Annotated in this window: 111 protein-coding genes and 1 tRNA gene (2 of these 112 cut by a window edge); 45 read left to right on the forward strand and 67 right to left on the reverse strand. The window is 65.2% G+C overall.

The genetic code is table 11. The features are described 5' to 3' along the window. Window positions 1-1,510, forward strand: partial view of an anthranilate synthase component I gene (gene trpE, locus K9B33_RS06335; protein ID WP_224547507.1) — the 3' portion only. The gene continues 14 nt to the left of window position 1, outside the view; 1,510 of the gene's 1,524 nt are visible here — the last part of the coding sequence; its start codon lies beyond the left edge, outside the window; its stop codon occupies window positions 1,508-1,510. A gap of 35 nt (window positions 1,511-1,545) precedes the next feature. On the opposite strand, the gene K9B33_RS06340 is transcribed toward trpE, so the two are convergent. The 3 genes from K9B33_RS06340 to K9B33_RS06350 all read right to left on the reverse strand — a co-directional run bounded on the left by K9B33_RS06340 (window position 1,546) and on the right by K9B33_RS06350 (window position 3,202). Next, window positions 1,546-2,271, reverse strand: coding sequence for an extensin family protein (locus tag K9B33_RS06340; RefSeq protein ID WP_224547508.1), 726 nt, complete (start codon window positions 2,269-2,271; stop codon window positions 1,546-1,548). Window positions 2,272-2,274: 3 nt separating this feature from the next. Continuing rightward, complete coding sequence (locus tag K9B33_RS06345; protein ID WP_224547509.1) at window positions 2,275-3,060, reverse strand: NUDIX hydrolase; 786 nt, start codon at window positions 3,058-3,060, stop codon at window positions 2,275-2,277. A 66-nt stretch (window positions 3,061-3,126) separates the two neighbouring features. Further along, window positions 3,127-3,202 (reverse strand) — tRNA-Ala (locus K9B33_RS06350). 239 nt (window positions 3,203-3,441) lie between these two features. Here K9B33_RS06350 and K9B33_RS06355 point away from each other — a divergent pair. From K9B33_RS06355 to K9B33_RS06370, 4 genes are all read left to right on the forward strand, one after another. After that, window positions 3,442-4,401, forward strand: a complete 960-nt coding sequence (locus K9B33_RS06355; protein ID WP_224547510.1) for a DUF2171 domain-containing protein — start codon at window positions 3,442-3,444, stop codon at window positions 4,399-4,401. A gap of 117 nt (window positions 4,402-4,518) precedes the next feature. Continuing rightward, window positions 4,519-4,854: a DMT family protein gene (locus K9B33_RS06360; protein ID WP_224547511.1), complete on the forward strand. Its 336-nt coding sequence runs from the start codon at window positions 4,519-4,521 to the stop codon at window positions 4,852-4,854. A 292-nt stretch (window positions 4,855-5,146) separates the two neighbouring features. Continuing rightward, complete coding sequence (locus K9B33_RS06365) at window positions 5,147-5,965, forward strand: hypothetical protein (protein ID WP_224547512.1); 819 nt, start codon at window positions 5,147-5,149, stop codon at window positions 5,963-5,965. 1 nt (window position 5,966) lies between these two features. Then, on the forward strand, window positions 5,967-6,257 hold the full coding sequence (locus K9B33_RS06370; protein ID WP_224547513.1) for a hypothetical protein: 291 nt from the start codon (window positions 5,967-5,969) through the stop codon (window positions 6,255-6,257). On the opposite strand, the gene queA is transcribed toward K9B33_RS06370, so the two are convergent. The 5 genes from queA to K9B33_RS06395 form a co-directional block, all read right to left on the reverse strand. After that, window positions 6,242-7,294, reverse strand: coding sequence for a tRNA preQ1(34) S-adenosylmethionine ribosyltransferase-isomerase QueA (queA, locus tag K9B33_RS06375; protein WP_224547515.1), 1,053 nt, complete (start codon window positions 7,292-7,294; stop codon window positions 6,242-6,244). The two genes, K9B33_RS06370 and queA, sit on opposite strands and share 16 nt — an antisense overlap. A 24-nt stretch (window positions 7,295-7,318) precedes the next feature. Beyond that, window positions 7,319-8,086, reverse strand: coding sequence for a peptidylprolyl isomerase (locus tag K9B33_RS06380; protein WP_224547517.1), 768 nt, complete (start codon window positions 8,084-8,086; stop codon window positions 7,319-7,321). Window positions 8,087-8,181: 95 nt separating this feature from the next. Beyond that, window positions 8,182-8,694 carry a pantetheine-phosphate adenylyltransferase gene (gene coaD / locus K9B33_RS06385; RefSeq protein ID WP_224547519.1) on the reverse strand — a complete coding sequence of 171 codons (513 nt, stop codon included), beginning with the start codon at window positions 8,692-8,694 and terminating at the stop codon, window positions 8,182-8,184. A 4-nt stretch (window positions 8,695-8,698) separates the two neighbouring features. Beyond that, window positions 8,699-9,613 carry a polyprenyl synthetase family protein gene (locus K9B33_RS06390; protein ID WP_224547521.1) on the reverse strand — a complete coding sequence of 305 codons (915 nt, stop codon included), beginning with the start codon at window positions 9,611-9,613 and terminating at the stop codon, window positions 8,699-8,701. A gap of 20 nt (window positions 9,614-9,633) precedes the next feature. After that, entirely contained in the window at window positions 9,634-9,888 is a 255-nt protein-coding gene (locus K9B33_RS06395; protein WP_224547523.1) for an exodeoxyribonuclease VII small subunit, read from the reverse strand. Window positions 9,889-10,089: 201 nt separating this feature from the next. On the opposite strand from K9B33_RS06395, the gene K9B33_RS06400 reads away from it, so the two are divergent. Then, on the forward strand, window positions 10,090-10,470 hold the full coding sequence (locus K9B33_RS06400) for a hypothetical protein (protein WP_224547525.1): 381 nt from the start codon (window positions 10,090-10,092) through the stop codon (window positions 10,468-10,470). 75 nt (window positions 10,471-10,545) lie between these two features. Here K9B33_RS06400 and K9B33_RS06405 read toward each other — a convergent pair whose 3' ends face one another. Continuing rightward, a complete protein-coding gene (locus K9B33_RS06405; protein ID WP_224547526.1) occupies window positions 10,546-10,701 on the reverse strand; it encodes a hypothetical protein in 156 nt (51 codons plus the stop codon). A 319-nt stretch (window positions 10,702-11,020) separates the two neighbouring features. Between K9B33_RS06405 and purL the strand changes: the two genes are divergently transcribed. Beyond that, entirely contained in the window at window positions 11,021-13,198 is a 2,178-nt protein-coding gene (gene purL / locus K9B33_RS06410; RefSeq protein ID WP_224547527.1) for a phosphoribosylformylglycinamidine synthase subunit PurL, read from the forward strand. A gap of 41 nt (window positions 13,199-13,239) precedes the next feature. Here purL and K9B33_RS06415 read toward each other — a convergent pair whose 3' ends face one another. Together K9B33_RS06415 and K9B33_RS06420 are read right to left on the reverse strand one after the other, a co-directional pair. Next, complete coding sequence (locus K9B33_RS06415) at window positions 13,240-13,776, reverse strand: GNAT family N-acetyltransferase (RefSeq protein ID WP_224547528.1); 537 nt, start codon at window positions 13,774-13,776, stop codon at window positions 13,240-13,242. 37 nt (window positions 13,777-13,813) lie between these two features. Further along, window positions 13,814-14,593: a methyltransferase domain-containing protein gene (locus K9B33_RS06420; RefSeq protein WP_224547529.1), complete on the reverse strand. Its 780-nt coding sequence runs from the start codon at window positions 14,591-14,593 to the stop codon at window positions 13,814-13,816. 60 nt (window positions 14,594-14,653) lie between these two features. Here K9B33_RS06420 and K9B33_RS06425 point away from each other — a divergent pair, with 60 nt between their 5' ends. From K9B33_RS06425 to bfr, 3 genes are all read left to right on the forward strand, one after another. Next, window positions 14,654-15,895: a DUF418 domain-containing protein gene (locus tag K9B33_RS06425; RefSeq protein ID WP_224547530.1), complete on the forward strand. Its 1,242-nt coding sequence runs from the start codon at window positions 14,654-14,656 to the stop codon at window positions 15,893-15,895. Between the two features lie 59 nt (window positions 15,896-15,954). Beyond that, window positions 15,955-16,125, forward strand: a complete 171-nt coding sequence (locus K9B33_RS06430) for a bacterioferritin-associated ferredoxin (RefSeq protein WP_066603762.1) — start codon at window positions 15,955-15,957, stop codon at window positions 16,123-16,125. A gap of 148 nt (window positions 16,126-16,273) precedes the next feature. Further along, entirely contained in the window at window positions 16,274-16,753 is a 480-nt protein-coding gene (gene bfr / locus K9B33_RS06435) for a bacterioferritin (RefSeq protein ID WP_224547531.1), read from the forward strand. 60 nt (window positions 16,754-16,813) lie between these two features. On the opposite strand, the gene K9B33_RS06440 is transcribed toward bfr, so the two are convergent. Further along, window positions 16,814-17,221 carry a (deoxy)nucleoside triphosphate pyrophosphohydrolase gene (locus K9B33_RS06440; RefSeq protein ID WP_224547532.1) on the reverse strand — a complete coding sequence of 136 codons (408 nt, stop codon included), beginning with the start codon at window positions 17,219-17,221 and terminating at the stop codon, window positions 16,814-16,816. A gap of 82 nt (window positions 17,222-17,303) precedes the next feature. Between K9B33_RS06440 and K9B33_RS06445 the strand changes: the two genes are divergently transcribed. Together K9B33_RS06445 and K9B33_RS06450 are read left to right on the forward strand one after the other, a co-directional pair. Further along, window positions 17,304-17,489: a Flp family type IVb pilin gene (locus K9B33_RS06445; protein WP_224547533.1), complete on the forward strand. Its 186-nt coding sequence runs from the start codon at window positions 17,304-17,306 to the stop codon at window positions 17,487-17,489. 141 nt (window positions 17,490-17,630) lie between these two features. Next, complete coding sequence (locus K9B33_RS06450) at window positions 17,631-17,792, forward strand: Flp family type IVb pilin (protein ID WP_056687935.1); 162 nt, start codon at window positions 17,631-17,633, stop codon at window positions 17,790-17,792. 65 nt (window positions 17,793-17,857) lie between these two features. Here the strand turns inward: K9B33_RS06450 and K9B33_RS06455 are convergent, their stop codons facing one another. From K9B33_RS06455 to K9B33_RS06475, 5 genes are all read right to left on the reverse strand, one after another. Then, complete coding sequence (locus K9B33_RS06455; protein ID WP_224547535.1) at window positions 17,858-19,342, reverse strand: M48 family metalloprotease; 1,485 nt, start codon at window positions 19,340-19,342, stop codon at window positions 17,858-17,860. A gap of 204 nt (window positions 19,343-19,546) precedes the next feature. Continuing rightward, window positions 19,547-20,491 (reverse strand): acetyl-CoA carboxylase carboxyltransferase subunit alpha, encoded by a 945-nt coding sequence (locus tag K9B33_RS06460; protein ID WP_224547537.1) that lies wholly within the window; start codon window positions 20,489-20,491, stop codon window positions 19,547-19,549. Between the two features lie 10 nt (window positions 20,492-20,501). Beyond that, a complete protein-coding gene (locus K9B33_RS06465) occupies window positions 20,502-21,434 on the reverse strand; it encodes a tyrosine recombinase (RefSeq protein ID WP_224547539.1) in 933 nt (310 codons plus the stop codon). A gap of 2 nt (window positions 21,435-21,436) precedes the next feature. After that, window positions 21,437-23,260, reverse strand: a complete 1,824-nt coding sequence (locus K9B33_RS06470; RefSeq protein ID WP_224547541.1) for a hypothetical protein — start codon at window positions 23,258-23,260, stop codon at window positions 21,437-21,439. Window positions 23,261-23,265: 5 nt separating this feature from the next. Then, window positions 23,266-23,454, reverse strand: a complete 189-nt coding sequence (locus K9B33_RS06475) for a hypothetical protein (RefSeq protein WP_224547543.1) — start codon at window positions 23,452-23,454, stop codon at window positions 23,266-23,268. Between the two features lie 95 nt (window positions 23,455-23,549). On the opposite strand from K9B33_RS06475, the gene K9B33_RS06480 reads away from it, so the two are divergent. Beyond that, window positions 23,550-24,098 carry a shikimate kinase gene (locus K9B33_RS06480; protein WP_224547544.1) on the forward strand — a complete coding sequence of 183 codons (549 nt, stop codon included), beginning with the start codon at window positions 23,550-23,552 and terminating at the stop codon, window positions 24,096-24,098. After that, the gene (aroB, locus tag K9B33_RS06485) at window positions 24,089-25,198 is read left to right on the forward strand and encodes a 3-dehydroquinate synthase (protein ID WP_224547546.1); all 1,110 of its coding nucleotides are present in this window, start codon (window positions 24,089-24,091) and stop codon (window positions 25,196-25,198) included. The genes K9B33_RS06480 and aroB overlap by 10 nt, the downstream gene beginning before the upstream one ends. Window positions 25,199-25,249: 51 nt before the next feature. On the opposite strand, the gene K9B33_RS06490 is transcribed toward aroB, so the two are convergent. From K9B33_RS06490 to rpsB, 13 genes are all read right to left on the reverse strand, one after another. After that, on the reverse strand, window positions 25,250-25,777 hold the full coding sequence (locus tag K9B33_RS06490) for an SUKH-4 family immunity protein (protein ID WP_224547549.1): 528 nt from the start codon (window positions 25,775-25,777) through the stop codon (window positions 25,250-25,252). Between the two features lie 320 nt (window positions 25,778-26,097). Further along, window positions 26,098-26,322: a 50S ribosomal protein L31 gene (rpmE, locus tag K9B33_RS06495; RefSeq protein WP_007709952.1), complete on the reverse strand. Its 225-nt coding sequence runs from the start codon at window positions 26,320-26,322 to the stop codon at window positions 26,098-26,100. Window positions 26,323-26,454: 132 nt separating this feature from the next. Then, complete coding sequence (gene fabZ / locus K9B33_RS06500; protein ID WP_066603792.1) at window positions 26,455-26,931, reverse strand: 3-hydroxyacyl-ACP dehydratase FabZ; 477 nt, start codon at window positions 26,929-26,931, stop codon at window positions 26,455-26,457. A 5-nt stretch (window positions 26,932-26,936) separates the two neighbouring features. Next, window positions 26,937-27,596 (reverse strand): OmpH family outer membrane protein, encoded by a 660-nt coding sequence (locus K9B33_RS06505; RefSeq protein WP_224547551.1) that lies wholly within the window; start codon window positions 27,594-27,596, stop codon window positions 26,937-26,939. Further along, on the reverse strand, window positions 27,596-30,247 hold the full coding sequence (gene bamA, locus K9B33_RS06510) for an outer membrane protein assembly factor BamA (protein ID WP_224547768.1): 2,652 nt from the start codon (window positions 30,245-30,247) through the stop codon (window positions 27,596-27,598). Before bamA ends, K9B33_RS06505 begins: the two co-directional genes overlap by 1 nt. Before the next feature lie 88 nt (window positions 30,248-30,335). After that, window positions 30,336-31,469, reverse strand: a complete 1,134-nt coding sequence (gene rseP / locus K9B33_RS06515; RefSeq protein ID WP_224547553.1) for an RIP metalloprotease RseP — start codon at window positions 31,467-31,469, stop codon at window positions 30,336-30,338. Further along, window positions 31,466-32,623: a 1-deoxy-D-xylulose-5-phosphate reductoisomerase gene (locus K9B33_RS06520; RefSeq protein WP_224547555.1), complete on the reverse strand. Its 1,158-nt coding sequence runs from the start codon at window positions 32,621-32,623 to the stop codon at window positions 31,466-31,468. The genes rseP and K9B33_RS06520 overlap by 4 nt, the downstream gene beginning before the upstream one ends. After that, window positions 32,620-33,399 (reverse strand): phosphatidate cytidylyltransferase, encoded by a 780-nt coding sequence (locus K9B33_RS06525; RefSeq protein ID WP_224547557.1) that lies wholly within the window; start codon window positions 33,397-33,399, stop codon window positions 32,620-32,622. Before K9B33_RS06525 ends, K9B33_RS06520 begins: the two co-directional genes overlap by 4 nt. 6 nt (window positions 33,400-33,405) lie before the next feature. Further along, the gene (gene uppS / locus K9B33_RS06530; protein ID WP_224547559.1) at window positions 33,406-34,146 is read right to left on the reverse strand and encodes a polyprenyl diphosphate synthase; all 741 of its coding nucleotides are present in this window, start codon (window positions 34,144-34,146) and stop codon (window positions 33,406-33,408) included. 43 nt (window positions 34,147-34,189) lie between these two features. Then, a complete protein-coding gene (gene frr / locus K9B33_RS06535; protein ID WP_224547561.1) occupies window positions 34,190-34,747 on the reverse strand; it encodes a ribosome recycling factor in 558 nt (185 codons plus the stop codon). A gap of 2 nt (window positions 34,748-34,749) precedes the next feature. Further along, window positions 34,750-35,475, reverse strand: a complete 726-nt coding sequence (pyrH, locus tag K9B33_RS06540) for a UMP kinase (RefSeq protein ID WP_224547564.1) — start codon at window positions 35,473-35,475, stop codon at window positions 34,750-34,752. 208 nt (window positions 35,476-35,683) lie between these two features. Then, the gene (gene tsf, locus K9B33_RS06545; RefSeq protein WP_224547565.1) at window positions 35,684-36,610 is read right to left on the reverse strand and encodes a translation elongation factor Ts; all 927 of its coding nucleotides are present in this window, start codon (window positions 36,608-36,610) and stop codon (window positions 35,684-35,686) included. Window positions 36,611-36,706: 96 nt separating this feature from the next. Then, window positions 36,707-37,465 (reverse strand): 30S ribosomal protein S2, encoded by a 759-nt coding sequence (gene rpsB, locus K9B33_RS06550; protein WP_120250538.1) that lies wholly within the window; start codon window positions 37,463-37,465, stop codon window positions 36,707-36,709. Window positions 37,466-37,722: 257 nt separating this feature from the next. Between rpsB and K9B33_RS06555 the strand changes: the two genes are divergently transcribed. After that, the gene (locus K9B33_RS06555) at window positions 37,723-37,950 is read left to right on the forward strand and encodes a hypothetical protein (protein WP_224547567.1); all 228 of its coding nucleotides are present in this window, start codon (window positions 37,723-37,725) and stop codon (window positions 37,948-37,950) included. A 27-nt stretch (window positions 37,951-37,977) separates the two neighbouring features. Here the strand turns inward: K9B33_RS06555 and K9B33_RS06560 are convergent, their stop codons facing one another. After that, window positions 37,978-38,706, reverse strand: coding sequence for a CDP-alcohol phosphatidyltransferase family protein (locus K9B33_RS06560; RefSeq protein ID WP_224547770.1), 729 nt, complete (start codon window positions 38,704-38,706; stop codon window positions 37,978-37,980). A 53-nt stretch (window positions 38,707-38,759) separates the two neighbouring features. Continuing rightward, on the reverse strand, window positions 38,760-39,494 hold the full coding sequence (locus tag K9B33_RS06565; RefSeq protein ID WP_224547569.1) for a phosphatidylserine decarboxylase: 735 nt from the start codon (window positions 39,492-39,494) through the stop codon (window positions 38,760-38,762). 160 nt (window positions 39,495-39,654) lie between these two features. Between K9B33_RS06565 and K9B33_RS06570 the strand changes: the two genes are divergently transcribed. Further along, complete coding sequence (locus K9B33_RS06570) at window positions 39,655-40,875, forward strand: NADP-dependent isocitrate dehydrogenase (RefSeq protein WP_224547570.1); 1,221 nt, start codon at window positions 39,655-39,657, stop codon at window positions 40,873-40,875. 159 nt (window positions 40,876-41,034) lie between these two features. Next, complete coding sequence (locus tag K9B33_RS06575) at window positions 41,035-42,648, forward strand: bifunctional GNAT family N-acetyltransferase/carbon-nitrogen hydrolase family protein (RefSeq protein WP_224547571.1); 1,614 nt, start codon at window positions 41,035-41,037, stop codon at window positions 42,646-42,648. Window positions 42,649-42,660: 12 nt separating this feature from the next. Here K9B33_RS06575 and K9B33_RS06580 read toward each other — a convergent pair whose 3' ends face one another. Continuing rightward, window positions 42,661-43,431: a sugar phosphate nucleotidyltransferase gene (locus K9B33_RS06580; RefSeq protein ID WP_224547572.1), complete on the reverse strand. Its 771-nt coding sequence runs from the start codon at window positions 43,429-43,431 to the stop codon at window positions 42,661-42,663. Window positions 43,432-43,636: 205 nt separating this feature from the next. On the opposite strand from K9B33_RS06580, the gene K9B33_RS06585 reads away from it, so the two are divergent. Next, window positions 43,637-44,941, forward strand: a complete 1,305-nt coding sequence (locus K9B33_RS06585) for a lipopolysaccharide biosynthesis protein (protein ID WP_224547573.1) — start codon at window positions 43,637-43,639, stop codon at window positions 44,939-44,941. Between the two features lie 9 nt (window positions 44,942-44,950). Here the strand turns inward: K9B33_RS06585 and K9B33_RS06590 are convergent, their stop codons facing one another. The 3 genes from K9B33_RS06590 to K9B33_RS06600 are packed head-to-tail and all read right to left on the reverse strand — an operon-like array spanning window position 44,951 to window position 47,226. Then, window positions 44,951-45,127, reverse strand: a complete 177-nt coding sequence (locus K9B33_RS06590; RefSeq protein WP_224547574.1) for a YegP family protein — start codon at window positions 45,125-45,127, stop codon at window positions 44,951-44,953. 36 nt (window positions 45,128-45,163) lie between these two features. Further along, the gene (locus K9B33_RS06595) at window positions 45,164-46,267 is read right to left on the reverse strand and encodes an NAD(P)/FAD-dependent oxidoreductase (protein ID WP_224547575.1); all 1,104 of its coding nucleotides are present in this window, start codon (window positions 46,265-46,267) and stop codon (window positions 45,164-45,166) included. Then, complete coding sequence (locus K9B33_RS06600) at window positions 46,264-47,226, reverse strand: alpha/beta fold hydrolase (RefSeq protein WP_224547576.1); 963 nt, start codon at window positions 47,224-47,226, stop codon at window positions 46,264-46,266. The genes K9B33_RS06595 and K9B33_RS06600 overlap by 4 nt, the downstream gene beginning before the upstream one ends. 42 nt (window positions 47,227-47,268) lie before the next feature. Here K9B33_RS06600 and K9B33_RS06605 point away from each other — a divergent pair, with 42 nt between their 5' ends. The 8 genes from K9B33_RS06605 (at window position 47,269) to K9B33_RS06640 (ending at window position 54,876) form a co-directional block, all read left to right on the forward strand. Beyond that, entirely contained in the window at window positions 47,269-47,742 is a 474-nt protein-coding gene (locus K9B33_RS06605) for a prepilin peptidase (protein WP_224547577.1), read from the forward strand. A 51-nt stretch (window positions 47,743-47,793) separates the two neighbouring features. After that, window positions 47,794-48,807, forward strand: a complete 1,014-nt coding sequence (gene cpaB / locus K9B33_RS06610) for a Flp pilus assembly protein CpaB (RefSeq protein WP_224547578.1) — start codon at window positions 47,794-47,796, stop codon at window positions 48,805-48,807. 1 nt (window position 48,808) lies between these two features. Next, window positions 48,809-50,290, forward strand: coding sequence for a type II and III secretion system protein family protein (locus K9B33_RS06615; protein WP_224547580.1), 1,482 nt, complete (start codon window positions 48,809-48,811; stop codon window positions 50,288-50,290). A 17-nt stretch (window positions 50,291-50,307) separates the two neighbouring features. After that, on the forward strand, window positions 50,308-50,970 hold the full coding sequence (locus K9B33_RS06620) for a CpaD family pilus assembly protein (protein ID WP_224547582.1): 663 nt from the start codon (window positions 50,308-50,310) through the stop codon (window positions 50,968-50,970). 1 nt (window position 50,971) lies between these two features. Continuing rightward, the gene (locus K9B33_RS06625; RefSeq protein ID WP_224547583.1) at window positions 50,972-52,264 is read left to right on the forward strand and encodes a pilus assembly protein CpaE; all 1,293 of its coding nucleotides are present in this window, start codon (window positions 50,972-50,974) and stop codon (window positions 52,262-52,264) included. Window positions 52,265-52,317: 53 nt separating this feature from the next. Further along, window positions 52,318-53,316 carry a type II secretion system F family protein gene (locus K9B33_RS06630; RefSeq protein WP_224547772.1) on the forward strand — a complete coding sequence of 333 codons (999 nt, stop codon included), beginning with the start codon at window positions 52,318-52,320 and terminating at the stop codon, window positions 53,314-53,316. 19 nt (window positions 53,317-53,335) lie between these two features. After that, entirely contained in the window at window positions 53,336-54,325 is a 990-nt protein-coding gene (locus K9B33_RS06635; RefSeq protein WP_224547584.1) for a type II secretion system F family protein, read from the forward strand. Between the two features lie 128 nt (window positions 54,326-54,453). Beyond that, complete coding sequence (locus K9B33_RS06640) at window positions 54,454-54,876, forward strand: DUF2147 domain-containing protein (RefSeq protein WP_224547585.1); 423 nt, start codon at window positions 54,454-54,456, stop codon at window positions 54,874-54,876. Here the strand turns inward: K9B33_RS06640 and urtE are convergent. The 5 genes from urtE to urtA all read right to left on the reverse strand — a co-directional run bounded on the left by urtE (window position 54,873) and on the right by urtA (window position 59,588). Then, window positions 54,873-55,589 (reverse strand): urea ABC transporter ATP-binding subunit UrtE, encoded by a 717-nt coding sequence (urtE, locus tag K9B33_RS06645; protein ID WP_224547586.1) that lies wholly within the window; start codon window positions 55,587-55,589, stop codon window positions 54,873-54,875. The genes K9B33_RS06640 and urtE overlap by 4 nt on opposite strands. Next, window positions 55,586-56,344, reverse strand: a complete 759-nt coding sequence (urtD, locus tag K9B33_RS06650) for an urea ABC transporter ATP-binding protein UrtD (protein ID WP_224547587.1) — start codon at window positions 56,342-56,344, stop codon at window positions 55,586-55,588. The genes urtE and urtD overlap by 4 nt, the downstream gene beginning before the upstream one ends. Further along, window positions 56,341-57,369, reverse strand: coding sequence for an urea ABC transporter permease subunit UrtC (urtC, locus tag K9B33_RS06655; RefSeq protein WP_224547588.1), 1,029 nt, complete (start codon window positions 57,367-57,369; stop codon window positions 56,341-56,343). Before urtC ends, urtD begins: the two co-directional genes overlap by 4 nt. Further along, on the reverse strand, window positions 57,362-58,249 hold the full coding sequence (gene urtB, locus K9B33_RS06660; RefSeq protein ID WP_224547589.1) for an urea ABC transporter permease subunit UrtB: 888 nt from the start codon (window positions 58,247-58,249) through the stop codon (window positions 57,362-57,364). Before urtB ends, urtC begins: the two co-directional genes overlap by 8 nt. Window positions 58,250-58,373: 124 nt before the next feature. Continuing rightward, on the reverse strand, window positions 58,374-59,588 hold the full coding sequence (urtA, locus tag K9B33_RS06665) for an urea ABC transporter substrate-binding protein (RefSeq protein WP_224547590.1): 1,215 nt from the start codon (window positions 59,586-59,588) through the stop codon (window positions 58,374-58,376). Window positions 59,589-59,747: 159 nt separating this feature from the next. Between urtA and K9B33_RS06670 the strand changes: the two genes are divergently transcribed. Together K9B33_RS06670 and K9B33_RS06675 are read left to right on the forward strand one after the other, a co-directional pair. Then, complete coding sequence (locus tag K9B33_RS06670; protein WP_224547592.1) at window positions 59,748-60,590, forward strand: peptidyl-prolyl cis-trans isomerase; 843 nt, start codon at window positions 59,748-59,750, stop codon at window positions 60,588-60,590. Continuing rightward, window positions 60,577-61,575 carry a HupE/UreJ family protein gene (locus K9B33_RS06675; RefSeq protein ID WP_224547594.1) on the forward strand — a complete coding sequence of 333 codons (999 nt, stop codon included), beginning with the start codon at window positions 60,577-60,579 and terminating at the stop codon, window positions 61,573-61,575. The genes K9B33_RS06670 and K9B33_RS06675 overlap by 14 nt, the downstream gene beginning before the upstream one ends. Here the strand turns inward: K9B33_RS06675 and K9B33_RS06680 are convergent. The 10 genes from K9B33_RS06680 to K9B33_RS06725 all read right to left on the reverse strand — a co-directional run bounded on the left by K9B33_RS06680 (window position 61,509) and on the right by K9B33_RS06725 (window position 74,099). Beyond that, complete coding sequence (locus tag K9B33_RS06680) at window positions 61,509-62,225, reverse strand: S8 family serine peptidase (RefSeq protein ID WP_224547596.1); 717 nt, start codon at window positions 62,223-62,225, stop codon at window positions 61,509-61,511. The genes K9B33_RS06675 and K9B33_RS06680 overlap by 67 nt on opposite strands. After that, window positions 62,218-63,921, reverse strand: coding sequence for an ABC transporter ATP-binding protein (locus K9B33_RS06685; protein ID WP_224547597.1), 1,704 nt, complete (start codon window positions 63,919-63,921; stop codon window positions 62,218-62,220). Before K9B33_RS06685 ends, K9B33_RS06680 begins: the two co-directional genes overlap by 8 nt. After that, a complete protein-coding gene (locus tag K9B33_RS06690; protein ID WP_224547599.1) occupies window positions 63,918-64,901 on the reverse strand; it encodes a hypothetical protein in 984 nt (327 codons plus the stop codon). Before K9B33_RS06690 ends, K9B33_RS06685 begins: the two co-directional genes overlap by 4 nt. Before the next feature lie 112 nt (window positions 64,902-65,013). Next, on the reverse strand, window positions 65,014-66,105 hold the full coding sequence (locus K9B33_RS06695; RefSeq protein WP_224547601.1) for a YncE family protein: 1,092 nt from the start codon (window positions 66,103-66,105) through the stop codon (window positions 65,014-65,016). An 8-nt stretch (window positions 66,106-66,113) separates the two neighbouring features. Beyond that, window positions 66,114-66,476, reverse strand: a complete 363-nt coding sequence (gene qhpC / locus K9B33_RS06700) for a quinohemoprotein amine dehydrogenase subunit gamma (protein ID WP_224547603.1) — start codon at window positions 66,474-66,476, stop codon at window positions 66,114-66,116. After that, window positions 66,473-67,921 (reverse strand): quinohemoprotein amine dehydrogenase maturation protein, encoded by a 1,449-nt coding sequence (gene peaB / locus K9B33_RS06705; RefSeq protein ID WP_224547605.1) that lies wholly within the window; start codon window positions 67,919-67,921, stop codon window positions 66,473-66,475. Before peaB ends, qhpC begins: the two co-directional genes overlap by 4 nt. Then, complete coding sequence (gene peaA, locus K9B33_RS06710; RefSeq protein ID WP_224547608.1) at window positions 67,918-69,645, reverse strand: quinohemoprotein amine dehydrogenase subunit alpha; 1,728 nt, start codon at window positions 69,643-69,645, stop codon at window positions 67,918-67,920. Before peaA ends, peaB begins: the two co-directional genes overlap by 4 nt. 131 nt (window positions 69,646-69,776) lie before the next feature. Next, window positions 69,777-71,249 carry an agmatinase family protein gene (locus tag K9B33_RS06715; RefSeq protein ID WP_224547609.1) on the reverse strand — a complete coding sequence of 491 codons (1,473 nt, stop codon included), beginning with the start codon at window positions 71,247-71,249 and terminating at the stop codon, window positions 69,777-69,779. Window positions 71,250-71,265: 16 nt separating this feature from the next. Further along, window positions 71,266-72,615 (reverse strand): agmatinase family protein, encoded by a 1,350-nt coding sequence (locus K9B33_RS06720; protein ID WP_224547611.1) that lies wholly within the window; start codon window positions 72,613-72,615, stop codon window positions 71,266-71,268. Further along, a complete protein-coding gene (locus tag K9B33_RS06725; RefSeq protein ID WP_224547613.1) occupies window positions 72,615-74,099 on the reverse strand; it encodes an agmatinase family protein in 1,485 nt (494 codons plus the stop codon). The genes K9B33_RS06720 and K9B33_RS06725 overlap by 1 nt, the downstream gene beginning before the upstream one ends. A gap of 321 nt (window positions 74,100-74,420) precedes the next feature. Between K9B33_RS06725 and K9B33_RS06730 the strand changes: the two genes are divergently transcribed. Beyond that, window positions 74,421-76,862 carry a TonB-dependent receptor gene (locus tag K9B33_RS06730; protein WP_224547615.1) on the forward strand — a complete coding sequence of 814 codons (2,442 nt, stop codon included), beginning with the start codon at window positions 74,421-74,423 and terminating at the stop codon, window positions 76,860-76,862. A gap of 254 nt (window positions 76,863-77,116) precedes the next feature. Here K9B33_RS06730 and K9B33_RS06735 read toward each other — a convergent pair whose 3' ends face one another. The 6 genes from K9B33_RS06735 to K9B33_RS06760 form a co-directional block, all read right to left on the reverse strand. Then, on the reverse strand, window positions 77,117-78,682 hold the full coding sequence (locus K9B33_RS06735) for a tetratricopeptide repeat-containing sulfotransferase family protein (RefSeq protein ID WP_224547617.1): 1,566 nt from the start codon (window positions 78,680-78,682) through the stop codon (window positions 77,117-77,119). Next, window positions 78,679-79,683: a HupE/UreJ family protein gene (locus tag K9B33_RS06740; RefSeq protein WP_224547619.1), complete on the reverse strand. Its 1,005-nt coding sequence runs from the start codon at window positions 79,681-79,683 to the stop codon at window positions 78,679-78,681. Before K9B33_RS06740 ends, K9B33_RS06735 begins: the two co-directional genes overlap by 4 nt. Then, the gene (locus K9B33_RS06745; RefSeq protein WP_224547621.1) at window positions 79,680-80,483 is read right to left on the reverse strand and encodes a peptidyl-prolyl cis-trans isomerase; all 804 of its coding nucleotides are present in this window, start codon (window positions 80,481-80,483) and stop codon (window positions 79,680-79,682) included. The genes K9B33_RS06740 and K9B33_RS06745 overlap by 4 nt, the downstream gene beginning before the upstream one ends. A gap of 232 nt (window positions 80,484-80,715) precedes the next feature. Continuing rightward, on the reverse strand, window positions 80,716-82,899 hold the full coding sequence (locus K9B33_RS06750) for a xanthine dehydrogenase family protein molybdopterin-binding subunit (protein WP_224547623.1): 2,184 nt from the start codon (window positions 82,897-82,899) through the stop codon (window positions 80,716-80,718). After that, window positions 82,896-83,366 (reverse strand): (2Fe-2S)-binding protein, encoded by a 471-nt coding sequence (locus K9B33_RS06755; protein WP_066600872.1) that lies wholly within the window; start codon window positions 83,364-83,366, stop codon window positions 82,896-82,898. The genes K9B33_RS06750 and K9B33_RS06755 overlap by 4 nt, the downstream gene beginning before the upstream one ends. Before the next feature lie 60 nt (window positions 83,367-83,426). Next, window positions 83,427-84,008 (reverse strand): methylamine utilization protein MauD, encoded by a 582-nt coding sequence (locus tag K9B33_RS06760; protein WP_224547625.1) that lies wholly within the window; start codon window positions 84,006-84,008, stop codon window positions 83,427-83,429. A gap of 330 nt (window positions 84,009-84,338) precedes the next feature. On the opposite strand from K9B33_RS06760, the gene K9B33_RS06765 reads away from it, so the two are divergent. From K9B33_RS06765 to K9B33_RS06810, 10 genes are all read left to right on the forward strand, one after another. After that, complete coding sequence (locus K9B33_RS06765) at window positions 84,339-85,832, forward strand: agmatinase family protein (protein ID WP_224547626.1); 1,494 nt, start codon at window positions 84,339-84,341, stop codon at window positions 85,830-85,832. Window positions 85,833-85,937: 105 nt separating this feature from the next. Then, window positions 85,938-86,795, forward strand: a complete 858-nt coding sequence (locus K9B33_RS06770; RefSeq protein ID WP_224547628.1) for an urease accessory protein UreD — start codon at window positions 85,938-85,940, stop codon at window positions 86,793-86,795. Window positions 86,796-86,799: 4 nt separating this feature from the next. Next, entirely contained in the window at window positions 86,800-87,102 is a 303-nt protein-coding gene (locus tag K9B33_RS06775; protein WP_066600864.1) for an urease subunit gamma, read from the forward strand. Further along, window positions 87,099-87,404, forward strand: a complete 306-nt coding sequence (locus tag K9B33_RS06780; protein WP_318011087.1) for an urease subunit beta — start codon at window positions 87,099-87,101, stop codon at window positions 87,402-87,404. Before K9B33_RS06775 ends, K9B33_RS06780 begins: the two co-directional genes overlap by 4 nt. 1 nt (window position 87,405) lies before the next feature. Continuing rightward, window positions 87,406-89,118 carry an urease subunit alpha gene (gene ureC / locus K9B33_RS06785; RefSeq protein WP_224547629.1) on the forward strand — a complete coding sequence of 571 codons (1,713 nt, stop codon included), beginning with the start codon at window positions 87,406-87,408 and terminating at the stop codon, window positions 89,116-89,118. Window positions 89,119-89,131: 13 nt separating this feature from the next. Then, window positions 89,132-89,635, forward strand: a complete 504-nt coding sequence (gene ureE, locus K9B33_RS06790; RefSeq protein ID WP_224547630.1) for an urease accessory protein UreE — start codon at window positions 89,132-89,134, stop codon at window positions 89,633-89,635. Continuing rightward, window positions 89,592-90,305, forward strand: a complete 714-nt coding sequence (locus K9B33_RS06795) for an urease accessory protein UreF (protein ID WP_224547631.1) — start codon at window positions 89,592-89,594, stop codon at window positions 90,303-90,305. The genes ureE and K9B33_RS06795 overlap by 44 nt, the downstream gene beginning before the upstream one ends. Next, window positions 90,302-90,943, forward strand: coding sequence for an urease accessory protein UreG (gene ureG / locus K9B33_RS06800; protein WP_224547632.1), 642 nt, complete (start codon window positions 90,302-90,304; stop codon window positions 90,941-90,943). The genes K9B33_RS06795 and ureG overlap by 4 nt, the downstream gene beginning before the upstream one ends. Beyond that, window positions 90,943-94,299 (forward strand): ATP-binding protein, encoded by a 3,357-nt coding sequence (locus K9B33_RS06805; protein WP_224547633.1) that lies wholly within the window; start codon window positions 90,943-90,945, stop codon window positions 94,297-94,299. Before ureG ends, K9B33_RS06805 begins: the two co-directional genes overlap by 1 nt. Further along, window positions 94,296-95,216 carry a DNA-binding response regulator gene (locus tag K9B33_RS06810; RefSeq protein WP_066600856.1) on the forward strand — a complete coding sequence of 307 codons (921 nt, stop codon included), beginning with the start codon at window positions 94,296-94,298 and terminating at the stop codon, window positions 95,214-95,216. Before K9B33_RS06805 ends, K9B33_RS06810 begins: the two co-directional genes overlap by 4 nt. Before the next feature lie 37 nt (window positions 95,217-95,253). On the opposite strand, the gene K9B33_RS06815 is transcribed toward K9B33_RS06810, so the two are convergent. Continuing rightward, entirely contained in the window at window positions 95,254-96,309 is a 1,056-nt protein-coding gene (locus K9B33_RS06815; RefSeq protein ID WP_224547634.1) for an Ldh family oxidoreductase, read from the reverse strand. A 107-nt stretch (window positions 96,310-96,416) separates the two neighbouring features. Between K9B33_RS06815 and speB the strand changes: the two genes are divergently transcribed. Further along, window positions 96,417-97,460, forward strand: a complete 1,044-nt coding sequence (gene speB, locus K9B33_RS06820) for an agmatinase (protein WP_224547635.1) — start codon at window positions 96,417-96,419, stop codon at window positions 97,458-97,460. Beyond that, window positions 97,457-98,872, forward strand: coding sequence for an APC family permease (locus K9B33_RS06825; protein ID WP_224547636.1), 1,416 nt, complete (start codon window positions 97,457-97,459; stop codon window positions 98,870-98,872). The genes speB and K9B33_RS06825 overlap by 4 nt, the downstream gene beginning before the upstream one ends. Here K9B33_RS06825 and K9B33_RS06830 read toward each other — a convergent pair. Genes K9B33_RS06830 through glmM form a run of 4 tightly spaced genes read right to left on the reverse strand, consistent with a single transcriptional unit; the run spans window position 98,869 to window position 101,909 of the window. Continuing rightward, window positions 98,869-99,468: a ribonuclease HII gene (locus K9B33_RS06830; RefSeq protein WP_066600849.1), complete on the reverse strand. Its 600-nt coding sequence runs from the start codon at window positions 99,466-99,468 to the stop codon at window positions 98,869-98,871. The two genes, K9B33_RS06825 and K9B33_RS06830, sit on opposite strands and share 4 nt — an antisense overlap. Further along, window positions 99,461-100,348 carry a bifunctional hydroxymethylpyrimidine kinase/phosphomethylpyrimidine kinase gene (gene thiD, locus K9B33_RS06835; RefSeq protein ID WP_224547637.1) on the reverse strand — a complete coding sequence of 296 codons (888 nt, stop codon included), beginning with the start codon at window positions 100,346-100,348 and terminating at the stop codon, window positions 99,461-99,463. Before thiD ends, K9B33_RS06830 begins: the two co-directional genes overlap by 8 nt. Next, a complete protein-coding gene (locus tag K9B33_RS06840; RefSeq protein ID WP_224547639.1) occupies window positions 100,345-100,569 on the reverse strand; it encodes a DUF1272 domain-containing protein in 225 nt (74 codons plus the stop codon). The genes thiD and K9B33_RS06840 overlap by 4 nt, the downstream gene beginning before the upstream one ends. Next, entirely contained in the window at window positions 100,569-101,909 is a 1,341-nt protein-coding gene (glmM, locus tag K9B33_RS06845; protein ID WP_224547641.1) for a phosphoglucosamine mutase, read from the reverse strand. The genes K9B33_RS06840 and glmM overlap by 1 nt, the downstream gene beginning before the upstream one ends. A gap of 100 nt (window positions 101,910-102,009) precedes the next feature. On the opposite strand from glmM, the gene K9B33_RS06850 reads away from it, so the two are divergent. Next, window positions 102,010-103,377, forward strand: a complete 1,368-nt coding sequence (locus K9B33_RS06850) for an alanine/glycine:cation symporter family protein (RefSeq protein ID WP_224547643.1) — start codon at window positions 102,010-102,012, stop codon at window positions 103,375-103,377. A 103-nt stretch (window positions 103,378-103,480) separates the two neighbouring features. Here K9B33_RS06850 and K9B33_RS06855 read toward each other — a convergent pair whose 3' ends face one another. Together K9B33_RS06855 and K9B33_RS06860 are read right to left on the reverse strand one after the other, a co-directional pair. After that, window positions 103,481-103,663, reverse strand: coding sequence for a CsbD family protein (locus tag K9B33_RS06855; RefSeq protein ID WP_224547645.1), 183 nt, complete (start codon window positions 103,661-103,663; stop codon window positions 103,481-103,483). A gap of 84 nt (window positions 103,664-103,747) precedes the next feature. Further along, window positions 103,748-104,905 (reverse strand): N-acetyltransferase, encoded by a 1,158-nt coding sequence (locus K9B33_RS06860; protein WP_224547647.1) that lies wholly within the window; start codon window positions 104,903-104,905, stop codon window positions 103,748-103,750. A gap of 152 nt (window positions 104,906-105,057) precedes the next feature. Here K9B33_RS06860 and K9B33_RS06865 point away from each other — a divergent pair, with 152 nt between their 5' ends. Next, window positions 105,058-106,125 (forward strand): fatty acid desaturase family protein, encoded by a 1,068-nt coding sequence (locus K9B33_RS06865; protein ID WP_224547649.1) that lies wholly within the window; start codon window positions 105,058-105,060, stop codon window positions 106,123-106,125. 182 nt (window positions 106,126-106,307) lie between these two features. On the opposite strand, the gene lptG is transcribed toward K9B33_RS06865, so the two are convergent. Together lptG and lptF are read right to left on the reverse strand one after the other, a co-directional pair. Next, complete coding sequence (gene lptG / locus K9B33_RS06870; protein WP_224547651.1) at window positions 106,308-107,408, reverse strand: LPS export ABC transporter permease LptG; 1,101 nt, start codon at window positions 107,406-107,408, stop codon at window positions 106,308-106,310. Between the two features lie 3 nt (window positions 107,409-107,411). Then, window positions 107,412-108,620, reverse strand: a complete 1,209-nt coding sequence (lptF, locus tag K9B33_RS06875) for an LPS export ABC transporter permease LptF (protein ID WP_224547653.1) — start codon at window positions 108,618-108,620, stop codon at window positions 107,412-107,414. A gap of 130 nt (window positions 108,621-108,750) precedes the next feature. On the opposite strand from lptF, the gene K9B33_RS06880 reads away from it, so the two are divergent. Both K9B33_RS06880 and K9B33_RS06885 read left to right on the forward strand, forming a co-directional pair. Beyond that, window positions 108,751-109,245 carry a DUF2141 domain-containing protein gene (locus K9B33_RS06880; RefSeq protein ID WP_224547655.1) on the forward strand — a complete coding sequence of 165 codons (495 nt, stop codon included), beginning with the start codon at window positions 108,751-108,753 and terminating at the stop codon, window positions 109,243-109,245. 9 nt (window positions 109,246-109,254) lie between these two features. Then, window positions 109,255-110,223 (forward strand): diacylglycerol/lipid kinase family protein, encoded by a 969-nt coding sequence (locus tag K9B33_RS06885; RefSeq protein WP_224547657.1) that lies wholly within the window; start codon window positions 109,255-109,257, stop codon window positions 110,221-110,223. 525 nt (window positions 110,224-110,748) lie between these two features. On the opposite strand, the gene K9B33_RS06890 is transcribed toward K9B33_RS06885, so the two are convergent. Beyond that, a protein-coding gene (locus K9B33_RS06890; protein ID WP_224547659.1) for a DUF2239 family protein crosses the window boundary here: on the reverse strand, window positions 110,749-111,234 show its 3' portion. It continues 36 nt past the right edge of the window; only the last 486 of its 522 coding nucleotides appear in the window; the start codon falls outside the window, past its right edge; the stop codon is at window positions 110,749-110,751.

Raw genomic sequence — 111,234 nt, forward strand, 5'->3', positions numbered from 1 at the left:
CGGGACGGCAGACGGCGTAGCGACTGCGCGCGCGGCGCTCATGCGTGGCGAGTCCGCGCTGGTGTGGCGGCGGCAGATCGCCGATACCGACACGCCGATTTCCGCCGCGCTGAAATTGTTCGAACCCGATCGCGGCGACTATCTGCTGGAATCGGTGGAGGGCGGCGCGGTGCGCGGCCGCCACAGCCTGATCGGCCTCGCCCCCGACCTGGTCTTCCGCGCGAACGGCCAAAGCGCGGAGATCAACCGCCAATGGGCGACCGATCGCGACGCCTTCGTCGCGCAGCAAAAGGGATCGCTCGACGCGCTGCGCGACCTGGTCGCCGAATGTCGCGCCCATATGGACCCTGCTTTGCCGGCCGCGCTCGCCTGCCTCGTCGGCTATTTCGGCTATGAGACGGTCGGGCTGGTGGAAAAACTGCCCCGCCCCGCCGCCAATCCGATCGGCGTGCCCGACATGCTGTTCGTGCGGCCGACCGTGATACTCGTCTTCGATCGCCTCGCCGACGCGCTCTATCTGGTCGCGCCGGTCTGGAAAGGCAGCTTCACCGATGCAGACCGGGCCATCGCGGAAGCGCTGGAGCGGATCGACGCCACCGCCGCGCGCCTCGCCGCGCCCCTGCCCGCGGTAACGGCCCCAGCCGAGATCGGCGATGTCGCAGTCACGCCGGTGCTGGAACCGGGCCGCTATGCGCAGATGGTGGACCGGGCGAAGGACTATATCGTTGCGGGCGACATTTTTCAGGTTGTGCTGGCCCAGCGCTTCACCAGCCCCTTCACTTTGCCGCCGATCGCCCTCTATCGCGCGCTGCGACGCATCAACCCGTCGCCCTTCCTCTATTATCTCGACCTGCCCGGCTTCGCGCTGATCGGCTCGTCCCCGGAAATCCTGGTCCGTGCGCGCGACGGCGAAGTCACGATCCGTCCGATCGCCGGCACCCGCCCACGCGGCAAGAATGCCGTGGAGGATGCGGCGAATCGCGAAAGCCTGCTCGCCGATCCGAAGGAACGGGCCGAGCATCTGATGCTGCTGGACCTCGGCCGCAACGATGTCGGCCGCGTGGCGACCGCTGGCAGCGTGACCGTGACCGACAGCTATACCGTCGAATTCTACAGCCATGTCATGCATATCGTGTCCAACGTCGTGGGCCGCCTGTCCCCGGACAAGGACGCGATCAACGCGCTGTTCGCGGGCTTCCCGGCCGGCACCGTATCGGGCGCGCCCAAAGTCCGCGCCTGCGAAATCATCGCCGAACTGGAACCGGAAACGCGCGGCGCCTATGCGGGCGGCGTGGGCTATTTCGGGCCGGACGGCAATATGGACAGTTGCATCGTCCTGCGCACGGCGGTCCTCAAGGACGGCGTCATGCATGTGCAGGCGGGCGCGGGCATCGTCGCCGATTCGACCGCCGAATATGAACAGCGCGAATGCGAGGCCAAGAGCGGCGCCTTGCTGGCGGCCGCGCGCGAAGCGGTAACGCTCGCGCGGGAAGCTGGGTTCGGACAGTAAATTCTTCCCCAAGACAAGCTTGGGGAGAAATTATACTAGCGACACGCCCGTCCGCCCATCGCCCCCCGCTCCGCCTGGTCCAGATGGAAATGATCGCGATGCGCGGCATTATAGTCGGGCGACAAGACGGTCGAGAACAGCCCGCATGCCCCGTCGCGCACCGCGCGCAAAAATGCGGCGTCCTTCCCCTCGCCCTTCCAGTCGTTCAGTACGCTGACCTGCCGCCCGTCCTTCAACATGAAGGCGGCGACGTCGATCGCGTCGGCGGTGGCATGTTCGCTATAATCGCCCCGGCTGCGGCCATAGATGCGCCGACAGCTATAGCTGCCGAAATGGCGGATGCTGCGCACCGGCGCGCCATAGATGCGTTGCGCGGCCGGCTGCACCACCTGCCATTCCCACAGCTTGAGCGCGGCGACCACCGGACAGGACGGCGCGACCGCCGCGGGCGCCATCGCGATGGCATCCTTGTCGGCGCGCAACCGCACCGCATCGGCATAGCGACACTGGTCCGCCCCGCCCGGTTCCATCGCGATATAGTCCACGCCCGCCCGGTCGAGCAGCGCCCGGCATTGCGCCGCATCGCCGGTCAGCGCCGCCAGCTTGCGCCCGGTGAACAGGCCGATCGGCTGCCCCAGGTCCAGATCGGTCCAGGGCAAATCCTGCGGTCGCTGCTTTAGCCAGGCATAAGCCAGCAGGATCAGGACGAGGGATGCCGCCAGCCAGAGCAGGCGGCGCAGGGTCAGATGAAGGCGTCGCACCGCCTAAACACGCCGGACCTGCCGCATCGGTTCCGAGGTGACGGGATAACCCAGATGATCGGGGATGCAGAGGTGGGTTTCCCCGTCGCGCTCCTCCCGCCACGGCCGCACCTTCTCCACCGGATAGGCCAGCGCATGGGCGACCAGCGCATCGTGATCCGCATGAAGCGCCAGTCGCTCCAGATTGCGCCGCGTCGGGAAGATGACCTGCGCCTCGCCCGCATCGGCCCGTGCCAGCGTGTCCGCCGCGCTGCTCCAGAACAGGCGCACATTCTCGGTCGTATCGACGCTCGCCACCTGCCCCTCCGGCGCACGCGCCAGATAGAATCGCGTATCGAACACCCGCCGCGCCCGCTCGAACGGCGCAGGGTGCCAGCGCGCAAAGGGCGTCAGCGCATCCAGTGCGACGTCCAGTCCCAGCCGGTCCAGCATCTCGCCCATAGTCCGCCCGTCATGCAACCCATCGCGCAGCCGCAGCACCGTGGCGGCGTCCACCATGCCCCGCAGACCGATCCCCAGCCCACTTTCCTCGATCGTCTCGCGAATGGCGGCGATGCGCCCGGCCGCCTCGTCCGGCTCCAGCCCGTGATCGATCCGGCGCGCCAGCGCATGATCGCCCTCGTCAACCGCGCCGCCGGGAAAGACCAGTGCGCCTGCCGCAAAGGCCATGGTCGACGCGCGCTCCACCATCAGCAAGTCTGGCGGGCCATCGTGCCGGTCGCGCACGATGACGACCGTGGCGGCCGGGCGGCCCATGTCCGTTTCACCGGCATCTGTTTCAGTATTCATGGAAACCGCTCTACGCACGTCCGGCGCCAGCGGTAAAGTCCTTGCGGTTCAACCCTGGGAAGGGGTTGGTGGAGCCTAGCGGGATCGAACCGCTGACCTCGTCATTGCGAACGACGCGCTCTCCCAGCTGAGCTAAGGCCCCCGAAGGAGCGCTGCCTATAAGCGAGCGATTTGGCCCATGCAACCGTCTTTTGCACAAAAAAGCGCGTCACCGGCTGATCTGGATCAAGCCACTGGCAAAGGGCCAGTTTCAGTCGCGGCAGACCGCCCGACAGGCACGACATTACTCCTGCGTAACGCCCGGAACGATGCCCTTTTCCGGTCATTGATGCCCCGTCGATGCCGCGCAGGCGTCGCCTGACGAGAAGAAGGAGAAGGACGATGGGTTACCAAGGCGGACGCCGCTATGGTGGCGAAGATCGATATGGCAGCAACTGGGATCGCGGCGGCGACCGCTATCGCCGGCCGGGCGATTGTGGACGCGACGATCGCGGCTATCGCTACGGCACGCGCGGCCAGTTCGGCGGCCCCGACTATCGCCGCCCGCCGAGCGATTATGATCCCGAAGATCGCGGCTTCTTCGACCGAGCCGGGGATGAGGTCCGCAGTTGGTTCGGCGACGAGGAAGCCGAGCGCCGCCGCGAATATGACGAATATTATAACCGCCCCTATGGCGATCCGCGCGACCAGTCGAGCCGGCTCGGCTATGCCTCGGCCGCCCGCAGCGACTATCTGCCCAACCGCGGCTTTGCCCCCTATAGCGGCGAACGCAGCGGCTATGGCAACGAGGATCACGGCAACCGCGTCTATGGCTATGGTCCGCAGCAGGATTATGGCGCGCACCACGACAGCAATTACCAGGCCTGGCGCCAGCAGCGCGTGGATGAACTGGACCGCGACTATGCCGAATATCAGCGCGAACATCGCGACCGCTTCAACAGCGAATTCGGCTCCTGGCGCACCCGCCGCGGCGAACAGCGCCAGGCGATCCAACAGGTGCGCGAACATCATGAGGTGGTCGGCAGCGACGGCGAGCATGTCGGCACCGTCGACAAGCTGCGCGGCGATCGCATCATCCTGACCAAGAGCGACAGCGATGCGGGCGGCGTCCACCATTCGATCCCGTCGAGCTGGATCAAGTCGGTCGACGCAACCAAGGTGACGCTGGAAAAGACCGCCGAGCAGGCGCAGCACGCCTGGCGCACCGAGCGGGAACAGAACGCCCTGTTCGGCGATCGCGACCGGGATCAGGATGGCTGGAGCAGCGGAAGCGCGTCCAGCGGTTCCGGAAGCAGTTCAGGCAGCAGCAGCGCCAGCTATAGCGGCACCCGCTATCGCTGAGCTGGATGGATGAAAGCGGAAAAGACCCGGTCACGCGACCGGGTCTTTTTTCATGCCCGCTTGCGCCGCCCCCGCAGACGGTGCCAATGCTGCGGCCCCATCGCGTTCGAGGCTGCCATGCCGACCATATTGCTGCTGATCGTCTCCAACCTGTTCATGACCGTCGCCTGGTACTGGCACCTGAAAGGCGGGATGGACAAGCCGATCCTGCTGGTCATCCTGATCAGTTGGGGCATCGCCCTGTTCGAATATTGCCTGGCCGTCCCCGCCAACCGCATCGGCTTTGCCAACGGCTGGAGCGCGGGCCAGCTCAAGGTCGCGCAAGAAGCCATAGCCCTCGTCATCTTCGGTGGGTTCATGGTGACGGTATTGGGCGAGCCGCTGCACTGGCGCCACCTCGCCGCCTTCGCCTGCATCATGGGTGCGGTCGGCTTCCTGTTCGTCGGCAAATGAGGACGATACGCCCCCTGCCCCGACGGGGCGGCGATGTCGCGTGCACAGTTATTGCCCCCTTCACAAAAAGATCGATCGGGATCGGGCCATATCGATCGAAGAAAATGCACGCCGCTACAGTCTATTTCGGATGAAATATATATTGTGGAAGGCGTGAAAATATAAAATAAGTTCGCCGACATCTAATGATCCAGCGTGGGGGTGGACTCATATGAAGCAAATGACGGGCGCCTTGTTGTTCGCGGCAATGTCCCTTTCGGGATGCGCTACCATCAGGGGCTCTCAGGATGGCGTGGCAGGTCTTGAACCCTCCAATCCCGTCACGATCGATACCGCTCTCCAAAATTATTACAAACCGGCGGACGCCGACCGCGCCGGCATGTCGCGACGCGACTATCGCGATTACATCATCGGCCTGTACATGCGCGCGCTCGATAGCAAATATGAAGCGTTTACAGATCAGTTACGGGCCGGTGGTCGCGGGTCGGGCCTGGGCTTCGACTTGCTGCTGCTCGGCCTCAATGGCGCGACGGCCCTGTCCGGCGTATCCGCCGCGCGCGATCTCGCCACGGTGACGGCGGTCACGTCGGGGGCACGGTCAAGCATCGACAAACGCCTCTATTTCGAACAATCGCTGCCCGCGATGATCGCGGCGATGGATGCGGAGCGGGCCTCGATCAAGTCGGACATCGCGACCAAGCAGGCGCAACCGGCCGAACGCTACAGCCTGAGCAACGCGATCGACGATCTGACGCGGCTGAAGCAGGCCGGACAGGTGGACAGCGCGGTGTCGCGTATGACCAAGGCCTCCGAAGCGGATCGGGACGCGGAACAGGAACGGCTGAATGCGATCACCCAGGCCTGCGCCGATATCAGCATTGACGCCGCGCGGCTGAATTTCGACTTTCGCGAACTGGTCTACAAGGACGCCGCCAAGCGTCCCGACAGACTGAGGGCGGCCGCGGGGGCGCTCGGCATGCCGCTGCAGCCCAATCAGGTCCCCGCCTGGAGCGAGGTGGCAGGCAAGTTCGACATCAGCCTGTGCGACGATGACAAAAAGCGCCAGTTCATCGGCAATCTCACCAACACCATCCAGCAGAATGGAATCTGACATGGCGGAGACGCAGAGGAAATATCTGGGTTCGTTGACCTTGGGAAAACTCGAAATCGCGCTGGAAGCGCATGAGCAGCTATTCGGCGCCGTCACGGCGCTGGAAGCCCTGCTCGGCCAGACCGTGGCGACATTCGACGATGGCGATTTTCCGGCACTCAGTTCGCTCGTGCTGATGCCCCGGATCGGTGGTCATGCGCCGCCGCCGCCCGCTGGCACGACGCATTTGCTGGACGGCGACGTGACGATCGTCGGCCAGGCCATGGGCGTGTCGGTCTATCGCGCGACCTGAGCACAGGACTGCGGCAGCAGGAGCGACGAATCCCCATAGGAATAGAAGCGATAGCCCGCCTCGATCGCATGGTCGTAGGCGTCGCGCATCCGCTCCGTCCCCATCAGCGCCGACACAAGCATGAACAGCGTGGATCTGGGGAGGTGGAAATTGGTCATCAGCCCGTCAACCGCCTTGAAGCGGTAGCCGGGCGTGATGAAGATGCGCGTTTCGTCCGCGAAGGGGCGGATGATACCATCCTCGCCGACGGCGCTTTCCAGCAACCGTAGCGACGTGGTGCCGACCGCGATCAGTCGTCCGCCCGCAGCACGCGCCGCGTTCAACCGCTCCGCGGTCGTTGCATCGATACGGCCCCATTCGGCGTGCATCCGATGGTCGTCGGTATCGTCCGCCTTGACCGGCAGGAATGTGCCCGCGCCCACATGCAGGGTCAGCGTCTCGGTCGCGACGCCCGCCCCGGCCAGCGCCCCCATCAGATCGGGCGTGAAATGCAGCGCGGCGGTGGGCGCGGCGACCGCGCCATCCTCCCGCGCGAACATGGTCTGGTAATCGCTGCGGTCGCGCTCGTCGGTCGGGCGCTTGCTGGCAATATAGGGCGGCAGCGGCATCTGCCCGGCCCGCTCCAGCAACAGCTCCACCGGCTCATCGCCCTCGAAGTCCAGCGTCACGCCGCCATCCTCGTCGCGTGGCCCTGCAATGGCGGTGACGCCCGCGCCGAAATCGATCCGGTCCCCCGCCCGCACCCGCTTGGCATTGCGCAGGAAGGCCTGCCACTGGCGCAGCCCCTGCCTTTTGTGCAGTGTCGCGCCGATTCGCGCCTCGCCGCGCTTCCCCTCCAACTGGGCAGGAATGACCTTCGTATCGTTGAACACCAACACGTCGCCCGCGCGCAGCAGCGACGGCAGGTCGCGCACGATCCGGTCTTCCATCGCCCCCTCGCAGGGCACCAGCAATAGCCGCGCGCTGTCGCGCGGTGTCGCGGGCCGCAGCGCGATATTCTCGGGCGGCAGGTCGAAATCGAACAGGTCTACGCGCATGGGCAATCCGCCGGACGAACCGGCTTATTTCTTCTTGGGCGCGGGCTTTTTCGCCGCAGCGGGCTTGGGTGCGGGCGTATCGATGATCGACACCGGCGGCGCGGGCGGCGGCGGCGCGGCGGTCACCGGCGGCTTGCCATCGCTGTCGATCGACGCCTGCAGGATCACGGTCGGGTTGGCCGGCGGCTCGCCCTGCGCGATCGCATCGACATAGTTCATCCCCTCGATGACGCGACCGAAGACGGTATATTTCTTGTCGAGCTGCATCCGCGGCAGCAGCACGATGAAGAACTGGCTGTTGGCGCTATCCTCGCTCTGGGCGCGGGCCATCGACACGGTGCCGCGCAGATGCGGCATCGGGTTGAATTCGGCCTTCAGGTCCGGCAGCGTCGAACCGCCGGTGCCGTCCCCCTTGGGGTCGCCGCCCTGCGCCATGAAGCCGGGGATGACACGGTGGAATTTCAGGCCGTTATAGAAGCCCTGGCGCGTCAGTTCCTTGATCCGCTCGACATGGGCCGGCGCGATGTCGGGGCGCAACTGAATGCGGACGCGGCCGCCGCTCGACAGGTCCAGATCCCAGATATTCTGCGGATCGGCCGGCACGGTGGCGGGCGGCAACTGGGGCTTGAGATTGGTGTCCAGCGACTTGGCGTTTTCCTGCGCGCGCGCGGCGGCCTCCGCCTTCTTCGCATCCGCACCGCCGCCCCCGCCGCCGCCCTGGGCATAGGCCAGGCCGGACGCAGTAAGGGCGACGCCGATCGCAACGGTCTTGAGCGCGCAGGTGAAACGCATGGGGTAGGACTTCCTTGATCTCTTAGGCCGACGGGGCAAGCCGCCCTGATAGCGCGCTGATCGCGATTGGCAACTGAACGCAGGCTGAGTAAAACTCAAACCCCGCCCTTGCGCCCGATCTTCTCGACCCGTGCGACCACTTCGTCGCGCACGGTCGGGCTGACGAATTTGTGGATCGGCCCGCCATAAAGCGCGATTTCCTTGACCAGGCGCGACGCGATCGGCTGCAACGACACGTCCGCCATCAGGAAAACCGTCTCGATCCGGCCATTGATCTGCTGGTTCATGCCCGCCATCTGATATTCATATTCGAAGTCCGCGACCGCACGAAGCCCCCGGATGATGACGCTGGCGCTCTGCGATTCGGCAAAGTCCATCAGCAGCGAATTGAAGCCGGTGACGACGATTTCGGTGTCGATGCCGGCACATTCGCGCCGCACCATCTCCAGCCGTTCCTCGTCGGAGAACATCGGCGACTTGCTGATGTTGGTCGTGACGCCGATCACCAGCTTGTCGACCAGCTTCGCGCCCCGCCGGATGATGTCCATATGGCCGAGCGTGATGGGGTCGAACGTGCCCGGATAGACGCCGATACGCTGTTTGCTCATGACGTTAGCGGTCCCTCTCCACGATATAGTCGGCGATCGCGCGCAGCAGGTCGGCCTCCGCGCCAGCCCCGCTCAGATGCGCCTTGGCCTGGGCGACCAGCATATGCGCCTGTTCGCGCGCCCGCTCCACGCCCAGCAGCGACACGAACGTCTCCTTGCCCGCCGCCGCATCCTTGCCCAGCGCCTTGCCCGCCAGCGCCGCGTCGCCCTCCACGTCCAGCAGGTCGTCGGCGATCTGGAAGGCGAGGCCGATATCGCGGGCATAGCCATGCAGCCCCGTGCGCGCCTCATGCGGCAACCGCGCCATGATCGCGGCAGCCTCCACGCAAAAGGCGATCAGCGCCCCGGTCTTGAGATTCTGGAGCCGCGTGACGGTCGCCAGGTCGAAGCGGGTCTTTTCCGCCTCCAGGTCCATCATCTGGCCGCCCGCCATGCCGGCCGGCCCGCTCGATACGGCCAGCGCCCTGACCAGTTCGATCCGCACGAACGGATCGGGGTGCGTCTCTTCGTCGGCCAGCACTTCGAACGCCAGGTCGTGCAGGCAATCGCCCGCCAGAATCGCCGTCGCTTCGTCATAGGCCTTGTGGACGGTCGGCTTGCCACGGCGCAGGTCGTCATCGTCCATCGCCGGCAGATCATCGTGGATCAGTGAATAGACATGGATGCACTCGATCGCGAGGCCGACGCGCACCGCCGATTCGCATGAAATATTGAACAGGTCGCAGGTCGCCTGCACCAGCAGCGGGCGCAGCCGCTTGCCGCCACCGATCGCGGCATGGCGCATCGCTTCATACAGGCGGGCGCGGGCGTCGTCGGGCACTGCAAGCAGCCTGTCGAAGGCGGCGTCGATATCCCGCGCGACATCGGCGGCACGGCGGGTGACCAGCGATGCCGCGGAGGCGCCCCCTCCCCCGTTCATGTCGCCCCCGTTCACGCAGATCAGTCCGCGCCGAAGGGCTGGGCGCCGGTCACCGCACCATTGGCGTCGACCGTCAGCTTGGCGATCCGCGCCTCGGCCGCCTGCAGCCGCTCGGCGCAGCGCTTGCGCAGTTCCTCGCCCTGCGCATAGAGCGAGATCGACTCGTCCAGCGGCACATCACCGCTTTCCAGCCGGCGAACGATCGTTTCGAGCGCGCGCAGCGCATCCTCGAAAGAGAGGGGTGCGGTATCGGGGGGGGAAAGTTCCTCAGCCATGTCCTTGCATTGGCGGCCGCCTCGGTCCCGGTCAAGCCCGCGGCCGCCAATTATAGCGTACCGGTGCGCGACCGCCCCGCAATCCGCCGTTCATCAACATGACGTCATGATATCGTCATGACGCCATTTCAGGGGACATGGCGGGAACATCACAGTTTTGCGTTGACGCACCATGTTGCACATGCACATAAAAGGATCGCTATGAAATATTATCTCCCCCTGATCGCCGTCGCCAGCGTTGCCTTGCTGTCGGCTTGTAACAAGAATGACGAACCCGAAGTCGTGGGCGGCCCGGCCGATCCGATGGCGGCACAGCTCGCCAACGCCGCGCCCGTCGAGCTGCCGCCGTCGGTCAAGGCCAACAAGCAGTTCCGCTGCAAGGACAACAGCCTGATCTTCGTCGACTTCATGAGCGACGACAAGACCGCCCTGCTGCGCACCGAAAAGGGCGGCACGGCCACCTCGCTGAAGGCGGCCGAAGCCGGCCAGCCCTTCACCGCCGAAGGCTTCGCCGTCAGCGGCCAGGGCAATGACGTGACCATTACCGTTCCGGGCAAGAGCGCCCAGGCATGCCACGTCTGAACCGGGCATCTCCCATCTGTCTCTACCAGGCCGGACCTCCCCTAAAGATCCGGCCTTTTTCTTGGGGTGGCATTCTCACTCACCGTTGAGCATCGCCAGCGTGGCGCGATCGGCATAGGCGCTCGCCAGCCGCAGATGCGCTTCCTTGGCCCGTTCCGATTTCGACGCCAGCGCCATCATGCGCTGCTTGCGGCAACGGCTGGAAAAATAGAAGAAGTCACTCCCCTTCATCCTGCACCTCTCTGCGGCACCCGCTCTCCGTCGAATCGCCACCCCGTTTGGGAAATGTCGAGCGCGAACGTTAACGAAATCTTTGCGCGGGGACGAAGCGAGAAGGCGATCGGACGGATGCCGGACGGCATGATCGGACCGAAGCTTTTGCGGGCGTGAAAGCCTCCCTGACGCCCAAGGCGTGGTGAGGGAAGGTGGCGCATTTCCCCATCCAGAGGATCAGCCGAGGAATCGCCACGCTTCACTCCCGAACACCCTTTCCTCGTCCCCCCGCACGCCGCCATTGTGATTCGCGCACGCCCCCGCTAAAGGCGCGCTCATGTCCAGCACCGTCCCCCAGATCACCCCGGAAGTCGTCGCCGAACATGGCCTCAGCCCGGAAGAATATGACCGCGTATTGAACGCCCTCGGCCGCGAGCCGAACCTGACGGAACTGGGCATATTCTCGGTCATGTGGTCGGAGCATTGCTCGTATAAAAGCTCCAAGATCCATCTGATGAAGCTGCCGACCAAGGGTCCGCAGGTGATTTGCGGCCCCGGCGAAAATGCCGGCGTGGTCGACATCGGCGACGGGCAGGCGGCGATCTTCAAGATGGAGAGCCACAACCACCCCAGCTATATCGAACCCTATCAGGGCGCGGCGACGGGCGTCGGCGGCATCCTGCGCGACGTCTTCACCATGGGCGCGCGTCCGGTCGCGAACATGAACGCGCTGCGCTTCGGCCGCCCCGATCATCCCAAGATGCGCCACCTCATCAGCGGCGTGGTGCGCGGCATCGGCGGCTACGGCAATTGCGTCGGCGTGCCGACCATAGGCGGAGAGGTGAATTTCCACCCCGCCTATGACGGCAATATCCTGGTCAACGCCATGACCGTAGGCGTCGCCGACACCGACAAGATTTTCTATTCCGCCGCCAGCGGCATCGGCAACCCGATCGTCTATGTGGGGTCGAAGACCGGCCGCGACGGCATCCACGGCGCGACTATGGCGAGCGCGGACTTCGGCGACGACGCCGACGCCAAGCGCCCGACCGTGCAGGTCGGCGACCCTTTCACCGAAAAGCTGCTGATCGAAGCGTGCCTGGAACTGATGGCGTCCGACGCGATCGTCGCCATTCAGGATATGGGCGCGGCCGGCCTCACCTCCTCCAGCGTCGAAATGGCGTCGAAGGGCGGCGTCGGCATCCAGCTCAACATGGATGACGTGCCGCAGCGTGAAACCGGCATGACCACCTATGAAATGATGCTCTCCGAATCGCAGGAGCGCATGTTGATGGTGCTGAAGCCCGGCCGCGAGGCTTTCGCCGAAGCGATCTTCCAGAAGTGGGAACTCGACTTCGCGGTCATCGGCCATGTCACCGACACCGGCCGCATGGTCCTGATCCACAAGGGCGAAACGGTGTGCGACATCCCGCTCGCCCCGCTGGCCGACGATGCGCCGCTCTACGACCGTCCCTCCATGCCGAAGGACGACTATAAGATCTGGTCGAAGGTCGAACCGCTGGGCGAGATCGCCGAAAGCGCCGACATCGGCGCGGACCTCGTCACGCTGATGGGCAGCCCCGACATCGCCAGCCGCCGCTGGATCTGGGAACAGTACGATCATATGGTCGGCGCCGACACCGTCCAGCGCCCCGGTGGCGATGCTGCGGTCGTGCGTGTCCATGGCAGCAACAAGGGCATCGCGATCAGCACCGACTGCACGCCGCGCTATTGCTATGCCGACCCCTATGAAGGCGGCAAGCAGGCGATCGCCGAATGCTATCGCAACATCAGCGCCGTCGGCGCGACGCCGCTGGCCGTCACCAACTGCCTCAACTTCGCCAACCCGCAGCGCCCCGAGATCATGGCGCAGTTGACCGGCTGCCTGGAAGGCATGGGCGACGCCTGCCGCGCGCTCGACTTCCCGATCGTGTCGGGCAACGTCTCGCTCTACAATGAATCCAAGGCGACCGGTGGTGGCTCGGCCATCCTGCCGACTCCGGCGATCGGCGGCATCGGCCTGCTGGCCGACGTCGATGTGATGGCGACCGTGGCTTTCAAAAATGCAGGCGACGCGATCTGGCTGATCGGCGAAGAAGGCGCGCATCTGGGCCAGACCATCTGGCTGCGCGAGATCGCCGGTCGCGAAGCAGGCGACGCGCCCAGGGTCGATCTGGCCGCCGAGCGCGCCCGCGCCGACACCGTGCGCGCGCTGGTCGCCAGCGGCACGGTCAATGCCGTGCATGACATCAGCGACGGCGGGTTGCTGGTCACCATCGCGGAAATGGCGCTGGCCGGCAAGATCGGCGCCACGCTCGACATTGCCCTCACCACCGCCAGCGCCTTTGGCGAGGATCAGGGCCGCTATGTCGTCGCGGCACCTTCGGGCGTCGAGATTGCAGGCGCAACCCGCATCGGCACGACCGGCGGCGGCAGCGTCGCCGGCGTCACGCTCGACGCCCTGCGCACCGCGCATGAAGGCTTCTTCCCCGCGCTGATGGACAGCGAACTCTAAACGTCCGCATGTCGGGGCGGGAGCACATCCCGCCCCCACGCCTATTCCCTGCGATAGATATATTCCGCATCGGTCCAACTGCCGACGACAAATCCATAGTCGCCGACTTTCAGGAAGCCATATTTGGCATAGACGGCCTGCGCGCGGTCATTGCCCGACCAGACGCCCAGCCACACCGGCCCCGGCATCCTCTCCTCCAGCCAGCCCAGCGCCACATCCATCAGTGCGCGCCCGATTCCCTGCCCCTGCGCCGCATTGATCGCATAAAGCTGGTAGAGTTCACCCTGCGCCGCTGACGCCTGCGGATGCGGCAATTTGCACGGGCCGACATGCGCATAGGCCAGCAGTTGACCGTCCGCCGTTTCCGCTACCCAGGTCGCATGCGCAGGATCGGCCAGTTCCGCCGCTACCGTCGCCCGGCCATAACTGTACGCTTCGAACAGAGCGAGATCGGCTGGCGGATAGGGAATGGCGAACCCGTCAAGGAAAGTCTCCCGGAAAGCCGTCAGCTTGAGCGCGGACAATGCAGCGACGTCATCCGGGACGGCAGGGCGAATGGTGAAAGAGGAAACGGCCATGGCGATCGGATTGCATATTGCCGGTCGCCGCACAATCTCACCCGCCGCGCGTTACCCGTCCGAACAAGACCTGATAGGCGTCCGCGCCGCCACTCTCTTCAAACGCGGCCATGACCCGGCGCAGGTCGCGCGGGGTCAGCGGCTTGCGCCCTTCGCTCGGCACCACCGCGCCGATCCCCTTGAGGTGCGCGATCAGCCCGCGCGCGCCGCCGCACGCCAGCGCATAATCCTCGTCGAAGGCGAAAGCGTCGTCATAGCTCGCCAGCAAACGGCGCAAATCACCCAGCGAGGGATAGTCCGGCACCCCCGCCACCAGCTCGCACGCATCATGCGCCGCGCGCCAGCGGGCGAAACTGCCCTGCCCCATGGTCGAGAAGATCAGGCTCCCGCCCGGCCGCAACAGCCGCGCCAGCCGCGCGATCGCGCCATCCAGATCATCAAACCACTGGAAGGCCAGGCTGGACAGGATCAGGTCGAACCATGGCCCCTCGAACGGCGGCGCTTCCCCGTCCATCGTCATGAACCGGCCCGCGACCAGCCCGTGCGACGCCGCCTGCTCCAACATGCCCGGCGACAGGTCGGTCGCCACCAGTTCCGCACCTGGCCAGCGCGCCTGGATGTCGCGCGTCAGGAATCCAGTGCCGCACCCGATCTCCAATATGCGCGCCGCTCCGTCGGGTTTCTGGCGATAGGCGAGGTCGGCGACCAGCGTCGCGGCCAGCCGCTGCGGCCCGGCATGGGCGTCATAATGCGCCGCCGCCGCGCCGAATGCGTCGCTTATTCGTTGCTTGCGCCATTGCCTGGAGCGGTCGTTCATGGCTAGGCGCATGGCAGAGCCTCGACTGCCTGACCAGTCCTTTCAAGGAACCGCCGCCCCATGACCGCCTCTTCCCGCATACCCGCCATGGACGTGCTGCGCGGTTGCGCCGTGCTGGGCATATTGTGGATGAACATCACCGCCTTCGCCCTGCCGCAAAACGCCTATTTCAACCCGGCGGTGGCCGGCCCGCCCTCAGCCGCCGACATCGCGGTCTGGGCCACCAGTCTGCTGCTGGTCGACGGCAAGATGCGCGGCCTGTTCGCCTTGCTGTTCGGCGCGTCGATGCTGCTGCTGATCGATCGGGAGGAGATGGCGGGGCGCGACGGCCGCCGGGCGCAAATGATCCGCTCCGGCTGGCTGTTCGTTCTGGGTTGCGCGCATTTCCTGCTGCTCTGGTGGGGTGACATATTGCGCGTCTATGCGCCGGTCGGCCTGTTCGCGCTGCTTTTCGTCGGCCTCGAACCCTTCGCCCTGGTCAAGCGCGCCCTGCTCTTCTTCCTGCTCCAGTTCCTGCTGGTCGCCGCCTTCATCGCCAGCCTCTACGCCTGGGGGCATGCTGCCGCGGCGCCGGGCGCGGAGTCGGGACTGCGCGAAGGCTATGCCGCCTTCATGACCGCCCTGTCCGATCCCGCCAGCCCCGGCACCCAGGCGGAGATCGCCACCTATCGCAGCGGCTTCCCAACCATCGTCCAGCACAAGCTGGCCGACGTGCCGGGCGAATGGCTCTGGGGTTTCCTGTTCACCGCCTTCGAAACCATGGGCTTCATGCTGCTGGGGATGGCGATGCTCAAGGGTGGTTTTCTCACCGGCCGCTGGGACGCAGAGCAATATCGCCGCACCGCCCGCCATTGCTTCCTCATCGGCCTGCCACCCATGGCCGCGCTGGCGCTGTGGGTGGCCTGGAGTGGCTTCGCTCCGTTGCCCGCCTATGGCGTCGCGCTCGCCTGGTCGCTGCCTTTCCGCATCCCGCTGACGGTCGGCTGGGCCGCACTCATTCTCTGGCTGCTGGCGCGCCACCGCAGCCATTGGCTGATCGATCGCCTCGCCGCAGCCGGACGGCTGGCGCTCAGCAACTATCTCGCCACCAGCCTCGTCATGACCGCGCTCTTCTATGGCTGGGGCCTTGGCCTTTTCGCGCGGGTGCCCCCGGCGGCGCTGCCCCTGTTCGTGCTGGCCGGCTGGACGCTCATGCTCGCCTGGTCGAAACCCTATGCGGCGCGATTCGCCATGGGCCCGGCGGAATGGCTGTGGCGCAGCCTGGTCAACGGCCGGCCGCAAAAGATTCGCAAAAGCGATTGATTACTATTGCGACCCATTATCAGACACGCTATCTCCCCTGCATCAGGAGAGTGTCTTCGATGGTCGTCTGCGTTTGTAATGCGATTCGTGAAAAAGATCTGCGGGAAGCCGCGCGCAACGGAGCGGACACGCCCTGCAGCGCCTATGCCCAATATGGTCGCCGCCCCAAATGCGGCCAGTGCGTCTCCTTCGCGCGCACCATCATCGCCGCGGAACGCGCCTCGGCTTGAAAACATTGCGAATCAGCCTCAGTCGGCAATCGCGATCTCCACGCAATAGCGCACGAAAAAACCCCTGATTCCCAAGGGTTTTCAGCTTAACAGCGCACGTCCGAAACGATATATAGCCGGCGCCCCCCCATTGCCGGAGTAAAGCGCCATGAAAGGCGATCTGAAAGTCATCGAATATCTGAACGAGGTGCTCAAGAATGAGCTGACCGCGATCAACCAGTATTTTCTTCACTATCGCGTTCTCAATCATTGGGGCATCGAGAAGCTCGCCAAGTTCGAATATGCCGAATCCATCGACGAGATGAAGCATGCGGACAAGGTTGCGGAGCGCATCCTCTTCCTGGATGGCCTGCCCAACTTCCAGCTGCTCGGCCGGTTGAAGATCGGCGAAACGGTCGAGGAAATCCTCAAGGCCGACCTCGAACTGGAATATGAGGCGCTGCCCGTCCTGCGCGAAGCGATCGCCTATTGCGAATCGATCAAGGATTTCGTCAGCCGCGACCTGTTCCAATATATCCTCGAAAGCGAGGAAGAGCATGTCGATACGCTGGAAACCCAGTTCGAAATGATCGAGCGCATGGGCATCCAGAATTATGTCCAGTTGCAGAGCAAGGCGAAGGAAGACTGATCGTTCCGATCTGCACGCGCGTGTGAAAAGGGGCGTCCTGTATGGGGCGCCCCTTTTGCATCATAGCAGCGCTTCGAGCAGGCCAATCAGCGGCAAGTCCGCGGGCGGCATGTCCAGCGCATACATTTGCGCCGGTCGCAGCCATTGCAGGGCCGTCGCGTGGCGTGCCTCCGGCATCCCTTTCCACTTGCGACAGACATAGAGGAGCAGCAGCAGATGCTTCTCGCCCAGAGCCTCGCTGGCGAAGGTCGCAGGGGCCAGGCAACTGGCATGGGTTTCGATCCCCAACTCCTCCTCAAGCTCGCGCACCAGCGCAGCTTCGGGCGTTTCGCCCGGCTCCACCTTCCCACCGGGAAATTCCCACAGGTCGGCCATCGCCTTGCCGGGCGGGCGCTGTTGCAACAGCACCCTGCCATCGGCGTCGACTAACGCTACGGCAACCACCAGCAGGGGAGAAAAAGAGGGCATATCGGTCCAGTCGGGAGGGCTTTGTTAACCCTGCTTCCTTTACATGTTGATCGGGGACTGTCTGTAGCGAAACGGGGATTCTATGCGCGCGCTTGTCGAAATGCTTGCCCGACTGGGCCTGTTCCGGTGCGAGCGCGGCGCTACCGCCGTCGAATATGGGCTCATCATCGCCATGATCGTTCTGGCCATGATTGCCGCCCTCAACAACGTCGCGAACAAGACCACCGGCATGTGGAATAACGTCGCGACGGAAGTAACAAAATATTAACCATCATTATCTGACAGTCACTTTTACCGCATTAATAGTTTTTCAACCGACCTCGTCTAATCCCATCCTTGCTGACCACAAATATCCATGCGGGGCGGCCGGGTAGTTAAACGCTGAAATCCATTTCTAGGGAGACGTCACATGCAGTTCATCCGTAAGATGCTGAAGAATGAAAAGGGTGCCACCGCGATCGAATACGGCCTGATCGCCGCCCTGATCGCCGTCGCCGCCATCGGCGCGATGACCAGCCTGGGCACCAAGCTGGGTTCGACCTTCAACAACGTTTCGGGTAACCTGAAGTAAGCCCAGACGCTTGTCGGAACAGGGGGCGGCGGAAGCGATTCCGCCGCCCCTTTTCGTTCGCGCGCTTACCAGGTGACGATCTTCACCCGCTGGCCCGGTCGCAGCGTGGCATTGGCGTTCAGCGCGTTGATGGTCAGGAACCGGTCGAGCTGATAGTCCGAATAGGCCATGCGCTTGGCCATGGATTGCACGGTGTCGCCCGCCTTGACGGTGACGACATCGACGCGGCGCGGCTTGATCGCCGCCGCTTCCTGCGCGCTCAGCCGCTGGACCGACTGCACCATCGCGGTGAAGGGGCCGATCCCCTGCCCTGCCGGCGTCAGCAACAGGAAATGATAGGCTTTTCCGCCGCCGAAATCATAGGCGAACACGGTCGCATCGACCTGGCTCGACTGGCTGGTCGCCCGCACGGTGCGATAGGCGGCCGGGATTCCGTTGACGGTCGTGCGACTGACCTCACCCGCGGGCACGCCACCTGCCCCTTCACCCCCACCCAGCTTCGCGAACACGCTGTCGATATAGGCGGCCAGATTGCCCGAATAGGGGGCCGCGCCAAATTGCGCCTGCCCGCCCGACCCGGTGATCGACACCGCATCCGCGCCATTTTCCATGCCGAACCCGCTCGGCGCGGCGAAGCTCAGCCGCAGGTCGGGGTGGCGGAAGCGATTGCCGTCGATCACCCCTTGCTTGGGATCATCGCCATACAGCACGCCGTCGAGCGCATTGAGGAAGGCATCGCGGTTGCGCACCGTGCTGGTGGCACGAGTCGCCGCGGCGGCGTTGGCGGCCCGTTGCACGCGCGCGCCGGGATCGGGATGGGTGCTCGCCCATTCGGGCATGGAGCGTGCGCTGCCCGCCACCCGCGCGTCGAGATTGCTCTGCGCCGCCAGCGACGCCAGCATTCCCGACAGGGCGCGTGGATCATAACCGCCCGTCGCCAGGTAGCGGATTCCCAGATCGTCGGCCTCATATTCCTGGCTGCGGGAAAATTTGAGCGTCAGTAACTGGCTGCCCGTGCCAATCCCTTTCTGGATCAGCCCCGAAAAGCCCGAATCGCCCAGCAGCGCCCCCGCCAACGCGCCCAGCAGCGCGCCCCCGATTGCATTGCGCTGCGCCGCCTTCTGCCGGCGCTGGCCATGCTGGGCCGCGACATGGCCGACCTCATGGCCCAGCACGCCGGCAAGTTCGGCTTCGTCATTCATCAGCGCCATCAACTGGCGGGTGACGTAGACATAGCCGCCGGGGATCGCGAAAGCGTTGTTCACCGGCGAATTGAGCAAGGTGACGGTAAAATCGCCCTGCGCATTGGACAGGCCCGACTGCACCGCGATGCGACGCCCGACCCCTTCCACATATTTGGCCTGCGGCCCCACATAGGCGCCGCCAAATTCCTTCAACAGTTCAGGATGCTGCTTGGCGCCGGTGGCCTTGTCCTGCGCGCTGATCGACGACACGGTGCGAATCGCCCGTTGCTGCCCGATCACCGCGGGTGCGCTGACAGCCACCGCCAGCACGCCGCTCGCGCAGCCCAGCTTCATCTTCCAGTTCATAACTCTCCACCCTCGACGTTACTTATACGTAACGAGGAAAATGGCGCGCCGTTCCGCAAAAAGCGAGAGGTTAGGCCTTCGGACGCGCAATCGATCCGTCATCGCGCGCGCCACGGGCCGAAGGCCGATGAAGTCCAGCCGATCGGCCACGCGCCATGGGCTGCTTCACTGCGCTCGCAATGACGAAAGTTCAGGCTGGCGCGCTCAAGCCCCGATAGCGAGAAATTTGTCGGCGCGATCGGTGCGCAGCGCGTCGGCGCTCAGCCCGTCGAGCGACTCCAGTTCCGCCTCGATCGCCGCGCCCAGGCTGGCGATCGCCTGTACCGGCTCGCGATGGGCGCCGCCCATCGGCTCGGGGACGATCCGGTCGATTACGCCCAGCCCTTTGAGATGCTGCGCCGTCACCTGCATCGCGGTCGCCGCATCGCTCGCCTTGTCGGCGGTGCGCCACAGGATAGAGGCGCAGCCTTCAGGCGAGATCACCGAATAGACCGCATGTTCGAACATCAGCACGCGATTGGCGGCCGCCAGCGCAATCGCGCCGCCCGATCCGCCTTCGCCCACCACTGCGGCGACCATCGGCACGCCCAGCTTCAGACAGGCCTCGGTCGACCGGGCGATGGCTTCCGCCTGGCCGCGTTCTTCCGCCTGCACGCCGGGGAAAGCGCCCGACGTATCGACCAGGCTCACCACCGGCAGGCCGAAGCGATCGGCCAGTTCCATCAGGCGGATCGCCTTGCGATAGCCTTCGGGCTTGGCCATGCCGAAATTGTGGCGCACGCGGCTCGCCGTATCGTCGCCCTTTTCATGGCCGATGACCATGACCTTGCGCTCGCCCAGCGTCGCGAAACCCCCGATGATCGCCTGATCGTCGGCAAAGGCGCGGTCGCCGGCCAGCGGCATGAAATTGTCGAACATGCCCGCGACATAGTCCTTGAAGTGCGGGCGTTCGGCGTGCCGCGCCACCTGCGTCTTCTGCCAGGGCGTCAGCTTGGCATATGTATCCGACAACAGTTTGGTCGCGCGGCTTTCAAGCGTCGCGATCTCGTCGTCGATGTTGATGTCCCCCACGCTGGCGGTGGCGCGCAGTTCGACGATGCGCGCTTCCAGCTCCGCGATCGGCTTTTCGAATTCCAGAAAGCTTACCATGGCCCGTGCGTTAAGGCGCTGGCGCGTCGCCGTCAACGCGCGGATGCGCGATCCTGGGCGTCATGCCCGCCAGCGGGTGGCGGCTGTTGACCAGTTCGACCAGCCGCCGGCTGTCGACATGGGTGTAGATTTGCGTGGTGCCGATATCGGCATGGCCCAGCATCATCTGCAACGCGCGCAGATCGGCTCCGCCTTCCAGCAAATGGGTGGCGAACGCATGGCGCAGCACATGCGGGCTGACCCGTTCCGGTGCGATGCCGCTGGCCGCCGCCAGCGCCTTGACCAACTGATAGAGGCGAATGCGGCTCAAATGGCTCTTGCCCGACGGGAACAGCCACGCGCTATCTGCCGGCACATGCGGGAGCCAGGCGGTGACGGCGGCCCGCGCCCGGTCGGAAATCGGCACCAGCCGCTCGCGCGCGCCCTTGCCCTTCAGGATCAGGAAGGGCCGATCTGCCGCCAGCGCCCGGCGCGGCAGCGACATCAATTCCGTCGCGCGCAGCCCCGACCCGTAGAGCAGTTCGATCAAGGCCGCGAGCCGCAGGTCCGCCGGCGCGGGATGCTCGATGTCCAGTCGCTCGGCGATATGCGCGAAGAAGCGATCTACCTCCGCCACCGACAATATCTTGGGCAGCGCCCGGCGCGTCGTCGGCCGCGGCAGCGCGGCGGACGGATTGTCGGCGCGCAGCCCCTCTTCCTCCAGAAAGGCGTAGAAAGCCCGCAGCGCCGACACTTTGCGCGCCACAGACGATGCGGCGAGATCGGCCCAGGCCGCCGCCAGCGTCCCCAGTCCATCCTTGCCCGCGCCTGCCAGCCCGCCCAGCAGGTCGCCCGCGCCCGTCAAATCGGCGCGATAGGCGAGCAAAGTATTGCGCGACGCGCCCCGCTCCGCCGCCATCATCTCCAGAAAGCGGTCGATCAGGATGGCGTCATCCTGTCCCATATTCAGGTGCGACTGATCGCCTCGGCCGCGATCATCCGCGCTTCGGGGTCCAGCCCGACTCGATGCAGGGCCGCCACGACATGATAGAGATGCCCGGCCGGCAGGCGGCTCCAGTCATTACCCTGCATACCCACCGCCGCCAGCAACGCCACGGTGCCCTTCTCGCCCCGCTGCGCTGCTGCGCCGATCGCGCGCGCCCAGCGGCTGTTCGCGCCCAATGCGAAGCCATTATCCTGCGCCAGCGACGCGGCATCATCGGCCGACAAGCGCGACAGACCGGCCAACGCCGCGATCAGCATCCGTCCCTTCTCGGCCCCGACGTCGCCGACATAGCTCGACACCCGGCCGCTGTTGATATCCACCACCGGACTCGGCGCGCCGACCGCCAGCAAGGCCCAGAATTGCGACGTGCCCGCGCCGTCCAGTTGCCCGATCGCCCGCGCCCAGCGCGCGGCGTTGCGGTCGTATCCGGCCGCGAGCATCGCCGCGACCAGATTGGCCGCATCCTGCGCATCGGCTTGGGCCACCGGCAGCGCCGCGGCGGCCCGCGCCGTCGCGATCAGGCCCAGATAATCAGGCTTCGCGCTATCCTGCCACCATGTCCGCATCGCGCCGATCCGGTCGCCCACGGTCGATCCGGCATAAGCGGTGCGCAGCGAATCGATCCGGTCGGCGGCATCCGCGGGCGCATCGCCGTCAGTGCCCATCTGGCCATAGAAGCCGACCAGCGCCGCGCTCGACAGCACGCCCAGACGCGCCGCGATATCCACGCCCGGCCGCCGCTTGACCGCGCTCAACGCCGGCGCGCGCGCTTCCCATGCGCGGACATGCGACCCGACCGTGCCATATAATGCGTCAGGTATCTCGACGTTCAGCGCCGTCGCCAACCCGAATCGCCACGCCGTAAGCCGATCCACGCCGTCCCATTCGATCTTGACCGAACGGCGCGCGTTGAACCCTGTGCCGACCACCTTTTCGGCGAGCCGATAATCGATACCGCGCACCACGCCCTTGCGTTGCGCCTGATTGAGCGCGCCGCTCGACGTCCCCTGGTCGCCCGACAGCGCCGGGCAGATCGCCCGCGTCATGTCCCAGCCCGGCTCCTTGCTGAACCGCAGCGCGCCCGCTGACAGCGGGCACAGCCCCGCCGGATCGGCCGTCGCCAAATAGGTCTCCATCGCGATCGCATAGAGGCGCGGCGAATAGCGGTCGGGATCGACGCTCTGCACCATCAGCCTGGCATTGTCCGCCTCGCCCATGCGCAGCAGCAGCCAGGCGCGCTCGGCCGCCCAGTCCGCCCCGTCGATGTCGCGCGGCGTATCGACCGCGCTGAGCAATGTCCGGCGCAGCAGGATGGAGGCCCAGCGCGACACGATCGGCGCGTGCGTCTCCTTCATCAGCGCAGCCAGATATTTGCCCGATTCGCCGCCGAAGGCATCCGGCTCGAACCCGCGCGTCTGCGGCGTCAGGGGGCCAATGCGATCCAGCGACCGTCGCGCCGTGTCGGGCAGGTCATATTTCGCCTTCTGCGCTGCCAGCTCTTCGGGCGTCAGTTCGGCCTCGGCGGCGTTCTGCGTCGCCTGCGCCAGCGACAGGTCGGGCGGCGTCGCGGGGTTGAGCGGCTGCACCATGGGCGCCGCTGGCGCGCCTGACACCGTAGGCGCACTGGGCGTCGGCCGCACCGGCGGCGGCGCAGGCGTTTCGGGCGCATCGCCGAAACCGGGCGGCAGCAGCGATTCGGGCGCCTGCTGCGCGACGACAGGCAGAGTCAGGGCGAGCGCGAAGCTGCCCACCGCCCATTTCATATTAGCGCGCGGCCAGCGCATCCGCCTTACTGGCCCAGCTTCTCGGCGGGGATAACCTTCTCGACCCGCTGCTGCGGCTGCTCGCCTCCGCGCGACCAGAAAAAGGCCAACAGGGCGACGACCAGCACGGCCAGGGCGATGGGGATGATCGGCAGGCTGGAGCCGCGACGACGCGAGCCGCCCTCGAAACTGCTGAAGTTGCGATTATTCTTCATAGGTCCTTGGCTTAGCTGGCCGGGCGTTGAAGGCCGGGCGACAAAGAAAGATGCGATTTGCCTCTGTGACGGCTGGCTGTATAGCCCCGCAAGCCATGCAGCGAAACAGCAAAATCCCGCAGAGCCAGGCCCGGCGCGGTCCCATCGTCCTGGTGGGCATGATGGGCGTGGGCAAATCCACGGTCGGCCGCCGCCTTGCCGCGCGTCTGGGCCTCAGCTTCGTCGATGCGGACGAAGAAATCGAGAAGGCCGCCGGCATGTCCGTGGCGGAGATTTTCGAACGTTATGGCGAATCCTATTTCCGCGACGGCGAACGCCGCGTCATCGCCCGGCTGATGGACGGCGCGCCCAAGGTGATCGCCACCGGCGGCGGCGCCTTCATGCAGGATGACACCCGCCGCCTGATCCTGGAGGCCGCCACCGCCATCTGGCTGGACGCCGATATCGACATATTGGTCGACCGCGTGGCCCGCCGCGAAAGCCGCCCGCTGCTCAAGAATCGCGACCCGCGCGTCGTGCTGACGGAACTGGCCGCGGTGCGCAACCCGATCTACGCGCTCGCGCCCATTCATGTGAAGAGCATCGCCGCCCCGCATGAAGTCGCCGTCGAACGCATCATGGAGCAATTGACCGCATGGCATTAGTCCGCGTCGCGCTGGGCGCGCGCAGCTATGATATCGTGATCGAACAGGGCGCGCTCGACCGCGCCGGCGACGTGCTTGTCCCCTACGCGCGCAAGGGCCGAATGGTCGTCGTCACCGACGCCAATGTCGCGGCCGCGCAACTGCCGCGCCTTGACGTCAGCCTGCGCGCCGCAAACATCGCGGTCGAACCGATCATCCTGCCGCCGGGCGAACAGACCAAGAGCTGGCGCCATCTGGAGCAACTGCTCGACGCGCTGCTGGCCCTGGAGATCGAACGCGGCGACCATATCGTGGCGCTGGGCGGCGGCGTCATCGGCGACCTGGTCGGCTTCGCCGCCTCGATCCTCAAGCGCGGCTGCCACTTCATCCAGGTGCCCACCACCCTGCTGGCCCAGGTCGATTCGTCGGTCGGCGGCAAAACGGCGATCAATGCCAAGGCCGGCAAGAATCTGATCGGCGCCTTCTACCAGCCCGCCCTCGTCCTGATCGATCCCTCGACGCTCGACAGCCTGCCACCCCGCGAAACCCGCGCCGGCTATGCCGAAGTCGTCAAATATGGCCTGATCGACGACCCCGATTTCTTCGACTGGTGCCACGCCAACGCCCAGGCGCTGCTGGCCGGCGACCCGGACGCCCGCACCATCGCCATCACCCGAAGCGTGCAGGCCAAGGCCGCGATCGTCGCCGATGACGAGCGCGAAACCTCGGGCCGTCGCGCCCTGTTGAACCTCGGCCACACATTCGGCCATGCGCTGGAGGCCGATACCGGCTTTTCCGATACCTTGCTCCATGGCGAGGGCGTCGCGGCCGGCATGGCGCTCGCTTTCCGCTATTCCGCGCGCCTGGGCCTCTGTTCGCAGGCCGATGCCGACCGCGTCACCGCGCATCTAAGAGCCGTCGGCCTCCCCCACGACCTCGCCACCGCCCATGTGCGGGCGGGCGGCGCGGAACTGGTCGGCCACATGCTGCACGACAAGAAAATGGCGGCCGGCACCCTCCCCTTCCTCCTCGCCCGCGGCATCGGCCAGACCTTCCTGTCGAAGGACGTGGTGCTGGACGACGTGGCGGCGTTTTTGGACGAGGATCGCGCGGCGGCCTAAGATCAATGATTTTGGCGCCGTAATGGGTGGAGAGCGGACGTTGCCCACGATCTAGCTATCACTGTCAGCCAAGCTCGAAAGTTCACCTTGCCAAAAAGTCCCCACTTCCAACGACGGAGGATCCGCGCTCTGGACTGAACGCGCAAACACCTCTCTGACGTCTCTCGGCACAAAACCACTAAGGAAGGCGTCATCGCCACCCGTCGCAATAGTCTCGGAAACAAGGGTCCGGTAGGCCAGCAAACAATCAGCCAACTCTTCTACAGATGAATTCACAAAAGTCCGGCGATCCCCTTCGTGGTCAAGCATCCACACCACGCCATCCCCAGCTATCACGAGCGGATTTCCGCTACCGTCGGATCCAATGCCATAATACCCGGCGACGCGGTCCGGCTGAAGCCATGCGAGACTGATCGGACCAAATGACAAACAGGGAGCAGCCTCCCATGGCAATCCAGCTTCGAACAGAAACTTCCTTGCGCCGTCGGGTATCGGTGCCACCGCAATGATTTCCTGCGGGAAGTGCCGCAAAACGTCGCTCTCTGATTGCCACTCAACTTGAAACGTCGTCGCGTCCATTGTGCTGCCTTCTGACCCTAGGTGGGCAGCTTGAAGTAAGTTGCCAATGGCTGCAAATGGTCGGTAGCAGACCTCCCTGCCCAAAGATTTCACCCGCCCCGCCCCCGGCAACATCCCTGACATTCGCCTGCATCATTCGACGCCTAAACCCGTCCTTGTCAGCGGCCCCCATACGGAGCCCCCCTTCTGTCGCCGCTGATCCTCCCCTGAACCTCGGCCTCCAGCTTTTAGCTGGAGGCCTTTTTTATGGCGCCACCGACCGCGCAAGACACAAAAAAGGGCGCCCACAGGCGCCCTTTCGTTCGACCTTGAAAGGCCGATTACTTCTTCAGCGTCAGGCCGCCGAAACGCTTGTTGAAGCGCGCCACCTGGCCGCCGGTGTCGAGCTGGCGGTTACCGCCGGTCCAGGCCGGATGCGACTTGGGATCGATGTCGAGCGCCATGGTGTCGCCTTCCTTGCCCCAGGTGGAGCGCGTCTGGAAGGTGGTGCCGTCGGTCATCTGGACGGTGATCAGATGGTAATCGGGGTGGGTATCGGCCTTCATGGCATATGCTCCGTAATGTGCCGGTTCCGACCGGCTGTGGATGCGTGTAAAATAGCGAAGGCGCGCCGTTAGCGGGTTCGGCGCGCCTTGGCAAGAATAAAGCCCCGGCGCGAACCGGGGCGCTGGGCATAATCAATCCTTGGGCGGATCGCTGATCATCGCAACGAAATTGGCTTCCGCCGCCAGCTTGCCCTCGATCATCGCCTTGCCGCTGAACTTGCAGATGGCGCCACGGTTCTGCGTCACTTCCACATGCAGGTCGAGCAGGCAGCCCGGCTCTACCGGCGTGCGGAACTTGGCGCCGTCGATGCTCATGAAATAGACGAGCTTGCCCGAATCGGCCAGGTTCATCGATTCCACCGCCAGCACGCCCGCCGCCTGCGCCATCGCTTCCACGATCAGCACGCCGGGCATGATCGGCCGGGTGGGGAAATGGCCCTGGAAAAAGGGCTCGTTTACCGACACCGCCTTGATCGCGTGGATCGACTGGCTGGGCACCAGCGTCACCACACGATCGATCAGCAGCATCGGGTAACGATGCGGCAGCGCGGCCATGACCCGACGGACATCCATCGGGCCACGCGCGGTCGTTTCAACCTCTCCCGTCATTCTTATCAGCGCGACTTGGGCGCCTGCGCCGGGGTCGCCGGGGCGGGCGCGGCGGCTGCCGGCTGACCCTGACGGCCACCGGGCTGCCAGCCGGCCGGCGGGGTGATCGAAGCGCTGGGGACCAGCGCGTTCAGCTCGGTGATGACCGCGGGGGTGATGTCCGCGCCAGCGCCGAAGCTTTCGGTCGCCGCCTTCTTGAACACGATTTCCGACTTGGTCTTCGCCGTCGCGGCCTTCAGCGCGTCGTCCAGCTTAGCGACGATCTGTTCCTCGACATAGGCGCGCGCCAGGCCGATCGGCTGGCCCATGCGCTGCAATTCGGCCTGGCCGTTCTGCTGCGCCTGCTGATATTGCTGATACTGGGTCTCGATCGCCGGGGTCGGCTTGTTGCCGGCGGCCTTCAAAGCAGCCTGCAGCGCGTCGCCCTTGGTCTTGAGATCGGTTTCGATCGCGGTGCGGCGCACGTTCAGCGCGTCGATCTGCGGCTTGTAGGTGGTCTGCATCTGGCTGATCGCCGTAGTGAAGGCCGCGCTCTTGGCGACGGCTTCCTCCAGGTCGACCACGGCCAGACCCTGCTTGGTCTGGGCGACGGCCGGAACGGCAGTCAGCGCAATGGCGGTCATGGGCGCGAAAACGAGCGCCGCGGCCTTGAAAATCGTCTTCATCAGAATTGAGTCCCTACGTTGAAGGTAATGAGCTTGTTGTCGTCCCCTGGTTCTTTCAACAGGGCCTTGGCGATGTCGATCCGGAACGGGCCGAAGGGCGAGTTCCAGTTGACGCCAAAGCCCACCGACAGACGCGGCTTGAGCGTGTCGCCGAGATATTCTTCTTCAAATGCGCCACCGCTGTAGACGGCGGTCGATCCAGCCGGCGGCGTGCTGCAATTGCCCACCGAAGGCGCGCGCACCGATGTCGAGGTCGTACCTGTGGTCACCGTGCAATAACCGGCGAAATCGATGGTTCCCGGATTCTTCAACCCGGCGACGGCGCCGACGTCCATGAAGACGGACGGCCGCAGCCCCATTTCGCGCGCGCCGGAGCCCAACGGAATTTCGACTTCCGCACGAGCGAGATAGTAGATTTTGCCACCCAGCGCATCGTCCGAGACATTGTTGTTGCCGTCGCTGCGGACATAGGTGGTCGTGCCGTCCACGGTCTGCGCCTGCAGATAATAGCGCTTCACCCGCGGGCCCACGCCGCGAATGTCGAAACCGCGGAACTGCGGTTCGCCCAGGAAGAAGCGATCGGTCAGGCGGATCTTGTCCACTTCCTGGCCGGTTGCATCCCGCCGCGTTCCTTCCAGACTGTGGATATAGCCGCCCTCGCCGCTCAGCGAGAAGATGAAGCCGCCGCCGAGCGGCACATATTTGGACGCGGAGAGGCGGGTGCGGACATATTTCACGTCGCCACCCAGACCGGCGAAATCCTGGCTCAGCGTGATATTCTGGCCGCGGGTCGCGCGGATGCGGTTATCGCGGGTGTCGTAGATCAGCGAATAGCCGATGGACGAGGTCGTGCGCTTACCGATCGCGTCGCACAGATAGCGCCCCGCCAGCAGCGGGTCGCACTGTCCATCCGTATAATAGGTGGACTTGTCGAGCGTCACATCGTCGAAATTGAGGCTGTAGCGCAGCGCCAGCGACATATATTCGGTGATCGGCACGCCCGCCCGGATCTGGAAGCCGGTGGTCGTCTGTTCGTAGGTGGTGTCACGATCATTGTTGGACAGATAGCGGAAGCTGTTGAGGTCACGACGATAGATGTCGCCGCCCAGCGCGATATTCTTGTCCATGAAATAGGGTTCGGTGAACCCGACCTCGACCGACTTGCTATAGGCCGAATAATTGACCGAGGTGCGCAGTTCCTGGCCCTTGCCGCGGAAGTTGCGCTGGGTGATCGACGCCGACACGATGAAGCGTTCCAGCGACGAGAAACCCGCCGACAGCGACAATTCGCCGGTCGATTTTTCCTGCACATTGGTTTCAAGGATGATGCGGTCGGGCGCGGAACCGGGCTTCTGCTCGACGTCCAGCTTCTCCTGGAAGAAGCCAAGCGAATTGATCCGGTCCTTCGACCGCTTCACCAGGAAGCTGTTGAAGGCGTCGCCTTCGGCCAGGCGGAACTCGCGGCGCACGACCTTGTCCTGCGTCAGCGTATTGCCGTTGATGTCGACCCGCTCGACATAGACGCGCGGGGCGTTGGCGATGCGGAAGTTGATCCCCATCGTCAGCGATTCCTTCTCGCGGTTGAAATCGGGCGACACGTCCGCAAAGGCATAGCCGAACAGGCCGGCCGTCTCGCTCAGCGTATCGACCGTGTCTTCGACCTGCTTGGCGTTGTACCAGTCGCCCTTCTTCATCGGCAGGCGCTTGGTCAGCAGGTCGCCCGACAGGTCGCGAATGTCGGATTCGACCTTCACGTCGCCGAATTTGTAGCGGTCGCCTTCTTCCACCACATAGGTGATGATGAAGTCCTGCTTGTCCGGCGTCAGTTCCGCCACGGCGGAAATCACGCGGAAATCGGCATAGCCTTCGGTCAGGTAGAATTGGCGCAGCTTCTGCTGGTCATAAGCCAGGCGATCGGGATCATAGCTGGTGCCCGACGAAAACAGGCGGAACCAGCGCGACTGCTTGGTCACCATCTGGCTGCGGAGTTCGCCGTCCTTGAACTTGTCGTTGCCGATAATGTTGATCTGGCGGACCTTGGACTTGGGCCCTTCCGAAATCTCGAACACGATGTCGACGCGATTCTGGTCCAGTTGGACCATTTTCGGCTCGATCGTCGCAGCGAAGCGGCCCTGGCGGCGATAGAGTTCCACGATGCGGGCAACATCGGCGCGCACCTTGGACCGGGTATAGATCTGGCGCGGGGCCAATTTGATTTCCGGCCGAATCTTGTCTTCCTTCAGGCGCTTATTACCTTCCAGGACGATACGGTTGATGACCGGGTTTTCCTTCACCTCGACGGTGAGGTTGCCATTGTCGTTGCGGATCTGGACGTCGGCGAACAGCTCCGTCTCGTACAGGTCGCGCAGGCCCTGATCCAGGCTTTCCTGGCTGTAGGGCTGGCCGATGCGAAGCTTGGTGTAGGACAGGACCGTGTCCGGCTCCAGCCGCTGCGTGCCGGTGACGGTGATCGCGCGGATCGTGCCCTGCGGCGCGGCCACGACCGGGGCCGGGGTGGATGCCGGCGCCGCCAGCGGGGCGGCGGGCGCGGACGCCTGCTGCGCCATCGCGGGGACTGCGGGCAGTCCTGCGATCATGGTCGTCGCCAACAGGGCGGCCACGACCGGGCGCTGCCTCAAGCTGCTCTTCATCGCTGTCACCCGCTTCACCTCAAAATTCCGATACAATGTTTCCGCCGACACAGACGACGCCAAACCGGGCTTCCCTGCCCGATGCGCGTCAACCGATCAAGCCGGACAGGCTCTTCCAAAGCCCGAAAGACGACAAATCGTTGAAAGTCACCAGCAGCATCATCGCCATCAGTACCGCCAGACCGGACCGATAGGCCCATTCCTGCGCCTGCGCGCTGACCGGGCGCCGCTGCACCGCCTCGATCCCGTAAAAGAGCAGATGCCCGCCATCCAGCATGGGAATTGGCAAGAGGTTGATGAACCCCAAGTTAATCGAGATGAGCGCGGCGAAGAAGATGAAGCTTTCGATGCCCAGCGTCGCCGCCTGCCCGGAAACCTGCGCGATCTTCAACGGCCCGCCCAGTTCCTTGACCGACCGGCCGCCAGTGAATATCTGGCCCATCGTCTCGACCATCGTCCGCACGATCTGTCCGGTGCGCTCGACCGCGACGACGGGCGCGCGCAGCAGACTTACCGGCTCGATCACCGGATCGCCGGGCGCCAGACCCAAACGGCCGATCTGAAATTTGTTGCCGAAACCGTCATCCTCTGTGACGCTGCCGATCTTGCCGTCGCGCGCGAAGGTCTTGCCGTCGCGCTCGATCACCATCGCCACCGGCTCGCCGGGGCGAATCTGCGCATAGAGGCGGATATCGTCGAAGGTCGCCATCTCGCGCCCGCCCAGCGACACGATCCGGTCGCCGGCCTTCAGGCCCGCCGCCGCCGCCGCGCTGCCCGGCTGGACAACGCCCGCCACCGCCGGCGTGCGGCTTTCCCCATGGACGAAGGCGAAGGTCGCCAGAATGAGGATTGCGAACAGGAAATTGATCGCCGGCCCGGCCGCGACGATCGCCGCCCGCTGCCACAGCGGCTTGGCGGGGAAGCTTTCCGCCCGGTCCTTGGCCGACATTTCCAGCCAGGCCGGATCGGTCACGCTCGCCGCGTTCATGTCGCCCTTGAAGCGGACATAGCCGCCCAATGGCAACGCCGCGACGCGCCAGCGGGTGCCGCGCTTGTCGACCCAGGCGAACAGCTCCGGCCCGAAGCCGATCGAGAACGCCTCCGCCTTCACCCCGCACCAGCGCCCGACCAGATAATGGCCCAGCTCGTGAACGAAGACGAGCGGTCCGATGACCGCCACGAAGGCCAGCACGGTCAACAGGAAACCGGGATTGTGGATCAAGCCGTCAATCTTTCCATCACTAGGCCCGCTTCTTCACGCGCCTGTCCGTCCGCCGCCAGCACATCGTCGATCGCAGAGGGGCTGGCCGCGCTATAACGGTTCAACACATCCTCTACAATCATGGCGATATCAAGGAAGCCGATCCGCCCCGCCAGGAAAGCGGCGACCGCCACCTCATTGGCGGCGTTCAATATGGCCGGCGTCGCCCCGCCCACCTCTGCCGCCGCCCGCGCCAAGCGCAATGCCGGAAAGCGTTCCATATCAGGCGCTTCGAAATCGAGCCTGCCAATGCGCGCCAGGTCCAGCGGCTGACACGGCGTCGCGATCCGCTGCGGCCAGGCCAGCGCATGGGCGATCGGAATGCGCATGTCGGGCGATCCAAGCTGCGCCAGCGTCGACCGGTCGCGATATTCGACCATCGAGTGAATCACCGATTGCGGGTGGACGAGAATCTCGATCCGGTCGAGGCCGACGGGAAAAAGATGCGCCGCCTCGATCAGTTCCAGCCCCTTGTTCATCATCGTCGCGCTGTCGACGCTGATCTTGGCGCCCATCGACCAGTTGGGGTGCGCCACCGCCTGCACCGGGGTGATATCGGCCATCTCCGTCCGGCTGCGGGTACGGAACGGCCCGCCGCTCGCGGTCAGGGTGATTCTTGCCACATCGTCCAAACTACTGCCAGCAAGGCACTGGAAAATAGCATTATGCTCGCTGTCGACCGGCAGCAAGGTGGCCCCGGACGCCGCCGCGGCCTCCATCATCAGCCCGCCCGCGGACACCAGCGATTCCTTGTTCGCCAGCGCCACCGTCCGCCCGGCCTTCAGCGCCGCCATGGTCGGCCGCAGCCCGGCGCAGCCCACGATCGCCGCCATGGTCCAATCCGCGTCCGCCTGCGCCGCCTCGACCAGCGCTGCCTCGCCCGCCGACGCTTCGATGCCCGAGCCGGCCAGCGCCTCTTTCAGCGCGCCATACAGCCGCGCCTGGCCGATCACGGCGACCGCCGCGCCGGTCTCGCGCGCCAGCGCCGCCAAACTGTCCACATCGCTGTTCGCGGTCAGGGCGACCACCTTATAGGCGTCACGCTCACGCCGGATCAGGTCCAGCGTCGACAGGCCCACAGACCCGGTCGCGCCGAAGATCGAAACCCGCTTCATCCGCCCTGCACCAGCAGGATATAGAGCAAGGCCGCCAGCGGCGCAGCGGTCGCCACCCCGTCCAGCCGGTCCATCACCCCGCCATGGCCGGGCAGCAGCGTGCCGCTATCCTTCACCCCCGCCCGGCGCTTCATATGGCTTTCCAGCAAGTCGCCCAACTGCGCCGCCACCGCCAGCACGCCGCTCGCCGCCGCCAGCTGGATCGGCAGATCGGCAAAGCGATGCAGCAGGAAGCCCAGCACCAGCGCGGCCAGCACGCCCCCTGCCAGCCCCGCCCAGGTCTTGGACGGGCTGACCCGCGGCGCCAGCTTCGGCCCGCCGATCGACCGGCCGGCGAAATAGGCGCCGATATCGGTCGCCCACACCAGCCCCAACGTCCAGAAAGCCAGCAGCAGCCCGAACGCATAGGGCGCCTGCCCGCGCAGGAACAGCAAAGCCACGATCGGCAGGCAGATATAGACGATGCCCAGCGCCAGCTTCAGGCTGCGACTGGTGAACAGCACGAAGAAGAAGGCGGCCGCCCCGGCGATCAGCACCGGCCAGTCGATTCCCGCCGCGAGCGGGCATAACAGCGCCAGCGGGATCGATACGGCGAACATCGCGGCCTTTCGCTGCTCCTGGCTCGCCCCGGTCAGGTTGCCCCATTCGCCCTGCATCAGCACGCCCGCCACCACCAGCAGCGTCCAGAAGATGAGGCCGCCCGCCAGCAGCGCGCCCAGCGCCACCGCGATCAGCGCGACGCCCACGATGCTGCGGGTCCGCAATTCGCTACTCATGTCAGATCACAATCCGCCGAACCGGCGGTCCCTCAATCGGAAAGCGTCCAGCGCTTCGGCCAAGGCCCGGCCGTCGAAATCGGGCCAGAGCATGTCGGTGAAATACAGCTCGGCATAGGCGGCCTGCCACAGCATGAAATTGCTCAGCCGCTGCTCGCCCGACGTACGCACCATCAGGTCCAGCGGCGGCAGGCCGGCGGTATAGAGCGCGCGATCGATATCCACCGCGCCGATATCCTGCGGTGCGATGTCGCCACGGGCTGCCCGCGCCGCCAGCGCCTGCACCGCCTGCACCATCTCGTCCTGCGCGCCATAATTGAGCGCGATCGCGACGATCGGCCCGCCATTGCCCGCCGTGCGCACCATCGCCCCCTCGATCAGGTCGACCAGCGACGGCTCCAGCGCGCGATAATTGCCGATCACCCGCAATCGCACGCCATTGGCGTGCATTTCATCGATGTCGGACTGGATGAAATGTCGCAGCAGCCCCATCAGGTCCGCGACTTCGCTCGCCGGCCGCTTCCAGTTTTCGGACGAAAAGGCGTAGAGCGTCAGGCATTCCAGCCCCAGTTCCTGCGCCGCTCGCGCCACCCGGCGCACCGCCTCCACGCCCGCCCGATGCCCGGCGACGCGCGGCAGCAGCCGTTTCTTGGCCCAGCGGCCATTGCCGTCCATGATAATCGCGACATGACGCGCGCCATGGGCAGGCGCGACGCTGGTCAGATCGGGCTTGGCTTGTGTGGCCATCAGGAAGACATGCGTGCTTTGGCCGCGAAAGGAAAGCCCCGGCTTACTGGCCGAGGATTTCCTTTTCCTTCGACGTCGCCAGCGCGTCGATATCCGCGATGACGCCGTCTGTCAGTTTCTGGACCTCGGTCTCCTTGCGCTTGCGCTCGTCCTCGCTGATTTCGCCCTTCTTCTCGTCGGCCTTCAGGCTATCCATGCCGTCGCGGCGGACATTACGCACCGCGATGCGCGCGCCTTCGGCATATTTGCTGGCGAGCTTGGCCAGTTCCTTGCGCCGTTCCTCGGTCAGGTCGGGGATCGGCAGGCGCAGCGTCTGCCCGTCGACGATGGGGTTGAGGCCCAGGCCCGCCGACCGAATCGCCTTGTCGCAAGGGCCGACATTCATCTTGTCCCATACCTGGACCGACAGCATGCGCGGTTCCGGCGCGGACACGGTCGCGACTTGGTTCAGCGGCATGTTCGCGCCATAGACGGTGACCATCACCGGATCGAGCAACTGGACATTGGCGCGCCCGGTGCGCAGGCCGGTCAGGTCGCCGCGCAGCGCTTCGATCGCGCCGGCCATGCGGCGTTCAAGGTCGGACTTGTCATATTGGGCCATGATTAGCTCTCCTGATTCTGGACGATCGTCGCGACACCCTGCCCGGCCAGCACGGTGGCCAGATTACCGGTTTCACGGATGTTGAACACGACGATGGGAATGTTGTTTTCGCGGCACAGGGCGATGGCGCTGGCGTCCATCACCTTGAGATTATCGTTCAGCACCTGGTCGAAACTGATGCTGTCGTAACGGACCGCATCGGCGACCTTCTTGGGATCGGCGTTGTAGACGCCATCGACACTGGTCCCCTTGAACAGCGCATCGCAGTTCATCTCGGCCGCGCGCAGCGCTGCGGTGGTGTCGGTGGTGAAATAGGGGCTGCCGGTGCCGGCGGCGAAGATGACGATCCGGCCCTTCTCCATATGCCGCTCGGCCTTGCGCCTTATATAGGGCTCGCACACCGACGCCATCGGAATCGCCGATTGGACGCGGGTGTCGTATCCCAGCTTCTCCAGCCCGTTCTGCACCGCCAGCGCATTCATGACGGTGGCCAGCATACCCATATAGTCGGCGCTCGCCCGGTCGAACCCCGCCGCAGCCCCAGCCAGACCGCGGAAGATGTTGCCGCCGCCCACGACGACGCAGATCTCGAAACCGGCATCCTTGGCCGCAGCGATTTCGCCGGCGACACGGGCCACGGTTTCGGGCTCGATGCCGAACTGCCCCTGCCCCATCAGCACTTCGCCGGACAATTTCAACAGGATACGCTTGTAGGCAGGCCGGGTCATGCGGGGCAAGAATCCTTGATCATTGGCAGGGAAAGCGGCCGGACATTAGGGGCGCAAAGCCGCGATGTGAAGGGCGATTGTTGCCGGAATGCCGCTTGCCCGATGGAGAATATGTGCAGAATGGGTGTCGCACGTGCGCGGCGCAAGCAAAAGGGGAGCGGCCCTGTGGCCACTCCCCTTCCCTCATTCGATAATGCTTGGCTTGTGATCAGACGCCGGCGGCGGCCGCGACTTCCGCCGCGAAGTCGCTGACTTCCTTCTCGATGCCTTCGCCCAGCTGGAAGCGGACATAGCTCTTCAGCGTGATCGACTTGCCGGCATCCTTCGCCGCCTTGGCGACGACGTCGGCGACCGGGGTTTTGTTGTCCATCACGAACAGCTGCGACAGCAGGGCCTGCTCCTTGGCGAACTTGGCAACCGCACCGTCGACCATCTTGGCAACGATCTCGGCGGGCTTGCCCGATTCGGCGGCCTTTTCGGCGGCGATGGCGCGTTCACGCTCCAGCAGCGCCGGGTCGATGTCGGCGGCCGACAGGGCCAGCGGGAAAGCTGCCGCGATGTGCATGGCCAACTGCTTGCCCAGCGGCTCCAGCACGTCGGCGGGCGCGTCGCCTTCCAGCGCGACCAGCACGCCGATCTTGCCCAGGCCCGGCGCCGCGGCGTTGTGGACATAAGGCACGACGACGCCCTGCGACACTTCGACCTGTGCGACGCGGCGGACATTCTGATTCTCGCCGATGGTGGCGATGTTGGCGACCAGCTTTTCAGCGACGGTGCCACCCGAAGGATAGGCCGCTGCGGTCAGCGCCTCGGCATCGGCCGCGCCATTGTCCAGCGCGATCGCCGAAACAGTGCGGACGAAGTCCTGGAACTGATCGTTCTTGGCCACGAAGTCGGTTTCGCTGTTCACTTCGACGGCGACGCCCTTGGTGCCGGCGACGGCGACGCCGACCAGGCCTTCAGCGGCGGTGCGGCTCGACTTCTTCTGCGCGGCGGCCAGGCCCTTGGCGCGCAGCCAGTCGGTTGCCGCTTCGATGTCGCCACCGGCTTCGGTGAGCGCCTTCTTGCAATCCATCATGCCCGCGCCCGAACGGTCGCGCAGTTCCTTGACGGCGGCAGCGGTAATCTCGGCCATGTTTCGGCTCCTAATAGGGATGTTTCAAAATATGCAGGAGGGCGCGTCTCCGAAGAGCGCGCCCTAGCCTGTCATTCTTGCAGTCGTGCGACGCTCTTAGGCTTCGGCAACGATCTCTTCGGCGGCCGGCTCGTCCAGCGCGCCCAGGTCGACGCCCGACGCCTGCTGCGCACCACGATTGCCCTTGGTGGCGGCGGCGGCGATCGCATCGCAGTAGAGGCGGATGGCGCGGCTGGCGTCATCGTTGGCCGGAACCGGGAAGGCGATGCCGTCGGGCGACACGTTCGAATCGAGGATCGCGACGACCGGAATACCCAGCGTGTTGGCTTCCTTGATCGCCAGCTCTTCCTTGTTCGCGTCGATCACGAACATGACATCGGGGATGCCGTTCATGTCGCGAATACCGCCGAGCGACAATTCCAGCTTCTCGCGCTCGCGGGTCATCTGGAGCACTTCCTTCTTGGTGAAGCCGTGGGTGTCGCCCGACAGCTTCTCTTCGAGGGTCTTCAGGCGCTTGATCGAACCCGAAATGGTCTTCCAGTTGGTGAGCATGCCCCCCAGCCAGCGATGGTTGACGAAATGCTGGCCCGACTTGCGGGCGGCGTCCGCGATGGGGTCCTGCGCCTGGCGCTTGGTGCCGACGAACAGCACCTTGCCGCCGGCGGCGACGGTGCCCGACACGAAGTCGAGCGCGCGGCCGAACAGGGGCACGGTCTGCGACAGGTCAAGGATGTGGATGCCGTTGCGCTCGCCGAAGATGTACGGCTTCATGCGCGGGTTCCAACGGTGGGTCTGGTGGCCGAAATGGGCGCCAGCCTCGATCAATTGGTGCATGGTGACGACAGGTGCCGCCATAATAGTGTCTCCTTCCGGTTTGACCTCTGGGAATCAGGAACGCGAAAAACAGCCTCAAAGGCGTCTCCGGCACCGGATATGTCGATTCCCATGTGGAATGGTCGCGCCTTTAGACGCGGAAAAAAGCAATTGCAAGGGTTGACGACGTTCCAAAAAAGGAACATAAGGGGAACAGACGGAACAAATACGGTTAACGCCTGTTTACACCGTCATAATGAGGCCTGCCGTGCAAATGGCAAGATGGAAAGTGATCGACGATGTTCACTCTAGTTGCAGCGACCCTGTTCTCCGCCGCCTTCCTTCTGGCCATGGGCACCATCGTCTGGATGTTCGCCCATTATCATGACAAGATGGTGGCGGCGCTCCAGTTCGAGCCCATCCCTCATAATCCGCCGGTCTATCACCTGCGTGTGCGCCGCCCCCGTGCCGCGCAGCCCATCCGTCGGACCACGACGATCTTGACGAGTACGGCCCTCGCCGCCTGAAACGCAGGAACGTAGCCAGCCCCGCTCTTACAGCGTCGCTGCCGCGCTCTCCCGCTGTCGCCTGACCTTGGCATAGGATATCATGCCAAACGGGATCAGCGCGACATAGATGCCGCAGATCAGCAGCAAGGTCAGCCAGGGATCGGTCACCAGCAGCGCCGCCAGCAGTCCGGCGAAGGCGATGACTTCCAGCCGGATGCGCTTGCGCAGCCGCAGCGCCGACCAACTATAGGTCGCGATGTTGGAGATCATCAGGAACGCGACAAAGGCTGCCCAGGGCGCCACCACATACCAGGCGCGGAAAATATCCTCGCCCGTCACCAGCCACAGATAGAGCGGCACGAAGGCCAGCCCCGCCCCCGCAGGCGCAGGCACGCCGGTCAGGAAGCCCGCCGACTTGTGCGGCTGCTCGTCCGCATCGATCGCCGCATTGAACCGCGCCAGCCGCAGCGCGCAGGACAGCGCATGGGCCAGGGCGAAGATCCAGCCGAATTTCGGCATGGCGTAAAGCGACCAGAGATAGAGGATCAGCGCCGGAGCGACCCCGAACGCAATCGAATCGGACAGCGAATCCAGTTCCGCGCCGAACCGGCTCTCCCCCCGCAACAGCCGGGCGATCCGCCCGTCCAGCCCGTCCAGCACGCCCGCGAACAGGATGGACAGCACCGCCCGCTCCCATTCCCCCGAAATGCCGTATCGCACCCCGGTCAGGCCGAAACACAAAGCCATCGCCGTGACCGCATTGGGCGCGAGCATCCGCAAGGTGATGCCCCGGCGCAACCCGCGCGGCACGGCGCGCCGCTGGCGACTCACTGCTGGATACCCGCAATAACCCGCGCGTCGCCCATCTGGCCCAGGATCGTCTCGCCCGCGACCGTGCGCTGGCCCAGGATCACGCGTGGCGCGGTCCCGGCGGGCAGATACACGTCAACCCGGCTGCCGAAGCGGATCAGGCCGATGCGCTGCCCGGCCGCGACCATGTCGCCGGGCTTGACGAACGGCACGATCCGGCGCGCGACCAGGCCCGCAATCTGGGTGAAGCCGATGCGCACACCGTCATGGCGCTCGACTAGGATATGCTGGCGCTCATTATCCTCGCTCGCCTTGTCCAGGTCCGCGTTCAGGAACTTGCCTGAAATATAGACGACCGACTTGATCGTTCCGCCGATCGGCGTGCGATTGATATGCACATCGAACACGCTCATGAAAATCGACACGCGGATGAGCGGCTGATCGCCCAAACCGTTCACGCCGGCCATCTCGCGCGGCGGCGGCACGCGCTGGATCAGAGTCACCAGGCCGTCGGCGGGGGCGATAATCGCGCCTTCGTCCTGCGGCACCGCGCGCACCGGATCGCGGAAGAAGGCGAAGACCCAGATCGTCACCAGCACCATCAGCCAACCCACGATTTCCCATCCCAGCAGGAACAGGACGCCGGTGATCGCAACCGCGATCAGGCCGAATTTCATCCCCTCCGGATGGACCGAAGGAAAGCGCCATTTGACATTGCCGCCCGCGGCAATCGGGATCTCTTCATTGTTCATGGCCACCGTCTTTAGGGAGAGACTAATGCCGTGACAACGACCGATCCCGCCGCTGGCTCCATGCGCGGCAGATTCCTGCCCTTCCACGGTTGAACATTGCCGCCGCTTTGCCTAGGGCGTCCCCATATTCCACCCAGCAGCAAGAAGGCAAACAGGCGCTATGGCCAAGATCAAGGTGAAAAACCCCGTCGTTGAAATTGACGGCGACGAAATGACCCGGATCATCTGGGAATGGATCCGCGAGCGCCTGATCCTCCCCTATCTCGACATCGACCTGAAATATTACGACCTGTCCGTCCAGAAGCGCGATGAAACCAACGACCAGATCACGATCGATTCCGCGAACGCGATCAAGGAATATGGCGTCGGCGTGAAGTGCGCCACCATCACCCCCGACGAACAGCGCGTCGAGGAATTCAACCTCAAGTCGATGTGGAAGTCGCCCAACGGCACCATCCGCAACATCCTGGGCGGTGTCGTCTTCCGCGAACCGATCGTCATCAAGAACGTGCCCCGCCTGGTGCCCGGCTGGACCGACCCGATCGTCGTTGGCCGTCATGCGTTCGGCGACCAGTATAAGGCGACAGACTTCCTGGTCCCCGGCCCCGGCAAGCTGCGCCTGGTATGGGACGGCGAAGATGGCCAGAAGATCGATAAGGAAGTGTTCGACTTCCCCTCGGCCGGCGTCGCCATGGGGATGTACAACCTGGACCAGTCGATCCGCGATTTCGCCAAGGCGAGCATGAACTATGCGCTCGACCGTGGATGGCCGCTCTACCTGTCGACCAAGAACACCATCCTCAAGGCCTATGACGGTCGCTTCAAGGATCTGTTCCAGGAAGTGTTCGACGCCGAATTCGCCGACAAGTTCAAGGCGGCGGGCATCGTCTACGAACATCGCCTGATCGACGACATGGTCGCCTCCGCGCTCAAGTGGAGCGGCAAGTTCGTCTGGGCCTGCAAGAATTACGACGGCGACGTCCAGTCGGACACCGTTGCGCAGGGCTTCGGTTCGCTCGGCCTCATGACCTCGGTCCTGATGTCGCCCGACGGCAAGACGATCGAGGCGGAAGCGGCGCACGGCACCGTCACCCGCCACTATCGCCAGCATCAGCAGGGCAAGGCGACCTCGACCAACCCGATCGCCTCGATCTTCGCCTGGACGCAGGGCTTGGCCTTCCGCGGCAAGTTCGACGACACCCCAGACGTCACCAAGTTCGCCGAAACCCTGGAGCGCGTCTGTATCAAGACCGTCGAGGACGGCGCGATGACCAAGGATCTGGCGCTGCTGATCGGCCCGGATCAGGCCTGGATGACCACGGAACAGTTCTTCGAACAGATCCGCGTCAACCTGGAGAAGGAAATGGCCAGCTGGGCCTAAAAGACGGGAACTGTTAAGCCGCTCAGGCTTTCAGTACGGAAACGGAACGAGGCGGCGCCGGACACCAGGCGTCGCCTTTTCCATATCCAGCCGCCGGGCCGGAAGCCAACCACATAGCGGTTGCGATATATTCCGGGTAAAATAGCAGGAGACGACCCGATGACGACAGCCACCCGCAAACGCCTGGAGGTCCGCACGGCCGTCCCGACCGACGTGCGCGCGATCCTGCGGCTGATCGCCCGCGTCTATCCCGGCATGCCCAACTATTCCCCCGCCACCGTCCGCGGCCAGATCAACAATTTCCCCGACGGCTGTTTCGTCGCCCTCTACGACGCCAAGGTCGTGGGCTATTGCGCGACGATGCGGGTCAGCAAGGGCATGGCCTTTGCCCATCATGACTGGGAGGAGATCACCGCCAACGGCTTCGGCACCCGCCACAGCGCCGCGGGCGAATGGCTTTATGGCTATGAAATGGCGGTCGATCCCAAATTGCGCGGCCTGCGCATCGGCCAGCGCCTCTATGACGAACGCAAGGAACTGGCCGAACAGCTCGACCTGCACGGCATCGTGATCGCAGGCCGGATGCCAGGCTATCTGCGCACCAAGCGCAAGGTGGAAGGGCCCAAGGACTATCTGGACAAGGTCGTCCAGGGCAAGATTCGCGACCAGGTCGTCAGCTTCCAGCTCAAGAACCAGTTCGAACCACTGGGCGTCCTCGAAAACTATCTGCCCGAAGACAAGCAGTCGGACGGCCATGCCGCCCATCTGGTCTGGCGCAACCCCTATGTGGACCCCGACGAAGCGCCCGAAATGCGCGTCCCCCGCGGCGTCGAAAGCGTCCGCCTCGCCACCTGCCAGCTTCAGGCCCGCGCCGTGCAGGATTTCGACGAATTCATCCGCAACATCGAATATTTCGTCGATGTCGCCGCCGATTATCGGTCTGACTTCATCATCTTCCCCGAACTTTTCACCCTGCCGCTGTTGTCGTTCGAAACCAAGAAGCTCAATCCCATGGAGGCGATCGACAAGCTGACCGGCTACACCCCGCGCCTGACCAAGGAACTGACGCGGATGGCGCTGGAATATAATATCAACATCATCGGCGGCTCCCACCCGACCCGCGCCGACGATGGCGATATCCAGAATATCGCCTATGTCGCGCTGCGCGACGGTTCGGTCCATACTCAGGAAAAAATCCACCCGACCCCCAACGAAGCCTTTTGGTGGAACATCAAGGGCGGCGATTCGCTCGACGTGATCCAGACCGACTGCGGTCCGATCGGCGTGCTGATCTGCTACGACAGCGAATTTCCCGAACTCGCCCGCCGTCTGGTCGATCAGGGCGCCCGCATCATCTTCGTCCCCTTCTGCACCGACTCGCGCCTGGGCTACATGCGCGTGCGCTATTGCGCGCAGGCCCGCGCGATCGAAAATCAATGCTATGTCGTCATGTCCGGCAATGTCGGCAACCTGCCGAACGTCGACAATATGGACATTCAGTACGCCCAGAGCGCAATCCTGACCCCCTGCGACCTGCCGTTCGCGCGTGACGGCATCGCCGCGGAATCAACCGAGAATGTCGAAACGCTGACGATGGCGGACGTCAACCTCGCCGACCTCAGCTGGGCGCGGGCCGAAGGCACCGTACGTAATCTACGCGACCGCCGCTTCGACCTCTATCATATCGAATGGGACAGCAACCCCGACCACAGCCATGCACCCAGCGGCGGACCTGTGCCAGCGGGCGGACATAATTCGCCGGGCGGCGGCTAAAAAACGCGCCGCCTATCGTCCGTAGCGATCCTCGGCGGCCCACTTGGCCGTCAACGCCCTGGCGGCGTCGACATCCTGATGGAAATCGACCTCCTGCCACTCCAGCCCCTCGATCGAGGCGGTGCCGACGCGGTTGCCCTTTGCGATGATGTCGATGGCGCGCAGATACCAGCGTTCGACGCCTTCGGGCGTGCGCATCATCTGGTCGATCTGGTTGCGGAAGATCGCCGGGCCTTCACCGGTAAAGGCCAGCATCCCGATCGATTCGGCATTGGTGTCGGGTGGCAGCAACCGCTTGCCGATATGGTGGAGGCGTCCGGTCTCATCGCGGTTCACCTTCATGTCGTCATCGTCATAGTCGCCGTCGGCCTTCACATCGACGGTGACAGTGATGGCGTCCCGCGCGCCTGCGATTAGCTTGGCGACGATCTCGTCCGATATGATGGTGTCGCCGTTGAGGATGATGAAGTCGCGGTCCATTTCCTCCCGCACGATCCAGCAGGTGCCGAGATTGTCGGCGACCTGGAAGAAGGGATTGAACACACAGCGGATGCGCGCGCCCGTCTCGCGATAGAGTTGCAGCGCATGATCTTCGACCCGTTCGGTGCGGAAGCCGGTGACGACGACGATGTCGGTCACGCCATTGGCGACCAGCGCCGCGATCTGCCAGCTGATGAGGGTGCGGCCGTTGAATTCGATCATGCATTTGGGCACGTCGCGGGTCAGGGGCAGAAGGCGCGAACCCTGGCCGGCGGACAGGATGATGGCTTTGGTGATCGTCATGGGCGCGCTTTAGAAGCCAATTTGGCCGAAAAAAAGGCGGCGTTTGCACTAGTTCGGTCGCTCGCCTAAAGGCCGCTGCAATAGCACCACGCCCGTTCGGGCTGGTCCTGTCGAAGCCGCCTTCTTTCTTTCGAATGTTGCACGAAAAAAGTTAGGCCCTTCGGCAGGTTCAGGACGAACGGTTTTTTGGCTAGACGGAGTCACGATGTTCAAGCGCGGATCGGGCGCGGCGGGGGACGGTTTCGCCCGCATCCTGGCCAATACCGGCTGGCTGCTGGGCGGCAAGGGCGTGGGCGCAGTACTCAGCCTCGCCTATCTCGCCATCGTCACCCGCACGCTGGGCGTGGCCGATTTCGGCCGTTTCGCGCTGGTGCTGAGCGCCGCCAACGTCATCAAGACGCTGGTCAGCTTCGACAGCTGGCAGATCGTGGTGCGCTACGGCCAGCCGCACCTGGCGGAAGAAAATGGCGACGCCCTGAACCGCGTGCTGCGCTTCTGCATCCTGATCGACCTCGCCTCGGCGGTCGCGGGCGGACTGATCGCCGCGGCCATCATCCTGCTGTTCGGCGACCTGCTCGGCATCGGACCGGATATGGGGTGGCAGGTCTGGGCCTTTTGCATGGTGATGATGATCACCATCCGCTCCAGCCCGACCGGGGTGCTGCGCCTGTTCGACCGCTTCGATTCGGCCGCCTTTGCCGAAACCATGATCCCCGTCGGACGGATGATCGGCGCCGGCGTGGCGCTGGCGGTCATGCCTGACATCAGCGGCTTCCTGATCGCCTGGGCCTTTGCCGAACTGCTCTGCGCCCTGAGCTACTGGCAACTCGCGCTGAAGGTCGGACACGGACGGATCGGCAGCTGGCGTGCGGGCCGGGCGCTGGACGCACGGGCGGAAAATCCCGGCATCGTCGGCTTCCTGACCGCCACCAACTTGCAGACCAGCCTGTCCTCGATCGGCCAGCAGGTGGCGGTGCTGATCGTCGGTGGCTTCGTCGGCCCGGCGGGCGCGGGCCTCTATCGCCTCGCCAACCAGCTCGCCAATTCGCTGACCAAGATCAGCAGCCTGTTGTCGCGCAGCATCTTCGTCGAACTGGCGCGCACCAGCACGCACGGGAAAGACGCCTTGAGCGCCCTGTTTCGCCGCACAAACCGGCTGGCGCTGGTAGCAGGCGCGGTAATCATCGGCCTGATCGTGACGATCGGCCATCCCCTGCTGGGCCTGATCGCGGGCGAGGATTTCCTGCCCGCCTATCCGCTGCTGCTGCTGCTGGGTATCGCGGCCTGCATCGACCTGGTGGGAGTCAGCTATCGCCCGCTGCTGATGGCGACCGACCGGGCGGGCCTGTCGCTGCGCATCACCTTCGTCTCGACCTTGCTGTTGCTGGGCCTGCAGTCGGCGCTGCTGCCACTCTATGGCACCCGAGGCGCGGCGATTGCCAATGTCCTCGCCGCGCTTGCCGGTTTTGCGATGATGGGGCTGGCCAGCCGTCGCGCCATGCGCGGCTGACCGTGTCGATCATTCGGCTTCTTCGACCGGTGCGCCGGGGCCGTTCTTCAACACCGATTCGATCGCATTCTTCGCGCCGGCCTTGCTGGCATAGCCTTCGGTCCAGAAGATCACTTCGCTATTATATTTGAACTTGGCGACGAACTCACCGGCCTTGTTCTTCTCGATCACGAACTTATGCGCCATGACTTATCTCCAGACTGGGCCGCTGGACTCGTTTCGTCAGCGAAACCGGACCGGAGAATAGGCGCACGAATCGAGACTGGCAAGAACCGCCGGCGGCGTTTCGCCACGCACCAGCGCGCTCGCCAGCAGCGCCGCAGCGGGCGCGGTCTGGATGCCGAAGCCGCCCTGCCCGGCAAACCAGAAGAAGCCGGGAACATCGGGATCGAAGCCATAGACGGGCGCGCGATCGGGTGCAAAACTGCGCAATCCCGCCCATTTCCGCTCGACCGCCGCGATCGGCCAGTCGACCGCTTCCTCGAAGCGCGCGATCGCCTGCGCCACGGCCAGTTCCTCCGGTGCGGCGTCACAGGGCGGCGACCATTCCTCATCATGCGGGGTCAACCACAACCGCCCCTGCCCTTCCGGCTTGAAATAGAAGCGTTCGGACAGGTCCATGACCAGCGGCAGGTCGGCGGAGGGCATCGTGGGCACGCGCAGTTGCGCCACGGTCCGCCGCAATGGCCGGATACCGATCGGGGCGACGCCACAGGCGATCGCGACATCATCCGCCCAGGCGCCCGCTGCGTCAACCAGCAGACCGCACTGGATCGCACCCTCGCTCGTCTCGATCCGCCAGCCATCGGCATTGGCTTGGCCAGCCACAAGCCGGGTGGAGAGGCGGACGTCGCCGCCCGATCGCCGGAACCGGCGGAGATAAGCGGCATGAAGCGCCGCCACGTCGATGTCCTGGCAGCTCGCCTCCAACACGCCCAGCGTCCACCCGGGCCGCAGCCCCGGCACCATTGCAGCCGGATCGACGCGTTGCAGATCGACCTTGCCGGTGAACCGGGCGAGCAGCGCATCGCACCGCGCTTCGTCCCCTGCCCGGCCTATATGGAGCGTCTGCCGCGGCGACAGGAACGCGCCGTCATGAAAATCAGGGTCCGGTGCAGCGAGCAACGGTCCCGACGCGGTGGTCAGCGGTTGCACCACCGTCCCGCCATAGGTTTCCTCCCAGAAGGCGACCGAACGCCCAGTGGCGTGATAGCCCGCCCGATCTTCCATTTCCAGGATCAGCACGCTGGCGTCGGCCGCCAGATGGGCGCCCAAGCTCGCCCCGGCGATGCCGCCGCCGATGATGACGATGTCGGGATGACTCAACAGGCAACCTCGTCCAGGAAAGCATCGATCCGGTGCAACGCATCGCGCCGCACCGGATCCAGCTCGCGCAATATCTCGTGCGCCGCCTCCCGGCCATAGACATGCAACCGCGCGCCCGCAATCCGGCCCGCGACCTTGAGGATGGCAGGCGTGGACACAAGCTGGTCCGCCTTTGTCGCGAGAATGAGCAGGGGCATGGAGATGCCGGTAATGGCGTCGCCCTCCGCCAGCACCTTCGTCGATTCCAGCGCCTGCAACACCCAATTCCAGCTCGGCGGTCCCAGCGCGATGTCCCGGCTATGATCGCGCCACCAGATTTCGTCGGCATAGCGATCGGGATCGTGGGTCAGTCGCTTCTGCCGCATCCGCCGCTGCCGCTCCGACTGTTCCTTCTGCGTCCAGGCGGCGCGTTCGCCCCGACCGGAACCTACCATCAGCCGGGCGATCGCCACCGCCAGCCAGCGCGGCAGCGGCGCGCTATGGACGCCAAGCATGGGCGCGACCACCGCGGCCGCATCGGGCGACGGCATCCCTTCGGCGAGCGCGCGCAACAGCATATGGCCGCCCATGCTATGCGCCACCATCGCCGTCGGCCCTTCGCCCTCCGCCCGCCACTCGGCGGCCAGGGCGTTCAAATCCGCGATCCATTCCGCAAAATCGCCGATGTGACCGCACAACGGATCGTCCGTCAGCCGCCCCGATCCGCCCTGGCCGCGCCAATCGAAGCTGGTCACGGCCCAGCCGCGCGCCGCCCAATGGTGGATGACCTCCAGATATTTCTCGATCATGTCGCCACGACCGCCCAGTACCAGCATCCGCCCGCGCGCGCCGGACCCCAGCCGGTAGCGCCGGATCGGCCAGCCATCGGGCGCCGTCCAATAGTCCAGCCGCCCGCCCATCGGCCAGGCGCGCCGGTCGAAAGCGGCAGTCGGGAAATCGGGTGAATCCATTGGCCCCATGGTTACGCTTTGGTAAGCCATATGGTCTAGGGAATAAGCCCCATGAACGGGGAAATTTTCCGATTGGCGCTGATAGGCGCCCTGGGCGCGCTGCTGATTGCGGCGGCGATCACGGATTTGCGATCCCGCATCATTTCCAACCGCCTGAACCTGGCGGTCGCGGCACTGGCGCCGCTGTGGTGGCTGGCCAGCGGCCTCGACCTCTGGCCCGGCATCGCCGTGCAACTGCTGGTCGGCGCAATCGTCTTCATTCTCTTCGCCGCGCTGTTCGCAGCCGGCATGATGGGTGGCGGCGACGTCAAGCTGCTCGGCGCGCTGGCGCTGTGGTTCCCCTGGCAGGCCGTGCTGTCGCTCATCGTCCTGATGGCGATGCTGGGCGGCCTCGTCACGATCGTCACGGTCATCCACCACCGGATGACCAAAAGGCTGGGACAGCCTGAAATACCTTACGGAGTCGCCATCTCGATCGCAGCCCTGTGGTTGCTTGGCGAACGATATCTTAACCATTTTGCGTGATGAGTGGGGCACTGGGGGCAGTGCACCCATTTGAGGGAGGCGAATTTCGTCATGGATGCTAAGAAGATCGTGCTGCTGGTGGGGGCGCTTATCATAGCGGTCACTACAGCCTTGCTTGCGCGCAGCATGTTGAGTTCGTCGAGCGCACCACAGGTGAACGCTGCGGCGATGCCGAATGATGCCGACCAGCCCCATGTGCTGGTGGCGACCAAGGCTCTCCCCGTGGGCACCATTTTGGATGCGGAAAGCTTCCGTTTTCAGCCCTGGCCGAAAGATCTCATCGAACAGGCCTATTATCTCAAGGGTCAGGCCGATCCCGCCAAGCTGGCCGGCAGCGTCGTGCGCTCCGCCATCACGGCCGGCCAGCCGCTGACGCAGGGCGGCATCGTCAAGCCCGGCGATCGCGGCTTCCTCGCTGCGGCGCTTGGCCCCGGCATGCGCGCCGTGACGGTGCCTGTATCGGCGCAAAGCTCGGTCGCAGGCTTCGTCTTCCCCGGCGACCGCATCGACCTTGTCCTGACGCAGAGCGTCTCGGGCGGCGGCGACGGCGATCCCCTCAAGGTTTCCGAAACCATCCTGCGCAACCTGCGCGTGCTCGCCACCGATCAGCGCATGGATGCGATGGGCGCCGACGGCAAGCCGGAGGTCCGCACCTATTCCAACGTCACCATCGAAGTGACGCCCAAGATCGCCGAGAAGATCGCAGTTTCGCAGACCATCGGGTCGCTGTCCATGTCGCTCCGCTCGATCGCGGACACGGCGTCGGACCTTGATGCCGCCATCGCCGGCACCGACGTCGATCTGCCCGACGGCGCCAATCCGAACGACGAAAAGTCGATCATCGCGAAGCTCGCCTCGCGCCCGGTCGATCGCGGCTCCACCTATTCGACAGGCGCCGACGTGTCGCGCTACCAGCGCAGCTCGGTTCCGGCCAAGGCCGAAGCATCCATGCCGCCGATGGTGGCCGCCAACGGCGCGCCGATGGGAACCGTCGCCTTCAAGGGGCCGGTCATCCGCGTGGCCCGTGGCGTCAACGTGACCGAAGTTCCGGTCGGGGGGAAGTGAGATGAAGAGCTTGCACAAACGCGCTCCGCGGCTTGCCGCTCCGGCAATCGCCCTGGGCCTTGCGGTCGCCACGATCGCCGCGCCCACCACTGCCCTCAACGCCGCCCCTTCCAGCAGCCAGGACAATGCGATCCTGATGTCGGTCGGCGGCAGCCGGGTGGTCAACCTGTCGGCCAAGATGTCGGATGTGGTGATCGCCGATCCCAATATCGTCGATGTCCATGTCCGCTCGCAGAACCAGCTTTACCTGATCGCGAAAAAGGCGGGTGAAACCACGGTCTTCGCCACCGCGCCCAACGGCAAGGTGCTGTTTTCGGGAACGGTCCGCGTCGGCAACAACCTGACCAGCATCGACGACATGCTCGGCCTGGCGATGCCCGGCGCGAACATCGCGGTCAACAAGATGAACGGCATGGTCCTCCTGACCGGCACGATCCAGGCACCGGAGGATGCAGCGGAGGCCGAACGGCTGACGCAGGCCTTCGTCGGCAAGGAAGTGACCGTGGTGAGCCGCCTGCGCATGGCGACGCCGTTGCAGGTGATGCTGCAGGTCAAGATTTCAGAGGTCAGCAAGGATCTGGGCCACAAGATCGGGACCAATTTCAACAGTGTCGATACCGGTCGGTCCTTTGGCGTCGTCGGCGGAGGCAATCGCGCTTTCGCGACGTACAACCGTGACGAAGGATTTTGGGACTTTACCCAGCCGGCGGATGGCTCCTACAGCATCGGCGGCGTCGCTCGCCTGCTGGGCATGGATGTCGCCGGCGTGCTCGATCTTGCGGAATCGAGTGGCTTGTCGACCACATTGGCCCAGCCCAATCTGACCGCCCTGTCGGGCGAAACCGCCAGCTTCCTGGCCGGTGGCGAATATCCCTATACCGTCAGCAACGGCACGCAGGGCAACAGCATCGAATTCAAGCAATATGGCGTGCAGTTGGCCTTCACGCCGACCGTGCTGGCCGACGGCCGCATTTCGTTGCGCGTCCGCCCGACCGTGTCGAGCCTGGACTTTTCGATCAACGCCAATGTCCCCGCGCTGAAGAGCCGCACCGCCGAAACCACGGTGGAACTGGGTTCAGGCCAGGCTTTCATGATCGCTGGCCTGCTTAACAATGAAACCGGCAATGCCATCAACAAGGTGCCGGTATTGGGCGAATTGCCGATCTTGGGCAGCCTGTTCAAGTCGCGCTCCTTCCAACGTTCGGAAACCGAACTGGTCATCGTCGTCACGCCTTATCTGGTGAAGCCGATGAATGCCTCCGACGTGCACATGCCTACGGACGGCTTCCGCACCGCCAACGAAGGACAGGGCCTGCTCCTGCAACAGGGTAATGACGGCGTCAGCGGCGCGCGCGGCCATATGCCGACCCGCGCGCCCGGTTCGCCGGTGCCGACACCCGGCCCGCAAGCCGCAGCCGCCCTGCCCCCGGTCGCCACAAGGCCGGGCAAGCCCGGCACCGTGGCCCCTGGCTTCAGCTTCTGACGGAAGGACGACATAATATGACCTCCCCTCTCCAGACCCGTCTGTCCATGAAAGCGCTGAGCGCATTGGCCATGCTGGCCCTGCCGCTCGCCGGATGCGTCACCGACACGCCCAACCGCAGCGTGGAATCGATCCATCAGCCGGTCGTCAGCTACGCCGCCTACACGTTCGACGTGCAGGCCGGGTCGGATGGCGGCCTGACCGCCTATGAAGCCCATCGCCTCAATGACTGGTTCGGCTCGATCGGCCTCGGCTATGGTGACCAGGTGGCCATCGTCACCGACGGCGCCTATTTCAGCCCGACCATGCGCGATGGCGTCGCTGATATCGTCGCCCGACACGGCTTGCTGGTCGCCGAAGACAGCTCGGCCGTCGCCGGCGCCGCGCCGGCTGGCAGCGTCCGCCTGATCGTACGTCGCGCCACCGCCAGCGTGCCGGGTTGTCCCGACTGGAGCGGCAAGCAGGAAACCGATCCCAATCTCGGCACCAGCTCCAATTTCGGCTGCGGCGTCAACAGCAACCTCGCCGCCATGGTCGCCAATCCGGAAGATCTGGTCCGCGGCCAGGGCACCGACAGCGACCTGCGCACGGCAACGTCGAACCGCGCCATTTCCACCTATCGCGACAAGGCTCCGACCGGTGCGGGCGACCTCAAGCAAATGACCGCGGGAGGGCAATAAGATGAACGCACCCTGGAAACCCGGCAGCGGTGGGCAGCGTGACCCGTTCCACGCCTTCGTCTGCGACGACCATAGTTTCGACATGCTGCGCGCCGTCGCCGCCGAATTGGGCTGGGCGCCGGAAAAGGTGAACAAGGGCGGCATGCGCAACGCGGTGCAGAGCCTGTCGATCACCGCATCGCCACAGATCCTGTTCGTCGACATGTCCGAAAGCGGTGATCCGCTGAACGACATCAACAGCCTGGCGGAAGTCTGCGAACCCGGCACGGTGGTGATCGCCGCGGGACAGGTGAACGATGTGCGCCTCTATCGCGACCTCGTCGCCAGCGGGATTCAGGACTATCTGCTCAAGCCCTTCGGCGCAGACCAGCTCCGCGACGCGCTGGCGCAGGCGCAGGCCGTGTTCATGGCACCGCGCGACGCCGCGCCGGAACGCCCGCACGCCACCATGGCCGTGATCGGCACCCGCGGCGGCGTGGGAGCGTCCAGCATCGCAACCTCGCTCGCCTGGATGCTTTCGGAAAAGAAGAAGCGCCCGACCGCGCTGCTCGACCTCGACGTTCATTTCGGCACCAATGCGCTGGCCATGGACCTGGAGCCGGGCCGCGGCCTGACCGACGCGATCGAAAACCCAAGCCGCATCGACGGCCTGTTCATCGAACGCGCCATGGTGCGGGCGAGCGACACGCTGGCGATCCTGTCGGCCGAAGCGCCGATCAGCCAGCCGATGATGACCGATGGCGGCGCCTTCTACCAGTTGCTGGAGGAATTCCGCCTCGCCTTCGAATGCAGCGTCATGGACCTGCCGCGCAACATGCTGATCCAGCATCCGCACCTGATGGCTGACGTCAACGTCACGCTGGTCGTGACGGAACTGACGCTGGCGGCGGCGCGCGACACCATTCGCATCCTGTCCTGGCTGAAGACCAACGCGCCGCAGACGCGCGTGCTGGTAGTCGCCAACCGGGTCCATCCCGGCGCGCCTGAGATCAGCCGCAAGGATTTCGAACAGTCGATCGAACGCAAGGTGGACGTGATCGTGCCATTCGACCTGCGCATCGCGTCGCAGGCGGCGAAACTGGGCAAGACGCTGGCCGAGACTGCCAAGGGCAGCAAGGTCGGTGCGGCCTGCGCCAGCTTGCTGGACGAAGTGCTGGGCGCCGCCGAGTCCGATGACGAGGCTGGCGTGGCCAAGGGCGCGCGCAAGAAGGGCGATTCCCTGCTCGGCAAGATCGGCGACTTCCGATCGATGATGCCGTCGCGCCGCAAGGACAAGGCAGCGCTGGACAATTGATCGCATACGCCGCCCCCAGGGGCGGCGTCGCTTCCTACAAGACAGGCGACGAGATGGACGGCAATTTCATCCTGATAATGGTGCTGATCGCGACCCTGATGGGGCTGGGCGTGGTCGCGTTCGCCGGTCCGTCGCCGGACAAGGCGCGCAAACGGCGCGTCGCGATGATCCGCGGCCGCCATAGCGAGTCGGCCGAAGCCCTGCTGGAAGCGCGGATGCGCAAGGCGATCTCCAATCGTGCGACCGGCGTCGAAGCCAAGATGCTGGTGTCGCTGATCCCGAACCCGGAAAATCTGACCAAGCGCCTGAAGATGACCGGCAAGAAGTGGACGCTCAGCCAGTATATGACGGCCAGCGCCGGCATATTCCTGCTGCTGTCTGCGCTGCTGATGGTCCGCGGCTTCCCCTTCCTGTTCGCCATGATGTTCGGCCTCGCCGCAGGGCTTGGCCTGCCCCATTGGTGGGTAGGTCGGCTGATCAACAAGCGCGTCCAGAAGTTCAACGCCAAATTTCCCGATGCGCTGGAATTGCTGACTCGCGGCCTGCGGTCGGGCCTGCCCATCGCCGAAACGCTCGGCATCGTGTCGAGCGAAATTCCAGGGCCGGTGGGCGAGGAATTCAAGCTGATCACCGAACGCATCAAGATCGGCCGGACCATGGAGCAGGCATTGCAGGAAACCGCCGACCGCCTGGGCACGCCGGAATTCCAGTTCTTCGTCATCACCCTGGCCATCCAGCGGGAAACGGGCGGCAACCTGGCCGAAACCCTGTCCAACCTGGCCACAGTGCTACGTCAGCGCGCGCAAATGAAGTTGAAGATACGTGCCATGTCATCGGAATCCAAGGCGTCCGCCTACATTATCGGTGCACTGCCTCCGTTGGTGTTCGGCATGATCTGCTACATCAATTTCAACTATATGACCCCCTTCTTCACCCCCGATCCGGCGGGTATTTTCGGGCTCAGCACGATGCAGGTGATCGGCATCGGCGGTATGTGCTGGATGGGCATCGGCGCCTTCATCATGGCCCAGATGGTCAACTTCGAAATCTGATCGGGAGGGATAAGAGATTATGGACGCTCCGACCCCAGCCGGCACGCTCTTTGGCCTGACAGCGACCGATTTCGGCACGCTGCTGGCCGCGCTCGCCACCCTGGCCATACTTTTCGCGCTCTATGCGGTCATGACCGTGCGCGATCCCATGGCCAAGCGCGTCAAGGCGCTCAACGACCGGCGCGAGCAGTTGAAGGCGGGCATCACCGCATCGACCGCCAAGCGCCGCGCCAAGCTGGTCCGCAAGAACCAGACGACCGACAATATGCGGTCCTTCCTGTCGAGCCTGAAGGTCTTGCAGGACGACCAGTTGAAAGACGCGCAGATCCGCCTGGCGCAGGCCGGCATCCGGTCCAAGGATTGGGCCGTCGCCGTCATCTTCGGCCGCATGATCATGCCGATCGTGATCGGCGGCTTTGCGGCGATCATGCTCTATGGCGTCGGAATCGAACCCGAATGGGGTCCGATGAAGCGCTTCTTCGCTTTCGCCGTGGCGCTGCTGCTCGCCTATAAGGCCCCCGACCTTTATATCGACAATAAGGTACAGAAGCGCGCCGCTGCGATCCGCAAGGGATTGCCCGACGCACTCGACCTGCTGGTCATCTGCGCAGAGGCCGGCCTGACCGTCGATGCCGCGTTCAATCGCGTGTCGCGTGAACTGGGCAAGGCCTATCCCGAGCTGGGCGACGAGTTCCAGCTTACCGCGATCGAGCTGAGCTTCCTGACCGAACGGCGCATGGCGTTCGAGAATCTGGCGACCCGCGTGAAGCTGGACGCGATCAAGGGCGTGGTCACGACCATGATCCAGACCGAGAAATACGGCACCCCCCTCGCTTCCGCGCTGCGCGTGCTGTCTGCCGAGTTCCGCCATGAACGCATGATGCGCGCCGAGGAAAAGGCCGCGCGCCTGCCCGCGATCATGACGGTGCCGCTGATTCTGTTCATTCTGCCGACCCTGTTCGTCGTTATTCTGGGTCCGGCGGCCTGTTCGATCAGCACCGCCTTCTAAAAAATTGGAGAACGGGACTGGCGCTGCCGTAACGTCGCCCGAAAGATCCGCCCGCCCCGCCTCAAAAAGGCGGTGGCGGGCCGACTTTTTCATGCTTATCTGTCCGTCAAACACAAGGAGTGGATCGCATGAAGCTGGCCCTTTTCGCCACCGCAGCCCTGAGCGCAGCCTTCGCCGCCATGCCCGCGCAGGCCGCCCAACCGGTCACCGGCCGCTGGGCGACCGTCGATGGCAAGGCGATCGTCCAGATCGCGCCCTGCGGCAGGCATTTGTGCGGAAAGATCGAGAAGATCGTGAAGCCTACGCCCGGCCGCCCGCAGACCGACATCAAGAACCCGGATGCCGCGCTCCGATCAAAGCCGCTGGTGGGCCTCGCCCTGCTCACCGGGTTCGAGGATGCCGGCGATCAATGGAAAGGGACGATCTACGATCCCGAAAGCGGCAAAAGCTATACGTCCAAGCTGACCCGCAACGGTGACGGCACGCTGAAGGTGCAGGGTTGCATCGCATCCTTCCTGTGCAAGACCCAGACCTGGACGCCGGTGCGCTAAATCTGGACCAGATGCGCGACATCCCTCGCGCTTTCGTCCGCGACGCTGCCCTGGCGGATGATCCGGCCGTTCTGCATCGCGCAATAGCGGTCGGCGAAGCGCCAGACGAAGTCGAGATATTGTTCGACCACCAGCATGGTCATGCCGAGTTCGTCGCGGACATGGACGAGCGCGGCCTCGATCTGCTGCACGACATTGGGCTGGATGCCCTCGGTCGGTTCGTCGAGCAGGAGCAGGCTGGGTTCGCCTGCCAGTGCGCGGCCGATAGCCAATTGCTGCTGTTCGCCGCCGGACAGGAAGCCGGCGGCGCGGGTACGGATATCGTAGAGTTTGGGAAAAAGGTCGAAGATATGCTGCGGCACTTTTGCCCCGCCCTCGCCACGACCCGCCAGCGCCGAACGCCCGGTTTCCAGATTTTCCATGACGGTCAGTTGCGGGAAGACATGGCGCCCCTGCGGCACGAAACCGATGCCGGCGCGCGAGCGTTTGTGCGCGGGCAGCTTCGTGATGTCCTGCCCGTCGAAACGAATTGTCCCCCCCGCCGACGGGCGCGTGCCCATGATCGCATGCAGCAGCGTCGTCTTGCCGACGCCGTTGCGACCGATCAAAGCCATCACCTGCCCTCGATCGAGAGTCAGGTCGAGGTCCCACAACACCTGGCTCTGGCCATAGGCGCTCGACAGGGCAGCGATTTCGATCAGCGGCGCGCTCATGCGCTGTGCCCCAGATAGACGGCGGCGACCTCCGGGTCGGCGCGGACATCGGCGATGCTCCCCTGCTTCAGGAACCGGCCCTGATGCATGACGGTGACGGGAGCCGCGAGCTGTTCGACGAAGCTCATGTCATGATCGATCACCAGCACGGTGCGGCTCCCCCCCAGTCCGTGGATCAGTTCGGCAGTGCGGCTGGTTTCGGCCGGCCCCATGCCGGCGGTCGGCTCGTCCAGCAGCAGCAGTTCCGCCCCGGTCGCCATCACCATCGCGATTTCCAGCCATTGCTTCTCGCCATGGGCCAGCGTGCCCGCCTCCACCTCGGCGCGATGGGCGAGGCTTACGCTTTCCAGCGCTTCCTCGACTGCCAGCTTCTCTTCCGCCGGGATACCGGCGCCGAAGCTCTTCCACCAGCGTCGATCCTTGCGGGCGGCGAGCGCCAGATTGTCGCGCACGCTGAGCGTCGGCAGCACGCCGGGGGCCTGGAATTTGCGGCAGATGCCGCGCGACACGATCTGCTGTTCGGGCAGGTGCTGTATTTCCTCGCCCTTGAACAGGATTCGGCCGCTGCTGGGGCGGACGCGGCCTATGATCGTGTCGCACAAAGTCGACTTGCCTGCACCATTCGGACCGATCACCACCCGAGTTTCGCCGCGATTGAGCGTCATGCTGAAATTGTCGAGCGCTTTGAAGCCGCTATAGTCGATGGTGACGCCATCGACGCTGAGCAGCAGGTCGGAGACGGCGGACCCGCTCATGCCGCCTTCCCCTTGACCAGACCGGCAAGGCCGCGCGGCAGCAGGGTGACGACAAAAATGAAGAGCGCACCCATCAGATAGAGCCAGAGTTCCGGGAAAGCGCTGGACACGGCATCGCGCGCCAGGTTGACGAGCAGCGCGCCAACGATCGCACCGGCCAGGCTGTAGCGGCCGCCGATCGCGACCCACACGACCATTTCGATCGACGGAACGACGCCGATCAAGGCGGGCGACACGACCCCGGCATGGAGCGTGAAGAGCGCGCCGCCGACCCCCGCCAGCATCGCCGCGATGGCGAAGGCGACAACCTTGAAGGGCGTGGGGCTGTAGCCGAGGAAGCGCACCCGGTTTTCGCCATCGCGCGCGGCGCGCAGCAATATGCCGAAGCGCGAAGCGAGCAGCCAGCGCAGCGCCACGAAGGCGACGCACAGAACCGCCAGCGTCACCCAATAAAGGCCCGATCCGGTGCCCGGACTGGACAGGCCGAAGCCAAACACCGAGTAGAAGTCCGTCAGGCCGTTGAACCCGCCGGTCACATCCTGACGGCTGATGATGAGGGTGGCGAAGGCGAGCGCCAGCGCCTGGGTGATGAGCGCGAAATAGGTGCCGCCGACCCGCCGATGGAAAACGGCCCAGGAAAAGAGCGCACCCACCAGCGCCGGCACGATCAGGATCGCGGCGATGGTGAAGGCGGGGCTGGAAAAGGGCGTCCACCAGAAGGGCAAACCGTCCCGGCCGCTCCAGACCATGAAATCGGGAATTTCGCCCGACGGCAGATCCGCCAGCTTCATGTGCAGGGCAATGGCGTAACCGCCCAGGCCGAAAAATACCCCCTGCCCCAAACTCAATATCCCGCCATGGCCCCAGATGAGGACGAGGCCGAGCGCAAGAATGCCCATCGCCATGAAGCGGGCGAGCAGGTTGAGGTCATAAGCCGACAGCGCGAAGGGCACAGTCAAGCCGAGCGCCAGCAGCAGCCAGGGCAAGATCGGTTTCAGGGGGTCAAGGCGGGACAGGTCAGGCATCGAGTTGGCGGGTCTTTACGGCGATCACCCCTTGCGGGCGGACCTGGATGAAGAGGATGACGAAGACGAGCAGCAGCATCTGCGCGACGCTGACATCGACGAAGATCTGCGCCAGCGCAGCGAACAGGCCGAGAATGATCGCCGAGGCCGTAGTGCCCACGATGCTGCCCAGGCCGCCCATCACGACAACGAGGAAGGCGGGGATGATATAGCTTTGCCCGACATTGGGCGTGACCGGGCCGAGCAATGCCAGCATGACGCCGGCCAGCCCCGCAACGCCGGAGCCAAGGCAGAAGACGGTGAAATCGACGCGCCTGACGTCGATGCCGGAGGCCGAAGCCATCATCCGGTCCTGATTAACCGCGCGAACCAGCAGGCCGATCCGGGTCTTGAGCAGGAGCAGCGCCAGGCCGCCCAGCACGAGGGCTGCGATCAGGATGATGAAGAGGCGCGCGGACGGCAAGGTGACGCCCGCCAGTATAAAACTGCCAGTCAGCCATTCGGGCGCGCGCACCTCCACGCCGACCGCACCGAACAGGTCGCGCGCGCCCTGTTGCAGGATCAAACTGACGCCCCAGGTCGCGAGCAGCGTGTCGAGCGGCCGCGCGGACAGGCGGCGGATCAGGGTGGACTGGATAAGGCCGCCCATCGCCGCCGCGCCGATGAAGGCGACCGGAATGGCGAGGATGATGCCCAGCGCGCCCGGCACGACGAGCAGCGTCATCCAGGCGAGATAGCCGCCCAGCATGAGCATTTCCCCATGCGCCATGTTGATGACGCGCATCAGGCCGAAGGAGAGCGCAAGGCCCAGCGCGGCGAGCAGGTACAGCGATGCCAAAGAGGCGCCGTTGAACAGCTGGTTGAGGAAAAGCGCGTCCATTATCCAACATCCGTTCGGGCTGAGCGAAGTCGAAGCCGTCCATCGAGCAAAGCGAAATGGGCTTCGCATCCGCGCAGCAAAGCCCTTCGACTTCGCTCAGGGCGAACGGAAGGTGGGACGTGCCTCAAAGCTTGCAGGTCTTGCCGGGGAAGGCGAGCCCGTCATAGGGTTCCGGCGCGATATCCTTGCCGCTGTCCGCGATGATCTCGAACTGGCCGTCGGCCTTCAGCTTGCCGATATAGGCCTTCTGCACCAGGCTCTGGTTGGCAGCGAAGCTGACCTTGCCCATTGGCGAGTCGAAGCCGCCGAGCGTCGCCGCCGCCTTGCGCACCGCATCGGGATCGAAGCTCTTGGCCTTCTCCACCGCCGCCTTCCACGCATAGACGTCGAGATAGCCATGGACCATCGGGTCGGTGATCGCCGCGTCCTTGCCGAATTTCGCCTTATAGGCGGCGATGAACTTGGCGTTGGCGTCGCCGGGCAGGCTCTGGAAATAATTCCAGGCGGCATAGCTGCCCTCGACCAGGCCCGCCCCCATCGCCTGCGCTTCCTGCTCGCCGATCGAGAAGGACATGACCGGCATCGTCTTCGTGCTGATACCGGCCGCCTGCAACTGCTTGAAGAAAGCGACATTGCTGTCGCCGTTCAAGGTATTGATAATGATCGCGGGCTTGGCCTGCGCGATCTTGGCGATCACGCCTGAAAAGTCCGTGCCGCCCAACGGCACATAGGCTTCGCCCAGCACCTTCATGCCCTGCTTTTCGATATGTTTTTTCAGGATCAGGTTGGCGGTGCGGGGATAGACATAGTCGGAGCCGACGAGGAAGAAGCTCTTATGTCCCTGCGCAACGGCCCATTCGAGTGCGGGCAGCGCCTGCTGGTTGGGCTGCGCGCCGGAATACATGATATTGGGTGAACATTCATTGCCCTCGAACTGGACCGGATACCAGAGCAGGTTCTTCGTCCGTTCGAACACCGGCAGCATCGCCTTCCGGCTCGCCGAGGTCCAGCCGCCGAACACGGTGGATACGCCGTCGCTTTCGATCAGCTTGGACGCTTTCTGCGCGAAAGTGGACGGGTCGGATGCGCCGTCCTCGACCAGGGCGTTGATCTTCTTGCCCATCACGCCGCCAGCCGCGTTGATCTCCTCGATCGCCAGCATCTCGGCATTTTTCACCGTAATCTCGCTGATCGCCATCGTGCCCGTCAACGACTGGAGGACACCGACCGAGACAGTATCGCCCGCAGGCGCGCCGGTATTGCCGCCGCCGCCCGAACAGGAAGCCAGCGCCAACGCGCAGACGGAAGTGGCAAGCACGAGCAGCTTGGATCGGATCATGATGAGAAAGTCTCCCTGGCAGCCCATGTGAGGCGCTGCAGCAAATCGGTCTCCCAAAGGCTATGGAAAGGCGGCAAACGCCCGTATGCGTCATTTGACGTAGGCTGTGGCGCACCGCTTCCCCCTAATATTGCGGGCATGGCGAACGGGACGGAATCCATGGATCTTTCGGCGGCGCGGCAGGTGGCGGCATCGCCGCGACCGTGGCGCAATCCGATGCCCGTAGCCAGCCGCGTAGCGCGCGATCCGCTCTTCGCCTTTCTACTCGCCGGCGTTGCGCTGTTCGGCGGTTATCAGGTCGTCCAGCACTTCGAAAAGCCGCCCGTCATCTTTACGCCAGAGATCGAGCAGGCGCAGGTCGCGGACCTGGCGACGCTGACCGGGCGCAAGGCGACGGCGCAGGATCGCGCCCGGCTGAAGGCCGAATATCTGGCCGAGGAGCTGCTGTTCCGCGAGGCGATCGACCGTAATATGCACCTGACCGACGGCGAGACGCGCAAACGGCTGGTCGACAAGGTCCGCTACCTGATCGCGGGCGCCCCGCCCGAACCGAGCGAGGAGGAACTGGTCGATCATTATGCGACCCATCTGAACCTCTACCGCGCCGAACCGCGCACCAGTTTTACCCAGATTTTCCGCCAGCAAAAGCCCGCCGACGCGGGCGTCCTGCTGGCCCGGCTCAACGCGGGCGAGACGATCGGGGGCGAGGATTTCTGGCTGGGCCGCGACTTCCCCCGCTACGGCGATTCCATGGTGCGGGGCATTTTCGGCCAACCCTTCGTCGATACGCTCAAGACCGCGCCGGAGGGCCGCTGGATCGGGCCGATCCCATCCCCGCGCGGCTGGCATTTCGTGAAGAAGAGCGAGCGCATCGCATCCGCCATGATCCCCTTCCCCGCGATCAAGGATCAGGTGCGGCAGGATTATATGATCACCCACAGCAATGCCGCCATCAGCCAAGCGCTGGCGGGCCTGAAGGAGAAGTTCGATGTCGAAGAATAAGCTGTTCGCCCTGCTGATGCTTGCGCTGGCGGCGCTGGCGCCAGGCACGGCGATGGCCGATATCTTCCTGTCCGCCGACTTCGCCCTGACGCGCGGCGAAGACCCGAACACGTACGAATTCACCGCCGCCGTGCCGGAGGCAGCAGGCCAGCCTGCGCCCATCATCCTGCCCGACGGCTGCCGCCAGACCGGCATGAGCCGCCAGACCGGCGGCGGGCGAGCGCAATATGCCTTTGAATTCGCCTGCGACCGGCCCTTTGCCGCCACCGACATGATCCAGACGCCGTGGAAGGCCGATGGCGGCCGCTTCGTCACCAATGTCATGGGCGCCCAGGTCGATCGCAGCCTGACCGGCGACGCGCACGGCATTTCCGTGCCGGTCGGCGAAACCGCCGCAACGGCGCGGCCGATCACCCAGATCGCCCCGGAATTTCTGGCGCAGGGCGTCTGGCATATCTGGCTGGGCTGGGATCACCTCGCCTTCGTCCTGTGCCTGGCGTTGCTGGCGCGCGGGCGCGACCTGCTCTGGCTGGTGAGCGCCTTTACCGCTGGTCATTCCATCTCGCTCGCCATCGCCTTCTTCGAACTGGTGCGTGTGCCGGTGCCGCCGGTGGAAGCCGCCATCGCCCTGTCCATCGCCTTCATGGCGCGTGAGGCGCTGCTGATCGGCAAGGGGGAACGGGCGTTCGCCTTCCGGCGGCAGGCGATCGTCGTGTCACTGTTCGGCCTGCTCCATGGTCTGGGCTTCGCGACAGCGCTGGGCGAACTGGGCGTGCAGGCGGGTGAGAAGCTGCCGACGCTGGTCTTCTTCAACATCGGCGTGGAGGCGGGACAGTTGGTCTTCGTCGGCGCGATCCTGGCGACGCTGGCGGGGTTGCGCGCGCTGTCGCTGGCGACGCCGGTCCGGGTCGCGGCGCTCTATGCCGTGGGCGCGATCGGCTGCTTCTGGATGGTCGAGCGGGTCGCGGCGTTCGGCGTCGCCTGATCGAGATGGCGGGCGATCGCCAATCGTCCGCCCCGCGCCACGATGCCGCTCATATTGGCGACAGCGAAGGAGACGCCATGGAGGTTGCGCCTTGGCGGCACGCCGGGGATCGGCCGGGGATGGCCGGAGGCGAAGACGATTCCGTCCCGTATGGCATAGTCTTCGCGCGGACAGTCCCAGTCCAGCGACACGCCCAGCACTTGGGCCAGGCCGCCGGGATAGCAAGGCGTCCCTTCCGTCTCTCGCGCGGCCACGATCAGCACGCCCGCCGCCAGCGCCCTATCGGCGACCGCCGCGAACAGGTCGCGATGCGCCGGGTTCACCGTACCGAGGCTGAGGTTGATAATGTCGACCTCCGCCGCCACGGCCCGATCGATCGCGGCCACCAAGGCGCGCGCGGTGGTGCGCAACGCATTGTGGAATACCTGGATCGGCAGGCATAGCGCGTTGGACGACTGCCCCTGGATGGCGGCGGTGACGGCGGTGCCATGGCCAAGAGCGTCGATGGTGTCGCACTCGCTGATCGCGCCGTCGCCCGCTATCGCAACGCCGGGCAACAGCCGGGCTGCGTCGATATGCGGGTGATCGGGATGGACACCGCTGTCGATGACGGCGATGCGGATGGGATCAGGGCGGATCGGATCAGGCATCGACAGGCTCTGCGCGCGCCGTCATCTGCGCCCGCCCCTGCTCCAGCGTAATGATGGCGTCGGCCATCCGCGCCAGTGCGGGCTTATGGGTGATGACGATGATCGTGGCATGGGGCAGCGCATCGCGCAGGCGTCCCGCCACCAACTGTTCGGTGTCCCCGTCCAGCGCCGATGTCGGCTCGTCGAGAATCAGGATGCTGGGTCGGCGCAGCAAGGCGCGCGCCAGCACCACCCGCTGCCGTTCGCCGGCCGACAACGCCATGCCGCGTTCGCCCGCGCGGGTGTCATAACCTTCGGGCAGTGTCGCGACGAAGGCGTCCAGCCCGGCCGCATGGCCCGCTGCCGCGATCGCCTCCTGCGACACATGGGCCATGGCGAAGCCGATATTGGCCGCGATCGTGTCGTTGAACAGATAGGGCGCCTGATCGACCAGGATGATCTCCCGCCGCAAATCGTCCAGGCGATAATCGCGCAGGTCGCGGCCATCGATCGTGATCCGCCCGCTATCGGGATCGAGATAGCGCACCATCAGGTCGGCCATGGTCGATTTGCCCACGCCACTGGGGCCAAGGATGGCGCAAAGGCTCCCCGCCGGGATCGTCAGGTCGACATCGCGCAACACCGCATCGCGATCATAGCGCATCGCGACCTGTTCGAAGCGCATCGCGCCTGCCCGCGCCATCGGCAGGGCATTGCTGCGTTCGATGACGTCGGGTTTCGTGTCGAACAGTTCGAAAATACGCCCCAGCGACACCCGCGCCGAAGCAAGGCCGGAGGTCAGCCCCATCAGCGTCTGGATCGGCGAGAGCAGTCGCATATGATAGGTCATGAAGGCGACGAGCGTGCCGATGCTCATGCCATCATGAATGATTCGCCAGCCGCCATAGAGGATCACCGCCGAGGTCGCCGCGGTCATCAGCGTGCCGGGCAGCGCGCCGGTCATGAAGGATGCGACCTGCATCCGCAGCATCGACGCGACGAAGGCGTCATTCTTGGTCTTGAATCGGCCCACCTCATGCTCGCCCGCGCGGAGCGAGGCGACGACGCGCATGCCCATCACCGTATCGACCAGCAGGCTGCCCAGATCCGCCCCCCGCTCCCGCATGTCGCGCGTCAGGGCCGTCAGGCGGCGCTGATAATAGCTGAACGTGGCGAGACTGGCGGGCACCAAAACCACGCTCACCAGGAAGAGCCGCCAGTCGAGCCACAGCATCATCGCGACGCAGCCGACGAAGAAGAGCAGGTTGCTGACCACCGACAGCAAAGTGTCGGAGGCGATCCGCTGCACGTCGCTGACGTCGCTGTTCATGCGGGACACGAGATCGCCAAGACGGAAGCTGCCATAAAATCGTGGCGACAGCGTTTGGAGATGGCGCAGCAGCGCCGCGCGAATATCGTAGAGCATTGCCGCCGACAGCGCCACATAGCGATAGCTGGCGAGGATGTTGACCGCGAAGCCCGCGATGGTGACGGCGATCATGATCGCCGCGATGTCCACCAGCGCGGTCATGTCGCGCTTGAGCAGCGCTTGGTCGATCATCAGCTTGGAAAGATAGGGCTGCGCGAGGCCGAGCATGGTCGAGACGAGGCTGACCCCCAGCACGACAAGCAATGCGCCGCGATAAGGGCGCAGGAAGGGCATCAGCCGTTTATAGGTGCCCCAATCGGCGACGGGGGGCGGGGTCGGAGCGCTCATGCTGCGGCTTGCCGGGACACCAGCCGGAAGCCGTCGAGCAGGAAGCGCGGCTCGGGCAGACGGGCCAGCAAGCCGGTGCACATATGATGCCCCGCCATCAGCGCCTCATGCTGCGCGCGCCACCAGTCACCCTGCCCGCCATTGGCGTAAAATTGGGCGCAGAGCAGCAGATGCCGACGCATCGCCGCGATCAGCATCGATCGATAATGGGTAAGCAGCGCGGCGCGATCCCCACCTTCGGCGATCGCCGTGACGACCGCCGCCGCCAATATCGCTTCCCGCACCGACTGCGCCGTGCCATCGCCGCAGATCGGATCGAAACCCAGAGCTGCCGTGCCGCAGGCCAGCCAGTCGTCGCCATGAAGCGGCCATTGCAGGCGCGGCGCAGCGGGAAAGGGCATGGATATCGCTCCCAGGGCGTCCACGACCGGCGCGATCAGCGCACTCTGACCCAATAGCCTGTCGACCGAATCGCCCACGCCCAGCAGCCAGCCAAAGCCCGGTTCCGCCGGCACCAGATAGAGCCAGCCCGCCGCCACGGCCTCGATCCGCGCCTCTTCTACACAGGTGGGATCGCGCAATTTCACCCTGGCCGCCACGGCGTTGCGTTCGCCGAAAATGCGCATATTCCCCAGTGGCGCGGCATGGATGGTGAAATCGGCAGGGCCGGCTTGGGATGACGCGATGGATGGCAGCGCCGCCTGGACCTCATCCTCCGATGCCAGCGCCGCACCATGGGGCACCATCACCGCTGGTCCGCCCCAGCCGACCAGCCGTCGCGTCACGCGCGGTTGGTCGGCGAACAGGTCCGGCCGATCGAACACGCCGCGGATCAGGCGCAGGGCCGGATCGCTCAGCATGATCGTCGGCACGGACAGGCGGCGGCGTTCTTCGATTGCGACCCGAAAGCCCGCGCCAGCCAATATATGCGCGCATCCTGTGGCGGCGATGCCGCTGCCCCGGATGGCGATACTCTTCATCTGCCGCCCTGCCGTTCGTTGCGGATCAAGTCCATATGCCGACAAAAAGTAATGCTTCTTTTTCGACCAAAGTCGAGATGAACCAGGAATTTGCCAATAGGCCCGAAGGTCTTCATTCCACCGCGACCATGCCTGCGCCGGTGGTGTCATTCCCCAGATCCCAGGTTGCTTCCAGCTTCAGCGTCTTGGCGTGATAGACTTCGACATCATAGCTGGCGCCGTAGATGTAGAGCTTGGTGCCATCCATCGACATGCCGAAGCGGAAGCGGGAGCGGCAGGGAAACTCCGCCTTGTCCGCGACTGTATTGGCCTTCATGTCCATATGCCAGAATTCGCAGCGCTTGTTGCCCAGCTTCCCGTTGGTCACGACGGTATAGGCCTGGCTGCCGTCGGGCGTCATTTGCAGGCCGGCCATATTGTCCGGCGCGGGGCCGATCGGGGTGAAGTCGAACTGGCGGCTGTTGAGGTCGAAGCGGGCGAGGCCGAACATCTTGTTATGGATATAGGGGTCCGCCGCGTTGAACAGCGACACGAACTGGCCGGGCGTGCGGATCGTGTCGATCGCGCCGCCAAAGCCGACATTCTCAAGCCCCGTCCCTTCGGGCTTGGCCAGGTCTATACGATCGACCACCTTCATGTCCGCGACGGTCAGGATCAGCACCTTGTCGCCGAAGATGTAGAGATATTTGCCGTCCTGCGATACTTTATAGGCCGCGCGATAGCCGCCGCCCGCCTTCTCGTCTTCCTTGTCGATATCGACGGTGCGCACGACCTTTTGCAGCTTCAGGTCGACCACGCCATACATCGGCTTGCTGACCTTGTAGCGGTCGATTTCCTTGTCGAAGCGGCTGATGACCGTATAGAAATAGCGGCCGGTCGGGTCCGCCGCGCCGCCCCAGAAGCGGTAGCGGGTGACGCCGTCATTCAGGCTGAACTTGTTGATCACCTTGCGCGTGGCGGTGTCGATCACCTCGATCCCGCTGGTGGTGATGGTGGTGACATAGATGCGCTTGCCGTCGTCCGACAGCAGCATCGATGTCGGCAGGCCGGTGTCGAGCTTGATCTTGCCCGTCACCGCCGCCTTGCCTTCGTCGAAGATCAGCAGTTCGTCGGGATAGGAACCCATGAACAGGGTGGAGGCGGACGCCGGGAGTGCGGCCAGTGCGGCAAACCCTGCTGCGACGATGGTGCGATAGATCGACATGGCGCGCCTCATGGAAAAACAAGATCGAGACTGCGCCAGTCCTTGGTGGCGGTGGCGCAGTTGCTGGCCCAGTCGGGCGAATAATTCACATGGTCGGGTACCTGGACGGGCCAGAAGCAGGTAACGTAGCAGTCGTATATGTCGCGCTCGACCGGCTGGCACAGTCCCGCCGTGCCGCCGCCCGCATCGACTTCCCAACCGGGCGAAAAAGACAGGGTGCAGCCCATCGGCACGTGGGGCCGCGGCTGCTGCTGGAGGGCGACGACATCCTCCTCCATATCGGCAGGCGTTCCGGCGGACGCCGCCTCGACCTGCGCCACCGCTTCGCCGATCGCGCGCGCCTTTTTATTGATGGCACGAAGATGCTTCATGACAGGCCCTTTCGTTCAGCGAAGCGTTCGAGGAAGCCGGGATTCTGCACCGCCAGCACGCCGTAGATGCGCAGGCAGGTGTCGGTCCATTGCCGTATCCAGTCGCAATAATGGAGGTTGGCGTGGCCGGTGTCGCCATAGCGCACAAACGCCTCATGATGGCATCCGCCCGCGCAAAGCGGCCGCGCCCAGCAGCTCTGGCAGTCATATTTCGCCTCGACATGACCCTTTTTCAGGAACGCGCCCTGTTTGGCGCGGTCGATGCCGCTGGACACATGGCCCATCGTGTGGGTGTCGGCGTCGGTGAAGCGATGGCAGGGCGACAGGTCGCCCGACGGGCTGACGCCCATGAGGCCGAGGCCTGCACCGCAGGGATGCGATTTGTTGACGCCTGAGATCAGTTCGCTGATCGTTTCGCTGACATTGGTAAAGCCGTGGGATTCTCCGCGCAGGGCATATTCCAGCCATTCGTCGGCGAGCAGGCTGAACTGCGCCAGCACGCTGTCCATGCCATTGTCATCCAGCGAATAGGCCCTTTCCTCGCCCGTCGTCACCGGTGCGAAGCCGACTTCGTGGAAGCCCAGATCGTCCTTCAGATGACGGAAGATGCGCACGACGTCGGTGACGCCCTCGGTCAGCGTCACGCGCGCGGTGATGGCGCGGGTCTTGTGGTGCGCGATCAGCGTGCGCAGGCGCGGTTCGATCACCGCATAGCTGCCCTTGCCATTTTTGTAGACGCGATGCTTGTCCTGCATCTCGGGCGGGCCGTCCATCGACACGGTGACGCCGATGCGATTATCGGAGAGGAATGTCACGATCTCCGGCGTCAGCAGCGTGGCGTTGGTGGTGAGGCTGTAGGTGATCGCCTTCCCCGCCGCCGCCGTCGCCGCGTTCGCATAGTCCACCACGTCGCGCAGCAGCTTGAAGTTCATCAGCGTTTCGCCGCCGAAGAAGGTGATATGCACCGCCTTGCGGCCCACGGCTTCGGCGATCAGCAGGTCGACCGAGGCCCTGGCCGTGTCCAGCGTCATATATTTGGGCTTGCCCGCGGGCGTCGCGATCTTGTCCGCGCCGAATTCGTAACAATAGGTGCAGGCGAGGTTGCACTGGTTGGTGACGTTCAGCACCAGCGCCTGAAGCGGAAAATCGGCCGGTGGCGCCTGCGGCATGACCGGGGCCGCGGCGCCAAGCTGGATCAGTCGGGCGACGCGCAGTTCGCGGACCAGCGCTTCGGCTTCGGCCGTATCGCGGCCATCGCTCGCCAGTTCGCGGACCAGCGCGGCATGGGTCAGTTCCTGCCCGTCGAGACGGGTCAGCACCGTGCGGACATCCGCGTCGATCTCGAAGATCGCGCCCGCGCTAACCAGATAGATGAAGTGGCCGCCACCCGCTTCGAACCCATGATATTCGGCCCGGCGGTAGGCGGGTGCCTGCATGACGGTCATCGCGACACCTCCGGCTGATCCCATTTCTGATAGGCGGGCACGGTCACGACCATGTAGGATCGGGCGCTCAGCGGCTTGCCGAACTTGTCCTTCTCCGTCTTGGCGGTCGCGACGACCCAGACTTCGCCATAATTGTTGCGGCCGAAGCGACGGGCCGGGTTCGGCCCCTCCTCGGCGGGCGTGAAAAAGGCGGTGGGGCTCAATGCGCCGACATATTTGGTGTCGTCGTCATAATAGACCGACATGAATTCCTGCATCGTCCAGTCGGCCGCGACCGGACCCACCGCGATGTCGTCGGGCGTATTGGGCTTGCCGTCGAGGCCGTTTTCGTAGCCGATCGCCTCGAACTGTTGATAGCCCTTGGGGAATTTGACGCCGCCCAGCCGCGACAGCGCGGTTTCGGGCGTCGCCTTGATATAGTCGATCTTGTGGAAGACCGGGAAGGCCTGCTCCAGCACTGCGCCGGCGATGGCGACGTCGCGCTGGCCGGACGAGGCGGCGGGTGCGACATCGGCGGTGACGACCAACTCCTTCGGGCTGGCCGAAACGATCTTCGTCACGGTGATGCCTGCGCCCAGATCGATGTCGGCGGCGCTGGGTGAGGCCGGAAGGTTGTTGCCCAATATGCGTAGCTGCACGCCCTTCGTCCCCGCCTTTACCGGCCCCGGCGTCACCGCCAGGATCGCGGGTGCGGCGGTCGCGCGGACCAGCTTCACATCATAGCCGAATTCCTGATAGTCGCCCCAAAACCAGCGGCCCTGCGCGCTTTGCTGGTCGGGCGCGAACCACAGGGTTTCGCGCGCCGCGCTGGTGAGATCGTCGGGCCTGGCCGCTGCCCCGCCTGTTGACGACCCGCGCCAGCTATAGCCCGCATAGACGATGCCCGTGCCGGTGCGGCTGATCGTGCCGCCGTCGCTGAGGGAGCGAAGGGTGGAACGGGTGGTAAACTCATCCGCAGCCTTGCCCGGTGAGACGCTGAGTTCGCCGACATAGCGGCCCTTGCCCGGCACCGACGCGACCACCAGCCATTCGCCCGCCAGGCGCGGGTTGCGCTGGCGCGCGCTCCAGGCGGCCCATTCGGGCGTGTGCAACCCTGCCACCTTGGGCATGTAGGTCAACGCATAGTCGCCGCGCGTCAGCTTGTCCTTGGGATCGCGACCGGCAGGCTGTTCACTGTCTTCAGCCGGACGGCGATATTGGGCGTCGGCCTGCGAATAAAGGGCGACATGCAGATCCTGCAGCGTCTTCCATTCCAGTTTCGACCGGCGCCAGGACATGGGTTGTGCATAGCTGTGGCAACTGGCGCAGGCGCCGCGCATGGTGTCGTTGGGGATGATGCTCTCGTCGATGATCCGCTTCTCCGGCAGATACATGACTGGGCGGGCCTCTTCGGGCGCAAGGCCGTGCGAAGCGGAGAGCGACTTTACGATCGCCCGGCTTTCCTCCGGCGTGATCGCCAGGCCATTGAGGCGCACCATCCGCTTGATCGCCTGCGCCCAGCCCTCCGGCGTGGTGCGGACCCAGCTGATGCGGGATAAATTGCCCTTGGCGTCGGCGGTGTGGCAGGCGCTGCATTTTTCGGTGACGAGCGGATCGGTGACGGGAATGCCCGCTTCCGTTTCCTTCATGGTCGCGCCATCGGGTCCGCCATCCGCCTGCGCGAACACGACAGACGCGGAGAAGAGCGCCAACAGGCCCAATTTCGTGACGGGAAGCCGCTTCACCCTATATGTCCCCCTTGGCGCCCGGCCTTTGCCTTGGCGCATGTCGAAAGCCTAGGCAGGCGCTCGTGCGACGCCATTGCCCAAATGACGTATGGCGGTTGCGCAATCCGCCATGAGAATCTTGACGAGTGTCAGGATTTCTTTTTCGGACCGTAATGATCGTCCTGCCCATGTTCGGACGACACAGGGCTCCAGTAGCGCGGCGGCAGGCCTTTCTTGCGCATCGCGATTCCAGTCAGGCAGGCGTTCAACAGGTAATTGCTGTTGAGCGCGGTCTTGTAGCTGGTGTCGAGATAAGGGGCGACTTCGACGATATCGATGCCGGCAATATCGTTTTCGGCGCAGAGCCGCCGCATGATCGGCTGCGCCTCCCGCATGGTGAGGCCGCCAGGAACCGGCGTTCCCGTGCCCGGCATGAAGGCCGGGTCCAGCACATCGACGTCGAAGCTGATCCACAGTTTCTTGGCATTCTGGCGCGCTTCGGCGATGGCGCGGTCCATCACCTTGTCCCAGCCATGTTTCTCCACCTCTACCATGGTGTGGTAGCGCATCCCCTTGTTGCGCATCCAGCCGAAGGTCTCGAGATCCGGGCCGCGCGCACGCAGGCCGACCTGGATATAATCCTGCGGCCGGACATGGCCTTCGTGCAAAACGCGATAGACGGGCGATCCGTGGGTGATCCAGTGAACGCCGTTGCGCCCGACATCATAATGGCTGTCGAAATGGACGACGCTGACATTGCCCTTGCCATGGACGTCCGCCGCCGCCGCGACATTGGGATATTCCAGACTATGGTCGCCGCCGATGACGATCGGGATCGCGCCGGTGCGGGCGATTTCGCGCACCATCTCGCGCACATGGGCGACCGACCGTTCGGTGCTGTTCTGGTCGATGGCGATGTCGCCATAGTCGACAATCTCCAGCACGGAGCCAGGGTTGATCATCGCATACATGTCGTTGCCGCCCGCGCCGCCGGTCATGCGCAGCGCGCGCGGCCCGTCGATCGCGTTGCGCCAGCCCGATCCCATATCGAGCGGCGCGCCGACGATCGCGACATCGACCTTGCCCGCCTTCAAATCTTCCGGCGTCATCGCGACGGGCGCACCCGCAAAAGTCGCAAAACCGCCACGCCGCCCGCCGACGTAACGGCCAAGGTCCATGGGGCCAGCGTCGCGCTTGGGGTCCATCACCAGCGGGCGCTTGGCCTTCCAGGCGTTGAACCAGGCCGACCGGGTGTCGAGCGGGATCGTCTTGGCGTCGCGCCCTTCCTGATATTCGACCTGCGCATGGAGGGCGGCGATCGCGTCGATACAGGCGGTCAGTTCGGCCGCCGGCATAGTGCGGATGCGGTCGAACAATGCATCCTTTTCTACATAACGGCCGGTGCGCCCCTGCTTGATGAGGGCCACTTTCTCCGGTGCAATGCCAGAAAGCTTCGCCATGACATCGGCGGGAATCTCGATGGGCTTGGGTTCGCCCATGATATCTTCCTGCGGCAGAGGCGGCGGCGGGTTGGGCGTGTCGAAGCCATTGCCCGCCACCACGGCGGAGGCCGCCGCGGCCGCCGCCATGCCCCATCCGCTTATCGCATTGATCGATGGCATGTCGGTTCTCCCCGGTTCAGCGCTTGGCGGTCTGGACCGGCGTCACGCCCGTCTTGCGCATCGCGATGCCGCTGAGGCAGGCGTGCAATATGTAATTGGCGCTCATCCGGCTGACATAGGTCGGGTCCAGGATCGGCGCTGCGTCGAGCAGGTCGAAGCCCACCACCTTGGTCTGGGCGCAGATCTGGCGGACCATCGGAATGGCTTCGCGCATGGTGATGCCTCCGGGCACCGGGCGACCGGACGCGGGCGCATCACCCGGATCGAGCACGCTCATGTCGAAGGAGACGAAGACATTTTCCGGCCCCTTCTTCAGGCCCGCAACCAGATCGGTCGTGACGGCCTGCCAACCCCGTTCCTGGATCGCCGCCGTCGGCACGATCTTAGCGCCTGCGTCGGTCAATCGCTTCTGCGTCGCCGGGCCAGCATCGCGGCCATGCAGGCCGACCAGCGTCACGTCGCTACCGCGGAGCAGATTCTGCTCCAGCAGGCGGGTCAGCGTCTGGTTATCGGAAATCAGATGATCTCCGTTCAGTTCAGCGTCCGCATGGGCGTCGAACTGAACCAGCGCGACCTTGCCCGCGCCATAGATGTCGACCATCGCAGCGACATCGGGGAACATGATCGTATGGTCACCGCCGACGATGAACGGCACCACGCCCACGCTCGCCATTTCGGCGATCATCGCGCGGATATGGTCGAGGCCGCGATCAGGCGCCATATAGTCGGGCGTCAGGTCGCCATAGTCGGCGATCGAGAGGACGAGGCCCGGATCGACCCCGCCATCGGCATCCGCGCCGACAAGCCCATCCATGCCGCGCAAGGCCATCGGCGCATGCTTGGCGTCGCGCCAGCCCGAGGAGAAATCGAGCGGCACGCCGACGAAGGCGACCTCCACCTTGCCCGCGACCAGATCCTCCTTGCGAATCGCGACCGGCGCATCGGCGAAGGTCGGAATGCCGCCCTTCTGGAACATATAGCGTTTCAGGCTGAACGGCCCGTCATCACGCGCCAGCTTGTCGAACATCTTGGGGCGGACGACGGTGCTGGCGTTCCAGCCGCGCGCCTGCGGGTTGAGCGCAATTTCCGCAGGGTCGCGGCCTGCCTTATATTTACTGTCCTCCACCACCGCCATCAGCGCGGCGGCATAGGCATCGACATCGGCGGCCGGGCGGCCAGCCAGCGTGACCTGCAATTTCTCCGGCGTCAGGCCGAACCGCTCCAGTGTAGCCGGATCTGACAGGAACGCCTTCTTTTCGGGCGAGAGGCTGGCGAGCGCATCGCCCTGCGCGAAGGCGGGGGCGGACAGCGTTGCGAGGGTCAGGCAGGCGGCCGCGCACCGTGCCGGCAGGGTGGAGCGAGCCATCAATTCTTCTTCCCATAATAGGTGTCCAGGCCATGATCGACCGAGACAGGGTTGAGATAGCCGGGCTTGAGGCCCTTCTTGCGCATGGCGATGCCGGCCAGGCAGGCGTTCAGCAGGAAATTGCTGTTGAGCGCGGTCTTGTAGCTGGTGTCGAGATAGGGGGCGACTTCGACGATATCGATGCCGGCGATGTCGTTCTGGGCGCACAGGTTGCGCATGATCGGCTGTGCTTCGCGCATCGTGAGGCCGCCGGGAACGGGCGTGCCGGTGCCGGGCATGAAGGCGGGGTCCAGAACGTCGACATCGAAGCTGATCCAGAGCTTCTTGGTGTTCTCGCGCGCTTCCTTGAGCGCGCGGGCCATCACCTTGTCCCAGCCCCATTTCTCGACTTCGACCATCGTGTGATAACGCATCCCCTTGTTGCGCATCCAGCCGAAGGTTTCGAGGTCGGGACCGCGCGCGCGCAATCCCACCTGGATATAGTCGCTGCCGCGCACATGGCCCTCGCTGATGACACGATAGACTGGCTGGCCATGGTCGAGCAGATGCACGCGACCGCGTCCGATATCATAATGGCTGTCGAAGTGGATGACGCTGACATTGCCCTTCCCATGGACGTCGGCGGCCGCGGCGACATTGGGATATTCCAGACTATGGTCGCCGCCGATGACGATCGGGATAGCGCCGGTCTTCGCGATCTCGCCCACCATCTCGCGGACATGGTCGACGCTGCGCTCCGTGCTGTTCTGGTCGATGGCGATGTCGCCATAGTCGACGATCTTGAGCGCGGCGTTGGGGTTGATCATCGAATACATATCGTTGCCCGCCGCGCCGCCGGTCATGCGCATGGCGCGCGGCCCGTCGATCGCATTGCGCCAGCCCGACCCCATGTCGAGCGGCGCGCCGACGATCGCGACATCGACCTTGCCCGCCTTCAGATCTTCCGGCGTCATCGCCACCGGCGCGCCTGCAAAGGTGGCGAAGCCGCCGCCCCAGCCGCCGACATAGCGGGTCAGCTCGATCGGGCCGGCCGCCCGCCTGGGGTCGAGCGCGCCCGACCGTTTCGCCTTCCAGGCGTTGAACCAGGGCGATCGCGTATCCAACGGGATCGATGCGGCGTCGCGCCCGGCCTTATATTCGACCTGCGCGTGCAGCGCCTGCATCGCGGCGATATAGGCGCTGATCTCCTGTGCGTCGCCCTTGCGGATACGATCGAACAGCGCGTCCTTCTCGACGTAGCGGCCGGTGACTCCGCTCTTGAGGAATTCGACCTTCGCCTTTTCGATGCCGGCCAGCTTCGCCTCGACATCCTTGGGCAGTTCCAGCGGCTTGGGCCGGCCCATATCGTCTTCCAGCGGCGTCTGCATCGCGGGAGTCCCCGCGTTCCGGTCGGGCGCATGATAAGGCAGGTCGCCAGCGACCGCAGCACCGATCGCAGCGATCCCGGCCATGCTCCATCCGGTGATGGCGGTCATTGACGGCATGCATGTTCTCCAGCCCCACAAGCGGGCATAGGCGTCAGGAAAGGGCAGGAAATCCTGCTGATCGCGCCATGGGTAGGCGGGCGACGCACCGCATCCCAATGGGGCATTTGACGTAGGACCGGTCCATGGCGGGAGAGACGGATAAGCTACGTCAAATGCCCCATGTCTGAGTGCCTGCGCGCTCCATAGCCTTCCCCCATGCCAGAAAAGGAGGTGGCGGATCACGCCGCCCGCCGCGCCATTGCTGCATCACCGACGCATCGTGGCCGATCCAGGCAGAGGATTACGACCGGGGAAAAATTGCAAAAGAAGGGGAACACCATGTCGTATCGCGCAAAGCTCAAGCTGGCACTATTGTCCGCGACGATCATATCCGGCGCCGTCGCGGCCATGCCCGCCATGGCCCAGACCGCCGCGGCGGCGGCCGAAGCGGAAGGCGACATGATCGTCGTCACCGGCACCCGCCGCAGCACCACGCTGATGGAAACGCCGATCAACATTTCGGCCATCGGGGCTGCCGAACTGGCCAGCGAACGGCTGGACGACGTCCGCGACCTGGGCGCGTTCACGCCCGGCATCACCGTCACCGACACCGGCCCGCGCGGCGCGGCCACCATCGTCATGCGCGGCCTTTCCGCCGATGACAGTGGCGCGTCCGGCGCCAACTACGACAATGCGATCGGTACCTATCTGGGTGAAATCCCGCTCTACCTGGACTTCAAGTTCATCGATATCGAGCGCGTGGAAACGCTGCTGGGTCCGCAGGGCACTCTCTATGGCCTGGGCACGCTGGCGGGCGCGATCCGCTACATTCCCAACCGGCCCGATCCGACCCGTTTTAGCGGCGAAGTCCATGGTCGCGCCTATGACGTCGCCCACAGCAAGGGCGTCGGATATGTCGGCGACGCCACGCTGAACATTCCGATCATCAAGGACGTGTTGGCGTTCCGCACGGCGACCGGCTATTATTACGATCCCGGCTTCATCGACTATCCGTTCCTGGTGGCGCAGCCCGGCGTGTCGATCGCCCAGCCGGGCGGCGTGGACAATCCGCTCGGCACCCAGGCGCAGCAGGACGCCAATTTCGCCGGCCGCAAGGATCTGAACTTCGAAAAGACGTTCACGACCCGCAACCAGCTCGGCATTTCCGTCCCCGATTTCAACGCCTATCTGACCTATGCCTATCAAAAGACGCGGACGGCCGGCAGGCAGGCGACCACCGCCGGTGTCGTGGGCGAAGGCAAATATGAAGCGGCGGGACGCTATGCCGAACCGTCGACCCGCCGGTCGCAGCTGATCAGCCTAGAGATGGAAGCGCAACTGGGCGATGTTGCGCAGGCTGTCTGGGCATCGGCCTTCACCAAGACGAAGAACAATACCGTCGGCGACGTGACCGACCTGCTGCTCGATCTAGACTATGATTATGAGCTGTTCCCGGCCTTTGCCGGCTATACGACGGGCATCAACACCCGCAAGCAGTTCAACCAGGAAATCCGGCTGGTTTCGACCCATGGCGGCCCGTTCAGCTGGGTCGTGGGCGGCTTTTACAACAGCATGAAGTTCCGGTCCGACAGCGTGGAACGACTGCCGGGCTTTGCAGAATTCGCCGCCTCGCCGATCGGCAGCGCAATTTACGGCGGCTTCTACGATGGCCTCGTCCGCCCGGATGGCGCGGAATATGTCTCCTTCACCCGGTCGAAGACGGAGGAGCAGGCCGTGTTCGGCGAATTGAGCTTCAAGCCGATCCCGCAATGGCAGATCACCGCCGGGGGCCGCTATTTCCGCTACGATACGTCGATCACCGGCGGTTCCGATACGCCTATGACCCGTTCGGGGCGCCGACGGATGCCCTATCCCAGCCTGACCATCGATCCGTCGCGGGTTCGGAGCGGACAGGCGGGGGACGACGGTTTCGTGTGGAAGTTCAACACGTCGTTCAACTTCACGCCAGACCTGATGGCCTATGCCACCTACAGCAAGGGCTATCGCATCGGCGGCGTGAACCGCGTCGTACCCTGTATCCAGCCCCTGCCCGCCGGCCAGAATCTGTGCGCCCTGCCGAACGAACTGACATTCGGACCGGACAAGGTGAAGAATCTGGAACTGGGGATGCGCGCCCAGTTGTTCGACCGGCGCCTGTCCACCAGCATCTCCGTCTTCCAGATCAAATGGGACGGCATCCAGCTGGCCAGCCAGACGGTAAACGGCGCGATCGGCATCACCGCCAATGGCGGCAAGGCCAAGTCCCAGGGCGTCGATTTCACCTTCAACGCCCGCATCACCGACCAGTTCACCGTCCGCGGCAACTATTCCTATCTGGATGCGAAGCTGACGGAGGACGTGCCAGGCCTGTTGTCGACCGCGACCGGCAGCGCCGACCTGTTCTCCGGCGATCGCCTGCCCGGATCGGCGAAAAATTCGGGCGCGGCGTCGGCGGTCTACACCATGCCGATGGGCGACAACGACCTCCGCCTGAGCTGGACCGCGACCTATACCGGCGGCATCCTGACCCGTCCGGGCGCGCGCGGCGGTGGCGAGCGCCTGCCGTCCTATGTGATGCATCGCGCATCGGCGACATACAGTACGGACGTCTGGGAAATCAGCCTGTTCGCGAACAACATCTTCGACAAATATGCCCTGACCGGCGTGTCGAACGACCTGACCCGCTATGGCCAGGTCAATGACGGCATCATCTATCGCGGCTATGCCCAGTCGGTCGCGCAGCCGCGCACCATGGGCGTCGAGGGCCGCGTCAAGTTCTGATCCGGCACCTGCATGACGTAAAAAGGGCGTCTTCCCAGGCGGAAGGCGCCTTTTTTGCCCGTTCCGGCCCGCCGTCCCCTGTGCGACGTCCAAAGGGCGCCTGACGCCAAGGGGCTGAATTGGCAGCATAAATGGCGCGCATGCTGCCCGGAACTTCCCGAACTTCATGCATATGCGCTATTGCGAATGATTTTACGATGGATAAGAGCCTGTGATATCAAGCCTTTATCACGACAGTTCCGGTGTAGGAAAGATCAGTCGATCGCGATTCCCTGCCCCGCCAGCCAGTCGCGAACCGGGGCGAGCGCCCCTTCATGCCGTTTCCAGCGCGCCACCGCATCGGCACTGAGCGGGCGGCGAACCTGCGCCGCGCTGGGCGTCGCGACGGCGGCCTGGTTTTCGTGGAAGGACAGGCAGGCCGCGTCCCACCCCAGCCCGACATGCGCCAGCAGGCGGCGCGTCTCGCCCTCCTGATCGGCGACCAGCGCTTCGTAGGACAGTTGCAGCACCCGGCCGGGGAAAAGCCGGTCCCACAGCGCCAGCAGCCGGTCGAACCGCGCATAATAGCGCGCAATGTCCATCAGGTCGTAGCTATAGGCATAATAGGCCGACTGGCTGGCGAAGAGATTCTTGTAGTTGCTCCACACCGTATCCATTGGCTGGCGGCGCAGGCAGATGATTTTCGCCTGCGGCAGCGCGTGCAACATGTGCCCGATATACAGGAAATTGGCCGGCAGCTTGTCGATGAAGCGCCGCTTGCCATCGGCCCGGTGATGGCCTGCGCGCGCCATATAGGCCTGTCCCAGCGCCCGCGGATCGGACGCGGCGCTGGCGGCAATGGTGTCCGGGTCGATCACCAGGCGGGATCGCGTGCCGGCAAGCTGCTTCACCGCCAGCGGCATCGCCTGCAACTCGCCCGCCGACCCGACCTGCGGATGGGAGGAAAGGATGCGGTCGACCAGGGTCGTGCCGGTGCGCGGCATGCCGGTGACGAAGATCGGTGCAGGTTCCTCCAGCCCTGCCCCCCAGCCCTGCGGCGCGCCGTCCGCGAACAGCCGTTCGATCGCATCGAAGATCGCCGCATCGGCCGCGCCATCATAGCCGATGGCCTGCTTGTGCGCGCCATTGGCGGCGGACAGATGGGCGAAGGCTTGGGCGGCGTTGCCCATATCTTCATGGCTCTTGGCCAGCGCATAGCGGATACGCAGCCTGTCTTCGGGCTTTGTCGCAGCGGCGAGTATGGTTTCCAGGCGGGAGACATGGTTCGCCTCCGCCGTCTGCCGCGACAATATGGCCAACGCATAATGGACCCGCGCATCGCCGGGATCGATGCGCAATATCGCTTCATAATGATCCCGTGCCGCATCGACCCGACCGGTGAAGCCGCAGGCGGCAGCGAGATTGTAGCGATAGCTCAGATTATCCGGCTCGGCCGCGACCGCCCCCTCGAACGGCCCGACCGACGCCGCATGATCGCCCAGCCGCGCCAGCACGCAGCCGATCGTGTCATGCGTCAGGGCATCTTCCGGCCCGGCCGCCAGCGCCGCGCGCGCCGACCGGCCCGCCTCGCCATCGCGGCGCAGCAAGATCAGCAGGCGCGCATATTGGGCGAGATGTTCGGCCTGCCCGCCGCGCGCCACCGCCTGTTCCAGCATCGGCAGCGCCTGGGCCACCTGCCCCGCTTCGGCGGCGGCCATGCCCAGCAGGAAGAAACCGGCGGGGCGTTCGGGCTGCGCCATGGCGAGCCGCTGCGCCGCCTGCGCGGCGGCGGGCAGGTCGCCCCGCGCCAGCGCCGCGCGCGCCAGCGCCTCCAGGCTCATGCCATCCCCAGGGTGAAGCCGGCCACCCGCTCGATCGCCCAGAAACAGCCGATAATCCCCGCGCCGTAGAGCGCGGCCTGCCGCACCCACTGGTCGCGGTCGAAGATCGCCGCCAGCTTCAGGGCGCCGAGCACGCAGGCGACGAAGATCAACTGCCCCAGTTCGACCCCGCCGTTGAAGAAGAGCAGACCCGAGAGCCGTTCCTGCGGCGCGACACCCAGTTCACGCAGCACCGTCGCGAAGCCCAGCCCATGGAGCAGACCAAAGCCCGCCACCACCGCCAGTTGCCGGCGACGCTTGGCCGGATCGGTCCCGTCCTCCGCCTTCGCGCGGATCGCTTCGCGCGCCATGAAGGCGATGGAAAGCGCGATCACCGCCTCTACCGGCGGCACCGGCACGGTGACGATGTCGAAGAAGGCGAGCGCCAGGCTGAGCGAATGGCCGAGGGTGAAGGTCGTCACCAGCCCCAGCAGGAAGCGCCCGCGCGCCAGCAGGCAGAGGCACAGGACGAAGGCCAGATGATCCCAGCCGCCCAATATATGGACGATGCCCTGTCCCGTATATTCGACCGCGATTTCGGGCAGCGCGCGGCTGCGCGCCGCCGTTTCGCCGATCGGCAGGGACAGGCTGTCGCCATCGGGCTGGAGCGCCTGCTGCACCCGCGCGCCGGTGGCGGTGGACAGGAAGGTGCCGCCATCGACCGCCCAGGGGGTGACGATCGCATCGTCGGCCGCCAGCGCCCGGTCGCAGGCGATGCCGATCGCATAGCGGGTCATCACCGTTTCGGTCAGCTTATCCCGGCTCGTTTCGCGGCACCCTTCGGGCAGGCCGAGCGGCCGGTCGCTGGCCAGGACCGAGGGGACCGAGGCGCTCAACTCGAAACTGCCGGGGTCGGCGCCCTGCTGGATGGTGAAGTCGCCGACGCGGAACACGTCCGCCTGCGCCGGGGCGGCAAAGCCCAAGAGCAGCGTCAGGATCAGCAATAGGCGGCGCACCATCATTGCTCCACCTGGATGCGATAGCCGCTTTCGAGCTTGCGCACTTCCTGTTCGACCAGCGCGCCGGTTTGCGCGGCCAGATAGTCCTGGCTGACCTGATCGCGCACATCGGTATAGGGCAGCATCGCGGACGGGCCGCGATCGCGCACCCGCGCGAAATGCCAGCCGCGGGTCGATGGCAGCGGGCCGATCCATTGGCCGGTCGGCGCCTTTTTCAGCGCGTCGGTGAAGGGCTGGCCGAACATCCCGCGCACCATCGATTCGCCGTAATTGGGGAGGTCGTGGCCCATCCAGAAATCGTCGCCCTTGACCGAGCCGCCCGCTTGCAGCTTCGCGAGCAGGGCGGCGGCATCGGCGGGCTTGCGTTCGAAGAAGACATGGTCGAGCGACATGCGCGGTTCGGCGCGATAGAGATCGCGATGCGCGGCATAATAGCCCATCAACTGGTCCTCGCTCGGGTCGGCCGGGGCGCCTGCGATCATGAAGCGGACCCGGTCGATCAGCCGCTGCTTGGTGGTCTTGTCGGTCATATGCATCCCCCGCTCCACCGCGTTGCGGAACAGCAGTTCGTCGGCGACATAATCGTGGATCAGCTTGGCCTTCGCCTGCGCATCGGGCTTTCTGCCCGCCATCATCTCATAATCGTCGGACAGGCTTTTCTGGACGGACAGCGGCACGTCGATCGTCTGGTGCCGGGCGCTGACGGCCCAATAGAGCAGGAAGATCCCGCCCGACACGGCCAGGAAGACGAGGAAGGGATCGCGCGCCGCCAAAGCGCGCAGCGGGGCAGTCAAACGGCGCATCAGCGCGGACATCCTTTCACAGCCGCCCGGCGGGGCGGACGTTCTTCGTCCAGCTTATGACGATCCTGCCACCGCGCCCCTCTACGTCAAATGACGCATGGGTCGGACCACGCCTCCTGGCCCCCTGCCGTCATCCCGGCGAAGGCCGGGATCGCACTGCCTGCCTGCGCCACGAACAAGGAGGCGGGATGCCAGCATTCGCCGGCATGTTTAAAAGCTATCATGCCCCCTGCTAAGCCAGCATCTCCGCCGTGACCGGCAGGGTGCGGATGCGCTTGCCGGTCGCGGCATGGATGGCGTTGACCAGGGCGGGGATGACCGGCGGCAGGGCGGGTTCGCCCAGGCCGGTGGGCGGATAATCGGTCTTCAAGAACTCCACCACGATCCGCGGCGCATCGGCGATGCGCAGATAGGGGTGGGTATCGTAATTGGCCTGCTCCACCGCGCCAGCGACCTGGGTGATCTGCTGACCGGCCAGCGCCTGACCCAGCCCCTCGATCACAGACCCTTGCGCCTGATGCAGCGCGTTGATCGGGTTGATGATCTGGCTGCCGACATCGCCCGCGACCCAGACGGTCTTCACCTTGGGCATCCCATCGACGATCGCCACTTCCAGCACTTCGGCGAAATAGCCCATATGGCTGTAATAGAAGGCGAAGCCCTTGCCCGTGCCCTTGGGCAGCGCCTTGCGCGTCGCCCAGCCGCCCATGGCGAGCGCCTTTTCGATCACGCCTTGCGCGCGGGCGGTAACGAAGGGCGGCTGGTTGGGGCCGCGCGGCAGTTCCTTTGGATCGCGTAGCAGCTCCAGCATGAGGGTCGGCAGATCCTTGCCCGCCGCCTGCGCGACCTCGTCGAGAAAGGCCTGGGTGACGAAGGCCAGCGCGTTGGAGCCGGGCGCGCGCAGCCAGCCGGTCGGCATGTTGGTGGAAAGGAAACTCTGTTCCAGCAGGACATTGTCGATCAAACCGGCGGGCAGTTCGCTGGCGGGCATTTCCGCCGATCGCACCGGCTTGCCGTCCTTGCCGAAGGTGACGAAATGATCGTGGAAGGCGGTCAGCCTGCCGCCCTTGTCGAGCGCGGCGCGGAAACCGTGCCAGCCGGCGGGGCGATAGAAATCGCGCTGGATATCCTGCTGCCTGTTCCACAGCAGCTTGACCGGCACGCCCGGCACCTGCGCGGCGATCGACGCCGCCTGTACCATATAGTCGTTCATCAGCCGCCGACCGAAGCCGCCGCCGATGCGGGTGAAGTTGATGCGAATCTTGTCCGGCGGCAGGTTCAGCGCCTTGGCCACCAGCCCGCGCCCATTTTCCGGGTTCTGCGTCGGCGCCCAGATTTCAACCGCGCCGTCCTTGAACAGGGCGGTGCAATTTTGCGGCTCCAGCGTGCCGTGGGCGAGGAAGGGATAGTCGTAATCGGCGGCGACCGTCTTTGCCGCGCTGGCGAAGGCGACATCGATATCGCCGGTGCGGACGATGTCGGCATCCGCCTTGCCCTTGCGCTTCGCCGCCGCCTGGCTCGCATAGCTTTCGGTCGAAAACCCGCTGACCGCGCTGACATCCCAGTGGATCTTGAGCGCGTCGCGAGCCTGGTTGGCGCTCCACCAGCTTTTCGAGAGGATGGCGATGCCCTCAAAGCCGGATTCCGGCGTGCCGTCGCCCTTGATCGTCAGCACATGGGCAATGCCGGGCAGCGCTTTCACTTCGTCCAGATTGGCGGACTTAATGGCGCCGCCGAAGGCCGGGCAGGTTTCCAATACGGCATAGAGCATGCCCGGCAGCTTGAAATCGATGCCGAACAGCGGCTTGCCCGCGACGATGGCGGGGGTATCGACGCCGACGACCGACTGGCCGATGATGCGGAAATCGGCGGGTTCCGTCAGCTTGAGCGTCGCCGGATCAGGCGCGGGCAGTTTCGCCGCCGCCGCCGCGAGCGAGGCATAGGTCGCCGACTTGCCGGATTGGGGATCGCTGACCGTGCCGGCGGACGTCTTCAGCGTTTCCGGCACCACGCCCCAGCCCTGCGCGGCCGCCGCGACCAGCATCGCCCGCGCCGCGGCCCCCGCCTGCCGCGTGGGCAGCCATTCGCGCGGCGTCGTGCGGCTGCCGCCCGCGCTCTGGCCGCCGAAGACCTTGGCGTCGGCATGGGTCTGCTCGATCGTGACCTGGCTCCAGTCGACGCCCAGTTCCTCGGCGATCATCATCGGCAGCATCGTCTTGGCGCCCTGCCCGATCTCCGCATTTTTCGCGCCGATGACGACGCGATTGTCGGGCAGGATGCGGATGAAGGCGGTCAGGATCACCGGTGTCCCGTCGGCCGCCCGCGCCAGCGGCACATTCAGGTCAAACAACAGGCCGCCGCCCGCCAGCAGCGAAGCGGAAATGAAGCCCCGGCGCGAAAGGTTGGCGGCGCTCATGCCTGCACGTCCTGGATGCCGGCGGCGTCCTTGATCGCGGCGCGGATGCGCACATAGGTGGAGCAGCGGCAGAGGTTGCCCATCATCGCCGCATCGATCTCTTCATCGCTGGGTTTTGGCGTCGTCGCGAGCAAAGCGGTGGCGCTCATGATCTGCCCGGCCTGGCAATAGCCGCATTGCGGCACGTCATGCTTCACCCAGGCGGCGGCGATGCGCTTGCCGGGATCGCCCGTCTGCACGCCTTCGATCGTGGTGATCGCCTTGCCGGCGACATCGCCAAGCGGCGTCTGGCAGGATCGCACCGCGTCGCCGCCGACATGCACCGTGCAGGCGCCGCACAGCCCCGCGCCGCAGCCGAACTTGGTGCCGACCATGTCGAGATCCTCGCGCAGCACCCAGAGCAGGGGCTTGGCGGCGTCGCCATCGACCTGTCGTTTCTGACCATTGACCGTGAAGCTGATCGCCATATGTCTACCCCGTCTCTCTTGCCGCCAATAGAGGCGCATCTGCACGCGTCTGTCCAGTCGTCATGACAGCAGCGGTACGACATCCCCGCTGTCGCGCGCGACCGGGCGCGGCTGGACATGGACCAGCAACGCGTCGAGCTGGTCGCGCGCCTCCACCACGCCGCGCGCCAGCAGCCGCCCGCGCGCGTCGATCAGCGCGGCGGACGGTCGGTCGCCGGACCGGAAATCGCGCATCACCTCGGCGCTCATGATGACGTCGGTGTCGCGGATATGATGCTGGCGCAGCATGTCGCCATAGTCTTCCGCCCGTCCTTCCCCCAGGAAAAGCAGACGCAGCCGCTTGCGATCGGTCAGCGCCAGCGCGTCGCGGATCACGGCGCGGCTGGCGGGGCAATCGGGGCGGATGAACAGCAGCAGCAGCGCGCGCCCGTCCGCGCTCGGCCCGCCGATCGTCAGCATGTCCCCGGCCAGGGTCGGCGCGCTGACCACCGGGGCCGCGCCGCCGGGACCGGGCAGGCCGGCGCGCTGCACGATCGGCATGGCGCGATCCTGCAACAGCCGCACCTGGCGCGCCAGCGCGACCACCGCCACGACCAGCAGGATGACGATGATCCAGAGAAGGAAGAGAGACGCGATCAGCACCAGGCGGTCATGCTCACAGACATTGGAGCATGGCGCTAACCCGGCGATCCGCGCCGCTCGATAGGGCGTTTGACGTAGGGCCTCGGCCGGGTGTCCCGCTATGCCGGACGCAGGGTCGTTCGCAGGAACCCTTTGGGCGGCGCAGGCCGCCTCGCAGCAAGTACGCAAAAAGCCTCTCCCATAGCGGCTTGCTCCGGCCCGGACTCCTTGTGGGTCCGGGCCGTCATATTGGGGTAAGCGCGCAATGCTACGTCGTTCACCCCATTGCCGCTCCGCCGCCCGCCCCTAGCTTCCGTGACAAAGGTCAAGGGTGTCAAAGGGGGTAATGCGATGAGGCCGAAACATGCGCTGCTGGGCGCTTTGCTCGCCGCCACGGTGATTTCGTCGGCGGCGGTCGTCGCCCAGAATGACAAGCCCACCTTGCCCGCCGCGCTGGAAGCCAAGATCAAGACACTGTCCAAGGAAAAGCGCGATTTCCTGACTTCCGACCCGGCCGAGATGTTCGCCGGCTCCTACGACAAATTGTTCGAGCGGCTGGCGACCAAGACGCCGGAAGAAATCAGCGCCTATATCGAGGCGATGATGGACGCGGTGGCAGCATCGAAGTTCAACGCCAAGACCGACATGGCGGCTATCCCGCTCGATACTGACAATGAAAATTTCAACGGCTGGAAACTGCGCCGGCCCAGCGGCCTGGACCCCAAGCGCGAACCGGGGCCGTTTGAACTCAGCTATTACGCCCATGGTCGCGGCGGCGGCGTTTATGGCGGCGGCATCGCGACCTTCGCCGGCGCGCCGGTCGCGATCTTCCCGGAGGATCTGGTCGCGGGCAAGGTCGACGTCGCGATCGTCGGCGCCCCGCTGGACATGGGATCGGGCTATCGCGGGGCCAAGGGCGGGCCGTCCGCGATGCGCACCCAATATGGCGCGGGCGGCATCGACATGTACACGATGGTCGATCCGTCCAAGGAATTGAAGATCGTCGATTATGGCGACATCGCCGTCGACAATATGTCGACCGAGCGCACCGTCGCCCATGTGCGCGAGCGGGTAGCGGAAATCGCGCGCACCGGTGCCATCCCCTTCATCGTCGGCGGCGACCATAGCCTGGAATATAGCGACGTCGCGGGAATCGCCGACGTCCATGGCAAGGGCAGTTTCGGCGTCGTCCATTTTGATTCCCACTATGATGCGGGCAAGGGCGGTGTCCATTTCATCACCCATGGCGCCCCGGTCTATCGCGCGGTCAAGGAAGGCCATGTGCTGGGCAAGAATTATATCCAGGTGGGCCTGCGCGGGCCATGGCCGGAGAAGGAAGGCTTCGAATGGATGCGCGACAATGGCGTGCGCTACCATGCGATGCCGGAGGTCGAGAAGAATGGATGGGCCGCGACGATGGAACGCGCGCTCAAGGAAGCGCGGGAGAGCGGCAAGAAGCTCTACGTCTCCTTCGACGTGGACGTGCTCGACCCCGCCTTCATCCCCGGCACCGGCACCCCGGTCCCCGGCGGGCTGACGATGCGGGAGGCGATCCCGATCGTGCGCCGCCTGTGCGCCGAAAATGATCTGATCGGTTTCGAGATCGTGGAACTCGCCCCAGTGCTGGACCCGACCTATCGCAGCGCCTTGAACGCCAATTTCATCATGCACGCCTGCCTGACCGGGGTGGCGATGCGCAAGAAGGGGATCAGGCAGGCGGGCTATCTGTCCGACCTGACCACCGAACATGGCCAGCCCTACTATGGCGACAAGGCGGCCAAGGACGGCAAGGCGGAGAAGGTCGATCCCGGTTTCGCGCGGGGCGGTCGTCGGCGGACGACCTGATCGGGTTATTGCGAAGGAATGCGGAGGGGTAGCTGGCGGACGCGGGCCACCCTTTTCGTTACATACGTCATATGCCCCATGTCGCGACCTGCCTGCGCTAACCACATGTCTTATATGACCGTGCAAAGCGCCATCACCGTGCCGCCCAAGTCCCGGCACCAGCGGGTGGACGGGCGCGCCATGGTCGCCTTTTCCCCGCGCGGCGTCCGCGACATGATGCAGGTGGCGCCGGCGCGGCTGCTGTTCCCCGATGGGCGCGAGGGCGATTTTCCCCTGGCCGTCACCGTCACGACCAGCGGCGGGCTGACCGGCGGCGACCGGCTGGCGCTCGACGTCATCGTCGATCCCGGCGCGGCGGCGACGATCGTGCCGCAGGCAGCCGAAAAGCTGTACCGCGCGCTGGACGAGGACGAACCGACCCGCATCGACACCCGCATCAGCATCGGCGCGGGCGCGACCTGCGAATGGCTGGCGCAGGAGGCGATATTGTTCGACCGCAGCCGGATGCGGCGCACGCTCGAAGCGAACCTGGCGCCCGACGCGCGGATGCTGGCGATGGAGACGCTGGTGCTGGGGCGCGGCGCGATGGGGGAAAGCTACACCAGCGGCCTGATCCACGAAGCCTGGCGCATCCGGCGCGACGGGCGGCTGGTCTGGGCCGACACGCTCCATGTCGAAGGCGATTTCGCAAGCCAGGGCCGCGCGCCTTTCGGCTTCGGCGATGCGATCGCGATCGCCACTTTGGTCTATGCCGGAGCGGATGCGGGCGACTATCTCGACCTGGCGCGCAGCCTGTTCGAGGGGCCGGGTGCGGGCGCGACCAGTTTCGACGGCCTGCTGATCCTGCGCCTGACCGCCGCCGATCCGCAGGCGCTGCGCAAGGATGTGATGCGCGCGGCGGGCATATTGCGCGCCGCCATTTTCGGATTGTCGCCAACCATGCCAACCATCTGTTACTGCTAGGGCCATGAATCTCACGGGGCGGGAAAAGGACAAGCTGCTGGTCGCGATGGCCGCGATGGTCGCGCGCGGCCGGCTGGCGCGCGGGGTGAAGCTCAATCATCCCGAAGCGATTGCGCTCATCACCGACCATGTGGTGGAGGGCGCACGCGACGGCCAGTCGGTCGCCGCATTGATGGCGAGCGGCGGCCATGTGCTGACCCGCGATCAGGTGATGGAGGGCATAGCCGAGATGATCCACGACATACAGGTCGAGGCGACCTTCCCCGACGGCACGAAGCTGGTCACCGTGCACAGGCCGATCCGGTGATCCCCGGCGAGATCATCCCCGCCAGCGGCGACATATTGCTCAACGAGGGGCGTGTCCCCGTCACCCTCGCTATCGCCAATAGCGGCGACCGGCCGATCCAGGTCGGCAGCCATTATCATTTCGCCGAAACCAACCCGGCGCTGGTCTTCGATCGGGCAGCGGCGCGCGGCTATCGGCTAGACATACCGTCGGGCACCGCCGTCCGCTTCGAGCCTGGCCAGACGCGCGACGTGCAGCTCATCCCCTATGCCGGCGACCGGATGGTCATCGGCTTCCGCGGCGATGTGATGGGGAAGCTCTGACATGCCCGTGACCATGACCCGCCGCGCCTATGCCGGGATGTTCGGCCCCACGACCGGGGACCGCGTGCGGCTGGGTGATTCTTCGCTCTTTATCCGGGTCGAGGAAGACCGGACCATCTATGGCGAGGAAGTGAAGTTCGGCGGCGGCAAGGTGATCCGCGACGGCATGGGGCAAAGCCAGATGAGCCGCGCGGACGGCGCGCCCGACACCGTCATCACCAATGCGCTGATCCTGGATCATTGGGGTATCGTGAAGGCCGACGTGGCGATCCGCGACGGCCTGATCGCTGCGATCGGCAAGGCGGGCAACCCGGACGTCCAGCCCGGCGTCACCATTCCCATCGGGCCAGGTACGGAGATCATCGCGGGCGAAGGCCGCATCCTGACCGCGGGCGGGATCGACGCCCATATCCATTTCATCTGCCCCCAGCAGGTGGACGAGGCGCTGAATGCGGGCATCACCACCATGCTGGGCGGCGGCACCGGCCCGGCGCACGGTACGCTGGCGACGACCTGTACGCCCGGCGGCTGGCATATCGGACGCATGTTGCAGGCGCTCGAAACCATGCCGATGAATTTCGGCCTGTTCGGCAAGGGCAATGCCAGCCAGCCCCAGGCGCTGGAGGAGATGATCCGCGCGGGCGTCTGCGGCCTCAAGCTGCACGAGGATTGGGGCACGACCCCGGCCGCGATCGATTGCTGCCTGTCGGTCGCCGACGACTATGACATCCAGGTCGCGATCCATACCGACACGCTCAACGAAGCGGGCTTCGTCGAAAGCACGGTCGGCGCGTTCAAGGGGCGGACCATCCACGCCTTCCATACCGAGGGTGCGGGTGGCGGTCATGCGCCCGACATCATCAAGGTGGCGGGCCTGCCCAACGTCCTGCCCTCCTCCACCAACCCGACCCGGCCCTATACCGTCAACACGATCGAGGAACATCTCGACATGCTGATGGTCTGCCACCATCTCGACCCGCGCATCGCCGAGGATGTCGCCTTCGCCGACAGCCGCATCCGCAAGGAGACGATCGCGGCGGAGGATATTCTCCACGATCTGGGCGCTTTCTCGATGATGTCGTCGGACAGCCAGGCGATGGGGCGCGTGGGCGAGACGATCATCCGCTGCTGGCAGAGTGCGGACAAGATGAAGCAGCAGCGCGGGTCGCTGGGATCGGACGATGCCGACAGCGACAATTTCCGCGCGAAACGCTATATCGCCAAATATACGATCAACCCGGCGATCGCCCATGGCATCGGCCATATCGTCGGGTCGATCGCGGTTGGCAAGCTGGCCGATCTCGTTCTCTGGTCGCCCGCCTTCTTCGCGGTGAAGCCCGACATGGTCATCAAGGGCGGCAGCATCGCCACCGCGCCGATGGGCGACCCCAATGCCAGCATCCCCACGCCCCAGCCGGTCCATTACCGCCCGATGTTCGGCGGCATGGGCCGGGCAGGCGCGCTGTCGGCGGTGCATTTCGTGTCGGCTGCGGGGATTGCGGACGGGATCGGCGAACGGCTGCACCTCGCCCGGCCGCTCGAAGCCGTGCGCAATACGCGCAGCGGGATCGGCAAGGCGTCGATGATCCTGAACGACGCGATGCCCGACATCCAGGTCGATCCCGAGACTTACGAAGTGCGGGCCGACGGCGAACTGCTCACCTGCGAACCGGCCAGCGTGCTGCCGTTCGCGCAGCGCTATTTCCTGTTCTGATGAAGGCCCGATCATGCTGACCGCCCATGACGTCATCCCCCACGGCCACTGGTCGGGTCCAGCCGCCGACCATATCATGCTGGATCATGACGCGCGGCACCGTCGGCGCTGGGTCTACACCGCCGACCATGGCACCATGTTCCTGCTCGACCTGGCCCGCGCCACGGTGCTGGGGCATGGCGACGCGCTGCAACTGTCGGACGGGCGGCTGGTTGAAATTCTCGCCGCCCCCGAAGCGCTAGTCGAGGTCACCGCCGACAGTGCATCGACGATGATGCGGCTCGCCTGGCATATCGGCAACCGGCACCTGCCCGCCGAACTCCATCCCCACGCCATCCGCCTGCGCGACGACCATGTCATCAACGCCATGCTCGAAGGGCTGGGCGCGACGGTGACGCAGATCGAGGCGCCCTTCACCCCCGAAGGCGGCGCCTATTCGGGTGGCGGCCATCATCATGGTCATGCGCACGATCATGACCATGGCCACGATCACCACCACCACGACCATGCTGGCTGACGCCGCCCTCCACCGCCTTCTGGCCTGGACCTCGCCTGCCTATCCGGTGGGCAGCTTCACCTATAGCCATGGCCTGGAAACCGCGGTCGAGGACGGCCGCGTCCGCACCGCGACCGATGTCGCCGCCTATGTCGAGGCGGTGCTGGCGCGCGGCGGCGGCTGGGTGGATGCGGTGCTGTTCGTCCATGCTTATGAAACGGCAGGCGACGCCGCAGCGTTCGATGCCATCGCCGAACTGGCGGGCGCGTTCCGGGGCAGCAGCGAAACGGCGCTGGAAAGCCGACAGCAGGGTGGCTCCTTCCTGTCGGTCACGCGCAAGGCCTGGCCCCATCCGACGCTCGACGCCTTTGCGGCGCGCTGGGAAGGGCGTCCGATGGCGCATACGGTCGTGATGGCGCTGGCCTGCGCCGCCCATGCCATCCCGCTGGAACCCGCGCTGCACGGCTGGCTTCATGCCACCGCCGCCAATCTGGTATCGGCCGGGGTGCGCCTCGTGCCGCTCGGCCAGACCGACGGGCAGTTGGCGCTGGCCGCCCTCTCCCACGCCATTCCGGCCATCGCCGCCAAAGCGATGATTACGTCGCTCGACGATCTCGGCACCGCCGCGCCCGACCTTGAACTCGCCAGCCTCGCCCATGAAACCCTCTACACAAGGCTCTTCCGCTCATGACCTCTCGTAACGGTCCCTTACGCGTCGGCATCGGCGGCCCGGTCGGCTCCGGCAAGACCGCGCTGACCGACCGGCTCTGCAAGGCGATGCGCGACCATTATAATATCGCCGCTATCACCAACGACATCTACACCCGCGAGGATGCGGAATTTCTCACCCGCTCCGGCGCGCTGGTGCCGGAACGGATCATGGGCGTGGAGACGGGTGGCTGCCCGCATACCGCGATCCGCGAGGACGCCAGCATCAATCTGGCTGCGGTGGACGAGATGAGCCGGAAATTCCCCGGCCTGGAGGTCATCTTCATCGAAAGCGGCGGCGACAATCTCGCCGCGACCTTCAGCCCCGAACTGGCCGACATCACCATCTACGTCATCGATGTGTCGGCCGGCGACAAGATCCCGCGCAAGGGCGGGCCGGGCATCACGAGGTCCGACCTGCTGCTCATCAACAAGATCGACCTCGCCCCGCTGGTGGGCGCGGACCTGGGCGTCATGGACAGGGACGCCAGGAAGATGCGCGGGCAGCGCCCCTTCCTCTTCACCAACCTCAAGGACAATATCGGCCTGCCCGCCGTCATCGCCTTCATCGTCGCGACCGGCGGCCTGCGCCCCTGGCACGCCGATACCGCCGCGATCTGATGGACCGCGCCGCCTATGTCCTGCGCGAAAAGCGGCTCTACAATAAATGGGTCGCGAGCCAGACATTGGAGGATTATGCCCTGCGCTACACCGCCGACAGCGCGCGGCGCTGGACGGCGGGACAGGTGGCGGGCACCGCGATCGGCGCGACCGCCTTCCTCGCCTGCGAAGCGATCGGCGCGTCGATCACCCTGACCTACGGCTTCGCCAACAGCGTCGCCGCGATCGCCGCCGCGGTCGCTTTGATGTTCGTCATCGGCCTGCCTATCGCCTATCACGCCGCCAAGCACGGCCTTGACATCGATCTGCTGACGCGCGGCGCGGGCTTTGGCTATCTGGGGTCCACCCTCACCTCGCTGATCTACGCCAGCTTCACCTTCCTGCTTTTTTCGGTCGAAGCGACGATCATGGCGGTCGCGCTGCGGGCGATGACAGGGATGCCGATGAGCCTCGCCTATCTGGCGAGCGCGCTGGTGGTCATCCCGATCGCACTCTACGGCATGAGCGCCATCACCCGGTTCCAGAACGCGACCCAATGGGTCTGGATCACGCTACAAGTCGCGCCGATCGCCTATATCCTCTGGTCCGGCCCGGCCGCGCTGGCCGAATGGAGCCATTTCACCGGGCAACTGGGCGCCAGGGACGGCAGCGTCAGCCTGCTCTATTTCGGCTTCGCGCTGTCCACCCTCCTCTCCCTTCTGCCGCAAATCGGGGAGCAGGCGGACTATCTGCGCTTCCTGCCGGACAAGGCGACGATCGGCCGGGGGAAATGGTGGGCGGCGATGCTGGCGGGCGGGCCGGGATGGACCCTGATCGGCGGCATGAAGCTGCTGCTCGGGTCATGGCTGGCGCATTTCCTGGTCAAGAGCGCCGCCTTGCAGAGCGAGGCGTCCAGCCCGACCGCGATGTTCCAGGCGATCTATACCGCCATGACGGGCCATGCCGGCCTGTCGCTGATCCTGACCGGCCTGTTCGTCATCATCTGCCAATTGAAGATCAACGTCACCAACGCCTATGCCGGATCGATCGCCTGGTCGAATTTCTTCGCCCGGCTGACGCACAGCCATCCCGGCCGGGTCGTGTGGCTCATCTTCAACGTGCTGCTCGCTTTGCTGCTGATGGAAGTCGGCATTTTCGACGCGATCGAGGCGATATTGATCCTCTACGCCACGGTCGCGGCGGGCTGGATCGGGGCGCTGGCCGCGGACCTGATGATCTCCAAGCCGCTGCGCCTGTCGCCTGCGGGAATCGAGTTCAAGCGGGCGCATCTGTTCGACATCAATCCGGTGGGCATTGGCGCGATGCTGCTGTCCATCGCGGTATCCGCTCTCGCCCATTTCGGCCTGATGGGCGACATAGCCCGCGCCTTCGCCCCGGTGATCGGCATGGCGGTCGCTTTCACCACCGCCCCGATCATCGCGCTTGTCACCCATGGCCGCTATTATATCGCCCGCCGGTCCCACTGGCCCGCAGGCAGCGATATAAAGACCTGCATCATCTGCGAAAACGCGTTCCAGCATGCCGACATGGCGCATTGCCCGATGTATGCTGCGCCGATCTGCTCGCTCTGCTGCACGCTGGAGGCGCGCTGCCACGACCGGTGCAAGACCGACAGCCGGGCGACGCAGCAGGCCGCGCGCTGGCTGGAACGGCTGCTGCCCCGCGCCATCGCCAAACATGTGCATACGCCCGTCGGCCATTTCATCGCCGTCATGAGCATCATCACCCTGGCGAACGGCGCGGTGCTGGGCGGCATCGGCTGGCAAGTGGCGCGGGGTGCGCCATCCATCGCCGCGCAGACATCCAGCCTGATGCTGGGCCTGTTCCTGCTCTTTTCGCTGTTCGGCGGGGTCATCGCCTGGATGATCGTGCTGGCACACCAGAGCCGCCGGTCGGCGATGCAGGAAAGCGAGCATCATGTGCAGAAACTGATGGAAGAGGTGATCGCCCATGACGTGACCGGCGCGGAACTGCAACGCGCCAAGGAGGCGGCCGAAGCCGCCAACGCCGCCAAGAGCCGCTATCTGGTCAGCGTCAGCCATGAAATCCGATCCCCGCTCAACAGCATCTACGGCTATGCCCAGCTTATGGAGCGCGGTCACGAGATCGCCCCGATCGAAGCGGCCAAGGTCATTCGCCGCAGCGCCGAGCATCTGACCAATCTGGTCGAAGGGCTGATGGACATCAGCCAGGTCGAAAGCGGCGTACTGCGCATCAGCAGCGAAACGGTGCGCCTGTCTCCCTTCGTCGACCAGATCGCCAATATGTTCCGGCCGCAGGCGCAGGCCAAGGGGATCGACTTCCTCTACGAACGGCCCGAGAAGCTGCCCGATTTCGTGCGGACCGACCAGAAGCGGCTGCGCCAGATCCTCATCAACCTGCTGTCCAACGCGATCAAGTTCACCCGGTCCGGCGCCGTCACCTTCCGCGTCCAATATCGCAGCCAGATGGCGACGTTCGACATCGTCGACACCGGCATCGGCATCGCCGCCGATGACCTCAAACGCATCTTCGATCCGTTCGAGCGCGGCTCCAATCCCGACGCGCAAAAGCAGAAGGGCATCGGCCTCGGCCTCGCCATCACCCAGGCGCTGGTGCAGATATTGGGCGGCGACCTGTCCGTGGTCAGCACCGCGGAGCAGGGCACGCAATTCACGGTGCGGCTGATGCTGGGCCATGTCGCGGGCGTGGCCGACAGCCAGCCGGTCGAAACGATCAGAGGCTATGAAGGCGACCGGCGCAAAGTGCTGCTGATCGACGATGACGCCGTCCAGGTGGCGGTGCTGCGCGGGCTGCTGGAGCCGCTCGACTTCATCGTGTTCGAGGCGCTGAACGGACGCACCGGCATGGAGATCGCCGCACGCGAACAGCCCGACATCGTCCTGCTCGACATCTCCATGCCCGGCGAATCGGGTTGGGACGTGTGCCGGGCGCTGCGCGAGACGCTGGGCGGCGCGGTCCGCATCGTCATGGTGTCGGCCAATGCGCATGAGTTCCATCGCGGTGGCGATGGCCGCGCGGCGCATGACATGTTCCTGATGAAGCCGGTCGATCTCGACGCGTTGCTCGATGCGATCGCGGACCAGTTGCGCATCCGCTGGACCGGCGACGCGCTGCCGGCACCCGTCCCCGCCATCGGGGACGAAGCGCTGCCGCCGCTGCCGCAGGAAGCCGCGCCGATCCTGGCCGATATCGAGCAGAAGGCGATCATCGGCCATGTCCGCGGCATCGAATCCAGCATCCGCACGCTGGAGGAAACCGTGCCCGACGCCGCGCCGCTGACCCGACGCCTCCTCGCCCATCTCGACCGTTTCGACCTCAAGGGGCTGATCAGAACCATAAGGGCCGCCCGATGACCACGCCTTCCCACACCGATACCGTCCTCGTCGTGGACGACACACCCGAATCGCTGCGCTTCCTGACCGACACGCTGGAGGCGGCCAATATCTCCGTGCTGATCGCCACCAGCGGCGACGCGGCGATCGAACTGCTGGACCATGTCGCCCCCGACCTTATTCTGATGGACGCGGTGATGCCGGGGCTGGACGGGTTCGAGACGACGCGCGCGATCAAGCAGATGCCTGCGGGCGCGCCGATTCCGATCATCTTCATGACCGGCCTCACCGAAAGCGAGCATGTCGTCCACGCGCTGGAGGCGGGCGGCGTCGATTATGTGCGCAAACCGATCGTGGTCGAGGAGCTGTTGGCCCGCGTGCGCGTGCATATGGCCAATGCGCGCCAGACCCAGGGCGGCCAGTTCGCGCTCGACGCCACGGGGCGGAACCTGATCGCGGTCGCAACCGACGGGCGGCTGAGCTGGAGCACGCCGGGTGCGGAGAAATTGATGGAGGCGCTGGCGCCGGGCTGGTCGCGCGGCGACGCCGCGCCGCCTGCGCTGCTGCGCAACGCCGTCGGACGGCTACTGGCCGACGATCTCGCCCCCGGAGCGACGGCGAAGGCGGACAGCGGCCAGGGCGATACGGTCGAACTCATCATCGTCGGGCGACCGCGCCGCGACGAGATATTGATCCGCCTCAACCATATCGACCCGCAGGCCGACATCGGCCGGCTCCAAAGCCATTTCGGCCTGACCCAGCGCGAGGCCGAAGTGTTGCTGTGGATCAGCTACGGCAAGCCCAACCGGGTCATCAGCGAGATATTGGTCATCAGCCCGCGCACCGTGAACAAGCATCTGGAGCAGATTTTCGAGAAGCTGGGCGTGGAAACGCGGGCCGCGGCGGCCGCCTTCGCGGTGCGGGTGATCGCGCATTGAGCCCCCCCTCTCCCCCAGGGAGAGAGGATATGCAGCCTTAATCGCGCAGCGCGTCAGGCGACGTCGGGAGAGGGGAAGGCGACGTTCCGTTCGCAACAAGTCCCTCCAGCCGCGCCAGCATCTCAGCACTGACCGCCACCCCCTCCCGCAACGCTTTCTCCCGCGCGGCGAAACGACGGTCGCCGGGCATCCGCTCCTGCCCCGCCGCCCGCAACGCTTCGACCAGTTGCTCGACCCGCGCCGCAAACCCCGCCGCCGATCCGCCGCGCGCCGGGTCGATCAATATCACACACTCCCCGGTGCAGGGCGTCTGCGCGCCGGGATGCCCCGACCAGTCGACCTCATGCGCGTAGAGCCCGCCGGTCAGGGCGGCGGCCATGATCTCGATCATCATCGCGATCGCTGCCCCTTTATGCCCGCCAAAGGGCAGCAGCGCGCCGCCGTCCAGCACCGCGCGGGGATCGCGGGTCGGCCGGCCCGCCGCATCGACGCCCGCGCCTTCGGGCAGGGCGTGCCGTTCCCGCGCGGCGATCTGTACGTCGCCATGGGCCAGCAGGCTCACCGCCTGGTCGAACACGACGATCTTCCCGCCCGCGTGCGGCGCGGCGAAGGCGAGCGGATTGGTGCCATAGACGGGCTTTTTCGCGCCGGGCGGAACCACGACGGCCATGCTGTCCACCATGGCGATCGCAACCAGCCCCGCCTCCGCAAAGGGTTCGACATCGGGCCAGAGCGCCGCGAAATGATGCGATCGCCGGATCGCGACGACGCAGGCGCCGGTCGCACGCGCCCTTGCCATGGCCATCGGCGTAGCGGCCGCCAGCGCGGGCTGGGCAAAACCGTTGGCGGCATCGACGCGCAGGAAGGACGCGCCGCCATCCTCGACCACCGGCTGCGCTCGCCCGTCGACCCATCCGCTGCGCAGCGTCGCGACATAACCCGGCATCCGGAACAGGCCGTGGCTCATCGCCCCGTCGCGCTCCGCCCCGGCGCAATTGCGGGCAAGGATATCCGCCACGCCCGGTGACGTGCCATTGGCGAGAAAGATGCGGGCCAGCAGCGCCACCAGCGCGTCGAAATCCATAGGGGTCATGGCGCCACCCTCCCCCGCTTTGCCGCGCAGCGCAACGGCCGGAACGCGGCAGGCCATACGTCCTTCACCCCATTGCCGCCCCTTGGCCGCCGTCCAGACTGACGGTCATGGCCCATGATCCGATCGACCTTGATGCACTCCGCCGCCTCTATGCCGGGGGTGGCGGGGCAGACATTCACGACCCCCATTTCCGCGAGGTGGCCGGGCTGCAATTCAAGAACGGCGACAAGCGCCGCTGGCCCTTCGCCCAGCCCTCCACGCTGCTGGACGCGCCCTATATCGCCGGCGGGCTGGCGCCGGAGACGCTCGACCGGCTGGACGTCGCGCTGGTCGGCGTGCCGATGGACCTGGGCGTCACCAACCGGCCGGGCGCGCGCTATGGCCCGCGGGCGGTGCGGGCGATCGACCGGATCGGTCCCTATGAACATCAGTTGCGCGTCGCGCCGATGAACGCGCTGACGGTTGCGGACGTGGGCGATGTCGCGATGCAGAGCCGCTACGACCTGGCGCTCTGCCATGCGGACATCGAAGCATGTTACGCGATGATTGGCGCCACCCGCGCAATCCCGCTATCGGTCGGCGGCGACCATAGCATCACCGGGTCGATCATGAAGGGGCTGGCCGCCGCCAAAGGGCCGATGGGCATGGTTCATTTCGATGCCCATTGCGACACCGGCGGCATTTATGAAGGTTCCAAATTCCACCATGGCGCGCCCTTTCGCGAAGCCGTGCTGGCAGGCGTGCTGGACCCAAGGCGATCGATCCAGATCGGCATCCGGGGCGGGACGGAATATCTGTGGGAATTTTCCTACGCCAGCGGCATGACCGTGATCCATGCCGAGGACTGCGCGGCGATGGGCATGGACGCCGTCGTCGCGAAAGCGCTGGAGGTCGTGAGCGACGGGCCGACCTATGTGACCTTCGACGTCGACGGGCTGGACCCGGTCTATGCGCCGGGCACCGGGACGCCCGAAATCGGCGGGTTGTCGACGCGCGAGGCGCTGCACCTGCTGCGCGGGCTGGCGGGGATCGACATCATCGGGGGCGACGTGGTGGAGGTCGCGCCCGAATATGATCCGACCACGGTGACGGCGCAGGCCGCTGCCCAGATGCTGTTCCAGTTGCTCTGCCTGGTGCAGTTGCGCCGATGAATGTTGCGGCGGAGCCAGCACTGAAGCGCGGCGTCACCGGACCGGGCTATTTCGCGCTCGCCTTCGGCACGATCGTCGGGTCCGCCTGGATGGTGCTGATGGGCGAATGGGTCGCGCCCGCGGGACCGGGCGGCGCGGTGCTGGCCTTTCTGGGCATGACCCTGCTGATGGTGCCGGTCGCGGCCGCCTATGCCGAACTGGTCGCCCGCGTGCCGCGCGCAGGGGCGGAGTTCGTCTTCGTCGAAAAGGCGTTCGGACCATGGCCCGGCTTCGTCACCGGATGGTATCTGACGCTCTATTTCGTCGGTATCGCTGCGTTCGAGGGGCTGGCCCTGTCCTGGTTCCTGGAAAATCTGGCGCCGTCGCTCAGCGGGCAGGCCCCGCTCTATACGCTGCTCGGCCGGCCGATCACGGCGATGGACCTGATCGTCGGACTGGCGGGCGCGGTGGTGATGACCATCCTCAACGCATCGGGCGCGACGATCGCGGTGGGCTTCCAGAAGATCGTGACCTTCGCCTTCCTCACCGCGTCGGCCGTGCTGGTGCTGCTGGGCTTTGCGCAGGGCGATACGGGGAACTGGCACCCGCTGTTCGAATCGGCGCAGGATCGCAGCTTCGCCGGCGGCATGTTCGTGATGCTGGGCGTTGCGGGCATGTGGCTGTCGGGGTTCCAGACCGCCGCGTCGGCGGTGGAGGAACGCGCGCCCGGCACCAGTTTCCACACGGTCGCCCGCGCCATGATGGCGGCGGTGGCGGTCGCGGCTTTGTTCTACAGCCTCATCATCCTGGCGTCGGCATCGCTGGCGCCATGGCGCGACCTGACGTCGGGCGCGCTGCCGGTCGCTGCCGCCTTCGACCATGCGCTGGCGGGAGGGCTGGCCACCAAGGGGATCATCCTGGTCGCCATGGCGTCCCTGCTCAAGACGTGGAACGCGATGCACCTGTCCGCGACGCGCGTCATCCTGGCGCAGGCGCGGGCGGGTTTCCTGCCCGCCAGCCTCGCCCATATCGACGCGCGCACCGGCGCGCCGCGGCGGGCCGCGCTGCTGGTGGGGCTGTGGACCTGCCTTGGCGTGCTGGCAGGGCGCGGGGCGATCGGCCCGATCATCTCCATGGGGACGATGTGCACCACCGCCATCGCCGCGGTCGCGATGCTCGCGCTGATGCGGCTGCGCAGCCGCGACAAGGGCGCGACTCCGCCCGCTTTCGTGCTGGCAGGGGGCAGTCCGCTGCTGGTCGCGATCAGCAGCGGCGCCGCCGTGGTGGCGAGCGCCGCCATCGCCACGCCGTTCGGCGTCAGCGACGGGATGCCGGTCGAAATCTGGCTGATGCTCGGCTGGCTGGCGCTGGGCGGCGGGATGGTGATGGCGCAGCGGCTGCTGATGGGCGCGCCGACGGTGCAGCCGGCTTAAAGCAATATCAATTGCGCGACCGGCGCGAAGCTGCGGCGGTGCAGCGGGGTCGGCCCATGTTCGCGCAAGGCGGCGAGATGCCGGGCGCTGCCATAGCCCTTGTTCGTGTCCCAGCCATAATGGGGATGCTGCGCGGCGGCCTCCACCATCATCCGGTCGCGGCTTTCCTTGGCGATGATCGAGGCGGCCGCGATCGACAGACATTTGGCGTCGCCCTCCACGATCGCGGTCGAGGCCCAGCGCCATGTCGGGCAGCGATTGCCGTCCACCAGCACATGCGCACAATCGTGCCCCAGCGCTTCCACCGCGCGGGTCATGGCCAGCATCGTCGCCCAGAGAATGTTGATCTGGTCGATCTCTTCCACGCTGGCGACACCGACGCCCCAGCAGAGTGCGCGCGCCTTGATCTCGACCTCCAGCGCTGCCCGGCGTTTGGCCGTCAATTGCTTGCTATCGTTGAGGCCGTCGGGGCAATCCTCCGCGCGCAGGATGACGGCGGCGGCGACCACCGGTCCCGCCAGCGGACCACGCCCCGCTTCGTCCACGCCGGCGACCAGGCCTGGATGATGGCGCATCTCGTGGCAAAAATCAGGCATGGTCGGAATAGCGCGCGGCCAAGGCCGCTGCGTCCCAGCCGGTCGGGTCGACCGCCGCCAACAGATGGTAGAAGGGCGTCAGACCCAGCGCATGGCCCATCGGACCATGGCCCTGCCCCAGCCCCGGCGCCGCGGCCAGAACCGCCGCGACGAAGGCTTCCGCCCGGTCGGCCGCGTCGGCCAGCGACAGGCCGCCGCCCAAGCCGGTCGCGATGGCGCTGGCCAAAGTGCAGCCGGTGCCATGACTGTTGCGGGTTTCGATCCGCGCGACCGCATAGTCCGCGACCATATCCTCATCGATCAGCAGATCGTGGATCAACGGGCGATCGTCGTCGGCCTGCTGCGGCAGATGCCCGCCCTTGGCGAAGATGACCGCGCCGGTGCGATCGCGCAGCGCCTGTCCGGCCGCCTCCAGCGCCTCGACATCGCCGATCGTCCTGCCGGTCAGCGCCTGCAACTCCGGGACATTGGGGGTGATGACGCTCGCCACCTGCATCAGCGCATCGAATGCGACGACGGTCGCCTCATCCGCCAGCAGCGATCCGCTGCTGGCCACCATGACGGGGTCGAAGACGATCGGCACGGCATCGAGTTGCGCAAGGCGTTCCGCCACGGCGGCCGCCGTCTGCGCCGATCCGATCATGCCGATTTTCACCGCATCCACGCCGATGTCGCTGATGCAGCTTTCGATCTGCGCCAGCACCATGGCGGTCGGCACCGGATGGACACCCTGCACGCCCAGCGTGTTCTGCGCCGTGAGCGCGGTGATTGCGGTCATGGCGTGGCCGCCCAGCATCGTCACGGTCTTGATGTCCGCCTGGATACCCGCGCCGCCCCCGCTGTCGGAACCGGCGATGATGAGGATGCGCCCAGGCTTCATCCCTTGAAGTGCCGCTCCGTCGAGGCGGGATTGTTCGCCAGCGCCTTGCCCACGCGGCTGGGCCGGTCCATCAGTTCGCCGCCGCAATTGGGGCAGCGATCGTCCAGCGCCTCGGCGCAGGGGGCGCAAAAGGTGCATTCGAACGAACAGATGAACGCACCGGGTTCGTCGGCGGGCAGGTCCGTGCCGCAGCGTTCGCAATCGGGGCGCATCTCAAGCATCACGCCGCCGCCTTCTCGACCGCCGCGCAGATGCGCTCCACCACATCCTTGACCTGATCCGCCTTGTCGCCTTCCGCCATCACGCGGATCACCGGTTCGGTGCCGGACGGGCGGATGACGAGGCGGCCGGTGCCGTCCAGTTCCGCTTCCGCCTGCGCGATCACGCGCTTGACCTCGTCATGCTCCAGCGGCTTGCCACCGGAGAAGCGGACATTCTTGAGCAGTTGCGGCACGGGATCGAACTGGTGCAGCGTCTCGCTGGCGGGCTTGCCCGAACGCACCAAGGCCGCCAGCACCTGCAACGCCGCGACCGTGCCGTCGCCGGTGGTGGCGTAATCGGACAGGATCATGTGACCGGACTGTTCGCCGCCCAGATTGAAGCCGCCCTCGCGCATCCGTTCCAGCACATAGCGGTCGCCGACCTTGGTGCGCTCCAGCGCGATGCCCCTGGCCGCCAGGAAGCGTTCGAGGCCAAGATTCGACATGACCGTGGCGACCAGCCCACCGCCGCGCAATGTGCCCTCGGCCATGAAATTGGCGGCGATCAGCGCCATGATCTGGTCGCCGTCGACGATCTGGCCCTGTTCGTCCACGACGATCAGCCGATCGGCGTCGCCGTCCAGCGCGATACCGACGTCGGCGCCGGACGACACCACGGTTTCCTGCAACAGCAAAGGCGCGGTCGATCCGCAGCCGTCGTTGATGTTGGTGCCGTTGGGCGTCACCCCGATCGCCACGACCGTAGCGCCCAGTTCCCACAGGGCCGACGGCGCGACCTGATAGGCGGCGCCATTGGCGCAATCGACCACGATCTTGAGCCCGTCGAGGCGCAGGTCGGCGGGAAAGCTGGACTTGACCGCATGGATATAGCGGCCGCGCGCATCCTCGACCCGGCGGGCGCGGCCGATATCCTTGGATGCGGCAAGCGGGATATCCTGCCCGATCAGCGCCTCGATCTTCAGCTCATCCTCGTCCGACAGCTTATAGCCGTCCGGCCCGAACAATTTGATCCCATTGTCGAAATAGGGATTGTGGCTGGCCGAGATCATGACGCCCAGGTCCGCGCGCATCGAATGGGCGAGCAGCGCGACCGCCGGCGTCGGGATCGGCCCGAACTGGACCACGTCCATCCCCACGGCGGTGAAGCCCGCGACCAGCGCATTTTCGACCATATAGCCCGACAGGCGGGTATCTTTGCCGATCACCACGCGATGGCGATGGCTGCCGCGCAGGAAATGGGTGCCGGCGGCCATGCCGACCTTCATCGCCAGTTCCGCCGTCATAGGCCATTGGTTGGTGCGGCCGCGGATGCCGTCGGTGCCGAAATATTGCCTGCTCATGCCCCTTCCTTGCACCCATCGGGGCCGCCCGATCAACCCGCCGCGATCGCATGAGCAATCTTTAATCGACTTTCCATGCATCCGGCGGCATCCGGGGGTGATGGAAAATTTCAACGCCTTTGTCGACGGCCTGTCCGCCGCCGTCTTTTTCAAGGTGCCGCTCTTTGGCGCGCAGATCGAACTGATCGTGCTCTATCTGGCGCTGCCGATGCTGTTCTTCACGCTCTGGCTGGGCTTTCCCAACATCCGTCAGGTCGGGCGCGCGATCCATATCCTGCGCACGCAGCCGCAGGAAGGCGAGGCGAAGGGCGATGTCAGCCAGTGGGCAGCGCTCTCCACCGCGCTGTCGGGTACGATCGGCCTCGGCAATATCGCCGGCGTCGCGGTGGCGCTGACCATGGGCGGGCCGGGCGCGATCTTGTGGATGTTCATCATCGGCTGGTTCGCGATGACGGTGAAAATGGCGGAGGTCACGCTGGGCCTCAAATATCGCGTGTTCGACGCGCAGGGCCATGTCCATGGCGGGCCGATGTATGTGCTCAAAGCCGTGGGCGCGGCGCGCGGCTGGCCCAAGGTCGGGCTGGCGCTGGGCGGCGCCTACGCCTTCTTCGCGCTGTTCGGAGCGATTCCGATGGTGCAGGTCAACCAGAGCTTCGCGCAGGTGAAGGTCGTCACCGGCCTGACCAACGGCTGGGCCTATGGCGTGTTCCTGGCCGGCGCGGTGGCGCTGGTAACGCTGGGCGGCGCGGCCTGGCTGGGCGAAGTGGCCAAGCGGCTGACCCCGCTCAAGGTCAGCGTCTATCTGCTGGGCGTCGTGGCTATCCTGATCCTGCATCTTGGCGAGATACCCGCCGCGCTGGCGCTGATCTGGAATGGCGCATGGAGCGGACAGGCCGCGACCGGCGGCGCGGTCGGCGCTTTCGTCGCGGGGATGCGGCGCGCTGTCTTCGCCAGCGAGGCGGGCGTGGGGTCCGCCGTCATGGCGCACAGCCTGGCGCGGACCCAGCATCCGGTATCGGAAGGGCTGGTCGCGCTGCTGGAGCCGCTGCTCGGTACGATGATCGTGTGTGCGCTGGGCGGCCTGGCGCTGGTGGTCGCGGGAACGTGGAATACGGGGCTGGAAGGGATCGCGATCACATCGGCCGCCTTCGCCCAGGTGTCGCCCTGGTTCCCCTGGCTGCTGGCGGTCGTCGTCTTTCTGTTCGCCTATTCGACACTGGTCGCCTGGGGCTTTTATGGCTTGCAGGCCTGGGGCTATCTGTTCGGCAACGGGCCGCGGGCGCAATGGACGTACAAGATCCTCTATGTCGTCGCCCTGCCCCCCGCCGCCGCGATCGACCTGGGCCGCGTGGTCGGCATCGTCGACAGCAGCTTTTTCCTGATGGCCATCCCCAACGTCATTGCGCTGTATCTGTGCGCCGGGGAATTGCGGCGGGACGTCCGGGCCTATCTGGCGAAAGAGGCCTAAGGACCATCAACATTCAGCCCTGGTTTCAGCCGCGCATCTTCTGAACGGCAAAAGGCCCCGCTCCTTCCGGAGCGAGGCCTTTTTTTCACGGCCAGGGATCAGATCAGATCTTGTCGCCGAGCGCACCCTTGACCGAACCGGACACGTCCTGGACGGTGCCCTTGGCCTTCTGCGCCTTGCCTTCGGCTTCCAGCCGTTCATTGTCGGTCGCCTTGCCGATGCCTTCCTTGACGGCACCAGCCGCCTTGTTGCCTGCGGCCTTCAGCTTGTCGGTTGCTTCGCCCATGTCATTACTCCTTCAGGGTGGTTGCAAGTTTCAACGATGCACCGCACAAAGGGTTGCCGACGATACGCAGGCGAAACGAAGCTTTTACAGGGGCTTTTCGTAAATCTGATAGATTTTGTTAACGGTGCTGTTGATCGCCTCGGCGATGCCGTTCATGCCCTGATTGTCGTCCAGCACCCAGCCGATCTCGCCCCGCGTCGATCCATAATCGGCGATCGCCTGACGACGGATGGTTTCGATCATCATGAAGGCGAGCTGGCCCGCCATGCGCGAGCTTTGCAGGCGCTGCACCACGCCCATCAGCGGCACCCGCATGGTGCGCGCCTGAGGCTTGCGCAGCCAGCGCAGCAGCTTGATCCAGCCGAAGGGGAAAAGCGCGCCATTGAGCGACTTGGTCGCTTCGTTGAGGTCCGGCAGCGTCATCATGAACGCGACCGGCTCGCCGTCCAGTTCGGCGACCATGATAAGGTCTTCGAACACGATCGGCTTCAATTTCTTGCCGGTATGCGCGATTTCCGCGTCGGTGATCGGCACGAAGCCCCAATTATTGCCCCAGGCGTCGTTCAGGATCGCCAGGATGGTCGCGGCCTCGGCATCGAATTTCGACTTGTCGACCCGGCGGATGCGGATGCGGTCGTTATTCTCGCCCGACTTGATGATGCGCTGGATCAGCGGCGGAAAATCGCGCGTGATGTCCAGTTCATAGGTTTTGAGCTGCTTGACCGGGACGTAGCCCGCTCCCTCGATCATCGCGTGATAGGCCGGGCTGTTATGCCCCATCATCACCGTAGGCGGATGGTCGTGCCCCGCGATCAACAGGCCCGGCTCTTCCCAGATCGACAGCGATATCGGCCCCAGCACGCGGGTCATGCCCTTTGCGCGTAGCCAATCCTCCGCCGTCGCGATCAATGCCTTGCCGGTCTCCGCGTCCTCCGCTTCGAACAGGCCGAAATTGCCGGTGCCCGGCCCCATCCCCTGTTCGACGGGCTGTTCCAGCGCGAGATGATCGATATGGGCGGAAATGCGGCCAACCACCGTCCCGCCGCGGCGGGCGAGAAAATATTGCGCCTCGGCATGGCCGAAAAAGGGGTTCTTACCCGGCGTCAGCAGTTCCTTCACCTCCGCCTTCAACGGCGGCACCCAGGCGGGATCGTTGGCATAGAGGCGCCAGGGCAGGTCGATAAAGGCCTTCAAATCGGCCTTGCCGGAAACGGGGGTGATGACCAGATCAGATTGCGCCACTTATGCCGCCTTCGAGGAAATTACGGGATGGATGTGCAGTTCGCCCCTTGTTGCCGGAATGTCAATCAGGTGCGCCGGGCGGGGCGACAACATGGTGAATATGTCATGGTGCTGCCATGATCTCAGCGCATTTGGAGGCTAGGACCGCCCGCATGACTGTGCATGATCCCATATTGGCCGCCGCCCAACGCGCGCGCGCCGCGATCCCCGACGATAGCGCGATGCTGCGTGCCGCGGCCGAACTGACGCGCGACTATGCGGTCGCCAATCCACGCATCTACTGGCCCGACCTGCTGGCGTCCGCGCTGCTGGGCTGGGGCGCGCTGGCCGGCGCGATTCTGGCGGAGAATGTGGCCGTGGCGATCGCCTGCGCGTTCGTTGCCATGCTGGCGCTCTACCGCGCGGCCAGCTTCATCCATGAGCTGACCCACATCCGCAAGGGCGCGCTGCCCGGCTTTCGCCTGGGCTGGAACCTGATCGTCGGCATTCCGCTGATGATCCCCTCCTTCATGTATGAAGGGGTTCATACCCAGCATCATGCCCGCACCCGCTATGGCACTGCCGAAGACCCGGAATATCTGCCGCTGGCGCTGATGAAGCCCTGGTCGCTGCCGCTGTTCATCCTTGTCGCCTCGCTGGCGCCGGTGGGCCTGATCCTGCGCTTCGGCGTGCTGACGCCGCTGTCGCTGCTGATCCCGCCGCTGCGCGCCAAGGTGGTGGCGGAACTGTCGGCCCTGTCGATCAATCCATCCTATCGTCGCCGTGCGCCCGAAGGCGATTTCGCCCGCATGTGGATGTGGCAGGAAGCGGGCGCATCCCTGTTCGCGCTGGCGCTGGTCGGCAGCGTCTTCGCCTTCGGCTGGAAGCCGTTGCTCGTCTATATGGCGATCCATTCGGCCATGACCGTCATCAACCAGTTGCGCACGCTGGTCGCGCATCTGTGGGAGAATGAGGGCGAGCCGATGACGGTGACGGCGCAATATCTCGATTCGGTCAACGTGCCCCCGCCCGGCACGCTGCCCGCGCTCTGGGCACCGGTGGGTCTGCGCTATCATGCGCTGCACCATCTGTTGCCCAGCGTCCCCTATCATGCGCTGGGCAAGGCCCATGCCCGGCTGATCGCCACGCTGGACGGGGAATCGCCCTATCATCGCGGCAATTATCCGGGGATGCTGCCGCTGGTCGGCAAGATCGCGCGCAGCACGATGGTGGCGCGCTGAGGTGGATCGATTAATTTCCGTTGCCTGTTGAAACCTGATTTGGCGCGGCCTATATCGGGGTCGTTCCGGTCTCTTTCCCCTCCCCCCTATGAGGATCGGAACGCCCCCTCTGGAGGCCCCGCGCGACACCCCTTGGTCGCCGGGGCCTTTTTATCTGGCCGCCGGTTCCCGCCTCGCGGCCATCACTCTTCGGTCCTGAACAACACGGTTTCGCCGACCAGCAGGAACAGGAAGAAGGGCGCCCAGGCGGCCAGCACCGGCGGATAGGCGCCGAGACTCCCCATCGCGAGCGAGAAATTGTCGGCGACGAAATAGGCGAAGCCCAGCGCCATCCCCAGCACCGCGCGCATGAACAACTGGCCCGACCGGGCGAGACCGAAGGCGGCGACCGACCCCAGGATCGGCATCAGCAGCGCAGACAGCGGCCCCGACAGCTTGTGCCACAGGCTGCCCTCCAGCTCCGCGGTCGGTCGGCCGGCGTCATGCAAGTCCGATATCGCCGCTTCCAGTTCGCGGAAGGTCAGCGCGTCGGGATCGACCTTCGCCAGGGTGAATTGGTCCGGGCGGATGTCGCGGCCGAAACGGACGGTGCCGACATTGCGGACAGTACCGCGCGCCACGTCGAACTGGCGCGCGCCTTCCAGCAGCCAGCTCTTGCTGGCGGCGTCATAATGGCCCTTGGGCGCCTGGACGATGGTCGTCAGGCTGTTGTTGATGCGATTGTAGATCTGGACCTTGCGCAACTGCACCTCGGTCCCGCGCCCTGCCACGATCGCCGCGTTGACCAGATTGTTGCCGTCGCGCACCCAGGGATTGCTCTTGACCCCGCTGTCGCGCGGGATCGGGCCGTAATCCACCGCCTGCCAGGCGCTGAGCGCCGCGGTCGAGCGAGCGACGATCCGTTCGTTGAAGACGAAGCTGATGGCGGACACGCCCAGCGCCGTCACGATCAGCGGCGCCAATATCTGGTGCGCGGACAGGCCCGCCGCCTTCATCGAGATGATCTCGCTATTCTGGTTGAGCGTCGCCAGCATGACCAGCGTGCCGAGCAGCACCGAAAAGGGCAGGAACCGCGCGACGATCTGCGGCGCGCGCAGTCCCACATAATGCCACAATTCCGGGTCGCCATTGCCGGGATAGGCCAGCACGTCGCCCGAATTGCCGAGCAGGTCGAGCGTCTGGAGAACGACGACCAGCAGCGCCAGCACGGCGAAGGTCCGGGTCAGGAACAGGCGCGCCATATACCAGCTGATCTGGCGCGACGGGAAGAAATTGAACTGCATGGGTCAGGCCGCTCCTTCCGCGGCGGGTCGGCGTCGGCCGAAGCGCAGCAGCCGGAGGATCTGCTTGCCGAGCTTGGAGAAGGCGACTTCGAGGGCGCCGATCGGCTGCCCGCCGGGTCGATTGGCGATCACATGATACATCCACAGCACCAGCCCGGACGCCAATATGAACGGCCCCCACAGCGCGATGATCGGGTCCACCTTGCCCAGCGCGCCGATGCTTTCGCCATATTGGTTCACCTTGTGATAGGTCACGATGAACACGATCGAAAGGAAGACGCCCAGCGCGGAGGTCGATCGCTTGGGCGGAATGGCGAAGGCCAGCGCCGCGAGCGGCAGCAAGAACATGAACACCACCTCGACCATGCGGAAATGGAAATTGGCGCGCACTTCGGCCTTCAGCTTGTCGGGCGTGGCCGGGCTGCGGCCGATCACCATCAGTTCGGGAATCGTCTTTTCCCGATCGACGTCGCGGCCACGGAAATTCTCGATCTGCGGCAGATCGATCGGCAGGTCGTGGCTGGAAAAGGACAGGATGCGCGGCGTCTTGTACTTGGGCGCGTCGTTCACCAGCACGCCGTTGCGCAGGCGGAAGATGATGACGTCGGGATCGTCGGTGGCGAGGAAGGTGCCCTGCGCCGCCGTGACCGCGACCGACTGGCCGTCGCGGCTGACCGCGCGCACGAAGATGCCTTGCAGGTTGCGGCCTTCGTCCAGGCTGCGTTCGATCCGCAGCGTCATGCGCTTGCCCAGATTGGTGAATTCGCCCACCTTGATCGAGGCGCCGAGCGCGCCGGAGCGCAATTCGAATCGCAGCGCTTCATAGGCGTGGCGCGACAAGGGCTGGACGAAACCGACGATGCCGAAATTGAGCAGAGCCAGCGCGATCGCATACATATAGGGCACGCGCAGCAGCCGGCCGTAGGACAGGCCGACCGCGCGCATCACGTCCAGTTCCGACGACAGGGCGAGCTTGCGGAAGGCGAGCAGGATGCCGAGCATCAGCCCGATCGGGATGCCGAGCGACAGATATTCGGGCAGCATATTGGCGAGCATCCGCCACACGACGCTGACCGGCCCCCCTTCCGCTGCGACAAAATCGAACAGGCTGAGCATCTTGTCGAGGACAAGCAGCATCGCGGCGATCACGAGCGTGCCGAGCATGGGCACCGCGATCAGGCGGGCGAGATAACGGTCGGTGGCGGTCAGCATTCTCTAAGTCGTCGTCCCATCACCATGTTTTGGCCGCAAACCCCGCCCATATGCGAGTCAGGTAAAAATGCGGGGCGAACAGGGGCTCGCCGTCCGATGCATATCGGCGGCTATAGCTTCCAGGAGTCTGATGGTCATGGTAAAAGTTGCAATGGGTCTGATGTCGGTCGCAGCGCTGGTCGCGGCGATACCGGCCATGGCCCATGGCGAGGAAATCGCTAACGATCTGGGGCGGTGCGAGAGCAGCGCCAAGGGACCGGCCGTGCTGGTCGACGTCCGCGGTTTCGCCGCCGCCACCGGCAAGGTGCGCGTCCAGTCCTATCCCGCCACCAAGGCGGCGTGGCTGGCCAAGGGCGAATGGATCAATCGCATCGACACGGCGGTCAGGCCGTCCAATGGCGCAATGCGATTCTGCGTGCCGGTGCCCAAGGCAGGCGAATATGGCATCGCCGTGCGGCACGATCGCGACGGCAATGGCAAGACCGATATTTCGCGGGACGGCGGCGGATTTTCCAACAATCCGGCGATCAGCATCTTCAACCTGGGCAAGCCGGGTGTGGAGAAGGCGGCCTTTCATGCCGGGCCAGGCGTGACGAAAATCACGATCAACCTCAAATATATGTGATCCAAAGCCATGGTCTGCGTCGCGCTCCTGTCCAATCCGAAGTCCACGGGCAACCGGCAGACCCTTCCGCTGGTGCGCAGCTATTGCGCCAGCAACCCCGACATCTTCCATTATGAAGTGGAACAGGTCGACCAGATCGGCCGGGCGTTCCAGACGATCGCCCGCGTCGATCCGGTCGTCATCGTCATCAATGGCGGCGACGGCACGGTGCAGGCCTCGCTGACCGAGCTTTACCAGGGCGAGCATTTCAAGGGCCGGGTGCCGCCGATCGCGGTGCTGCCCAATGGCAAGACCAACCTGATCGCGCTGGACCTTGGCATTCATGGCGACCCGATCAAGGCGCTGGAGCGGATCGTGCAGATCGCCAAGGCGGGCGTGGACGACCATGTCGTCGCGCGCGAACTGATCGCCCTGTCCGACGGCGCGGTCGGCAGCCGCCCGGTGCTGGGCATGTTTCTGGGCGGCGCAGGGCTGGCCGATTACATGCTCTATTGCCGCAACCAGATTTATCCGCTGGGCCTGTCCAATGGCCTGAGCCATGTCATCACCGCCGTTGCGGTGGTGTTTTCGCTGCTGTTCGGCATCCGCGCCAAGTTCCTGCCGCCGTCGAGCCGGCCGGTCAGCATATCGCTGATCCGGGATGGCCAGCTGGTCGGGCGCTTCGCCGTGCTGATCGTGACCACGCTGGAACGGCTGCTGCTGGGCGTCGATCCGGGCGACAGCCGGCGCGGCAATATGAAGCTGATGGCGGTGGACCAGAATCTGCCGTCTTTGCTGCGGCTGGTATGGGCCAGCCTGTTCAAGCGGGTGGGCAAGCACAAGATGCAGGGCATCCATCTGGAACAGGGCGACACGATCCGTATCGAGGGCGATCGCAGCAGCGTGATCCTGGACGGCGAATTGTTCGAGGCGTCCGAGGGCAAGCCGATCGTGCTGCGATCGACCCAGCCCGTGCCGTTTTTGCGGCTAGCGGCATAGGGCGGGGTTGTTCTACCCAATTCGGATGCCACGCGAATTACTGTAGATAGCTGCCACTGACAGGCATAAGTTGGCCAGCATGATCCCAAATATTCTGCTCGCCGCCACGGCCGTATTCTTAGTCCCTGCCGCGCCACTTGACGGACAGTTGAACGCTGCAATCTGGCACGATCTAGAAGCGAATGCGATGATAGGGAATGGCGACAGGCTAGCGGCGCTGTGGGCGAACGCGGGAAATGAGAAGGCGCTAACGCTTCATATCGAGCAGCTATGATGCAGGCAGCAAAAGTCGGTCAAGCAATGCTCCTTCACTCTGGCGCGCGATGGAGGGAAAATCACCGTATTTGGGAAGGATGCTCCGGAGCAATTGCGGTGCATAGCTTCCTTGGAAAAGATCAGGGATGCATGGCAAGTTATCCATCAACCGCCGAAGAAGCACAGGGGCCACAGCCAAAGCTCCATGAACTGCAATCTCCTTACAAGTTGACTGCGGCCAATCGCCCATCCCTTTGGCGCCGTTGAAATCTACCCCCCGAATGCTGGCGCCGCCAGCGCCCGCGCATGGTCGCGGATGCCCGATGGCCAGTCCTGCGACAGCGAATTGAACAGTTGTTCGTCTTTCGCATAGAGCGCCCGGATCGCCGCTTCATAGCCGGGCCGGTCGCCCGCCATCGCCGTCATGAAATGATAGGCGGCGTCCATGGCAGCACGCGGGCTGGGCTTTTCGGCATCGGCCTTGCGCGCCGCTTCCACCAGTCGCCGCACCGTGGCGGAGGCGCCGCCCGACTGGGTGGCGAGCCAGTCCCAATGACGCGGCAATAAGGTGATCTCGCGCGGCTGCACGCCCAGTTTCGGGCGTCCCCTGCCCCGCGGCGCGGCCGTCGATCCGGCGCGCAGGTCGATATCGACCTGGCGGCCGGTGGCGTCGTCGAACAGCAGGACGGCCTGGGCGTCGTCGCCCATGGCGCGCAGTGCCTCGCGCACTTCCCCGTCGTCGCCGGTAGCGATCCA

The organism is Sphingobium sp. 3R8 (assembly GCF_020166615.1).
Taxonomy (GTDB): Bacteria; Pseudomonadota; Alphaproteobacteria; order Sphingomonadales; family Sphingomonadaceae; genus Sphingobium; species Sphingobium bisphenolicum.

Coding starts and splice junctions, on each gene's coding strand:
- K9B33_RS06520 (WP_224547555.1), bottom strand. CDS start 32,623: ATGAAGCGGGTTTCGATCTTCGGCGCGACCGGGTCTGTGGGCCTGTCG.
- thiD (WP_224547637.1), bottom strand. CDS start 100,348: ATGAAGCCTGGGCGCATCCTCATCATCGCCGGTTCCGACAGCGGGGGC.
- K9B33_RS06450 (WP_056687935.1), top strand. CDS start 17,631: ATGCAGTTCATCCGTAAGATGCTGAAGAATGAAAAGGGTGCCACCGCG.
- K9B33_RS06690 (WP_224547599.1), bottom strand. CDS start 64,901: ATGAAGAGTATCGCCATCCGGGGCAGCGGCATCGCCGCCACAGGATGC.
- K9B33_RS06600 (WP_224547576.1), bottom strand. CDS start 47,226: ATGGGGCCAATGGATTCACCCGATTTCCCGACTGCCGCTTTCGACCGG.
- ureE (WP_224547630.1), top strand. CDS start 89,132: ATGCTGACCGCCCATGACGTCATCCCCCACGGCCACTGGTCGGGTCCA.
- fabZ (WP_066603792.1), bottom strand. CDS start 26,931: ATGACGGGAGAGGTTGAAACGACCGCGCGTGGCCCGATGGATGTCCGT.
- urtA (WP_224547590.1), bottom strand. CDS start 59,588: ATGATCCGATCCAAGCTGCTCGTGCTTGCCACTTCCGTCTGCGCGTTG.
- K9B33_RS06670 (WP_224547592.1), top strand. CDS start 59,748: ATGGATCTTTCGGCGGCGCGGCAGGTGGCGGCATCGCCGCGACCGTGG.
- K9B33_RS06740 (WP_224547619.1), bottom strand. CDS start 79,683: ATGATGGTGCGCCGCCTATTGCTGATCCTGACGCTGCTCTTGGGCTTT.
- K9B33_RS06635 (WP_224547584.1), top strand. CDS start 53,336: ATGGACGCTCCGACCCCAGCCGGCACGCTCTTTGGCCTGACAGCGACC.
- qhpC (WP_224547603.1), bottom strand. CDS start 66,476: ATGAAGCATCTTCGTGCCATCAATAAAAAGGCGCGCGCGATCGGCGAA.
- lptG (WP_224547651.1), bottom strand. CDS start 107,408: ATGCAGTTCAATTTCTTCCCGTCGCGCCAGATCAGCTGGTATATGGCG.
- ureC (WP_224547629.1), top strand. CDS start 87,406: ATGCCCGTGACCATGACCCGCCGCGCCTATGCCGGGATGTTCGGCCCC.
- K9B33_RS06605 (WP_224547577.1), top strand. CDS start 47,269: ATGAACGGGGAAATTTTCCGATTGGCGCTGATAGGCGCCCTGGGCGCG.
- K9B33_RS06625 (WP_224547583.1), top strand. CDS start 50,972: ATGAACGCACCCTGGAAACCCGGCAGCGGTGGGCAGCGTGACCCGTTC.
- K9B33_RS06355 (WP_224547510.1), top strand. CDS start 3,442: ATGGGTTACCAAGGCGGACGCCGCTATGGTGGCGAAGATCGATATGGC.
- K9B33_RS06685 (WP_224547597.1), bottom strand. CDS start 63,921: ATGAGCGCTCCGACCCCGCCCCCCGTCGCCGATTGGGGCACCTATAAA.
- glmM (WP_224547641.1), bottom strand. CDS start 101,909: ATGAGCAGGCAATATTTCGGCACCGACGGCATCCGCGGCCGCACCAAC.
- K9B33_RS06695 (WP_224547601.1), bottom strand. CDS start 66,105: ATGTCGATCTATCGCACCATCGTCGCAGCAGGGTTTGCCGCACTGGCC.
- K9B33_RS06555 (WP_224547567.1), top strand. CDS start 37,723: ATGTTCACTCTAGTTGCAGCGACCCTGTTCTCCGCCGCCTTCCTTCTG.
- K9B33_RS06865 (WP_224547649.1), top strand. CDS start 105,058: ATGACTGTGCATGATCCCATATTGGCCGCCGCCCAACGCGCGCGCGCC.
- K9B33_RS06725 (WP_224547613.1), bottom strand. CDS start 74,099: ATGCCGTCAATGACCGCCATCACCGGATGGAGCATGGCCGGGATCGCT.
- K9B33_RS06815 (WP_224547634.1), bottom strand. CDS start 96,309: ATGACCCCTATGGATTTCGACGCGCTGGTGGCGCTGCTGGCCCGCATC.
- K9B33_RS06795 (WP_224547631.1), top strand. CDS start 89,592: ATGACCATGGCCACGATCACCACCACCACGACCATGCTGGCTGACGCC.
- pyrH (WP_224547564.1), bottom strand. CDS start 35,475: ATGACCCGGCCTGCCTACAAGCGTATCCTGTTGAAATTGTCCGGCGAA.
- K9B33_RS06590 (WP_224547574.1), bottom strand. CDS start 45,127: ATGGCGCATAAGTTCGTGATCGAGAAGAACAAGGCCGGTGAGTTCGTC.
- K9B33_RS06885 (WP_224547657.1), top strand. CDS start 109,255: ATGGTCTGCGTCGCGCTCCTGTCCAATCCGAAGTCCACGGGCAACCGG.
- K9B33_RS06675 (WP_224547594.1), top strand. CDS start 60,577: ATGTCGAAGAATAAGCTGTTCGCCCTGCTGATGCTTGCGCTGGCGGCG.
- queA (WP_224547515.1), bottom strand. CDS start 7,294: ATGCGCGTAGACCTGTTCGATTTCGACCTGCCGCCCGAGAATATCGCG.
- K9B33_RS06395 (WP_224547523.1), bottom strand. CDS start 9,888: ATGGCTGAGGAACTTTCCCCCCCCGATACCGCACCCCTCTCTTTCGAG.
- urtB (WP_224547589.1), bottom strand. CDS start 58,249: ATGGACGCGCTTTTCCTCAACCAGCTGTTCAACGGCGCCTCTTTGGCA.
- aroB (WP_224547546.1), top strand. CDS start 24,089: ATGGCATTAGTCCGCGTCGCGCTGGGCGCGCGCAGCTATGATATCGTG.
- K9B33_RS06480 (WP_224547544.1), top strand. CDS start 23,550: ATGCAGCGAAACAGCAAAATCCCGCAGAGCCAGGCCCGGCGCGGTCCC.
- K9B33_RS06805 (WP_224547633.1), top strand. CDS start 90,943: ATGGACCGCGCCGCCTATGTCCTGCGCGAAAAGCGGCTCTACAATAAA.
- K9B33_RS06570 (WP_224547570.1), top strand. CDS start 39,655: ATGGCCAAGATCAAGGTGAAAAACCCCGTCGTTGAAATTGACGGCGAC.
- K9B33_RS06505 (WP_224547551.1), bottom strand. CDS start 27,596: ATGAAGACGATTTTCAAGGCCGCGGCGCTCGTTTTCGCGCCCATGACC.
- K9B33_RS06810 (WP_066600856.1), top strand. CDS start 94,296: ATGACCACGCCTTCCCACACCGATACCGTCCTCGTCGTGGACGACACA.
- K9B33_RS06745 (WP_224547621.1), bottom strand. CDS start 80,483: ATGCGCCGTTTGACTGCCCCGCTGCGCGCTTTGGCGGCGCGCGATCCC.
- K9B33_RS06630 (WP_224547772.1), top strand. CDS start 52,318: ATGGACGGCAATTTCATCCTGATAATGGTGCTGATCGCGACCCTGATG.
- tsf (WP_224547565.1), bottom strand. CDS start 36,610: ATGGCCGAGATTACCGCTGCCGCCGTCAAGGAACTGCGCGACCGTTCG.
- K9B33_RS06420 (WP_224547529.1), bottom strand. CDS start 14,593: ATGAACGACCGCTCCAGGCAATGGCGCAAGCAACGAATAAGCGACGCA.
- K9B33_RS06720 (WP_224547611.1), bottom strand. CDS start 72,615: ATGGCTCGCTCCACCCTGCCGGCACGGTGCGCGGCCGCCTGCCTGACC.
- K9B33_RS06360 (WP_224547511.1), top strand. CDS start 4,519: ATGCCGACCATATTGCTGCTGATCGTCTCCAACCTGTTCATGACCGTC.
- urtD (WP_224547587.1), bottom strand. CDS start 56,344: ATGAGCGGGTCCGCCGTCTCCGACCTGCTGCTCAGCGTCGATGGCGTC.
- speB (WP_224547635.1), top strand. CDS start 96,417: ATGGCCCATGATCCGATCGACCTTGATGCACTCCGCCGCCTCTATGCC.
- K9B33_RS06465 (WP_224547539.1), bottom strand. CDS start 21,434: ATGGGACAGGATGACGCCATCCTGATCGACCGCTTTCTGGAGATGATG.
- K9B33_RS06615 (WP_224547580.1), top strand. CDS start 48,809: ATGAAGAGCTTGCACAAACGCGCTCCGCGGCTTGCCGCTCCGGCAATC.
- K9B33_RS06730 (WP_224547615.1), top strand. CDS start 74,421: ATGTCGTATCGCGCAAAGCTCAAGCTGGCACTATTGTCCGCGACGATC.
- K9B33_RS06825 (WP_224547636.1), top strand. CDS start 97,457: ATGAATGTTGCGGCGGAGCCAGCACTGAAGCGCGGCGTCACCGGACCG.
- K9B33_RS06770 (WP_224547628.1), top strand. CDS start 85,938: ATGTCTTATATGACCGTGCAAAGCGCCATCACCGTGCCGCCCAAGTCC.
- lptF (WP_224547653.1), bottom strand. CDS start 108,620: ATGCTGACCGCCACCGACCGTTATCTCGCCCGCCTGATCGCGGTGCCC.
- bfr (WP_224547531.1), top strand. CDS start 16,274: ATGAAAGGCGATCTGAAAGTCATCGAATATCTGAACGAGGTGCTCAAG.
- peaB (WP_224547605.1), bottom strand. CDS start 67,921: ATGACCGTCATGCAGGCACCCGCCTACCGCCGGGCCGAATATCATGGG.
- uppS (WP_224547559.1), bottom strand. CDS start 34,146: ATGGCCACACAAGCCAAGCCCGATCTGACCAGCGTCGCGCCTGCCCAT.
- urtC (WP_224547588.1), bottom strand. CDS start 57,369: ATGCCTGACCTGTCCCGCCTTGACCCCCTGAAACCGATCTTGCCCTGG.
- K9B33_RS06680 (WP_224547596.1), bottom strand. CDS start 62,225: ATGCCTGATCCGATCCGCCCTGATCCCATCCGCATCGCCGTCATCGAC.
- K9B33_RS06460 (WP_224547537.1), bottom strand. CDS start 20,491: ATGGTAAGCTTTCTGGAATTCGAAAAGCCGATCGCGGAGCTGGAAGCG.
- frr (WP_224547561.1), bottom strand. CDS start 34,747: ATGGCCCAATATGACAAGTCCGACCTTGAACGCCGCATGGCCGGCGCG.
- K9B33_RS06580 (WP_224547572.1), bottom strand. CDS start 43,431: ATGACGATCACCAAAGCCATCATCCTGTCCGCCGGCCAGGGTTCGCGC.
- cpaB (WP_224547578.1), top strand. CDS start 47,794: ATGGATGCTAAGAAGATCGTGCTGCTGGTGGGGGCGCTTATCATAGCG.
- K9B33_RS06470 (WP_224547541.1), bottom strand. CDS start 23,260: ATGCGCTGGCCGCGCGCTAATATGAAATGGGCGGTGGGCAGCTTCGCG.
- K9B33_RS06575 (WP_224547571.1), top strand. CDS start 41,035: ATGACGACAGCCACCCGCAAACGCCTGGAGGTCCGCACGGCCGTCCCG.
- K9B33_RS06765 (WP_224547626.1), top strand. CDS start 84,339: ATGAGGCCGAAACATGCGCTGCTGGGCGCTTTGCTCGCCGCCACGGTG.
- K9B33_RS06640 (WP_224547585.1), top strand. CDS start 54,454: ATGAAGCTGGCCCTTTTCGCCACCGCAGCCCTGAGCGCAGCCTTCGCC.
- K9B33_RS06735 (WP_224547617.1), bottom strand. CDS start 78,682: ATGAGCCTGGAGGCGCTGGCGCGCGCGGCGCTGGCGCGGGGCGACCTG.
- ureG (WP_224547632.1), top strand. CDS start 90,302: ATGACCTCTCGTAACGGTCCCTTACGCGTCGGCATCGGCGGCCCGGTC.
- K9B33_RS06750 (WP_224547623.1), bottom strand. CDS start 82,899: ATGAGCGCCGCCAACCTTTCGCGCCGGGGCTTCATTTCCGCTTCGCTG.
- K9B33_RS06345 (WP_224547509.1), bottom strand. CDS start 3,060: ATGAATACTGAAACAGATGCCGGTGAAACGGACATGGGCCGCCCGGCC.
- K9B33_RS06775 (WP_066600864.1), top strand. CDS start 86,800: ATGAATCTCACGGGGCGGGAAAAGGACAAGCTGCTGGTCGCGATGGCC.
- coaD (WP_224547519.1), bottom strand. CDS start 8,694: ATGAGCAAACAGCGTATCGGCGTCTATCCGGGCACGTTCGACCCCATC.
- K9B33_RS06390 (WP_224547521.1), bottom strand. CDS start 9,613: ATGAACGGGGGAGGGGGCGCCTCCGCGGCATCGCTGGTCACCCGCCGT.
- K9B33_RS06455 (WP_224547535.1), bottom strand. CDS start 19,342: ATGAACTGGAAGATGAAGCTGGGCTGCGCGAGCGGCGTGCTGGCGGTG.
- K9B33_RS06430 (WP_066603762.1), top strand. CDS start 15,955: ATGGTCGTCTGCGTTTGTAATGCGATTCGTGAAAAAGATCTGCGGGAA.
- rpmE (WP_007709952.1), bottom strand. CDS start 26,322: ATGAAGGCCGATACCCACCCCGATTACCATCTGATCACCGTCCAGATG.
- K9B33_RS06715 (WP_224547609.1), bottom strand. CDS start 71,249: ATGCCATCGATCAATGCGATAAGCGGATGGGGCATGGCGGCGGCCGCG.
- purL (WP_224547527.1), top strand. CDS start 11,021: ATGTCCAGCACCGTCCCCCAGATCACCCCGGAAGTCGTCGCCGAACAT.
- K9B33_RS06440 (WP_224547532.1), bottom strand. CDS start 17,221: ATGCCCTCTTTTTCTCCCCTGCTGGTGGTTGCCGTAGCGTTAGTCGAC.
- K9B33_RS06415 (WP_224547528.1), bottom strand. CDS start 13,776: ATGGCCGTTTCCTCTTTCACCATTCGCCCTGCCGTCCCGGATGACGTC.
- K9B33_RS06840 (WP_224547639.1), bottom strand. CDS start 100,569: ATGCTTGAGATGCGCCCCGATTGCGAACGCTGCGGCACGGACCTGCCC.
- K9B33_RS06830 (WP_066600849.1), bottom strand. CDS start 99,468: ATGCCTGATTTTTGCCACGAGATGCGCCATCATCCAGGCCTGGTCGCC.
- K9B33_RS06525 (WP_224547557.1), bottom strand. CDS start 33,399: ATGAGTAGCGAATTGCGGACCCGCAGCATCGTGGGCGTCGCGCTGATC.
- rpsB (WP_120250538.1), bottom strand. CDS start 37,465: ATGGCGGCACCTGTCGTCACCATGCACCAATTGATCGAGGCTGGCGCC.
- K9B33_RS06620 (WP_224547582.1), top strand. CDS start 50,308: ATGACCTCCCCTCTCCAGACCCGTCTGTCCATGAAAGCGCTGAGCGCA.
- K9B33_RS06370 (WP_224547513.1), top strand. CDS start 5,967: ATGGCGGAGACGCAGAGGAAATATCTGGGTTCGTTGACCTTGGGAAAA.
- urtE (WP_224547586.1), bottom strand. CDS start 55,589: ATGAGCGCGCCGCTGATCGAAATCGCTGCCCTGTCGAGCGCCTATGGC.
- K9B33_RS06850 (WP_224547643.1), top strand. CDS start 102,010: ATGGAAAATTTCAACGCCTTTGTCGACGGCCTGTCCGCCGCCGTCTTT.
- K9B33_RS06380 (WP_224547517.1), bottom strand. CDS start 8,086: ATGCGTTTCACCTGCGCGCTCAAGACCGTTGCGATCGGCGTCGCCCTT.
- K9B33_RS06400 (WP_224547525.1), top strand. CDS start 10,090: ATGAAATATTATCTCCCCCTGATCGCCGTCGCCAGCGTTGCCTTGCTG.
- K9B33_RS06565 (WP_224547569.1), bottom strand. CDS start 39,494: ATGAACAATGAAGAGATCCCGATTGCCGCGGGCGGCAATGTCAAATGG.
- K9B33_RS06475 (WP_224547543.1), bottom strand. CDS start 23,454: ATGAAGAATAATCGCAACTTCAGCAGTTTCGAGGGCGGCTCGCGTCGT.
- K9B33_RS06585 (WP_224547573.1), top strand. CDS start 43,637: ATGTTCAAGCGCGGATCGGGCGCGGCGGGGGACGGTTTCGCCCGCATC.
- K9B33_RS06490 (WP_224547549.1), bottom strand. CDS start 25,777: ATGGACGCGACGACGTTTCAAGTTGAGTGGCAATCAGAGAGCGACGTT.
- K9B33_RS06405 (WP_224547526.1), bottom strand. CDS start 10,701: ATGAAGGGGAGTGACTTCTTCTATTTTTCCAGCCGTTGCCGCAAGCAG.
- K9B33_RS06855 (WP_224547645.1), bottom strand. CDS start 103,663: ATGGGCGAAGCAACCGACAAGCTGAAGGCCGCAGGCAACAAGGCGGCT.
- K9B33_RS06445 (WP_224547533.1), top strand. CDS start 17,304: ATGCGCGCGCTTGTCGAAATGCTTGCCCGACTGGGCCTGTTCCGGTGC.
- K9B33_RS06425 (WP_224547530.1), top strand. CDS start 14,654: ATGACCGCCTCTTCCCGCATACCCGCCATGGACGTGCTGCGCGGTTGC.
- K9B33_RS06755 (WP_066600872.1), bottom strand. CDS start 83,366: ATGGCGATCAGCTTCACGGTCAATGGTCAGAAACGACAGGTCGATGGC.
- K9B33_RS06560 (WP_224547770.1), bottom strand. CDS start 38,706: ATGCTCGCGCCCAATGCGGTCACGGCGATGGCTTTGTGTTTCGGCCTG.
- bamA (WP_224547768.1), bottom strand. CDS start 30,247: ATGAAGAGCAGCTTGAGGCAGCGCCCGGTCGTGGCCGCCCTGTTGGCG.
- K9B33_RS06880 (WP_224547655.1), top strand. CDS start 108,751: ATGGTCATGGTAAAAGTTGCAATGGGTCTGATGTCGGTCGCAGCGCTG.